We start from the raw sequence: 112,321 nt of genomic DNA, 5'->3' as shown, positions 1-112,321 counted from the left end.
GGCAGGCACGATCAGCCCGGTACCGGTGAGTAGTAACAACAGGCAAACCAGCTTGAGTACCGCCTGCCGTGACCAGCCGGGCGGATGGCGTTCCAGCCACCAGGTCAAAGAGAACACCAGGGGCGCCGCCAGCAGGCACAGCCTGAGCGCATTGCCACTGAACTGCCCGCTGACCAGCACCAGTGCGAGGCGCATCAGTGCGCTGACTGCCAGCGCCGCAACAAGGGTGTCGCGTATCGTCTTGAGCCCCATCGGCTGACGGTACAACTGATACACCAGCGGCGGGCCGCCGGTGGCGAACAGACCGGTCAGAAGCCCGGACAGCACACCCCAGAGCGCAAACGACCCGCGGGATGAGCGTTGCTGCAAAGCAGCCGTCTGGCGCAACACCACCGCCGCACACACCACCACCGTGATCCCGAGCAGCAGCCGCAGCACCAGCGTGACGTTGGTCCCCAGCCAGCCCAGCAGCACCACGCCTGCCAGAATGCCGGGCACGCTTCCCAGCGCGATGTCACGAAAGGCGGGTTTGTCCAGCGTGCGACCTGACCGGCGCAGCGCGACCACCGCATTGGCCAGTGCCAGCACGGTTGCAACATTCGCGAGGTCAGCCAGCGGCGCCAGTTCCAGCACGCCCGCCAGCCCGAGCAGGATCAGTGCGAAGGCAAAGCCACTGAGATTTTGCGCAGCAGTGGCCAGTGCCACGCACAGCAGAAAGAGCGCTGTCTGAAGGATCGTCATGCCACGGCGCGCCTGAATGCAGCCGTGATGCGGTGTGTGTGGAAGGGGGTCATGTGGAGGGAGATTCGCAGGAGGGGCAAGTCGCTGATCCGCCTGATTTTATTCGATGCCTAAGATTTTACAGATGATGCGCCAGTGCTTTACCTCGACCGGCGTGATCGACAGGCGATTGCCCTTGCGCAGCACGACCAGATCCTGCAGCGCTTCGTTGGCGCGCAGCTCTGGCAGCGTCAGGTTGCGGGTTTTGTGGAGCACCTGCACATCAACCAGCATCCAGCGCGGCGCGTCGGGTTTGGAGGCCGGGTCATGGTAGTGCGACTGGGGATCGAACTGGGTCGGGTCCGGGTAGGGCATGGATGCCACCCGGGCAATGCCCACAACGCCGGGCTCGGCGCAACTGGAGTGATAGAACAGCACGCCGTCGTCCACGCGCATGGCATCGCGCATGAAGTTGCGGGCCTGGTAGTTGCGCACGCCCACCCATGGCACGGTGCTGCGTGGGGCGGCCAGCGCGTCATCGACCGAACATTCACCGGGTTCGGATTTCATCAGCCAGTATTGCGCCACGGTCAGGTCCTCCAGAGGGAATGTTGAGACGGCAGCATGCGCAGATTGTAGAAACCCTTGCGCAATGGCTGCCCCTGCTGCTTGCGTAAACTCTGGGCAACCTGAAAGCCTGTCCATGAGCGTCCCGTCTTTTCAATATCCCCGTGTTCTTTCCATTGCCGGCTCTGACAGCGGCGGTGGTGCCGGTATCCAGGCGGACCTGAAGACGTTCGCGGCACTCGGCTGCTATGGCATGACGGCCATCACCGCACTGACTGCCCAGAACACCGTGGGTGTCCGCTCCATTCATGGCACGCCACCCGCCATGCTGCGCGACCAGATCGATGCGGTGGTGGAAGACATCGGTGTTAATGCCGTCAAGATCGGCATGCTGCATTCGCCTGAAATTGTGCAAACCGTGGCAGAGGCGATTGATCGCCATGGTCTGCCCCATGTGGTGCTGGACCCGGTGATGGTGGCCACCAGCGGTGCGGTACTGATCGATAACCCGGCGATTGCGGTGCTGGTGAAGGAGCTGTTTCCGCGTGCCGAGGTGATCACACCCAATCTGGATGAGGCAGCCCTGCTGGTGGGTCGCGCGCTGACGACTGAGGCTGACCTGCAGGCGGCAGCGCTGAAGCTTCTGGGCATGGGGGCCCGGGCGGTGCTGGTGAAGGGCGGGCATCTGGCTGGCGAGCAGGTCTGCGATGTACTGGTGCTGGGCGACGGCACTGTGCACTGGATGCGCGCCCCACGCATCGACACGCCCAATACCCACGGCACAGGTTGCACGCTGTCATCGGCGATTGCAGCGCATCTGGCCACAGGCTCAGCGCTGCTGGAAGCCGTCGAGGCGGCACGGACCTATGTTCGGGGTGCACTCACGGCTGGCGCTGCGGTGCGCACCGGTGCTGGCGGCGGTCCCTTGAACCATGGCTTTGCGCCGGTACCTTCCCGATTACTGCCCTTGTAGTCCGGCCAACCGCAACACACTCCAGACACAAAAAAGCCCGCATGCAGCGGGCTTTTTCTTGTGGTCCTGAGAGGTACGCGAATCAATCGAACACCGGAGACTCCACACCCAGCACCTTGTGCAGCTTCGGGCTGGTGGTGGTGTACTGCAGGTGGATCTTCTTGTCCGGGAAGATGAAGGGCGCAGCAGCGAAAGCAGCCAGCGCACATTCGTGGAAGCCGCTCAGAATCAGCTTCTTTTTGCCGGGGTAGGTGTTGATGTCGCCCACCGCAAAAATGCCGGGGATGTTGGTCGAGAATTTCTCGGTGTCCACCATCAGCTGCTTGCGCTCGATGTCCAGGCCCCAGTCGGCAATCGGTCCGAGCTTGGGCGACAGGCCGAAGAACACCATCAGCACATCCAGCGGCACCACGCGGGTCACGCCATCCGCGCCGGTGACTTTGGCGCCAGTGAGCTTGCCGTCTTTCTCGTCGTAGCCGGTGACCTGGCCCACGATGAACTGCATTTCATAGGCATCACACAGCTCGCGCATTTTGGCGACGCTGGCTGGCGCTGCCTTGAAGCCGTCGCGGCGGTGAACCAGGATCACGCTTTCGGCCTTGTTCGGGCCTTCAGCGACGAAGTTCAGCGTCCAGTCGAGGGCGGAGTCGCCACCACCGACGATGACCAGGTTCTTGCCTGCAAAGTCGGCCGGGTTCTTGACGCGGTAGAACAGCTGGGTGTTGTCGAACTTCTCCAGACCATCCACACGCAGCAGCTTGGGCTGGAAAGCGCCCACGCCAGCGGCGATGAAGATGGTGCGGGTCAGAAACTGGGTGCCTTTGGAGGTTTCAACAAAGAAGCGGCCATCGTCACGGCGCTCGACGGTACTGACTTCCTGACCGAAGTGGAAGGTGGCGCCGAAGGGCTCGATCTGCTTGAGCAGGCTGTCAGTCAGTTCCTTGCCGGTGCACACGGGCACGGCCGGGATGTCGTAGATCGGCTTGTCGGGGTACAGCTCGATGCACTGGCCGCCCGGGTAGGCGAGCGAGTCGATCACATGGGCCTTGATCTCCAGCAGGCCGAGTTCAAACACCTGGAACAGGCCGACCGGGCCAGCGCCCACAATGACCGCATCGGTTTCGATGGGGCCGTCGTGCTGCGCGGCGGTGTTGATCACTTCTTGGTTCAGTTGAGGTTCCATGTTGTTCGGTCTTGATGGGGATCGGATGGGCAGCAATGAGGGGTGAGGCTGCCCACCATGAGGCTCAGGGTGGGAATCGGTGGAGTAGCCGGATCAGCGAACGAGTTCGGACAGCTTGCCGGTCTTGTCTTTCCAGTCGTCGGCGTCGGGCAGGGCAGGCTTGCGTTTGGTGATGCTCTTCCATCCAGCGGCACGGCTCAGCTCTGCATTGAGCTTGATGAAGGCCATTTGTTCCGCTGGCACGTCTTCTTCGGCGTAGATGGCGTTGACCGGGCACTCGGGGATGCAGACGGCGCAGTCGATGCATTCGTCCGGGTCAATCACCAGCATGTTCGGGCCTTCGCGGAAGCAGTCCACGGGACAGACGTCCACACAGTCGGTGTACTTACAGCGGATGCAGGATTCAGAGACGATGTGTGTCATGTTGGAAAACGTGTCGATGTAAACCCTCGATTTTAAGAGGATTCCGGTAACAGGGTTAAGGCCGACGGCGACTGGCCGTCGGGTGGCTGGATATCAGCTTTTACAGCACGAGTGCTGCGGCAGAGGTGCGGTGCGACGCGGTATCCACCAGCACCAGCGAACCGAGGATGCGGGAGCGTGCATACGGCAGGGTGACCAGGGCCTCCTGCAGCGTCAGTTCCACATGGCCGATAGCGTTGGGGGGCAGTTCGGTCGCAGCTTCCTCGGCCAGGGTGTTGATGTCCAGCTTGTGCACAATGCGCTTGACTTTGGCCTTGACCCAGCGGTGGCCATGCAGGGCCCAGTAGACCCGGCCTGCCACCAGCGGCTCATCGTCCATCCAGGCGATGGTGACAGCCAGCTCTCGCGAGAGTTCAAAGGTATCCGCAGCCAGCAACCAGTCGCCGCGGGACACGTCCACCTCACGGTCTAGCACAATGCCGGCGCTGTGACCGGCGAGGATGGATTTGGCTTCGCGCACGTGGTTGAGTACCTGTGACACCACTGCCGTCTGGCCACTGGGCAGCACGGTGACCGTCTGGCCAGGCTGCACGCCGCCGGTGGCCACGCGGCCCCAGAAAATACGGCGTCCCTGCGAGGTATCAGACGATGACGAAAACTTTTCTACCCACTGCACCGGGAAGGAAAAGGCTTCCGTTCTTTCGGCGGGCGTGGCCGGCAGTTGCTCCAGCAATTCCAGAAGCGACAGACCTTCATAGCCGCACCAGCCCGGCTGGGCATCGACCACGTTGAAGCCTTTCAGCGCCGACACCGGCACCGTCGCCTTCACGGGAATCTGCGCGGCCTTGGCAAACACAGCCAGCGCGTCGCTGATGTGGCGGAAAGCAAGCGTGGGGTCTTCCACGGCGTCGAGCTTGTTCACCGCGAACACGATGGATGGCACGCGCAGCAGGTTGACCAGCAGCGAGTGGCGGCGGGTTTGCACCAGCAGTTCAAGCGCCGGGTTCTTCCAGTCGAGCTTGGTTGCATCGATCAGCACCACGGCGGCGTCGGCACTCGATGCGGCGGTGACCATGTTGCGGGTGTACTGCTCATGGCCAGGGGCGTCGCCAATGATGAACTTGCGACTCTCGGTGGCGAAGTAGCGGTAGGCCACATCGATGGTGATGCCTTGCTCACGCTCGGCCGAGAGGCCATCGGTCAGCAGGGCCAGATCGGTCTCGCCGCCACGTTGTACGCCGGCCAGATGGTCTTGCAGCACCGCGCGCGAATCCACCAGCAGGCGGCCAATCAGCGTGCTTTTGCCGTCGTCCACCGAGCCGCAGGTGATGAATTTCAGCGCGGATTTGACATCCGATTGCCCGGAGCAGGTCGAGGTGGCCGGCCGGGCGTCGACGGGCTCAGCCCGAACGGTTGTTGCAGTGGTCATCAGAAGTACCCGTCTTTCTTGCGCTTTTCCATTGAAGCGTCAGAGGTTTTGTCGTCCATGCGCGTGGCGCCGCGCTCGCTCACGTCGGCAGCCAGCGTCTCGATCACAATTTCGGCGGCTGTGGCGGCCGGACTGTCCACCGGGCAGGTGCAGGTAATGTCGCCGACCGTGCGGAAACGCACGGTTTTCTCGACCACCTGTTCACCGTCGCGGGCTGGGGTGAGCTCGGTCACCGGCACCAACAGGCCCTTGCGTTCCACCACCTTGCGCTGGTGGGCGTAGTACAGCGAGGGCAGGGCGATCTGCTCGCGCTCGATGTACTGCCATACATCCAGTTCGGTCCAGTTGGAGATCGGGAACACGCGGAAGTGCTCGCCGGGCTGCAGGCGGGTGTTGAACAGCGTCCACAGCTCGGGGCGCTGGGCCTTCGGTTGCCACTGGCCGAAGCTGTCGCGGTGGGAGAAGATGCGCTCCTTGGCTCTGGCCTTTTCCTCGTCGCGGCGGGCGCCGCCGATCAGCGCGTCAAAGCGGAACTCGTCAATCGCTTCCAGCAGGGTGACCGACTGGTGGACATTGCGCGACTCGCTGGGGTGAGCCAGCCGCACGGTGCCGCGTTTCATCGAGTCTTCGACGTTGCGCACAATCAGATCGGCGCCCAGTTCCTTTGCCCTGAAATCACGGAAATCGGTGACTTCGTGGAAGTTATGGCCGGTGTCGATCATCAGCAGCGGGTAGGGGATGCGGCCGATGCCAAAGGCTTTCTCGGCGCACTTGAGCATCACCAGCGAGTCCTTGCCGCCGGAGAACAGCAGAGCCGGGCGCTCGAAAGCGGCGGCGACTTCACGCAGGATGAAGATGGTTTCCTCTTCCAGCGCATCCAGGTGCGAATTGCTCAGCTTGCCAAGCAGTTGGGGTTCGGCGCGTGCGTTCATGCGGTGACTTCCTTGATCGGGATGATGCTGGCAGGTCGTGCGAGCGGACTGGACAGGGACGAGGACTCTGCCGCATCGCCAGATACATGCAAGCCGCATTCCTTCGCGTTTTCGCTTTCCCACCACCAGCGGCCAGAGCGGAAATCCTCACCCAGCGTCACGGCACGAGTGCAGGGCGCGCAGCCGATACTGGGGAAAAACTGGTCATGCAGCGGGTTGTAGGGAATGCTGTTGGCCGACACGTAATGCCACACATCGCCCAAAGTCCACGCAGCCAGTGGATTGATCTTGGCGCATGAGACTGTTTGCCCATTGCTTTGCACCTGCTGTTGTTCGATGTCGTGCACTTCGGCGCGCGCGTTCGACTGCTCGCGGCGCAGGCCGGTGATCCAGCCCTTCTTGCCGGCAAGGGCGCGCTCCAGCGGCTCCATTTTGCGGATGTGGCAGCACTGTTTGCGCAGGTCAATGCTTTTGTACATCGCGTCAGAGCCATTGGCCTGCACGAAAGCAGTCGCCGTAGCGTCGTCGGGGCGGTACACATCGACCTTGACGGCGTACCGTGCTTCCAGCCTGTCAATCAGCGCAACGGTCTCTGCGTGCAGCATGCCGGTGTCGAGCACGAAGATGCTGGCCTCGATGCCCGCTTCCTGCATCAGGTGCGTCACCACCATGTCTTCCACGCCAAGGCTGGAGGCCTGGGTCAGCGGTGTGGACGTGACTGCCGCTTCTTTCAGCACAGCCAAGCTGTGGGCCAGCTTTTCCGCGAAGTCGGCCGAGGGTTTGGCGTAAAGGGAAATGGCGTTCATGCTCCAACCCTCAAGCAGCTGTTGCCGCAAAGTGGGGCTCCACGTCCACCGCATCGCCCTGATATTTGCCAACACCGTAACCGGGATAGGCGGCCAGCACACGCTGGGCGATGTCCAGCTTCTGGTCGGCGCGCAGCACGGCCACGTCGAAGCCGCTGCGCTCCATCTGGGCCAGCTGGTCCACCAGCACGTCACCCGTGGCGCGGATTTCACCGCTGAACTCACGGCGGCGGCGCAGCAGGAAGGCCTGGCTGTAGGCGCGGCCATCGGTGAACTTCGGAAAGTGCAGATCGATGCGCGTGACGCCGTCCAGCGACACCGCAAACGGGTCGGCGTCGTTGGCAAGCACCAGCACAGCCGGGTTGTCGATGACAGGGGTGTGGTCGGCAGCAGTGAGCAGTTTCATGGGGATTCCTCTCAGGCGGTGGCCGTGGTGTGGTCAACGACGGCAAAGCGCGCACCGTTGGCGGCGGCCTTGAACGGGTCGATGCCGACGCGGCGCAGCGTCGCCACAAAGGTCTCGCCCGCCTCGCGGTGGTTGCGGTACGTGGTCAGCACGGCTTCAATCACCTCGGGCACTTCGGCGGCCGAGAACGACGGGCCGACCACCTTGCCGGCCACAGCCGGGCCGCTCAGGTTGGAGCCATCGGCCCCACCCAGCGTGACTTGGTACCACTCCTTGCCGTCCTTGTCGACACCCAGAATGCCGATGTGGCCGCTGTGGTGGTGGCCGCAGGAGTTGATGCAGCCGCTGATGTGCAGGTCGATTTCGCCGAGATCGTCGAGCTCGTCCATGTCCTGATAGCGCTCGGTGATGGCTTCGGCAATCGGCAGCGAACGTGCGTTGGCCAGCGAGCAGAAATCGCCGCCGGGGCAGGCGATCATGTCGGTCAGCAGGCGGATGTTGGGTTTGGCAAAACCGGACTTGCGTGCAGCGCGCCAGAGTTCGGGCAGCTCGTCGCAACGCACCCAGGGCAGCAGCAGGTTCTGGTCGTGCGTCACGCGCAGTTCACCGGCACTGAATTGGTCTGCCAGATTGGCGGCAATGTCCAACTGGTCGGCGGTGGCGTCGCCGGGGGCCTGGCCCAAGCGCTTGAACGACAGCGTGACGATGCGCAGGTCGGGGTTCTTGTGCGGCGCCACGTTCTGCTTGAGCCAGCGGCCGAACTCCACGTCGTCTTCTGCGGCGGCGCGCAAGATGTTGGCGATCTTGGCGTCGGCGCTCTTGCGGTCGCACTGCAGGGTGGGCGGCACAAAGCAGGCGGTGACGCGGTCCAGTTCGGTCTGGGTGATGGTGTGCGGGGCGCCGTCGTGCGTGATGATCTGCTGGTACTCGGCCTCGACGTCATCGATGTAGCGCTGACCTTCGGCTTTGACCAGGATCTTGATGCGGGCCTTGTAGATGTTGTCGCGGCGGCCATAGCGGTTGTACACGCGCACCACGGCTTCGAGGTAGTTCATGATCTGGTGCCAGGGCAGGAACTCGCGAATGGTGGTACCAATCACCGGCGTGCGGCCCATGCCGCCGCCGACCAGCACCTTGAAGCCCAGCTCGCCTTCGGCATTGCGCAACAGATACAGGCCCACGTCGTGCCATGCGGTGGCCGCGCGGTCTTCCTTGGAGCCGCTGATGGCGATCTTGAACTTGCGCGGCAGGAAGGCGAATTCAGGGTGCAGCGTGCTCCACTGACGCAGGATCTCGCCGAAGGGGCGCGGGTCGGCAATCTCGTCAACCGCAATGCCGGCACGCTCGTCGCTGGTGATGTTGCGGATGCAGTTGCCGCTGGTCTGGATGCCGTGCATACTGACACTCGCCAGCAGGTCCATCACGTCGGCCGACTTGTCGAGCGGAATCCAGTTGTACTGGATGTTCTGGCGCGTGGTGAAGTGGGCGTAGCCGGTGGTCAGGTGCGAGCTGACCGACAGGCCGCTCTTCAGGCTGACGGGGCCCAGCTTGTCCTGCGTGGCTTGGGCCTGCTCCAGCAATGCCGCGTTGGGCTGGTCGTACTCGCGGGCGATTTTGGCCAGCACCCGCACTTGTGCACTGGAGAGCTCGCCATACGGCACAGCCACACGCAGCATCGGCGCATAGCGCTGCACATACCAGCCGTTCTGCAGGCGCAGCGGCCGGAATTCATCTTCCGGCAACTGGCCGGCCTGCCAGCGGGTGAGCTGGTCGCGGTACTGGTTGGCGCGCGCTTTGACAAACTGGCGGTCAAACTCGGTGTATTGGTACATGGTGGTCGGGCAGGTCTAAATGGAAATCACTAAATGGAAATGAGTTTTGCGCCGGCATAGGCCAGCAGCACGGACAGCAGGGAGCGGATCACGCGGTCAGGCGTTTTCTTCATCAGATGGGCCCCCAGCCAGATGCCGGGGAGCGAGCCGGCCAGCAGCTTGGCGAGCAGTATCCAGTCCACCGAGCCGATCGAGGCGTGGCCGAGGCCGGCCACCAGCGTCAGCGGCACGGCATGGGCGATGTCGGCCGCCACGATGCGCGGCAGGGGCAGGGCGGGGTAGAGCAGCATCAGCACGATCACGCCAATGGCACCAGCACCGACAGACGTCAAGGTCACCAGCACGCCAATCACGGCGCCGAACAGGATCGGCAGCGACCAGTGGAGCGCGCGTGTGGCATCGGCGAGCGCAGCCGGGGCCACCATGGTGGGGGCTGCCTTGCCGCGAACTGCCTTGTAGAAGGTGGCCGCCGCTGTCAACAGCAGCGCCACGCCCAGCGTTGTGGTCATGAGGGTTTGTGTGGCCGCATTGGCGGGGCCCAGCTGGCTGAGGGCATACAGTGTGACCAGTGATGCCGGAATGCTGCCGGCAGCGGTCTGGCCGACGATCTTCCAGTCGATGATGCGGGCGCGTGCCAGGCTGATGGTGCCGCCCATTTTGGTGAAGGCGGCAAACAGCAGGTCGGTGCCAATGGCCAGATGTGGTTTGATGCCGAACACAAATATCAGAAGGGGCGTCATCAGCGAGCCGCCGCCCACGCCAGTCAGGCCCACGACCAGGCCCACGGCGAAACCGGCAAAGATGAACGCGAAGTCATGCATAGCGGGAAAATGTAACGACGGCCCATATGAAAACAAACTACAGATTAGTTCTGCCGTTATGCGGATAAGCTTATTCACCAGACTCCATGCGGCCCGAGCGGCTTTTTGCCGTCATGTCGGTTTAAGGCGAAGGTTTTTTTCTGAGGCCACAGCAAGGCTGCAAGGTCGCGGCACTGGTACAGTCCCTGCTTTTCATCGCTGCCTCTGCCCCCATGTACCGTTCCTGACGATGGACCGGCTGGCACCCCGATGAGCCAGATCACTAACTTTGCGGAGAAAACCTTGAAATCGATGAAATCTGTCCTTTTGGGCGGGGTGGTGCTGGCCGGTCTGGTCAGCGTTGCCTCTGCGCAATCCACCGCCAAATCGCCCATCCGCATCGGCGAGATCAACAGCTACTCCACTATTCCCCAGTTCACGTTGCCGTACCGCCAGGGCTGGCAGCTGGCGGTGGAAGAAATCAACGTCCAGGGTGGTTTGCTGGGCCGCAAGGTCGAGGTGATTGCCCGTGACGACGCCGGCAAGCCTGAAGAAGCGCTGCGCCACGCCATCGAGCTGACGTCGAAAGAGAAGGTCGATGTGCTCGCCGGTGGCTTTCTGTCCAACGTGGGCCTGGCGCTGGCCGACCATGCGCAGAAAAACAAGCGCCTGTTTGTGGCCAGTGAGCCGCTGACCGACGCCATCGTCTGGGAAAAAGGCAACCGCTACACCTTCCGCCTGCGACCCAGCACCTACATGCAGGCCGCGATGCTGGTGGAAGAGGCCGCCAAGATGCCGGCCAAGCGCTGGGCGACGATTGCCCCCAACTATGAATACGGCCAGAGCGCAGTTGCCAGCTTCAAGGAACTGCTCAAGGCCAAGCGCCCTGATGTCGAGTTTGTTGGCGAGCAGTGGCCAGCGCTGGGCAAGCTGGAAGCCGGCACCACGCTACAGGCCACCATGCAGAGCCGGCCTGACGCGATCTTCAACGTGACCTTCGGCGCAGACCTCGCCAAGCTGGTGCGCGAAGGCAATCAGCGCGGCATTTTCCCGAAGACGCCCGTGGTGTCGCTGCTCTCCGGTGAGCCTGAATACCTGGATGTTCTGAAAGATGAAACGCCCAAGGGCTGGATCGTCACCGGCTACCCATGGGACCAGATCGACTCGCGCGAGCACGCCAGTTTTGCCACCAATTACTACCGCCGCTTCAACGAATACCCCAAGGTGGGCTCGGTGGTCGGTTATGCCACCATGCAGGCGATTTTTGCAGCCATCAAAAAAGCCAACTCAACGGACAACGAGAAGCTGGTCACTGCGATGCGCGGCCTGAAGTTCTCAACCCCCTTCGGTCCGGCTGAGTTCCGTGCGATTGACCACCAGTCCACCATGGGTGCGTATGTCGGCAAGCTGGACCTGCGCGGCAACAAGGGCACGATGGTGCAGTGGCGCTATGCCGACGGCAAGGCCTACCTGCCCGGCGATGCGTATGTGAAGGCACGCCGCCCCGCCGAGGCGATGAAGTAAGGCTGCGCTCAGCGGGCCACGCGCTGCGGTAGCAGGGCATCGGCCAGACGCTGCTCCACCGGCAGCGGCTCGCCGTGCAGACGTGCCGCCAGCAGCTCGCCGCACAAGGCGGCAAAAGTCAGGCCGCGTGAACCCATGCCGGTGCAGACCCAAACGCCTGGCGCCTGCGCGGCGTTCAGTGGCCCCAGCGCCGGCAGCCGTGTCGGCGTCGCGCAGCGCACGCCTGACCATGCGTTCAGCGGGGTCTGCGGGGTTGGCGGGACGGCACCGGCTGCAGCCGGGAGCAGTGCACGCAGGCGGTCCATGTTGTACTGCTGGTCTTCTGCGCGGATATCGGCCTGCGCGTTGTCGCGTTCATAACTGGAACCGGTGATCCAGGCCATACCGGCAGTTCCCGGTGACTCAAGGTCGCCAAGCAGCGGCACGGCAGGAATCAGGCTGCCACCCCCATTCACTGGAAATCCTGGCCATGCGTCGTGAATTCCGGGCGTGTGCGGTGCCCACGTCACCTGTCCGCGGATGGCTTGCAGGGCCAGCGTCTCCGCACTTGCGGCGTCGCCTTCCATGTGCCCAGCCAGTTGCTGGCTGCCAACTCCGGCGGCCAGCACCACCAACTCAGCCGACGCCAGCAACCGGTCTTCATTGCCCCACGCCTTCCACACGCCTTCTGCAAAAGTCAGCCGCGCGACGTGGGCGTTGCCTTGCCACGCGATCCCCGGCGACTGGAGCCACGCCTTCACCAGCTGAGAGGGACGAATCCAGCCCGCGCGTACATGCCACAGCGCTGCCTCGTCGGTGGGCAAGCGGCAGCCTGCCAGTGTGTCTTCGGTTGCTGGGCGTACCCAATCGTGAGCGGTATCTGCAAGTGCGCCGCCCGGTTTCCAGTCGGCGGGCATCTGGCGTGGGCGCTCGAGCGCGCGCTCCAGCACACCGGTCAGGGCATAGTCTTCATCGGGCTGCAGCAGTGCCTCGGCCTGCTGCCAGGTGGCTCGCGCACCGCTGCGCGAGAGGCGAGAGAGCAGACTGTCATCCGGCGAGACATGCGGTGCCAGCACTCCGGCGGGCAAGCCCGACGCCCCCGTTGCCGGTGCATCGGCGGCATCGAGCACGGTGACCTGCCAGCCCCGTCGCGCCAGGCTCGCCGCAACGGCAGTGCCCGCCAGACCAGCGCCGATCACCATGCATCTGGCGGGCGCCGGGTGGGCTACTGGAAGCGAGCGCACTTTGCGGGGCTCCCAGGCCGGGTCGTATTCACCCTGCAGGTTGTCACGCTTGGGCGGAACGCCCGGCACCTTGCGCACGACGAAGCCGCATTGGGTGAGGGCGTCGCGCACGCTGCGTGCAATCGTCCAGGTCGCGATGCGCGTGCCCCGCTTGCAGCAGCGCGCCACGGCCTTGAAGGTATGGAGATCCCAGATGTCCGGGTTGCGCTCCGGACTGAAACCGTCGAGGTAGACCGAGTCGGCCTCGAAGTTCTGCTCGCGCAACATCGCCTTGGTGTCGCCAATGCACAGTGTGAGCAGCACACGGCCACCGTCAAACACCAGCCGGTGCACACCGGGCAGCAGGCCCCAGAGTTGCCGGCTCAGTTGCTCGGCCAGTGGCAGTAAATCAGTGTGAGTGCGGGCACTGCGCAGCACATCGGCGGCGCTGGCCGGAAAGGCTTCGGTGCTGACAAAGTGCAGCAGCTTGGGGCGTTGCGGGTCGGCTTTCCACGCCGCCCAGGTGACCAGAAAATTCAGACCCAGCCCGAAACCGGTTTCCAGCACCGTCCACCTTGGCGCACCTGCCCAGACGGCCGGCAATCCACAGCCACCGAGAAACACCGAACGCGCCTGCTCCAGCCCGCCCAATTCACTGCGGTAGCGGTCGCCAAAGCGCGGGCTGTAGGGGGCACCGCTGGCAGTGCCGTCTTCCAGCCAGTCAATGCGCTCGGGCATCGGGCCGAATCAGGGATTCGGAGGAACGTAACCCTGGACGACGTCGGCACCGTCGCCGAAAAAGTGCTTCTCCATCTGGCGAGCCAGGTACTGGCGCGAACGGGCGTCGGCCAGGTTCAAGCGGTTCTCATTGACCAGCATGGTCTGCTGCTTCATCCATTCGGCCCAGGCTTCCTTGCTGACTTCTTCCCACAGGCGTTTGCCCAGCGGGCCGGGGTAGGGCGGGAAGTCCAGTCCTTCGGCTTCGCGGCCGAGTTTGATGCATTTGACGAGGCGTGCCATGGCGTGATCTTTCGTGTTCGGGTGAATGTGGGCGGAGGGCTTGGCAGGGAAGGTCCAAGGATGATTGAGGAATAAAGAACTGAGTTTTTATTCGTTCCAGTTTTCAGCAAGCGCTTCCAGAATCCATTTTCTTCGTTTCCAACCGGATTTTTCACCGCATTTTCTGAAAAGAGGCCCCTGATGAGCACACGACGTCACTTTATCAATCTTTCCGCCCGCACCGGGTGGGCTGCACTGGCAACCCTTGCCCTCGGCACGGCTCTGGGCACCGCAACGCCCCGTGCCTATGCGCAGGCGGCGCCGCTGACGCTGCTGAATGTGTCCTATGACCCCACCCGCGAGCTGTACGTCGAGTACAACGCGGCATTTGCAAAACACTGGAAGGCCAAGACGGGGCAGGATGTGACCATCAAACAGTCGCACGGTGGCTCGGGCAAACAGGCCCGTTCTGTGATCGACGGGCTGGACGCTGACGTGGTGACCCTCGCCCTGGCGGGTGACATCGATGCCATCCATCAGAACGGCAACTGGTTGCCCAAGGACTGGCAAAAGCGCCTGCCGCTCAATGCCTCGCCTTACACCTCCACCATTGTGCTGGTGGTGCGCCAGGGCAATCCCAAAGGCATCAAGGACTGGGATGACCTGATCAAGCCAGGCATCAGCGTGATCACGCCGAACCCGAAAACCTCCGGCGGCGCGCGCTGGAACTACCTTGCCGCCTGGGAGTTCGCCAAGCGCAAATACGGTGGTGATGCAAAGGCCAAAGAGTTTGTCGGCAAGCTCTACGGCAACGTGGCGGTGCTGGACACCGGCGCACGCGGCTCATCCATCAGTTTTGCGCAGCGCAACCAGGGCGATGTGTTCATCTCGTGGGAAAACGAAGCGTATCTGCTGGAAAAGGAATTCGGCAGCAAGGTGGACTTTGTGTACCCGAGCCTCAGCATCCTGGCCGAACCGCCGGTAGCGGTGGTGGACAAAAACGTGGACCGCAAGGGCACGCGCGCCGCCGCTGAGGAATACCTGAAGTTCCTCTACAGCGAAGAAGCGCAGGACATCATCGGCAAAAACTTCTACCGGCCCACTTCGGCCAAGGCACAAGCCAAATACGCCAAACAATTGCCCAAGCTGAACCTGTTCACGATTGACCAGGCCTTCGGTGGCTGGGACAAGGCCGCAAAAGACCACTTTGCGGATGGTGCGGCCTTCGACCAGTTGTACACACGGAAGTAGCGCAGGTAGAAAGAAGGTGGCGCAGGGCTTGCTGCCTCACTGCAACTCGACACCGGCTTTCTTCACCAACTGTGCATATTTGGCGAGTTCGCTGTGGAAATACTGCGCAGCGGCCTCGGGCGTGGTCGGGTTGATGGTGTTGCCCTGTTTCGCCATCGCCTCACGAACCTCGGGGCTGGCGTAGGCGGCCACGACGGCGGCGTGGATGCGCCTGAGGTCGGCCGCAGGCAGGCGGGCCGGGCCGATGGCGGCAAACCAGCCTTCCATCTGGTAGTTGGGCAGGCCTTGCTCTGCCAGCGTGGGAATGTCGGGCGCAGCCGGTGAGCGGGTGGTGCCGCCAACACCGATGGCGCGCAGTGCCCCGCTTTTCAGGTGCGCCTGCACAGAGGGCAGCGCCAGCACACCCAGGTCGACTTGGCCACCAATCAGGTCCGTCACCATCGGGCCCACGCCCTTGTAGGGAATGTGTCTTGCCTTGACCTGCGCTTCTTCAAGAAACATCTGCGCTGCCAGATGCAGGATGGTGCCATTGCCTGGCGAGGCGTAGTTGTACTGGTCTGGCCTCGCCTTGAGCAGTGCCACCAGTTCACGGAGGTTGGTAGCCGGCAGCTTGTTGGGGTTGATGACCAGCACCAGAGGCGTCGCGCCAATCACGCTGATCGGCGTGATGTCAGCCACCGGGTCAAACGGCACCGACTTGTAGACGCTCGGGTAGATCACGTGGTTGTTGGACACCACACTCAGTGTGAAACCGTCAGGCGCCGACCTGACCAGTGTCGAGGTGCCGACGATGCCACCGGCGCCAGGCTGGTTCTCGATGACCACGGTGTGGCCCAGCTCCTTGCCAAGAGAGGCGCCCGCTGATCGCACGATGGTGTCCACGCCAGACCCCGCGCCCACGGGAAGAATGATGCGGATCAGACGGTCCGGTGCCGTAGCGGCTTGCGCAAGGGCTGTTCGCGGCAGCGCGAGCCAGGTGCCTGCAGCGAGCAGGACGCCGGACGAACCGAGTGCGCTCAGTATGCGTCGCCGCGCGGCGCTCACGCTGTTGGGTGAGGGGTGACAGACTCGTTCAGCGGCTTGTTGTGCTCGGCTCATGGGGGTCTCCTGCGTGTGTGTCCTTTGGTTCGCTCAGCGGGGTGAAGGTGGGTGAAGGTGGGTGCAGATGTGTGAGGCTGCAGCCGTCATGCCACGACAGAATCGCCGTGCAGCTTCTTGATGTGCGCTGCGTCGTAGCCCAGCTCGCCGAGAAGCTGCGTGGTGTGCTCGCCCAGCGTCGGCGGGCTGCTGCGAACCGTCAGGCGCTGACCATCCATCGTGAAGGGCAGCAAGGTGGTCTGCGCGGTCTGTCCGGCACGTACGCCATCGGGCAGGGTGATGTCGGCCAGTCCGCCGGTGGCCTGCAGGTGCTCGTCGTCGTACAGCTCTTCAGGTTTGCGAATGGGTGCAAAGGGCAGGCCAGCGCTTTCGAAAATCTGAGTCAGCTCGGCGGCGCTGCGCAGGGCCAGCCGCTCGCGCAGGATGGGCATGAGTTCCGGACGCAGCGTCACACGCTCGTTGTTGGTGGCATAGCGTGTGTCGGCCTTCAGGTCGGCAAAGCCCAGCACCTCGCAGAAGGTGAGCCACTGTGCGTCACTCACAGCGGCCAGAAAAATCTGCTCACCGTCCTTCACGGTGAAGATGTCGTACACCGCCCAGGCCGAAACGCGGTCGGGCATGGGCGCCGCCGGCTTGCCGGTGATGGCGTACTGCATCATGTGCTGACCAACCAGAAACACGTTGTTTTCAAACAGGGCCGACTGAACCTCCATGCCCTTGCCGCTGATGCCGCGCTGGATCAACGCTCCCAGCACGCCGATGGCGCCGAACATGCCGCCCATGATGTCGTTCACGCTGGTGCCGGCGCGCAGGGGATCGCCGGGCCGCCCGGTCATGTAGGCGAGACCACCCATCATCTGTACCACTTCGTCCAGTGCGGTGCGGTGGTCGTAGGGGCCGGGCAGAAAGCCCTTGTGACTGACATAGATCAGCCGGGGGTGCTGCGGGCCCAGACTGGCGTAGTCGAGGCCGTACCGGGTCATGGTGCCGGGCTTGAAGTTTTCGGCCACCACGTCGGCGCTGGCGCACAACTTGCGGGCAATCTCCACACCGTCCGGATGGTGCAGGTCGATGCCGATGCTTTTCTTGTTGCGGTTGAACATGGCAAAAAAGCCCGCCCCGGCGCCCAGCAGGCGGCGGGTGCGGTCACCACCGACGGGTTCGACCTTGATGACCTCGGCCCCCATGTCGGCCAGCACCATGCCGCAGGTGGGGCCCATGACCATGTGGGTGAACTCCACCACGCGAAGGCCGGCAAGCGGAAGCGGGCAGGGCGGGACGGATTTCTCGGACGTAGTAGGCATGAAGGTGTGGGGCTGAAAACTCGGGTGACCGGTGCGATTCGCTGGGCAGGGCATCAGTGTGTCAGAGCGGTGCGTGCGAGTCGATGCCTGCGCCACAGCGGGTGCGCGTGACGGCGTGGACTCGTCACCTTACCACTGGCGCCACCGGCTTTGGGCAGTGCAAAAAACCCGCTTTCAGCGCAGGGAAAGTCCGGGGTTGCGACACGCCCTTCGTTTAGAGGTAAAATAAGCCTCCGACCCAATGCGGACAAGCTCCTTTTGCTACTAAATGCGTAGCAAAAAAACCATGCCAAGCCGAACGAAACAGCGCTTGTGCATGGTGTGCAATGTGCTTGTTTTTGGGGGTGGAAGCCCCAAATTGACTGCATGAACGCCACACATAACCATTCCCCGAAAACCGATCTCACGGTGACTCATGTGCTCGCCGAATTGCTGGAGCGCCTCGAGCGCAGTGGCAAGCCGGTGGGCGCAGAGCAATACCGCTCGGTGGTGCTGCATCTGGTCAATGAATTCGGTGATGTCGATTCGGGGGCCGAACTGGGCGCCCTGCTCGACACCCACCCCGCTGCGGCTGAGCTTTACGAAAACATCCACTACCAGCACGCAGGGCTTTGCCGCTCCAAGCTGGATGCCTCGCTCGCGGCGGAGCAACTGGCCCGCGCGGCCCTCAGCCGTGCCATGGGCAAGGCTGTCAAACCCTCCTTATTCCCAACCGAACCCCAACTGAAGGAAGATCCAAACCATGGCAAGAGCTGACGCCAAAACCGCTGTCCTCGCTGACGGCCTGCGCTACAAGTCCAAGGTGTCGGGCTCACCGTTTGCGGCCACCACGTCGTTCGGTGCTGCCACCATGTCGTGCTTCATGTGCGGCAAGCACCGCGCCCGTTCGCTGATGGGTACCCGCAAGGTGCTGGGCAAGTCCCAGGCGGTGTGCTCACCATCCTGCAAGGAACTGGATGCCGCTCTGGAGAGCGCTGCCCGCTGAAAGGCTTGCGCGGCAGGCACCAAGGGCGCTGCACTCGCTACGCATTCACATCCTCTGTCAGTCAGTCGTTCTGCATCAGGCAACAGGGGGTCACTTTTTGCCGTCTGGCAGATCACTCGCCTGGCAGACGGCGAAATGGCGAAAAGGCTAAAGGGTGAAGGGCTGAAACGTCGCCATCAGCCTTGCATTTTGCACATCACCCGCTTCCGTTCAGGACCCCAGTGAAGAAAACCTACCAACTGCAGATCGCGGGCAAACATCCCGACCGCCTTCTGGACGCCGTGAAGCACGACATTCGCCGCTACCTCAAGCGGGAACGTGCCAAAGCACTGCCCGCAGGCGCCGACTTCTGGGATTTTGATTGCCGATGCGGTGCCAGCGAACCGGATGCCACTGTGGTGCCGGTGGCTGATCTGATCAGTTTGGTGGATGCATGCGCCCGCGAGGGCCGGCCTTCGGTGTACGTGGAAGTGCTGGCCAAGCCTGGCCTGCGTGTTCCCCGGAGCGACGCTTCATTCAGCCCTGCACCTGGTGCAGGCGGGGACTCTGACAGCGGGCTTTAAAGCGTCCTTCGTCTCACCGAAGTGCCAGATTCCGCGTGAAAGCGGTCATATTTCCGTTCTGGCGCGCGACTTTACCTGTTCAAGGCCTGCCAGACATTGGCACAGGCTCCTTCTGTCGATAACATTTCATTACGCATTGCGCTTTATCAGGCGCCGTCGCGTCCGAGTTGAGACGGTGTCGCTGGAGTGGATGTCATGGCCTTGTATCAGTTGAGCTACATGAGCAACCTTGTCAAACCCGACAAGGCGATGCTGAGGACCATCGTCGAGACCGCGCGGCGCCGAAACAAGCCCAACCAGATCACCGGCATGCTGCTGTGCTGCGATGGCCAGATCGTGCAGGTGCTGGAAGGCCCTGAGGCCGCCGTGCATGAGACCTTCGGGCGCATTGCCTCCGATTCCCGCCACCATTGCATCGTCGAACTGACCAGCTTTGAGGTGGAGCGGCGCGACTTCGAGGGCTGGAGCATGGGTTTTCACATGCCCGAGTTCGGCCGCTTTTCCACCCCGAATGACATGGAATGGCTGTTCAAGCTGAGCCCGGAAGAGGTGGTCAAGCGCGTGGAGCCAGGGCTGGCCCGCTCCATCCTGAAGAACTTCGGCGCAGAAGCCTCCGTCTGACGGGTCGCCTGTGGGCGCTCTGAGTCAGCGAGTCAGCCCTGTGCTGCTCGCAGCTTGTCTTTCTTGCTCGGTCGCCGTCCCTTGACGCCGCCGGTGGCGCCGGGGTCCATCGGGTTGGGCGGCAATGTCTCCACCGGTTCAAAGCCAGCCACCTGTTCCCGCGTCACCTTCATCTGGTGGCGTTTTTCAATCAGTCGCATGTGCGCCTCGGTGGTGGCGCTGACAAAGCTCACCGCCAGCCCACCCATGCCAGCACGTCCGGTCCGGCCGATGCGGTGGGTGTAGTCCACGGCCGAGCGCGGAAGGTCGTAATTGACGACCACTGGCAACTGCGCAATGTCGATGCCCCGGGCCGCCACGTCGGTGGCCACCACCACCTGAACCGCCTTGATCCGGAAGTCCTGCAGCACCTGGGTGCGTTTGCCCTGGCTCAACTCGCCATGGAAGGGCTCGGCTTCAATGCCGGCCTTGCGCAGCTTGTCCGCCACGATCTCGGCAGCATGCTTGGTGGCCACGAAGGCGAGCACGCGGTCCCACTTTTCAGTCTGCACCAGATGGCGCAGCAACTGCGTACGACGGCCAGGGTCAACTTCAATGGCACGCTGACGGATGTCGGGCGCCGCCTGCATGGCGGCGGTGACTTCGATGCGCAGCGGCTCGCGCAGCAAGGTCCCCGCCAGCGCTTCAATGGCAGGCGGGAAGGTGGCTGAAAAAAGCAGTGTTTGCCGTTGCGGCGGCAGCAGGGCCAGCACGCGCTGCAGCTCATCGCCAAAGCCCAGATCCAGCATACGATCGGCTTCATCCAGCACCAGCGTGCCGACGTCGGCAAGGCTCAGGGCGTTGTGATCAATCAGGTCCAGCAGGCGCCCGGGGGTGGCCACCACGATGTGCGCGCCGCCACGCAGGTTCATCATCTGCGGATTGATGGACACACCGCCAAACACCACCGCCACCTTGGGTCGCAGGGGAAGATATTGCGCCAGCCGCACGATGGCCTCACCGACCTGCGTGGCCAGCTCCCGGGTGGGCACCAGCACGAGGCCGTAAACACGCTTCCCGGCCTGTGACCGGGCTGCGCCTGGTGACTGCATCAATTGCTGCAGCAGCGGCAATGAAAACGCCGCCGTCTTGCCCGAACCCGTCTGTGCGGAAACCAGCACATCGCGGCCCTGCAAAATGGCGGGAATTGCCTCTGACTGAACGGGCGTGGGGACGGTGTAGCCGCGCTCGGCAATCGCACGCAGCAGGGGTGGCAACAGCGCCGCTGGGAATGAAAGGGGAGCGCTGGCGTCGTTGGGCATGGAGGGGGCGAGAGGCAGGTGCCGCCGGGTGCAGCCCTTGCGGTATCGATGTGTTGACAGAGCGGGAAGTGTACGCCCCGCATGTCGCGCGGGACGGCGGACCGATGGTTCTGCGAAGATGAGGCCGTCTGCGCACACAGCGCCTACGCCTGGAGACTTTTCCATGAAATCATTTCGTCGCCACACCGAAAGCCATCGCACCGACAGCATCGGCTGGCTGCGTGCGGCCGTACTGGGCGCCAACGACGGCATTGTGTCCACCGCAAGCCTGCTGGTGGGCGTGGCGGCGGCGGGCGCCAGCCCCGGAACCCTGTTGGTGACAGGCGTAGCCGGTCTGGTGGCCGGTGCGATGTCGATGGCCGCGGGCGAATATGTGTCGGTGTATTCCCAGGCCGATACCGAGGCAGCCGATTTGTCGCGGGAGCGTTCCGAGCTCGAAGCCGATCCGGTGGCTGAAACCCGCGAACTGACGGCAATTTACGTCGGCCGGGGGCTGGAGCCAGCGCTCGCGCAGCAGGTGGCCACCCAGCTGATGGCCCACGACGCACTGGGGGCCCATGCACGGGATGAACTGGGTATTTCCGAGGCTTTCACCGCCAAACCGGTTCAGGCCGCTTTGGCATCGGCTGCCAGCTTCGCGGTTGGTGCTGCTCTGCCACTGGGCATCGCGTGGCTGGCACCGGCGGCCAGCCTGATGGTCTGGGTGGGACTCACGTCCTTGTTGTTTCTGGCCTTGCTGGGAGCCGTGGCCGCGCGTGTGGGCGGGGCGTCAATGGCGGTCGGTGCGTGGCGCGTCACGTTCTGGGGTGCACTCGCCATGGTCATCACCGCAGGGGTCGGCCGGCTGTTTGGCGCAGTGGTCTAGTGGTTATCTGGCTGAGGCACGAATGGGCACAGAGCAACAGAAGGCAGCGGTCGAGCTTACGGTCTTCCGAGAGTTCATCTTCAAGGCAGGTATCTCCATCGACCCAGAGAGCGTCAGCAAGCCAGGCGCGCAGTCTGAACCCGACATCTTCTGCACGTTGATCAGTGGAGAGCAGGTTGCGTACGAGCTCGTTGAGATCTGCTCATCAGATATTGCAGCCACCCTTTCCAAGCTTCGGACTGGCGGCTCAACAGCCTTGGCCACATCCGATCCAACGGAAAAGACGCTTCGGCAGAAACTGCATAAAACCTACCGAACCACGCTCCCTATTGAACTGCTTTGCTACACGAATGGTCGTACCGTCAGCCCAGATGATCTGATTCTTGGTGAAGCACAGCGCTGGGCCAGCGCAATTGACGGCCCGTTCAGGAAAGTTTGGCTTCTGGGTGAGAAAGGTGTCTATGAAGTGTGGTCAGCCAGCTAACCCTTCCATCACGAGGACGTCACCCGGCAAGCCGGGTGACGCCTCTCATGTCAAACGTTAAAGCTTGCGGGCTGGCCGCTCAGGCTGCGCCATGGCCTTGCTGCCTCACTGCGCCCGAGACAGCCGCGCAGGCATGAAAAAGCCCGCGTGAAGCGGGCTCGAAGCGTCCGGGTATGACGCCTGGTGTGTGCCTGAGGAGTATCAGGCCGCGAGAGCGGCGTCGGGCTGGTTGGCCGCCGTCTGCGTCTGCACGGTGATTTCAGCCGCAGCAGCGGTGAGTGCGGCAGCCTTCGCGGCTTCGCCCATGGCTAGGCCTTCAGCGCGCACAAAGCGCACGTCGGTCACGCCGAAGAAGCCAAAAATCGTCTGCAGGTAGCTCTCCTGGTGCTCCAGGGCGCGCATGGCGTCGCTGGTCGAATACACACCGCCGCGAGCCGACGCAACGATGACGGTCTTGCCGCCAGCCAGACCCACCGGGCCTTTGTCGGTGTACTTGAAGGTGCGGCCCACCTGGGCGACGCGGTCGATCCAGGCCTTGAGCTGGGTCGGCACGGCGAAGTTGTAGAGCGGTGCACCGATCACGACCACATCGGCGGCGAGGAATTGGGACACCAGTGCCTCGGACACCGCGTTTTCGCGTCGTTGCACATCGGTCAGCACGGCATCGGCTGGTGCCCTAAAGCCCAGCGAGTCGGCCGACAGGTGGCTGGGTGTGTCGACGGCCAGGTCCAGGTAGTCCACCTCGGTGCCGGGGTGGCTGGCGCGCCATGACGCCACGATCTGGGCCGTGAGCTGGCGCGAGACCGAGTTGCCGCCCAGGATGCTGGAGTCGATGTGAAGAAGTTTGCTCATGATGGATTCCTTTCGGTGGGGTTCAGCGCGTGCGATGAGCCCGGGGTGTTTCGGGTTGTGGCCGTGTTCACCATGAATCGCAGCCATGGATAGATTGTCTTGGCGGGTTGATGATTTGATAAGTCATCAAAATTACGATTGATTGTCCTGCTGGTGAGACAATAGGTCTCCATACTGACTTTTCCAGGAAGCCCCATGCAGGACCTCAACGACATGCTGTATTTCGCCGAAGTGGTGGCGCAGGGCAGCTTTGCCGGTGCCGCGCGGGCCTTGGGCTTGCCCAAATCCCGCCTGTCACGCCGCGTGGCCGAGCTGGAGGGCCGTCTGGGTGTACGGCTTTTGCAACGCACCACCCGCAAGCTGTCGCTGACGCAGGTCGGCGAGGTGTACTTGCGCCACTGCAGCGCCATGCGTGAAGAAGCGCTGGCGGCCGCCGACGCCGTGGCACAGATGCAGGTGGAGCCACGCGGCACCCTGCGCATCACCTGCCCGGTGACGTTGGCGCAGAACACGCTGGGTTACCTGATCCCGCAGTTCATCGCGATGTACCCTCTGGTCAAAATCGACATGCGGGTGACCAACCGCGTGGTGGATCTGGTGGAGGAGGGCGTCGACATCGCGCTGCGGGTGCGCCCCACGCTGGAAGACAGCGGCAGCCTGGTGGTGAAGAACCTGGGTGCTGGAACCGGCTCGCTGATGGCCAGCCCGGCCTTGCTGGCCCGACATGGGCGGCCGGAGACACCGCAAGACCTGGCCCGGTTTGATACGGTGGCCATGTCATGGGCCGATGGGCGATCGTCGTGGGACCTGATCGGGCCCGAGGGGCAGGAGGCGATGGTCCACCATCAGCCGCGCTTTGTGGCCGACGACCTTCAGACCCTCAAGCTCGCTGTACTGGCAGGCACTGGCGTGGGGTTTTTGCCGGATTCCATGAGTCTGGCCGAGCAGCGCGCACAGCTGCTGGTGCCAGTGCTGCCCGGCTGGAGCACCCGCCCGGGCATGGCCCATGCGGTGTTCCCCACGCGCCGGGGGCAGGTGCCGGCGGTCAGGAAGTTTCTTGATTTTCTGGGGGCACACATGCAGGGCGAGCGCATTGTGTGATGGCGTTTCTCCGGGTGTGGCGGCGGTACGTGCCCTGTCCATTCGGGCAGTCTGGAGACGGCCCTATATTCAATTAAATGGATAAATTAAGAGCGATATATTCTTTGTTGTTTTAAGTGGTCGTCTCCACAATGCGTTCTCTCAGCCTCACGCAGGAGAAACGCATGACCCCCGTCAGATTCGGCGACACCGCCCATCGCTTCATTCAGGACCCGATCACCGGCACCGCTTTCGGGCCGCAGTCGGCTCGGCGCGCCTGCAAGACGCTGTTTTCGACTTCGGCCGGGCGAGGCGCGACGCCGCAGCCCCTGCGTTAACCACGGGGCCGACCGCAGTGCGTTTCATCATTGTTCCCGGCTGGCGTGACTCTGGCCCCGGCCACTGGCAAAGCCTGTGGGCCGAGCGCCTGCCTGGCGCAGTGCGCGTGAAGCAGGACGACTGGATCACGCCGACCCGGCAGGCCTGGGTGCACAGCATTGCCCGCACCATCGAGGAGCAGGGCGAGCCCGTCATCGTGATTGCCCACAGCCTGGGTTGCATTGCCACGACCCATTTGCCCGCCAGTGCGGTGCGCTGCATTCAGGGGGCACTGCTGGTCGCGCCGGCGGATCCGGAGCGCCGCGCGGTACTGAGCGACTTCGCACCGGTTCCTTTCCAGAAGCTGCCTTACCGCAGCGTGCTGGTGGCCAGCAGCAACGACCCGTATTGCCCGATTCGTCTGGCCGGTGCTTACGCCCGGGCCTGGGGCAGCGAATTTGTGCGCATGCAGGACGCCGGGCACATCAACGTCGAATCAGGCCATGGTGAATGGCCGCTGGGTGCCGCGCTGCTGCAGTCGCTGGCCGGTGAGCCAACGCTGGTACCCATGGCTTCAAGTGTTGCTTCAGGTGCTTCTTTTCAGTCTTCAACCTCTCTCCGTTCTTTTCAAACCGCATGAATTCCACTCTCAAAACTTCCATCGCAGCCCTCGCCTTTGCGGCTGCAGGCATGACTTCGGCCCAGACCCTGCTCAACGGCTCGTATGACGTCGCGCGTGAGTTCTACAAGGAATACAACGCCGCCTTCATCGCCCACTACAAAAAGACCACCGGCAAGGACATCAAGATCGACCAGTCGCACGGCGGCTCGAGCGCGATTGCACGCTCGGTGGCTGACGGCCTGGATGCCGATGTGGTGACGATGAACACCAGCACCGACGTGGATTTCCTCGCGGGCGCCGGCGTGGTGGCCAAGGACTGGGCCAAGCGCTTTCCGGGCAATGCCTCGCCCACCACGTCGACCATGCTGTTCCTGGTGCGCAATGGCAACCCCAAGCGGATCAAGGACTGGGACGACCTCATCAAGCCCGGCATCCAGGTGATCGTGGTCAACCCCAAAACCGGGGGCAATGGCCGCTACACCTATCTTGCCGCCTGGGGCTATGCGAAGAAGAAGGGCGCCACCGACGCACAGGCCGCCGAGTTTGTGGGCAAGCTCTACTCAAACGTCCCGGTGCTGGGCAAGGGCGGCCGCGACGCGACCACCGTGTTCCTGCAGCGCAACATTGGCGACGTGCTGATCACCTTCGAATCGGAAGTGCTGTCGGTGAACAAGGAGTTCGGCGAAGGCAAGGTAGATGCGGTATACCCGTCCATCAGCATCCTGGCCGAGAACCCGGTCGCGGTGGTGGAACGCACTGTCGCCAAAAAGGGCACGACCGATCTGGCCAAGGCCTATCTGGATCATCTTTACTCGGATGAAGGGCAGGAGATTGCAGCCCGCCACGCGCTTCGTCCCCGCTCGCAGGCGGTGCTGAAAAAATACGCCAACACCTTCAAGCCGGTGCAATTGTTCACGGTGCAGGAACTGTTCGGCTCACTCAGCGAAGCGCAGAAAGTGCACTTCAATGACGGCGGCCAGTTTGATCGGCTTTACACCGTCAAGTAAGCGGTCAGCTCCATGAGTTCCCTGACTTCCACCGCGCCGGGCGCGGCGGTGCCGCCCCACCAGCCGGCTGCAGGCAAGCGCCCGGTCCGCCGGGTATTACCCGGTTTTCACCTCACACTGGGCTACACCGTGCTGTACCTCAGCCTGATCGTGCTGATTCCGATTTCGGCGCTGTTCTTCAAGACCTTCTCGCTGACCTGGGAGCAATTCTGGTTGGCCGTGACCTCGCCGCGCGTGCTGGCCTCGTACCGTCTGACGTTCGGCGCCTCGCTGCTCGCGGCGCTGGTCAATCTGGTGTTTGGACTGTTGGTGGCCTGGGTTTTGGTGCGCTACAGCTTTCCCGGCAAGAAACTGGTGGATGCGCTGGTCGATCTGCCGTTTGCCTTGCCCACTGCCGTGGCGGGCATTTCGCTCACGGCCTTGCTGGCGGGTAATGGCTGGATTGGCCAGTACCTGGAGCCCATGGGCATTAAGCTGGCCTTCACGCCTGCCGGTGTGGTGATTGCCCTGATCTTCATCGGCTTGCCGTTTGTAGTGCGCACCGTGCAGCCGTTGCTGGAGGACGCAGAGAAAGAGCTTGAGGAGGCCGCCACCTCGCTGGGCGCCACGCGTCTGCAGATTTTCATTCGCGTCATCCTGCCGCACATTGCGCCGGCGCTGCTCACCGGTTTTGCCATGGCCTTTGCCCGGGCGATTGGGGAGTACGGCTCGGTCATTTTCATCGCTGGCAACATGCCGATGATTTCCGAGATCACGCCGCTGATCATCATCGGCAAGCTGGAGCAGTACGACTACGCCGGCGCGACCGCCGTCGCAGTGGTGATGCTGGTGATTTCGTTTGCTTTGCTGCTCGTCATCAATGCGCTGCAAGCCTGGCAACGGCGCCTTTCGGGGGCCCCGGCATGAGCACCACAACAACGATTCGGCAAAGCCGTTCCAGCACCACCGAAGCGCCCTGGGTTCGCTACACCCTGATCGCACTCGCCCTCGGTTTTGTATTGCTTTTTCTGGTGTTGCCGCTGGCAGCCGTGTTCACTGAGGCCTTGCGTAAGGGCTTTGGCGCGTATCTCGCGGCATTGCGGGAACCCGATGCGTGGTCCGCGATACGCCTCACGTTGATCGCAGCCGCCATTGCGGTGCCGCTGAACCTGGTGTTTGGTGTGGCCGCCGCCTGGGCGATTGCCAAGTACGAATTCCGTGGCAAGTCATTCCTGACCACGCTGGTGGATCTGCCGTTTTCCGTCTCGCCAGTGGTCGCGGGTCTGGTCTATGTGCTGGTGTTCGGTGCGCAGGGCTGGTTCGGGCCCTGGCTGCAGGCCAACGATGTGAAGATCATTTTTGCGGTGCCCGGCATTGTGCTGGCCACGGTGTTCGTGACCTTCCCCTTCATCGCCCGCGAGCTGATCCCGCTGATGCAGGCCCAGGGCAACGACGAGGAGCAGGCCGCCATCGTGCTCGGCGCTACCGGCTGGCAGACCTTCTGGCATGTCACGCTGCCCAACATCAAGTGGGGCCTGATTTACGGCGTGATTCTCTGCAACGCACGGGCCATGGGCGAGTTTGGCGCGGTGTCGGTGGTTTCGGGCCACATCCGTGGGCAAACCAACACCTTGCCCCTGCACGTTGAAATTCTTTACAACGAATACCAGTCGGTAGCCGCGTTTGCCGTGGCGTCACTGCTGGCCATTCTGGCGCTGGTGACGCTGGTCATCAAATCGGTCGCCGAGTGGCGCCACGAAGCCGAGATGAAAGCTGCAGCCGAACTGCCCCCCGAGCGACCAAGGCCGGTTCTGGCCACCGCCACAGCCAGCTGAGCGCTGGCCCGCACAGATCAAAGGACTCCCCATGAGCATCGAAATACGCAACGTCAGCAAACACTTTGGCAACTTCCAGGCACTCGGCGATGTCAGCCTGGACATCGAATCGGGCGAACTGGTTGCCTTGCTGGGCCCCTCGGGCTGCGGCAAGACCACGTTGCTGCGCATCATTGCCGGGCTGGAAACCGCTGACCGCGGCAGCATTCTCTTCAGCGGCGAAGACACCACCGACGTGCATGTGCGTGAGCGGCAGGTCGGCTTTGTGTTTCAGCACTACGCGCTGTTCCGCCACATGACGGTGTTCGAGAACGTCGCCTTCGGTCTGCGCATGAAGCCGCGCGGCCAACGGCCCTCTGAGGCGCAGATCAAGGAAAAAGTGCACGCGCTGCTCAATCTGGTTCAGCTCGACTGGCTGGCTGACCGGTTTCCGTCACAGCTTTCCGGCGGGCAACGCCAGCGCATTGCCCTGGCGCGCGCGCTGGCGGTGGAGCCCAAGGTGCTGCTGCTCGACGAACCCTTTGGCGCGCTCGACGCCAAGGTGCGCAAGGAACTGCGCCGCTGGCTGCGCCGCCTGCACGATGACCTGCATGTGACCAGCATTTTCGTGACCCACGATCAGGAAGAGGCGCTCGAAGTGGCCGACCGCGTGGTACTGATGAACCAGGGGCAGGTCGAGCAGATCGGCTCACCGCAGCAGGTGTGGGACCACCCGGCCAGCCCGTTTGTGTATGGCTTTCTGGGTGATGTGAATCTTTTTCACGGCCGTGCCCATGAAGGCGAGGTCTATCTGGGCGGACAGCTCAATAAGGGCACGCGCATCAATTCCCCTGAGCACGCCAGCGCGCAGGACGCGAAGGCGCTGGCCTATGTGCGACCGCATGACCTCGACGTGCAGCGCTATGCGCCGGGCGCCGAAGGCATCGCCGTGCATCTGGAGCGCGCCATTGTCATCGGCCCGATGGCCCGGCTGGAACTGGCGCCTAGCGAAGGCCATGTGCAGCAGGGCAGTGCATCCGATGACCACCTGATCGAGGCGCAAATCCCGTCGCAGCAATTCAGGGACATGGGCCTGCGCGAGGGCGACATGCTGGTGGTGACGCCGCGCAAGGCGAGGGTGTTTGTGCAGGCCTGAAACCGGCTTCGTCACGAACCGGTTTGATGGCTGACGTAAAGGTGATCGATCAGGTCGCAGGGGGCTACGCACCAAAGCTTCAGGAACTTATTGCCGATCCCGCCCACGAACCATCAGACAATTCACCCATTGCTGATTTCAAGGGACCCTGATGTTTTTGACGTATTTCGACGCCATGCCCCGCCGTGTTCTGGCGCTGATTGCTGCGGCCTGCGTGGCCATGCTGGCGTTTGGCCTGTACCTGCAGCATGGGCTGGGTCTGGAGCCATGCCCCATGTGCATCGTGCAGCGTTACGCGCTGATCGGCGTGGCTTTGCTGGCGGGCCTCACGGCCTTTACCAAAAGCCGCGGGCTGCTGGTCACAGGCTCGGCTCTGATGGTGCTGATGGCCGGCTTTGGTGCCTTCGTGGCGGCGCGGCAAAGCTTTCTGCAGTGGTATCCGCCGGAGGTTGCCTCCTGCGGCCGCGACTTCTACGGAATGATCGAAACCTTTCCGCTCAAGCGCGCGATTCCGATGATCTTCAAGGGCAGTGGCGACTGCACCAAGATCGACTGGACCTTTCTGGGTGGCTCGATCGCCAACTGGTCTTTCGTGTGCTTTGTGGTGATGGGTCTGGTGGGCCTGACACTGATGGTGCGGCAGCTGCGGGCGCGCTGAATCGTTCTGCGCTGATGCCAGGGCCCGGCAACTTGCCGGGCTTTTTTATTGGGAGTTTCATTTTTCAATTAAATCAATGGCTTACTGTTAAATCCTCATGTTGAGCTGGTCTCTCCGAAGTGAGTTTCCAGGTCTCTGAAAGGATATTTCCCAAGAGTACAAAGCTGACTTTATACTGTACATAAATACAGTATTTGATCATGTTTTTGGGCTCACCATGCTTTCCAGTTCTCCTCTCGATCTCGCCTCGCCGGCACTTGCCGACGTCTGGCGCGCGGGCGAGTTGGGCGGCGTCAGCCAGTCGGTGCAGGCCACGGGCTACGCCAGTCTGGACACCGCACTGCCCGGCGGCGGTTGGCCACAAGGCGCATTGATCGAGTTGCTACAGCCGCAGGCGGGTGTGCATGAGTGGGGCTTGCTGGCACCTGCACTGGCAGCTGTTCAGCAGGCAGAGCCGGCTCAATGGCTGGTGCTGGTGGGCGCGCCTCAGGTGCCGTTTGGTCCGGCGCTGGGGGCGCAGCAGTTGCAGATGCTGCAGTTGCTCAGCGTTCAGGGGCGGCCAGGCGATGCACCTTCGCTGCTGTGGGCCACGCGCGAGGCGCTGCAGTGCGCCGATGTGTCTGCCGTGCTGGCCTGGCTGCCTCATGCCCGCAGCGCGCACCTGCGCCGCTTGCAGATCGCAGCCCATGCACACCACAAGCTGCTGTTTGTCTTCCGGCCACTGCGGGCGCAACAGGAGTCGTCGCCCGCGCCGCTGCGCCTGCGGCTGGAAGGCACAGTCAGTGAAATGGGCAACCTGCAGGTGGATGTCTTCAAGCGCCGCGGTCCGCCGCTGGCGGCACCGGTTCTGCTCGACACCCGGCCTGCGCGGCTGGCCGCCTTGCTGGCTGCGAGTCGTGAAAGGGCCCGGCAAAAGCGCGAAGAACTGTCCACTGTTCAAGCGCCGTCCCGGTTGCCGCTGTCTTCGTGGCCCGCCATTCCATCGCAAAGCCCTGTTCATGCGCTGCTGGATCGCATTGCATATTTCCATCACCACTGAGCCGACAGTTCCCGCTCAGCCCGGTGCTGCGGTGATGGACGAGGCTGCTTTGCAGCAAGCGCTGGTCAGTCTGGCGCTGGGCTTTACCCCGCATGTCGCGCTGGTGGACGAGGCCGTGTTGCTGGACGTGACCGGCAGCCTGCGCCTTTTTGGCGGCTTGGCCAGCCTGATGCAAGCGCTGGCGAAGCGCACGGAGGCGTTTCTCGACATGCATCAACTCCAGGCCCAGCTCGCCCGGGCGCAAGGCGCCAACTCGCTGGTCGCGCTGGGCAGATTGCGTCATCAGGCCAGAACGTCAAATGGCATCCAGCGCGTCGCTGACTTGCCTCTGTACACCCTGACCGCCGCCAGACCGCACCTTGATGTGCTGGAGCGCATTGGCTGCCGCCACTGGGGCGACCTGCTAAACCTGCCGCGCGACGGCATGGCCCGGCGATTCGGGGCCGGGCTGCTGCAGGCGCTGGACCGCGCCCGCGGCAGCGCACCAGACGACTACCCCTGGCTGACGCTGCCTGAACACTTTGAGGAAAAACTGGAGCTCAATGCGCTGGTCACCCAGGCGCCAGCGCTGATGACAGGTGTGGCGGGCCTACTGGTGAAACTGCAGGCCTGGTTGATCGGTCGCCAGAGCGGGCTGTGCGCGCTCAAGCTCATCTGGCACCTGGACAAACGCCGCGACGTGGCGCCCACCGGCGAGCTGGAGGTGCGCACCGCCCAGCCCGCGCAGGACTTGCGGCATGTGAGCCGTCTGATCGCCGAGCATCTGGCGCAGCAGGTGTTGCCCGCGCCCGTGCATGCGCTGACGCTGCGCTCGCTGGTCACCGAGAGCCTCACAGACTCTGCTGCCGCCACGGCCAGCCTGCTGATGGAAGAACGCCGGCAGGGCGACAGCGTGGTGGAACTGGTCGAGCGGCTCAGTGCGCGTTTGGGTGATGCCAAGGTGCAGGCCTGGGAGGCCTGCAACGACCACAGGCCTGAACAGATGCAGCGCTGGATCCGTGCTGCGGAGGTGTTCAAGACACGGCGGACCCTGAAATCTGCCGTGCGTCGCACAGGTCCCATGACCTCATCCATGGCATCAGGCCAGACGGAAGCCTTGTACCCCACCTGGCTGCTGCCCGAGCCGCTGCAGCTGCAGACCGTGGGCAACAGTCCGGTGTACCAGGGCAAGCTGACGCGTTTGGCCGGGCCGCAGCGGCTGGAAGCTGCCGAATGGCTGCTGGCCGAGGGCAGCACCGCCCGGCAGGCAGGGCTGTGTGCCCGGCCTTGGGCCTTACGTGACTACTTTGTCTACCGCAGCCAGCAAGGCAGCTTGCTGTGGATTTACAGCGAACGGTTGGGTTCTGCGCAGCAGCAAGCCCGGCAACGCGCCTGGTATCTGCATGGGTTTTTCACCTGAGATGTCAGCCCCAACGTCTGCGCAAACGTCTGCCCACGCGCTGCCTGACTACGCGGAGCTGCACGCTTTAAGCAACTTCAGCTTCCAGCGCGGGGCCTCGCACGCCGAAGAGCTGGTTGAAAGGGCGTTCGAGCTGGGCTACACGGCACTGGCCATTACCGACGAATGCTCGGTCGCCGGAGTGGTGAGGGCGCATGAAGCCGCGAAGGCCTGCGGAATCCAGCTGCTGCCGGGGGCTGAGTTTCTGGTGCAGTCAGCAAGCCATCAAAACGGAGCTTTCAGGCTGGTGGTCTTGCCCCACAACGCCGCAGGCTGGGGCCATCTGTGCGAGTTCATCACCGAGGCCCGGCGCGTGGGTGACTTGCAGGACAAAGGCAGCTACCGCGTCGCGCTGGGAGAGACCGACTTTTCGCGTTTGACCGACTGTGAAATCCTGCTGGCGCCTTTGCACGGAAGTGGTGTCGGGCTTCAGACTGAAGCGCTTTGCAGCCATGTCGATTGGGCGCTCAAGCTGTTTGGTGCCCACGTCTGGCTGGCCGTGGAGCTGCTGCAGGGCCTGGACGACGCGCTGCGCCTGCAGCAGCTGCAGCAGGTGGCCCAGCGTACCGGCATCCGCTTGGTGGCGGCCGGTCAGGTGCTGATGCACAAGCGCTCACGCAAGCCGCTGCACGACGTGATGACAGCCATCCACTTGGGGCAGCCGGTGCACAGCTGCGGCCTGGCACTGCAGCCCAATGCCGAGGCACATTTGCGGCCCCGCATGCGGCTGGCCGACATTTACCCAGCCAGTCTGCTGCGCGCCACGCTGGAAGTGGCGGCGCGCTGCACCTTCAGCCTGGATGAAATCCGCCATCTTTACCGCTACCCGGTGGAAGGCGTTGTACCCAGTGAAGAAACGCCTTCGCAGTGCCTGCGGCGGCTGACGGCAGAGGGCGTGCACGAGCGGTTTCCGGACGGTGTTCCAGACCTGGTTCGAACCCAGATCGACAAGGAACTGGCGCTGATCGAAGCGCTGGAATACGAGATGTTTTTCATCACGGTGCACGATATCGTGCGCTTTGCGCGCAGCCAGGGCATTCTGTGCCAGGGGCGCGGCTCGGCGGCCAATTCGGCTGTGTGTTTTTGTCTGGGCATCACGGCCATCAACCCGACCGAAAGCGCGCTGCTGTTCGAGCGCTTCATCAGCCGCGAACGCAGCGAGCCGCCGGATATTGACGTGGACTTCGAGCACCAGCGGCGCGAGGAAGTCATCCAGTACATCTACGAAAAATACGGGCATGACCGCGCCGCCATTGCCGCCACGGTGATTCGCTACCGGCCGCGCAGCGCCATCCGCGATGTGGGCAAGGCGCTGGCCATCGAGCCGGCATTGATCGACCAGTTCGCCAAAGAGCATTTCTGGTTTGACGGCAGCGAGGTGCTGGAAGAAAAAATCCGCCAGCTCGGGTTAACGGGCCAGAGTGGGCCGGTGCTGCAGTGGCTGGAGCTGTCGGCGCAACTGATCGGCTTTCCGCGCCACCTCAGCCAGCATGTGGGCGGCTTTGTGCTGACGCAGGGCAAGCTGACGCGGTTGGTGCCGGTGCAGCCAGCGTCGATGGAAAACCGCCGCATCATCCAGTGGGACAAGGACGATCTGGACGCCATGGGCCTGCTCAAGGTCGATGTGCTGGCGCTGGGCATGCTGTCGGCCATCCAGCGCTGTCTGCATCTGGTGGAAGAGCTGCGGAAGAAGCCTTTGCAGATGCATGAGATCGAAGGCGAAGACGAGCAGACCTACGACATGATCTGCCAGGCCGACACCGTGGGTGTGTTCCAGATCGAGAGCCGTGCACAAATGTCGATGCTGCCGCGCCTGCAGCCGCGCACCTATTACGACCTGGTGGTGGAAGTCGCCATCGTGCGGCCGGGGCCAATTCAGGGCGGCATGGTGCACCCGTACCTGAAGGCGAGGGAGCTCAAACGCAGCGGCAAGGAGATTGTGTTTGAGTACCCCGCGCTCAAGCCTGCGCTGGAGCGCACCCTGGGCGTGCCGATTTTTCAGGAGCAGGTGATGCAGATTGCCATGATCGCGGCCGACTTCACGCCGGGCGAGGCCGACGACCTGCGCCGCTCCATGGCGGCCTGGAAGCGCAAGGGAGGGGTGGAGCGCTTTCATGACCGCCTGACCCAGGCCATGGTGCGCAAGGGCTACAGCCCGGCATTTGCCGAGCGCATCTTCAGCCAGATCCGTGGCTTTGGCGAATACGGTTTTCCGGAAAGCCATGCCGCCAGTTTTGCCAAGCTGGTGTACGTGAGCTGCTGGCTCAAGTGCCACGAGCCCGCCTGCTTTCTGGCGGCCATGGTCAATTCGCAGCCGATGGGGTTTTATTCGCCGTCCCAGCTGGTGCAGGATGCGCGCCGGCACGGCATCGAGGTGCGGGCGGTGGACGTGATGCACAGCCAGTGGGATTGCACGCTGGAGCCGGCCAGCGATACGGCCTTGCTGGCCACCTATCCGGACATTCGCGCCGGGCAGCCTGCCGTGCGGCTGGGCCTGCGTCTGGTTGCCAGCCTCTCGGAAGCCTCCGCGCAGCGCATCGTGACCGCGCGAGTCCAGGCGCCTTTCACGTCCACGGAAGACCTGGTGTCACGCGCCCGGCTGGACGCACGGGACATCAACGCCCTGGCGGCGGCTGATGCACTGCTGCCGCTGGCGGGCCACCGGCGCCAGCAGGTGTGGCAGGCCTCGGCCATCAAGCCGGCACCCGAGCTGTTCCGGGCGGTGCCCACGCATGAAACCGCTCTGGCCTTGCCCGACACGCCTGAGGGCGAGAACATCCTGTTCGACTACCGGTCCACCGGCCTCACGCTGCGCCGTCACCCGCTGGCACTGCTGCGGCCCCGGCTGGCCCGGCGCGGCATGCTCAGCGCCGAAGCGCTCAATGCTCTGCCCGATGGTGAGCCCGTGTCGGCCTGCGGCATTGTCACCATGCGCCAGCAGCCGCAAACCGCCAAGGGCACCATCTTTGTCTCACTGGAAGACGAGACCGGCTCGGTGAATGTGATCGTGTGGAAGTCGCTGCGTGAGACGCAGCGCGCCGAAGTGCTGCATGCGCGCCTGCTGGCCGTGCATGGCATCTGGCAGCGCAGCGAGGAAAGCGGCACCGCTGCAGGTTACGGCGCGGTGCGCAATCTGGTGGCGCACCGGCTGGAAGACCTCACGCCGCTGCTGGGGCGGCTGGGGACCTCGAGCAGGGACTTTCATTGAGCCCAGGGCAAAGAACGAAGGTCGGCGTTGCCTAGCTCAGGTCGTTGCCATGCAGCCTTCGGGCTTGAACACCCGCTCGGTCGATGCCGGGTATTTGGCCAGCTTGCTGGCGGGCCGGCGCGGGCGTGCCACCAGTTCACCTCCGCAATTGGGGCAGGTGCTGCTCAGCCGGGTGCTGGCGCAGTCAGCGCAGAAGGTGCATTCAAAAGTGCAGATGCGCGCATCGGGCGACTCGTTGGGCAAGTCCTTGTTGCAGCATTCGCAATTGGGTCTGAGTTCCAGCATGGCAGTTCTCCCTGATTGGTTTTGGAGCTGCTATTGAATCCCAAAACACCATGGGACTTCAAGTGAGTTTCTTGACGAGCACCTGACTCTTGCGGTCCCAGTTGTACTTGCGTTTGCGCGCTTCTGGCAGCCAGTCTGGATCGACCTGCACAAAGCCGCGCTTGATGAACCAGTGCATCGTGCGGGTGGTCAGCACAAAAATGCTCTGCAGGCCGGCGGCGCGGGCGCGCTGCTCGATGCGTTTCAAGATCTTCTCGCCGTCGCCCTGGCCCTGGCTCTGGGGCGACACCGTGAGCGCGGCCATCTCGGCGGTCTTGCCTTCGGGGTAGGGGTAGAGCGCCGCGCAGGCAAAGATCACGCCGTCGTGTTCGATGATGCTGTAGTTGGCCACGTCGCGCTCGATCTCGGTGCGGCTGCGCTTGACCAGTGTGCCGTCGTTTTCAAACGGCTCGATCAGCTGCAGGATGCCGCCCACGTCGTCCTCGGTGGCTTCGCGCAGCTCTTCAAGCTTCTCGTCGATCACCATGGTGCCGATGCCGTCGTGCACATAAATCTCCAGCAGCAGTGAGCCGTCCACCGCAAAAGGCAGGATGTGGCTGCGCTCCACACCGGCCTTGCAGGCCTTCACGCAGTGCTGCAGATAAAAAGCGGTGTCGGTCGGGCGCTCACCGATGGGCAGGCTGGCCAGCAGTTTTTCGGCAGCGGCCAGCGGCAGCTCAGTGTCAATCGGGTTGTCGTCGCTTTCGGGCTGGTCCGGGTGGATGCGGATGCCCGGGATCTCACTGAGAAAAATCAGCTTGTCGGCCTGCATGGCAATGGCCACCGAGGTGGCGACTTCTTCCATGGTGAGGTTGAATGCTTCGCCTGTCGGCGAAAAGCCAAACGGCGACAGCAGAACCATGGCGCCGAAATCGAGCACGCGGCCAATCGCGGCGGTGTCCACCTTGCGCACCAGGCCCGAATGCCGGAAATCCACGCCGTCCAGAATGCCAACCGGGCGCGCGGTGATGAAGTTGCCCGAGATCACCCGCACCGTGGAGCCGGCCATCGGCGTGTTGGGCAGGCCCTGGCTGAAGGCGGCTTCAATCTCATAGCGCAGCTGGCCAGCGGCTTCCTGCGCGCAGTCGAGCGCTACCTCGTCGGTGATGCGCATGCCGTGGGAGTATTTCGCTTCATGTCCCTTGGCGCGCAGTTGTTCGTTGACCTGCGGGCGAAAACCGTGCACCAGCACGATCTTCACGCCCATGCTCTGGATCAGCGCCAGGTCCTGGGCGATGTGGTGCAGCTTGCCGGCCGCGATGGCCTCGCCGGCGATGCCCACCACAAAGGTCTTGCCGCGGTGCGTGTGGATGTACGGCGCAACCGAGCGGAACCAGGGCACAAAGGTGAAATTGAAGACGGCGGACATGGGCGCGCTTTCGGGGTCAATGGAAGGTCGGGCCGCCAGCCGAGGGGACAGGACTGCATCCATGTCTGCCCCATCCGGCCGGGCAAAAACTGCGGGAATCAGGTTTTTCGAGTGTAAAGGACCTCACCTGCGCTGAAATGCCGTTGGCGGCACCCCTTGGAGGTCGATTGCGTTTGCCTGACAGGCGCGGTATGGTCGGACCCCATGGACCAATGGGTGAGTGGATTCTGGGGCGCGTATTTCGGCGCTGCAGCCTTGATGCTTGCAGGCGCGGTCTTTGCCTTCACCCGCGGCGTCCGGCGCGTGGCGGTAAATGCCGCGATGTCGGGTATCGCTTCGACGTTCTTCGTGGTCGCCTTTCTCGGCGGCCTGCCGATTGGCAACGACGATCTGCTGGCCCGCTTTCTGGCCCATGTGGCATGTGCGGTGTCGGCGGTGCTGGCCTATCTCCTGTTTGCCATTCTCGGCGTGCTACGCGAGCGTGCTGTTCGTCGCAAGACGGCCATCGGGCTGGCCCTGCTGGCCTGGGGGGTCATGGCGCTGGGCTGGCTGGTGCCACCGATTGCGGCTTTGCAGATGGGCATGACCATGGCGCTGGGGCTGGGTGTCCTGGCCCTGGCGCTGACGCTGCGCGGCGTGGTGCGCGGCGACCGCATGGCATGGGCCGCAGTGACCGGTGTGACGCTGATGCTGATCGCCATTGGTGGTCTCGGATGGATCGCCCTGGAGCGACCCAACGCGCCTTGGCAGGTTCACGCGATCAGTGCGCTTGCCGGAATGGCTTACCTGGCCACCATGGCGGGTGTGATGTGGACGCGCTACTCTTACCTGATCGAGCTCAACGAGGTCATGGCCCATGGGCCGAGCTACGACCCGGTGACGCGGATGCGGCTTTACACGCTGCCGGGCCAGACGCTGGAGCAGACGCTGCACCAGATCACGACCGACGGCGCACCGCTGGGGGCAGTGGCCATCACCATTGCCAACCTGTATGTGCTCAAGAAGCTCTACGGCCTGCCTGCGGTGAACCATGCGCTGTTTGTCTCGGCGGGCCGGCTGCGACGCTCGGTGCCTTCCGGAGTGCATGTCGGGCGGCTGGGCAACGACACCTTTTTGCTGCTGGTGCCCCAAGGTGCCGACAGCGGGCGGCTGCTGCGCATGGCGCGCAATGTGCTGGTCCGGCTGTCAAAGTCGGTAGTGCTCAACACCAGCCTGCAGGCTGGTGCGCTGGAGCAGCAGCAGACCCACTGGGCGGCTGAGCTGGGCGTAGGCGTCATGCGGCTGCCCAAGGCGGACCCCTTGTCAGCCGGTGAAGCGGTGGTCATGGCCTGCAAGATGGCCAGTACGGCGGTCAGCTACCCGAGTCGCCTGGCGTGGTTTGACCATGGCAGTGGCGAAATCGTGGACATGCCGCCCACGCTCTACTGAACATCGCTGTAGTCTGGGCCAGTCACTAAGGGGGCAGGCGGCTGCACAGGGCCGATAATTCACGCTCCGGGCGTTGACGACTGATCAGCCCCTGCCAATTCACTGCCTGCCGCGTTGCCCTTGTCACCCCTTTCCATCACTTTTCCAGAGTCACTGCCGGTTTCCGGCAAGCGCGACGAGATCACTGCCGCGATGACCGCGCACCAGGTCGTCATCGTCTGCGGCGAAACCGGCTCCGGCAAGACCACCCAGCTGCCCAAGATCGCGCTGGCCATGGGCCGCGGCAAGCTCAATTACCCACAAGGTCAGGGCCGGCTGATCGGCCACACGCAACCGCGACGGATTGCGGCGTCCAGCGTCGCCAAACGCATTGCCGAGGAACTGAAAACCCCACTTGGCGAGGTGGTGGGCTACAAAGTCCGCTTCCAGGACCGCCTGAGTCGCGACGCCTCGGTCAAGTTGATGACCGACGGCATTTTGCTGGCCGAAACCCAGACCGATCCGCTGCTCAAGGCCTATGACACCCTCATCATTGACGAGGCCCACGAGCGCAGCCTGAACATCGACTTTTTGCTGGGCTACCTGCGCCAGTTGCTGCCGCGTCGGCCTGATCTGAAGGTGGTCATCACCTCGGCGACGATTGATGCGCAGCGGTTTGCGGATTACTTTGCATCCAGCAAGGGGCCTGCACCCGTGATCATGGTTTCGGGAAGGATGTTCCCGGTCGAGCAGCGTTACCGGCCGTTCGAGGAGTCGCGCGACCACGACCTGAACGACGCGATTGCCGATGCCGTCGATGAGCTCTGGCAAAGCCCGCACAGTGCTGGCGACATTCTGGTGTTCCTGCCCGGTGAGCGTGAAATCCGCGAGGCGGCCGACCATTTGCGCAAGCACCTCGCGAACCAGCCGCTGACGCGCAATGCCGAGGTGCTGCCGCTGTTTGCGCGCCTCAGCCAGGCCGAGCAGGACCGCATTTTTGACGGTCATACCGGGTGTCGCATCGTGCTGGCCACCAACGTGGCCGAGACCTCGCTCACCGTGCCCGGCATCCGCTATGTGGTGGATGCCGGCACGGCACGGGTGAAGCGCTACAGCTTCCGCAGCAAGGTCGAGCAGTTGATGGTGGAACCGATTTCGCAGGCGGCGGCCAACCAGCGGGCAGGGCGCTGCGGCCGGGTGGCCGACGGCATTTGCATCCGGCTGTATGAAGAGCAGGACTTCCTAGGGCGGCCGCGCTTCACCGACCCGGAGATTCTGCGTAGCTCGCTGGCGTCGGTGATTCTGCGCATGAAGGCCCTACACCTCGGGGCGGTGGAAGACTTCGCTTTCATTGAGCCCCCGCAGCGCCGCGCCATCGCCGACGGCTACCAGCTGCTGGCCGAGCTGGGCGCGGTGGATGAGCAGAACGAGCTCACGCCGGTGGGGCGCACATTGGCCAAACTGCCGCTCGATCCGCGCGTGGGCCGCATGATCCTTGAAGCCCGGGACCGGCAGGCGCTCGACGAAGTGCTGGTGATTGCCAGCGCACTCAGCGTGCAGGACGTGCGCGATCGCCCCATGGACAAGCAGGCCCAGGCCGATCAGCAGCACGCCAAGTTTGACGACGAGAAGAGCGAGTTCAGCGGCTACCTCAAGCTCTGGAAGTGGCTGGGCGATTCACGCGGTGGCCATGACGCCATTCACAAACTGACGAATCGCCAGTACGAAAACCTGCTGCGCGAGAACTACATCAACATCCGCCGGGTGCGGGAGTGGCGCGACATTCACTCCCAGCTCCACACCGTTGTGGCTGAACAGAAATGGGTTCTCAACGATAAGCCGGCCAGCTATGAGCAACTGCATTTGTCCATGCTGTGCGGATTGCTCGGCAACATCGGCTGCAAGAGCGATGAAGAAGACTGGTACCTGGGCGCACGCGGCATCCGCTTTTACCGCCACCCCGGTGCGCGGCTGAGCAAGAAGCCGGGCCGCTGGATCGTGGCGGCCGAGCTGGTCGAGACCACCCGCCTGTTTGGTCGCGGGCTGGCCAACATCGACCCGGCCTGGATCGAACAGGTGGCCGGCCACCTGCTGGCCAGACAGATGCTGGACCCGCACTGGGAAAAGAAGGCGGCACAAGTCACGGCGCTGGAGCGCGCCACGCTCTATGGTCTGGTGGTTTACAACAACCGGCGCGTCAATTTCGGCCGGGTGGACCCGGTCGCGGCGCGCGAGATTTTCATTCGCGAAGCGCTGGTGGCTGGCAACTGGGACACCAAGCTGCCGTTTCTCGCGGCGAATCAAAAGTTGATCCAGCAGGTGCAGGATCTGGAGCACAAGGCCAGACGCCAGGACGTGCTGGTCGATGAAGAGCTGATCTACGCGTTTTACGACCAGCAGATTCCGGCCGATATCTGTAGCGGTGCCAGCTGCGAGCACTGGTACCGCGACGAGGTGAAAAAGCAGCCGCAACTGCTGCTGCTTACCCGCGAAGAGCTGATGCGCCACGAGGCGGCAGGCATCACCACGCAAGCCTTTCCCAAAATGCTGCGGCTTGGCGGTGTGGACTGCAAGGTCACCTACCTGCACGAGCCGGGCGATACCCGTGACGGCGTGACGGTGGACGTGCCGCTGTTTGCGCTGAACCAGGTCAATGAAGAACGCTGCGAATGGCTGGTGCCCGGCATGCTCAAGGACAAGGTACAGGCGCTCATCAAGACCCTGCACCAGCGGCCACGCTCGCGGCTGGTGCCTTTGCCCGACACCGCAGCGCGCATGACCGGCCTGTTGCTGGAGCCTGCGCTGTACGGCAGTGGCTCGCTGACTGACGCTGTGCTCAAGCTGGTGCGTGATGCGACCTCGCTGGACATCAAGCGCAATGACATGAAGCTGGACATGCTGCCGCCGCATCTCTTCATGAATTTCCGGGTGGTGGACGAGCATGGCCGCCAGCTCGGTACAGGCCGCAACCTGGGGGCGCTCAAGGGCGAGCTGGGTTCACAGGCGCGCGGTGCTTTCCAGGCCCTGGCCGGGTTGAAGAGCTTGGTGCCGGCGGGTCCGGCTGAGGCGGCTTCGGAAGCCCCGCAGGGCCAGGCAGCCAGGTCGCGCACAGCGGGGCAGTCTGCACCCGCCCCTGAAAAGTCAGTGCCCCGCACCGTGGAGCGCTACACCCAGTGGACCTTCGGCGAACTGCCGGAGCTGATGGAAATCCGCAAGGGCGGGCAGACGCTGATCGGCTTTCCGGCGCTGATTGACCTGGGCGATGCGGTCACCATCGAGGTGTTTGACGAGCCCGATGTGGCCGCAGCCAAACACCGCGCCGGTCTGCGCCGCCTGTTCGCGCTGCAGATCCGTGATGCACTGAAGTACCTCGAGAAGAACCTGCCCGATCTGCAGAAGATGGCCACCAGTTTCATGCTGGTCGGCCGCGCAGCAGACAACTCGGGCGGCGGTACGCTGGAGGAGCTGCGCGAGCAGATCATCGAGGTCGCTCTGGACCGCGCCTTTCTGCTCGACCCCTTGCCCACAGATGCGGCAGCCTTCAAGCAGCGCGTGGACGACGGCCGGGGCCGCCTCACACTGATCGCCAGCGAAGTCGCGCGTCTGGCAGCAGGTATCCTCGCCGAGTTCGCAGTGGCCCAGCGCAAGATCAAGGACAGCAAGAACGCCGCCGAGGCAGCGGCCGATGCGGCCCAGCAGCTCCAGCGTCTGGTGCCGAAACGATTTTTGAGCACGACGCCATACGCCCAGCTGCAGCACTTCGCGCGTTACCTCAGGGCCATCACGCTGCGACTGGAAAAGTGGCGCGCCGACCCGGCACGTGATGCAGCCCGCATGGCAGAGTTGCGGCCGCAGGAGCAGCGCTACTGGCGACTGGTGGCTGAACGCAAGGGCGCAGTCGATGCCCGCATGCAGGAGTTCCGCTGGCTGCTGGAAGAACTGCGCGTCAGCTTTTTCGCGCAGGAGTTGCGCACGCCTCAGCCCGTCAGTATCAAGCGCTTGGACAAGGTATGGGCTCAACTGAACAGTTGAGCCCATGCCTTTCAGTGAAGGCTAACAATTACCGAAGACTTGTTATGCCGGAACTAAAAAGTCCGTTAGCAGCTGAACAGCTGACGCCACACTTTATCGATCACCAATAAGAAAAGGGCCTTGCGTTTGCAAGGCCCTTTTTTGTGACTCGGTCGGCTGGTTTAAATGCGACCCATCAGCAGCAGCACGATCAGGATGATCACGACGAGGCCGATGCCGCCGCTGGGTCCGTAACCCCAATTGCGGCTGTGGCCCCAGCTGGGCAGGGCGCCAACGAGAATCAGGATGAGAACGATGAGCAGGATGAGGGAAAGGGACATGAAGGCACTCCAATTGTTGTGCCCCCATTCTTGGCGCTGCCCGCTCTGCGCCCAAGGGGCCAATGGCCTGCCTGGGCGTCAGGAGATACCTACAGTCGGCTTCTACAGCTTGGCCAGGCGATCCAGCGCGGTCTGCAGGGTTTCATCCTTCTTGGCAAAGCAGAAGCGCACCACGCGCTGGTCAAAGCCGTTGCCATAAAACGCCGACAGCGGGATGGCGGCCACACCGATGTCGGTGGTCAGCCATTTGCAGAAATCGGCTTCGTTCAGGTCGCTGACAGCTGAAATGTCGACGCACTGGAAGTAGCTGCCTTCGCTGGGCAGCAGCTTGAAGCGGGTCTTCGCCAAGCCAGCGCGGAACAGGTCGCGCTTGCGCTGGTAGAACGCTGGTAAGTCCAGGTATGGGGCGGGGTTGGCGATGTAGCTGGCCAGGCCGTATTGCACCGGTGTGTTGACGGTGAACACATTGAACTGGTGCACCTTGCGGAATTCGGCCGTCAAGGCTGCGGGCGCGGCAACGTAGCCCACTTTCCAGCCGGTGACGTGGTAAGTCTTGCCAAAGCTGCTGACGATGAAGGCCCGTGCGGCCAGACCCGGAAAGCGCGCGGCGCTCTGGTGCACGCGCCCGGCGGCGGCGTCGAACACCATGTGCTCGTACACCTCGTCGCTGATCAGCAGCACGTCGGTGGGCGCCAGGATGTCCTGCAGCTTCAGCATGTCGGCTTCGGTCCACACCGTGGCGCTCGGGTTGTGCGGCGAGTTCACGATGATGGCGCGGGTGCGGGGCGTGATGGCCGCAGCAATCTTGTCGAAATCAGGCCGGAAGGTGCCCGGCGTCAGGGGAACGCGCACCACCACGCCACCGGCCAGTTCAATGTTGGGCACGTAGCTGTCGTAGCAGGGCTCCAGCACGATGACTTCGTCGCCCGGGTGGACGATGGCCAGAATTGCCGTCAGGATGGCCTGCGTGGCGCCGGCGGTGATAGTGATCTCGCTGTTGGCGTCATAGACCCGACCGTACAGGCTCGCGATCTTGGCCGAGACGGCTTCGCGCAGCACCGGCACGCCCGTCATCGGCGGGTACTGGTTCAGACCGCGCGTCATGGCGTCGGTCACCGCGTTGACGAGCGCCGGATCACATTCAAAATCCGGAAAGCCCTGGCCGAGGTTGACGGCGCCTTTTTCGCTGGCCAGTGCAGACATCACCGTGAAGATGGTGGTGCCAACGGCTGGCAGGCGGGTTTGCAGGGAAGGGGTGCGTTCAAGAACAGTGGTCATGGCGATGCGGTGTAAGTCGGGGAATCTGTCGGTTCGTTTCAGTTCGCATGGCAGGCGGGTGCCTCAGGGAATCAAATCTCGTCGGCGTGTTTGCGGCCTTCCATGGCCTTTATGATGGTGGCACGGTCCAGCGTCGGGCTGAGCAGCTCGGCAAATTTGTAGACGAAATTGCGCAGGTAAGCGCTGCGCTTGAACGCGACGCGTGCCACGTTCAACCCAAACAGCGGGCCGGCGGCAATCGCCACCAGATCGCTGTTGGTACCGTCGTCCCTGAGTGCCATCTCGGCCACAATGCCCACGCCCAGACCCAGCCGCACGTAGGTCTTGATAACGTCGGAGTCGATGGCTTCCAGCGCAATGCGCGGGTGCAGGCGCTTGGCGGCAAATGCCAGATCAATCTTGGTCCGTCCGGTGAAGGACGGGTGGTAGGTGATGAGCGGCTCCTGGGCCAGGTCTTCCAGAGTGATATTCTCTTTTTTGGTCAGCGGATGCCCCGCGGGCAACACCAGCATGTGCTGCCATTCGTAGCAGGGCAGGGTGACCAGGTCTTCGTACTGGGTCAATGATTCGGTGGCGATGCCGATTTCGGCCACCTCGTCCAGCACCATGCGCGCCACCTGGTCGGGCGAGCCCTGATGCAGGCTGACATTGACCTTGGGAAAGGCTTCGCGCAGTTTCGCCACCGGCACCGGCAGCACATAGCGGGCCTGGGTGTGCGTGGTGGCGATTGAAAGGGTGCCGCTGTCCTGCGCCGAGAACTGCTCGCCGATGCGCCGCAGATTGCCCACTTCGCGCATGATGAGTTCGATGCTCTTGAGCACATGCTCGCCGGGTTCCGTGATGCGCTTGAGCCGCTTGCCGTGGCGGGCAAAGATTTCTACCCCCAGTTCCTCCTCCAGCTCGATGATGGCCTTGGACACGCCGGGCTGCGAGGTGTGGAGCGCCTTGGCGGTCTCGGTCAGGTTCAGGTTGCGCCGGACGGCCTCCTGAACAAATCGGAATTGGTGGAGGTTCATATCGAATTTTGGCTAAATATTGTTTTTATTATGCCAAATATCAACTTAAGGCGACTGGCTCCCGTTCGGAGTTGACCGGGTGGTCTCCGGGCATGGCGTGCGGCGCTTCAAGCCAGCGCGATACGCGCCATCAGCGCGGTGAGCTCGGGGTTCTCGCCAGCGGCGGGCAGCAGTTCGATGACCAGACCGGGATGCGCCGTGCGGAGCTCCTCGACCAGCACCGGCAAATCTTCCCGGGCATGTTTGCCTACCCCAAAAAACACCGGAAAGATGCGTATCGCCCGGACCCCCTTGGCGACCAGCTCTGAAGCGGCCTGCGGCAGGGCGGGCTCGCACAGCTCCAGGTAAGCGCAGCGCACGGGGGTGCCGGGCTGCATGCTGCGAATCTGCGTGGCCACCGCCTCAATGGGGGCACGCCACAGCGGGTCGCGGGAACCGTGGGCGAACAGCACCACGGCGGTGGTCGATGAAGATGGCTGGGTCATTAAGTTATCGGGCAAAAGCGTGCAGAACAATGGCGAAGCGATGAGCGCTTCTTAACGTCGGAGTACGAGCCAGCCAAACGCCCCCAGCGACACCGCCATGTACATCAGTCCGGGTGTGGCCGCGGCCAGCCATGGTTTCCAGTTGTTGAGGTTGCCGATGTAGCCGAACACGTTGTTGAGCAGGAAGAAGCTGATGCCGATCATCACGCCGGCAAATACATAGCCAGCAATGCCACCCGAGCGGAAATGCAGGTAGGCGAACGGCAGCGCCAGAATCACCATGACCAGGCAACTGAGTGGGTAAAACACCTTCTTCCAGAACTCGATTTCGTAGCGCTGGGCGGTCTGGCCGTTGGCGTCAAGGTGGCGCACATAGTTGAACAGGTCGATGGTGCCCATGCGCTCAGGCTTGAGCAGGGCCACGGACACCATCTCTGCCGTGATTTCTGTGGGCCAGCGGAAGTTCTGCACGGTGGCGCGCGTGACCTTGGCCGCCTGCGGTGGACTGCCAGGGCCCGCCGTGCTGGTGCCCGAGGTGACTTCAAACTCCGCGCGCTGGGCGGTCTTCATCACCCACGCATCGCTGGCTGAAAATTCCGCGACTGGCGCCTCGGTGGTGGAAACGACCTGCCCGCGGTTGTCGAACTCGAACACCTGCACGCCGCGCATCTCGTTCTCGGGCGACAACTCCTTCACATTCACCACATAGGTGTTGTAGGCCTGCTTTTCCTTCAGCCAGGCGCCGGTTTGTCCGACGGTGATCTTGCCCTGGTAGCGGGCCTTGAGCAGCTGCGCTGCGCGCTCGCTGGGCGGTGCGATGTAGTCGCCCACGGCGAAGCTGAAGACCACGCAGACGGCGCCCAGTGTGAGCAGCAGCTTGAGCGCCCGCCAGGGCCCGAGGCCGCTGGTGCGCAGGATGGTGTACTCCGAGCTTTGCGCCAGCCGTGCCATCACAAAAATGGTGCCGATCAGGACCGAAATCGGCATCAGCTCATACAGATGATTGGGCACCAGCAGCGTGACGTACAGCAGGGCATGCCGGATCTCATAGATGTCGCTGCCGCCCACGCCATTGTTCTTGCCGAGGTACTGCAGCTCATCGACCAGATCGAAGAAGAAAAACAGCGCGAGAAAGCCCAGCGCCACCAGCGCGATGGCCGAAGCGACTTCGCCGTAAATCAGGCGGCGTATGGTTTTCATGCGGTCTGCTCCTTGCCAGTTGCGACCGCCCGGGGCCGCAGACGCAGCACCCAGTTGTAGTGGCGCTTGGCCAGCCAGGCCATGCCCAGCAGGAACACGCCGCCGTGAAGCAACAGGAGGAAATTGCCAAAGCCGATCAGCCCGACAAAAATCCAGCTCTGGCCGAGGTTGACGAGGTTGTTGTACACAATGAAGGTCAGCAGCACAAAAAACAGGTTGCCGCTTCGTCCACCGCGCGGGTTCACGCTGGCCAGCGCTGCTGCGAGGATGACGAAGTTCACGGCGGCAATACCCAGGCCCAGTCGCCAGGCCAATTCGCTCAGATTGGCCCGGGTGGGCGACTTGATCAGATCGCGGGTGGAGAGCAGCTTGGACTCCGGGATGGGCGCACCCAGCGCAACGGAATCGCCGGTGCGCGTGCCGTATTGCTCGAAATCGCTGACCTTGAGCGCCGACTCGCCCACCACGTTCTCCAGACGCTGGCCGTTCTGCAGGATCAGGAACTGCCCGCCGTCGCGAATTTCAATGCTGCCCGATTTGGCGGTGGTGATGGAGCTCTTGCCCTTTTCCGTCGCAGCGATGAACACGTTGTTGCTGGCGCGGTCGCCTGCCAGGTCACGGTCAACAAAAAACACCCGGTTGCCGCTGGAGGATTCCTGGAACTGCCCCGGGGCAATGCGGTCGAGGTCGCCGCGCTGCTCGTAGCGGGTCTGCATGTCCTTGGTCTGCTGGTTGGTCCAGGGCCATACAAACAGTGCGGTCAGGCTGATGACCAACAGCATCGGCCATGAAAAGCGGAACAGCGGACGCAGAAACCCGCCCAGCCCCTGGCCGCTGGTGAACCAGACCACCATTTCACTGTCGCGGTACATGCGCGACAGCGTGCTCACCATGGCAATGAACAGGGACAGGGTGAGGATGGTGGGCAGGCGGCCCAGAGCCGAATAGGCCATGAACAGCATCACGTCCTGCGGGCTGATGTAGCCGCGGGAGGCCTGGCCGAGCGTGCGGATCAGCACAATGGTCATCACGATGGTGACCAGCACCACCAGCGTGGCGCCGAAAGTGCGAGCCAGCTCTTTGCGGATCGAGGATTGGAATAACATTGACCGGGTCGTCGCCTTGGAATTGCTTTATCGTTGTTGTTCGTGCTGCAGAAGGCGACTGTTATTTGTCATCGCCTGCTTGCCTGTTTGTTTGCTTCCACTAAAGAATAAAGCCAGAACCTGAATTATGGACTTTGAACTCAAAACAATGACCCCCGCACGCCTTTGCGCCGAAAAAACCGACGCCCTTGTGGCGCTGGTCGGCCAGACCCCCGCCTCTGACAGCGACGCGCTCTCCAGCCTCATCGCCCAGGCGCTGAAGGCGCGGGACTTCGAGGCCAAGCCGGGCAAACTGCTGGCTGCCTACCGGCCGGCCGGACTGGCCGCGACCCGTGTGGTGCTTGCCGGTGTGGGCGATGGCAGCCCGAAAAACATCCGTTCAGCAATCACCGCCGCAATGGGTGGCTTCAAGGGGGGCAATGTCCAGCACGTCACGGTGTGCCTGGCCAACGCGTCACTCCCAACGTCCGCATTGGCCCGCGCCGTGGTGCTGGCCGGCAGCGACGCCGCCTACAGCTACACCACCACCCGATCCAAACCCGGACCGGCCATGCCGGTGCGCATGACGCTGGTGGCCGACAGCGCTGCGGCGGCCAAGGCGCTGCAGCAGGGAATGGACACTGGTGTCGCCCTGGCCAAGGGCATCGAGCTGGCCAAGGAGTGGGCCAACCGCCCGGCCAACCACGCCACGCCGGTGTTGCTGGCTGGTGCTGCCAAGGCGCTGGGCAAGCTCAAAGGCATCAAGGTCGACGTGCTGGGCCCCAAGGAGGTCGAAAAGCTCGGCATGGGCTCCTTCATGGCCGTCGCGCAGGGCACGGCCCAGCCACTGCGGTTCATTGTGTTGCACTACCAGGGAGCTGCGAAGACGGCGGCTCCAGTGGTGCTGGTGGGCAAGGGCATTACTTTTGACACCGGCGGTATATCCATCAAGCCAGCCGCCGAGATGGACGAGATGAAGTTCGACATGTGCGGTGCCGCCAGTGTGCTGGGCACCTTCCGCGCGTTGGCCGAACTGCAGCCCACCCTGAACGTGGTGGGCCTGATTCCGGCCTGTGAGAACATGCCGGGCGGCCGCGCTGTCAAGCCGGGTGATGTGGTGACCAGTATGAGCGGCCAAACCATTGAAATTCTCAACACCGATGCCGAAGGGCGATTGGTGCTGTGTGACGCGCTGACGTATGCGGAGCGCTTCAAGCCCCGCGCCGTGGTGGACATCGCCACGCTCACAGGTGCTTGCGTGATCGCACTGGGTGGAGTGCGCAGCGGCATGTTCGCGACCGACGACGCTTTGGCTGATGCCCTGCATCAGGCCGGCGAGGCTTCGATGGACCTGTGCTGGCGCATGCCGTTGGATGAAGACTACGCCGACGGGCTGAAGACGCACTTTGCCGATGTGGCCAACGTCGCTGGCCGCGCTGCGGGTGCTGTGACGGCTGCCAAGTTTCTGCAGCGGTTTGCCACCAGCTTCCCCTGGGCGCATCTCGACATTGCCGGCACGGCGTGGAAAAGCGGTGCGGCCAAGGGCGCAACCGGCCGCCCCGTCGGACTGCTGGTGGAGTACCTGCTGGGCGAGGCGGGCCGTCCGGCCGTCAAGGAGCGGAGCAAAGCAAAGGCGGCATCGGCTCCACGTGGCTCCGGTCGCTCTGGCGTCGGCAACAAGGCATGACAGCCGTGATCCCGCGCTCTGGCCTTGGCCGAATCACCCGCTACCGTGCCGGGCGATGAACGTCGTACATGACTGAAATCGCTTTCCACTTCAATGTGCCTGACAAGCTGCAATACAGCTGCAGGCTGCTGCGCAAGGCATGGACTGGCGGCAGCAAGGTGGTGGTGACGGGCGAGCCCGAGGTACTGGCGGCGCTGGACCAGCTGCTGTGGCAGTTTTCCCCCACCGAATTCATCCCGCACTGCCTGGCCGATGCACCCGAATCGCAACGCGCGGTGACACCGGTGTGGCTGGCACCGTCGCCGTCCGGTTGCCCGCATGACAGCGTGCTGGTCAATCTGGGTTCTCAGGTGCCTACGGAGTTTGAGCGCTTCGAGCGTTTTATCGAAGTGGTGTCGCAACAGGACGAAGACCGGCTGGCGGGTCGCAGCCGCTGGAAGCACTACGCCGATCGGGGCTATGCCCTCAAGCGCCATGACCTGGCGGCGGGGCAGGGCGCATGAGCGCCGCACCGGTTCCACCGCGGTTTGTGCCCACCCTGACCGAGGTGGTTACACCCGGCTCGGCTGGGCTGTCGCCCGCGCGACCCGGTGCTGTCCCCCGGCCGGCAGAGCTTGTCAGCACGCCGGAAGGCGAAGAGCAGATGATCGCGCGCATCATGCAGCGGCTCGATCTGGTGCTGGAGCGGCGTCTGCGCGAGACCCTGGGGCAGCTCATGCTGACCCAGACGCAGGCCGTCCTGCCGAGGCTGCGGCAAGAGCTGGAACCGGTGGTGCAAGGCATGGTTCAGGAAGCGTTGCGGGAAGAATCGCAGCGCCGAAACCCCGATCAGCCCTGACCCATTCGCGGTTTCCCCGGGCGGCCAGCCACGGCCGATTGGAGGGCTTCAGCATTAGGGCGCCTGCTCCGCGGGTAATCCCCCTAATCGGAAAAATACCTAGGGGCGTTGCTATGGTACGGGCCCGGAAATTGCGTTATGTTCCCCCCGTTGAGTTAAAAAAATCTGTTCTCAACCTTCAACGTAAATCCTAATCGGAGTGTTTTTTATGCAAATGAAATTGAAACTGACCGCAGCCGCTGCGCTTGTCGCTGTGACTGGTTTGGCTTCTGCTCAAGACGTCGTCGTCAAAATCGGCCACGTCGCACCGCTGTCGGGCTCACAAGCCCATTACGGCAAAGACAACGAAAACGGCGTCCGTATGGCTATTGAAGACCTCAACGCCCAAGGCGTGGTCATCGGTGGCAAGAAGGTCAAGTTCGAAATCGTTGCTGAAGACGACGCTGCTGATCCAAAACAGGGCACGGCTGCTGCACAAAAACTGTGCGACTCCAAAGTGGCTGGCGTGGTCGGACACCTGAACTCGGGTACCACCATCCCTGCATCGAAGGTTTACAACGACTGCGGCATTCCTCACGTCACGGGCGCTGCCACCAACCCCAACCTGACCAAGCCAGGCTACAAGACCACCTACCGCATCATTGCCAACGACAACGCCCTGGGCGCTGGCCTGGCTTTCTATGCAGCTGACGCACTGAAGCTGAAAAAAGTCGCCATCATTGACGACCGCACCGCTTACGGCCAGGGCGTGGCTGAAGTGTTCAAGCGCACCGCGCTGTCCAAGGGCATGCAGGTTGTGGACGAGCAGTTCACCACCGACAAAGCCACCGACTTCATGGCCATTTTGACCGCCGTGAAAGCCAAGGCACCTGATGCCGTGTTCTACGGCGGCATGGACCCACAGGGCGGCCCCATGCTGCGCCAGATGGAACAACTGGGCATGAGCAACGTCAAGTTCTTCGGTGGTGACGGCATCTGCACGTCCGAGCTGGCCAAGCTGGCTGCTGGCGCCAAGACCCTGAACAATGTGGTGTGCGCTGAAGGCGGCGCCTCGCTGGCCAAGATGCCTGGCGGCGAAGCCTGGAAAAAGCGTTACGACGCCAAGTACCCCAACCAGTTCCAGGTCTACAGCCCGTACACCTACGACGCGACCTTCGTTCTGGTTGACGCCATGAAGCGTGCTGGTTCGACCGATCCAAAGGTCTACACCCCTGAGCTGATCAAGACCAACTTCAAGGGCGTGACCACCACCATCGGTTTCGAGCCGAACGGCGAGTTGAAGAACCCGGCCATCACCCTGTACGTCTACAAGGACGGCAAGAAGGCTGCGCTGAACTGATCCGGTTCACCCGCAACGAAAAAGCCACCGCGAGGTGGCTTTTTTCATGGGTGGGCAGATTCCAGATAGCCGTGACGGCGTATCCAGCAGACCAGCAGACACAAAAAAGCCCAGACTGGCTGGGCTTTCAGGAGTTGCTGCCACCGTGTGGAAACTCACGGCAACTTGACTGATGGCGGAAGAGGCGGGATTCGAACCCGCGGTAGGTTTAACCCTACGCACGCTTTCCAGGCGTGTGACTTAAACCACTCATCCACCCTTCCGCGAAGCTTTTGATTATAGCAGTGCGGCTGGCGAAGCGACGCGCCCGCCCGGACACTTTGACCGGGCAAAGGTGGCTGGCCCTCAGTGCACGGTGCCCTGGAAACGGTGCTTTTCCAGTTGCATCATGCTGACAAAGTCCAGCGCCCGCATATGGGTTGATTCAAGGACCACCGGCGGGGCCACACCCGCATCCATCGCTTCGCGCCAGCGCGTGGCGCACACGCACCAGCGGTCGCCTGCCTTGAGCCCGGCAAAGCGGTGTTCAGGCCGGGGCGTGATCAGGTCGTTGCCCTGGTCTCTGGAGAAAGCCAGAAATTCGTCCGTCACGCGCACGCAGATCACATGCGAGCCCCGGTCGTGCGCATCGGTGTTGCAGCACCCGTCGCGAAAGTACCCGGTGAGCGGGTCGTACGAACAAGGCACCAGCTCTGTGCCGAGGACATTTTTGGCGTTCATCGTCATGGTCTGTGGTGCTCGGGAAGTCTTCTGTGTGAATCGAAAGGGGTCGGGATTCAGCTGGCCTTGTTGGCCTGAACCATCTTCATGGCGGAGGTGATGAGGGCGGACACCTCGGTCATGTTGCTGGGCACGACCAGGGTGGTGGTGGCGTCGCCAGCCACCCGCGAGTAGGCATCGACGGCCTTTTCAGCGACCTTGAGTTGCACCGCCTGCTCGCCACCCGGCTGTCGGATAGCCGCCGCGACCACTTCGATGGCGCGGGCGTTGGCTTCGGCCACGGCAGTGATGGCAGCGGCTTCGCCCTGTGCGTTGTTGATGGCGGCCTGCTTCTCGCCTTCGGAGCGGGCAATGAAAGCTTCGCGCTCACCGGTTGCGATGTTGATCTGCTCTTGCTTCCGGCCTTCAGAGGCGGCAATCAGCGCGCGCTTTTCCCGCTCGGCGGTGATCTGCGACTGCATGGCGTGCAGGATTTCCTTGGGTGGCGTCAGGTCCTTGATCTCATAACGCAGCACTTTCACGCCCCAGTTCAGGGCCGCTTCGTCAATCGCGGCCACCACTTGGGCGTTGATGATGTCGCGCTCTTCAAAGGTTTTGTCCAGTTCGAGTTTGCCGATGACTGAACGCAGCGAGGTCTGGGCCAGTTGCGTGACTGCCACGATGTAGTTGGACGAGCCGTAGCTGGCCCGCATCGGATCGGTCACCTGGAAATACAGGATGCCGTCGACCTGCAACTGCGTGTTGTCGCGCGTGATGCAGACCTGGCTGGGCACATCCAGCGGGATTTCTTTCAGGCTGTGCTTGTAGGCCACACGGTCAATGAAGGGGACCAGAAAATTCAGGCCGGGCGTGAGGCTGCCGTGGTATTTACCCAGCCGCTCGATGACCCATGCGTTCTGTTGCGGCACCACCTTGATGCTCTGGACGATAAAGATGCCGGCAACGATCAGGATGACGATTGCAATTTCCATGGTTCCTCCTTGATTATTTGAATACGGGTCAGTGGTCTGAATTGGCTTCGTAGAGCACGTTCAATCTCAGACGCAAGGCAGCAGCCTACAGCTTTTCAATGACCAGACGGTTTCCCAGCATTTCCTTGATGCGGAAATGACCGGGCAAGGCGGGCTCGGCCGGGTTGGCTGGCACGGCGGTCCACTGCGCGCCCCGGAATTTGACGGTGGCGGTGCCGTCGGCATTCCACTGCGCCACTTGAACCGCTTCACCGATGTCAATGTTGACATCGCTGTTCGCGCTGGCCGGCAAGGGGGCGGGCCGCTGGCTGCGCTGCCAGTGCCAAACAGCCACCGCACCACCGCCCACCACAGCGGCAACCGCCATTTGCGCGACCATTGACAGCCCCAGATGGGCGGCCAGCGCACCCGCCGCCAGCCCAAGGGCGATCATCAGCAGATAAAAAGTGCCGGTGACCAGCTCGACGGCGATGGCGGCTCCGGCCAGCAGCCACCAGACGGTTGATTCAGCCATGTTGTGTCCTTTTGTCGGTGATGCGCCACATTTTGGGGCAATTACCACCGGGTGCAAGCGCGTCCACTGATTATTTCCTTACACTTCGCACTCTTTCCTTTGACCGTTCGGGCTCAACCTGTCTATGCCCATCCGAGCGATTGCCATGCCCTCCGACAGGTTCAGGGCGCCAATGAACTGCTGCCCATGAAATTCCGCTTTCCCATCGTCATCATTGATGAAGATTTCCGTTCCGAAAACACCTCTGGTCTGGGGATTCGGGCACTGGCGCAAGCCATCGAGAGCGAGGGCTTTGAGGTACTGGGCGTGACCAGCTACGGCGACCTGTCGCAGTTTGCCCAGCAGCAAAGCCGCGCCAGCGCGTTCATCCTGTCGATTGACGACGAAGAATTCACTCCCGGGCCCGATCTCGACCCTGCTGTGCTGAACCTGCGTACCTTCATCGAAGAAGTGCGCCGCAAGAATCTGGATGTTCCTATCTATGTGTACGGCGAGACCAAGACCTCGCGGCATATCCCGAACGACATCCTGCGCGAACTGCACGGCTTCATCCACATGTTCGAGGACACGCCCGAGTTTGTGGCGCGTCACATCCTGCGTGAAGCCAAGAGTTACCTCGAAGGCGTGCAGCCACCCTTCTTCAAGGCCTTGCTGGACTACGCCGAAGACGGCTCTTACTCATGGCACTGCCCGGGTCACTCCGGTGGGGTGGCGTTCCTGAAAAGCCCGGTGGGGCAGATGTTCCACCAGTTTTTCGGTGAAAACATGCTGCGCGCCGACGTTTGCAATGCTGTGGAGGAACTGGGTCAGCTGCTCGATCACGACGGCGCCATCGGTGCCAGCGAGCGCAACGCGGCGCGCATCTTCAACGCCGACCACTGCTTTTTTGTGACCAACGGTACATCCACCAGCAACAAGATGGTGTGGCACTACACGGTGGCGCCTGGCGATGTGGTGGTGGTGGACCGCAATTGCCACAAATCCATCCTGCACGCCATCATCATGACGGGGGCGATTCCGGTGTTCCTCAAGCCGACGCGCAACCACTTCGGCATCATCGGGCCGATTCCTCAGAGCGAATTCGACCCGGAGTCCATCAAGGCGAAGATCCGCGCCAACCCGTTGCTCAAGGGCGTGGACCCGGAGACCGTCAAACCCCGCGTGATGACGCTAACGCAGTCCACCTACGACGGCGTGCTCTACAACACCGAGACCATCAAGGGCATGCTGGACGGTTACGTCGACAACATCCATTTCGACGAAGCGTGGCTGCCGCACGCTGCCTTTCACCCCTTCTATGGCAGCTACCACGCCATGGGTAAGAACCGCATCCGCCCGAAGAACGCCGTGGTGTACGCGACCCAGTCCATCCACAAGCTGCTTGCCGGCATCAGCCAGGCCAGCCACGTGCTGGTGCAGGACTCGCAGAACATCAAGCTCGACAGGCACCTCTTCAACGAGGCCTACCTGATGCACACCTCCACCTCACCGCAGTACAGCATCATTGCCAGCTGCGACGTGGCGGCCGCCATGATGGAGCCTCCCGGCGGCACCGCACTGGTGGAGGAAAGCATCACCGAGGCGCTCGACTTCCGCCGCGCCATGCGCAAGATCGATGAAGAGTACGGCATGGACTGGTGGTTCAAGGTCTGGGGACCGGACAAGCTGGTGGAAGAGGGCATAGGCCTGGCGGAAGACTGGATCATCAAGGGCGAATCGCGCAGCGCCAAAACCGCGAAGAACGGTGCCAACAACTGGCACGGCTTCGGCCAAATGGCCACCGGCTTCAACATGCTGGACCCGATCAAGTCCACCATCGTCACACCGGGCATGGACCTCAACGGCAAGTTCGCCAAGACCGGCATTCCCGCCAGCATCGTGACCAAGTTTCTGGCCGAGCATGGCGTCATCGTCGAGAAAACCGGCCTCTACAGTTTCTTCATCATGTTCACCATCGGCATCACCAAGGGCCGCTGGAACACCTTGCTCACTGCGCTGCAGCAGTTCAAGGACGACTACGACAAGAACCAGCCGATGTGGCGCATCCTGCCCGAGTTCTGCCAGAAGTACCCCAAGTACGAGCGCATGGGCCTGGCCGATCTGTGTCATCACATCCACGCGTTGTACGCCAAGTACGACATCGCCCGCCTGACCACCGAGGTCTATCTGAGCGATCTGGCGCCTGCCATGAAGCCCAGCGACGCCTATGCACACATTGCCCACCGCACCACCGAGCGGGTGGAAATTGACCACCTTGAAGGCCGCATCACCGTGGGTTTGGTCACGCCTTACCCACCGGGCATCCCACTGCTGATCCCAGGCGAGGTGTTCAACCGCAAGATCGTCGATTACCTCAAGTTTGCGCGCGAATTCAATGCCCAGTGCCCGGGTTTCGAGACCGACATCCACGGTCTGGTCGAGCAGGTCGATGCCAAAGGCAAGACGCGCTATTACGCCGATTGCGTGAAGGTCTGACGGACCGGGACGGCCAGGGCTCTGACTAGAGGGAGCCGTCCTCGCGTTGCCGCATGAAGGTGGCAAACCGGGGAATGCCGTTGTCCGTAGTGCCACGGAAGCGATAGGTCACCACGCTGCCCACCGGCGGCGGCTTGCGCCGGAGCGCATCACTCAAGCCCGAGCCCAGCCTGAAGCGCTGCGCGGGTTTGCCATCCACGCCTGGTATCTCCACCAGCAGCGCGCCAACCTGGCCCGCGTACTTGCCGGCACCGGGAACATGGCCCACCACGCGCGCCTCGGCGTCCTCGTGGAGCTTCATCTTGATCAGGTCGTCGCTGCGCAGGCCCTGGTATAGCGAGGTGCCCCGGTGCAGCATCAGCCCTTCACCGCCTTGCCGCACGATGGCGGTGAGTTGCGTCTGCAGCGCTTGCGCGTTGCCCACGCGCGACTGCACCACCGCCTGCACCCAGGGCTGGTCGATCTGGGTGACCACACCGTTGACCGCAGGAATGCGCTCGTTGAAGGTGCCCGGGTGAGAGGGCAGGTCAAACACCATGAAACGCATCGCACGCCATGCGGCATCGTCCGGCCGCTGCTGGCGCACGATGGAGACTGCCTTGCTGAACTGGCCCCGCCCGGCCCACAGCTCGCCGTCCATCGGGGTTTTGGGCCATCCGGCAGTGAACCACTCGGGCGCGGCGATGCGCTCACCGCCCCGGGTGAGCAGGCGAGAACCGTCCCAATAGCCACGCACCCCGTCGTACTTTTCGCTCACCCAATAGTCGCCCACCGGCAAGCCGGCGCGGTACACATTGGCCAGCATCAAGGGCGGCGGCCCTTCGCCGGCCAGACTGGGCGTGACCGGCATCCAGAGCCCGGCCAGCATCAGGGTCAGGAGCAGGGTACTGGCACGCGGGGAAGGCGCGGCAGGGCTTGTGAGCGGGGCAGTCTTCATGGAAAGGTAGAAATCAAACAGCAGAAATCAAACTGCAAAAAATCGTCGGTGAAAATGGGGAGGCAGTCGGGGGCACACCAGTCAAACCAGCTTGCGCGCACCTGCGAAATGCCAGCGCACAATTATTGATGGTGCAGTGCAGCATAAACATTTCAACACGCGTTGACAAGGCAGAAAACACCGTCATGACCGACGCAGACATCGAAGCGATTGAAAGAGCCACTGTCAACGCTGTATCGCCCACGCAGGTGCAGCAGATCGACGGCTGGCTGCTGCCCATGGACCTCGGCACAGTGGGCCGCGCCAAAAGCGCAGTGCCTCTGACCCATCGCGCTGCGGATCAGGCGGTGGTTCAGCAAGTGATCGCACGGGTCGAAGCAGCCTATCGAGCGCAAGGTTTCGTACCCGTGTTCCGGCTGGCCGATGAACCCTGCTTTGATGCGTTCCGGCTGGCTTTGTCCGGGCGCGGCTACCGGGCTGGTGCGCCGGTGCTGGTGCAGTGGGCGCCCGTCGAGGCGGTCCGTGCCGTATCCACCGCCAATCCCGCAGAAGTGGCCAGCGCGCCGGATGCCGATTGGGCGTCCGTGTTTCTTTCCGAAGGGTTTGACCCTGTGGACGGCGCGCACCGCGTTCGGGCGCTCAGCCGTACCCCCGGCTCGGTGTTTGCAAGCGTGCGAGAGGCGGGGCAAACCGTGGCGGCAGGCGCCGGCGCGTTCAGCCATGGATGGGGCAGCGTGCACGGCATGCGCACCCATCAGGCTTTTCGGGGGCAAGGGCTGGCGGGTCGCGTTCTGGCAGGTCTGGCTCAGGCTGCGGCCGAACGGAACGTCCAGCGGCTGTTTCTGCAGGTGGATGAAGCCAATGCCCCAGCGCTGGCCTTGTACCGGCGCGCCGGCTTCGTCACCGCCTGGCGCTATGCCTACTGGTCGCCGGCTTGAAGCCGGTCAGGCTGCCTCGGCCGGTTCGGCGATGCCGCCGACCACACTGCTGAAGCCGCCGTCCACATAGGTGATCTCGGCGCTCACGCCACCGGCCAGGTCGCTCAGCAGGAAGGCCGCCACGTTGCCCACATCCTCAATCGTCACATTGCGGCGGATGGGCGAGGTTTCGGCAACCACGCTCAGGATCTTGCCGAAGCCCTTGATGCCGCTGGCGGCCAGCGTTTTGATCGGTCCGGCGCTGATGCCGTTGACGCGAATGCCCTTGGGGCCCATCGATTCGGCGAGGTAGCGCACCGAGGCTTCCAGGCTGGCTTTGGCCAGACCCATGGTGTTGTAGTTGGGCACGGTACGGATGGCGCCGAGGTAGGTCAGCGTGAGCAGCGCCGACTTGTCGTTCAGCATCGGCAGGGCCGCCTTGGCCATGCCCGGAAAGCTGTAGGCACTGATGTCGTGTGCAATGCGGAAGGCCTCGCGGCTCAGGCCGTCGAGAAAGTCGCCGGCAATCGCCTCGCGCGGTGCAAAGCCGATGGCGTGCACAAAGCCGTCGAACTTTGGCCAGTGTGCCGACAGGTCCTTGAACATCTGGTCGATCTGCTCGTCGCTGCCGACGTCGCAGTCGAAAATCAGCTTGGAGTCGAAGTGCGAGGCAAATTCGGTGATGCGGTCCTTGAAGCGCTCACCAACGTAGCTGAAAGCCAGCTCTGCACCCTGCGCGTGGCAGGCTTTGGCGATGCCGTAGGCAATCGAACGGTTGGACAGCACGCCCGTGATCAGCAGTTTTTTGCCAGAAAGAAAACCCATTGATTGCTCCGTTGAATTCGGTGAGGTGGAAGGCCTGGCCGGATGACCCTGAGGCATGACACCCGTCGTCTGGTGCGCACTGCCGTTCCACGTGAACTGGTGCAGAATTGTCGCATGCGGGATTTGTCCTTTTTTAGGGTCGTCGTGGCGGCCCTGGTGTCGGTTTGCCTGGTCGGCCTGGCTCCCGCCGCCCGCGCAGCGCATGCCTATGCCCAGTTTGGCGACATCAAGTACCCCGCAGGTTTCACCCACTTCGACTATGTGAATCCGGCGGCCCCCAAGGGCGGCGAGATTCGCATGGTGCCGCCAACCCGGCCCACCAATTTCGACAAGTTCAACCCCTTCACGCTGCGCGGCACTGCGCCCTATGGCATTGGCAGCCTGCTTGTTGAAAGCCTGCTGACCGGCAATTCGGAGGAGCCCACCACCGCCTACGGTCTGCTGGCCGACGACGTTACCGTCGCGCCAGACCGGCTGTCGGCCACTTTCCGCATCAATGAGAAAGCGCGCTTTCACAATGGCGCACCGGTGCTGGCCGCCGATGTGTTGCATTCCTTCACCCAGCTCACCAGCAAGCTGGCTGCGCCGCAGTACCGCACCATTTATGCCGAGGTGAAAGGCGTGACCGTGGTGTCGGAGCGGGTGGTGCGCTTTGACTTTCTCACGCCCAACCCGGAGCTGCCTTTGGTGGTGGGCGGCATGCCGGTGTTCAGCCGCGACTGGGGGCGCACGGGCGGTGTGGCCAAGCCCTTTGACAAGATCGTCTCCGAGGTGCCGATTGGCTCCGGACCGTACAGGATTGCGAACCCGGCCATGGGCCGGGACATCACCTATGTGCGTGATCCGGCGTACTGGGGCATTGACCTGCCCACACGCAAGGGGCACTTCAACTTTGACCGCATCACCTTCAAGATCTACCTCGACGAAACCTCCCGATTTGAGGGCTTGAAGGCGGGTGAGTACGACTTCATGCGGGAGTTCATCTCGCGCAACTGGGCACGGCAATACACCGGGCGCCAGTTCACCTCGGGCGAGCTGGCGAAACGGGCCTTTGAAAACCGCAATCCGGGTGACTTTCAGGGCTATGTGTTCAACCTGCGCAAACCGAAGTTCCAGGACGTGCGGGTTCGTCAGGCCATTGGGCTGGCGATGGACTTTGAGTGGATGAACCGGCAACTCTTCTACGGCATTTACAAGCGGGTCAACGGCTACTTCCCCAACAGCGAGTTCCACGCCGAGGGTCTGCCCAAGCCTGACGAACTGGCGCTGCTGGAGCCGCTCAAAACGCAGCTCAAGCCGGAAGTGTTTGGTCCGGTTCCGGTCGCACCCAGCACTGCGCCACCCGGCAGCCTGCGCGACAACCTGCGCCAGGCGAAGGCCCTGCTCAAGGAGGCCGGCTGGACTTACCGCGACGGCGCGCTGAGAAATGCCCAAGGCGAGGCGTTCACGATCGAGTTCTTGAACGATCAGCCTTCGCTGGTGCGCATCGTCGGTCCGTTCCAGAAGGCGCTGGAAAAGCTCGGCATCACCATGACTTACCGCGTGGTCGATTTCTCGCTGAGCAAGCAGAAAATGGACGCCTTCGATTTCGAGCTGACCACCTTGCGCCTGCCAGGCAGCACATCCCCTGGCGGCGAGCTGCTGGAGATCTTCGGCTCGAAAGCAGCCAGCACGCCCGGTTCGTCCAATGTCTGGGGCATTGCCGACCCAGCGGTTGATGCCTTGCTGCAGAAAGTGGTATCGGCCAAAACCCGGCCTGAGCTTGCCACCGCGATGCGGGCGCTGGACCGGGTGCTGACGCACGGCTTCTATTCCGTCCCGCAGTACTACGGTGACGCTTTCCTGATTGGTTACCGGCCGGGGCGTTTTGTGCTCCCGTCCACCATTCCCCCTTACTACGACGCCGGCACCTGGGCCATGAGCACCTGGTGGGCGTCCAGCACCAACAAGTAGGGAGTCCCATGGCCAGCTACATCCTCAAACGCCTGCTGCTGATGATTCCGACGCTGTTCGGCGTGCTGCTACTGACCTTTGCGATGGTGCAGTTCGTGCCAGGCGGCCCCGTCGAGCAGATGGTAGCGCAGCTGCAGGGGCGCGATTCCGGTGGCGAGCGGGCGGCGAGTTCTGGCGCCGGTTACCGGGGCCGGCAGGGCGTGGACGCGCAGCGCATCGAGGAAATCAAGACGCTCTACGGCTTTGACAAACCGGTGCACGAGCGCTTCTTCCAGATGCTGGGGCAGTTTGCGCGCTTTGATCTGGGCAAGAGCTTCTACCAGCACAAGGATGTGTGGCAACTGGTCAAGGAAAAGCTGCCGGTCTCGGTCAGCCTCGGGCTCTGGACGTTTTTCATCAGCTACCTGATTGCCGTGCCCTTGGGTGTGGCCAAGGCGGTGAGGGCGGGCACGCGCTTTGACGTGGTGACGACCTTGATCGTGCTGGTGGGCTACGCCATTCCGGGCTTTGTGCTGGGCGTGGCCTTGCTGGTGGTGTTTGGCGGGCAACTGCAGTGGTTTCCGCTGCGCGGCCTGACGTCCAGCAACTGGGAGACGCTGAGCTGGGGCGCCCGCATTGTGGATTACCTCTGGCACATCACCCTGCCCATCACGGCGATGGTGCTGGGCAGCTTCGCGGTCACGGCGGTGCTGACCAAGAACTCCTTTCTTGAAGAGATTCGCAAGCAGTATGTGCTGACCGCCCGGGCCAAGGGGCTTTCCGAGCGCCAGGTGCTGTGGAAGCATGTGTTCCGCAACGCGCTGATTCCCATCATCACCGGTTTCCCAGCCGCGTTCATTGGTGCGTTTTTTACGGGTTCTCTGCTGATCGAGACGCTGTTCTCTTTGGACGGCCTTGGCCTGCTCAGCTATGAAAGCGTGATCCGGCGCGACTACCCGGTGGTGCTCGGCACGCTGTATCTGTTCACGCTGATTGGGCTGGTGACCAAGCTGGTGAGCGACCTGTGTTACGTCTGGGTCGATCCCCGGGTGAAGTTCGACTGACCATGACCGATCACCCCGTGTCTCCGAACCCGATTTCACCTTCGGCACCGTCCGTGCCGCCGTCATTGCGGGCATGGCGCCGGTTCCGGCGCAACCGGCTGGGCTACTGGAGTCTGCTGCTGTTCAGCGTGCTGGTGGCGCTGAGCCTGCTGGCCGAAGTGCTTTCCAACGACAAGCCGCTGGTGGTGCGTTTTGAAGGACAGACCTACTTTCCCTTGGTGAAAGACTACCCCGAGAAGACCTTCGGCGGCGACTTTGAAACGCCGACTGACTACCTCGACCCCTTCATCCGCGAACGGATCACGCAGGGCGGTAACTGGGCGGTGTACCCGCCCAACCCGTACGGCTCGAAAACCATCAACTACTTTGCCAAGTCACCCAACCCCTCGGCGCCCTCGGCCGACAACCTGTTGGGCACCGACGACCGCGGCCGGGACCTGTTGGCCCAGCTGATTTACGGCTTCCGGCTGAGCGTGCTGTTCGGGCTGGCGCTGACGGCCATCGGTGTGGTGATCGGCATCATCACCGGCGCCATCCAGGGCTACGCGGGTGGCAAGACCGATCTGGCCTTCCAGCGCTTCATGGAAATCTGGGGTTCGATGCCAGAGCTGTACCTGCTCATCATCTTCAGCGCGGTGTTTGCGCCCAGCGTGGCCTTGCTGCTGTTCCTGCTCAGTCTGTTCGGCTGGATGGGTCTGTCCGACTACGTGCGCGCCGAGTTCTTGCGCAACCGCCAGATGGACTATGTGCGCGCCGCCCGGGCGCTGGGTGTGGGCAACCTCGCCATCATGTGGCGCCACATCCTGCCCAACAGCCTGACGCCTGTGGTGACCTTTTTGCCCTTCCGCATGAGCGCTGCGATTCTGGCGCTGACCTCGCTTGATTTTCTGGGTCTGGGGGTGCCGCCCGGTACCCCGTCTTTGGGTGAGTTACTGAACCAGGGCAAGGCCAATATCGATGCCTGGTGGATTTCACTGTCGACCTTTGCCGTGCTGGTCATCACCTTGCTGCTGCTGACCTTCATGGGTGACGCGCTGCGCGATGCGCTCGATCCTAGAAAGGCGGACCAGTGATGGCCACCGACCCCATGCCTGTTGCCGCAAATCCCCTTTTGGCGGTCAAAGACCTGCGCGTGGCCTTTGGCGGCAAGGAGGTGGTGCGCGGCATCGACTTTTCAATTGCCCGGGGTGAAAAGCTGGCGCTGGTGGGGGAGTCAGGCTCGGGCAAAACCGTCACGGCGCTCAGCTTGCTCCGGTTGGTGCAGAACGCGCAGCTGTCCGGGCAGGCCCTGTTCACAGCGGACGCCACACAGCCCGCGCAAGACCTGATGGCCCTGCCGGAACGCGATCTGATGGGCGTGCGCGGGCGCGACATCGCGATGATCTTCCAGGAGCCGATGACGGCCCTGAACCCGCTGTTCAGCGTGGGCGAGCAGATTGCCGAGGTGGTGCAGCTCAAGCAGGGCCTGAGCCCTGCGCAAGCGGCGCAGACGGCGGTGAAGCTGCTCGCCGACACCGGCATTCTTGATGCCGCGCGGCGGGCTGGCTCGTTTCCGCACCAGCTCTCGGGCGGGCAGCGCCAGCGCACCATGATCGCCATGGCATTGGCCTGCCAACCCAAGCTGCTGCTGGCCGATGAGCCGACCACCGCGCTGGACGTGACCTTGCGAGCCCAGATTCTGGATTTGCTCGCCACCTTGCAACAGCAGAACGGCATGGCGGTGTTGATGATCACGCACGACCTGAATCTGGTGCGCCGTTTTGCCGACCGCGTGGCGGTGATGGAAAACGGCCTCATCGTGGAGCAGGGCCCCGTGGCCGAGGTGTTTGCGAATCCGCAGCATGCCTACACCCGCAAGCTGATCGACAGCCGGCCCACCCGGGACATCGTGAGCCCATCATCAGACCTGGCCGCACAGCCACCGGTCATGAACGCCCGGAACCTGCGGGTGACCTATCCAGTGCCGATTCCCGGAATCAAGGGGTGGTTCCGGCAGGGTGCGTTTGTGGCGGTGCAGTCGGCCAGCTTTGCCCTCGCGCCCGGTCGCACGCTGGGTGTGATCGGTGAGTCTGGCTCCGGCAAATCCACGCTGGCGCTCGCTTGCCTCGGGTTATTGCCGTTTGAGGGCGAACTGGCGGCGACAGGGCAGGCGTGGAGCCGTGACCGGGCACGCAACAAAACCATTCGCCGCGCGGTGCAGGTGGTGTTCCAGGATCCGTTTTCGTCGCTCTCGCCGCGCATGACGGTGGAATCGATTGTGGAGGAGGGCCTGCGGGTCCATGAGCTCTCATTGACCGTGGCCGAGAAACGGCAAAAGGTGGAGCGGGCTCTGGCCGATGTGGGCATGACAGACGCCCAGTTTCCAGGCCTGCTGCAGCGCTATCCCCATGAGTTTTCAGGCGGCCAGCGGCAACGCCTGGCGATTGCGCGCGCCCTGATCATCCAGCCGCAACTGCTGGTACTCGATGAACCGACCAGCGCATTGGACGTGACGATCCAGAAGCAGGTGCTGGGTTTGCTGCAAGGTCTGCAGCGCGAGCGGGGCCTGAGTTATCTGCTCATCACCCACGACGTGGACGTGATCCGGGCCATGGCCCACGACGTGATGGTGATGAAAGATGGCGAGGTGCTGGAGTCCGGGACGGTCAGCGAAGTGCTTGAATCTCCGCGCCATCCTTACACCCAGGTGCTGGTTGCACAGGCCTGATTGACTTCATAAAATGCTTTAATAAATCAATTTAATTTATTGATTCATAAGTGTTTTATAGATTCAAATCCAGGAAAAATGAGAATTCTAGCGGCGTGAAATCTGGATCGCCGTCGTTTCGTGCATTCACTGAAATTTGTTGAAATCTGCAGTCGGCGTGCGTGTTCGGGTTGCGTGTGGAATCCAGCGAGCCGGATCAATGAAATCGTTGAAGGCCGGATACCCGGCAACCAGACTCTTGGGTGACTCGGCTGACGGGCCAGCACCATCAAAAAACAGGCACGGAAATTGTTTGCGCCTGCCTCTTGAGCGCGTTACAATACTGGCTTCACGACCAAATGGGCGGGTTTCTACCGCCCATTTTTTTTGGGCGTTTGTTTTTGGGTTGCGCAAGTCGCACCATCCAGCATGGCTGCTGGACAGGTAAAAACAGGCGTTGCAGCAGGTCGGTGTTGAAACAGATTTGAAGGGTTTGACAGGACCGAATGGCATTGCAAGAGACGATTGAGCAGACCGTCACAGGACTGGGCTACGAGCTGGTGGACATTGAGCGCACCGGGGGTGGGTTGTTGCGCGTCACCATCGACATGCCCTGGGTTGCAGGCCAGGAGCAGTTCATCAATGCCGAAGACTGCGAGAAGGTCACCCGTCAGTTGCAGTTTGTGCTGGAAGTCGAAGGCGCCAATTATTCCCGGCTCGAGGTGAGCTCGCCGGGCATCGACAGGCCCTTGCGCAGCGAACAGGATTTTGAGCGTTTTGCCGGTGAGCTGATTGACCTCACTCTCAAGGCGCCGATTGGTATAGCGGCCAGTGCGGGATCAACCGTGGCCGCCACCCGCAAGAAATTCCGCGGCACGCTGGAACGCGCCGAACCCCAGGATGGCAAGGCCGGCTGGCAGATCGTGTGGAGCGAGGAGCCCCCGGTCAAGCCCGGCCAGAAGGTCAGCAAAAAGAAACTTCCCGCACCGTTGCAGGCGCTGGGGTTCACGCTCGATGAGATTCATCAGGCCCGATTGGCGCCCGTGGTGGATTTCAAGGGACGTAAACCGAAAGCCAAAGTAACGCCCACGGCGGACACGACTAACCAGAACTAATTGGAATATTGAGAAAGGCAGGCCTGTGAAATGAATCGCGAACTGTTGATGTTGGTGGATGCCATCTCGCGTGAGAAAAACGTGGAACGTGACGTCGTGTTCGGCGCGGTCGAGCTCGCTCTCGCTTCGGCCACCAAGAAGGAATACGAAGGCGAAGTCGATATCCGCGTGGCCATTGACCGCGACAGCGGCAACTACGAAACCTTCCGCCGCTGGCTGGTGGTGCCTGACGAGGCGGGCCTGCAGAACCCCGAGGCTGAAGAGCTGGTGAGCGATGCCAGAGACGAAATTGCCGATATCGAAGAGGGCGACTTCATCGAAAAACCCGTGGAAAGCCTGCCCATCGGCCGCATTGGCGCGCAAGCGGCCAAGCAGGTCATCCTGCAGAAGATCCGCGACGCCGAGCGCGAGATGCTGCTCAACGACTTCATGTCCCGTGGCGACAAGATTTTTGTTGGCACTGTCAAGCGCATGGACAAAGGCGACATCATTGTCGAATCCGGTCGTGTTGAAGGGCGCCTGCGCCGCAGCGACATGATCCCGAAGGAAAACCTGCGCTCCGGCGACCGCGTCCGCGCCATGATCATGGAAGTCGACACCACCCTGCGTGGCGCGCCCATCATCCTGTCCCGCACCGCCCCTGAGTACATGATCGAACTCTTCCGCCAGGAAGTGCCCGAGATCGAGCAGGGCCTGCTGGAGATCAAATCCTGCGCCCGTGACCCCGGTTCCCGCGCCAAGATCGCCGTGCTCTCGCACGACAAGCGTGTGGACCCCATCGGTACTTGCGTCGGTGTGCGTGGCACCCGCGTCAACGGCGTAACCAACGAACTCGCCGGCGAGCGCGTGGACATCGTGCTGTGGAGCGAGGACCCGGCCCAGTTCGTGATTGGCGCTCTGGCGCCAGCCAACGTGTCGTCCATCGTGGTGGACGAAGAGCGTCACGCCATGGATGTGGTGGTGGACGAGGAAAACCTTGCCATTTCCATCGGCCGCGGCGGTCAGAACGTGCGCCTGGCGTCCGAACTTACCGGCTGGAAGATCAACATCATGACGGCCGATGAGTCGGCCCAGAAGCAGGCCAGCGAGACGGACTCGAGCCGCAAGCTGTTCATGGAAAAGCTCGATGTGGACGAGGAAATCGCCGACATCCTGATTTCCGAAGGCTTCACCAGCCTGGAAGAAGTGGCCTATGTGCCGCTGCAGGAAATGCTGGAGATCGAGTCCTTCGACGAAGACACCGTCAATGAGCTGCGCACCCGCGCCAAAGACGCACTGCTGACGATGGAAATCGCCAAGGAAGAAAATGCCGAAGGCGTGTCGCAGCACCTGCGCGACGTGGAAGGCCTGACCCCCGACCTGATTGCCAAACTGACCGAGGCGGGTGTGAGCACCCGTGACGACCTGGCCGATCTGGCTGTGGATGAATTGACCGAGATCACCGGCCAGTCTTCGGACGAGGCCAAAGCCCTGATCATGACCGCCCGCGCGCATTGGTTCGCCGATGAAGCCGCCACTGCGGATGCACCGGCCCCAGCGCCTGTGGCATCCGAAGAGCAATGATCATGGAGGCCAGCAGGAAAAAAACATATGTCCAGTACCACTACCGTCGCTGAATTCGCAGCTGAACTGAATAAACCCACCGCCACGCTGATCGAGCAATTGACCAGCGCGGGCGTCGCCAAAGCGCAGGCCAGTGATCCCTTGTCCGAATCGGACAAGCAGAAACTGCTGAGCTACCTGCAGGCCAGCCACGGCACTGTGGCCACCGAGCGCAAGAAGATCACGCTGGTGAAGAAATCCACCACCGAGATCAAGCAGGCCGATGCCACCGGCAAGGCACGCACCATCCAGGTCGAAGTGCGCAAGAAGCGCACCTTCGTCAAGCGTGAAGACGGCACCGATCAGCCCGCCGAAGAAACCCGTCCGGAAGTGTCTGCCGAGCCCGCCGCGCCCGTGGTGGACCAGGCCGAGCTGATCCGCCGCGAGGAAGAGGCCAGCCGCCACGCCGAATTGCTGCGCCGCCAGGAGCAGGAACTGGCCGAAAAACGCCGCCTGCGTGAAGAACAGGACGCCGCAGAAGCCGCCCGCGAACAGGCCCGTGAAGCCGCCGAGCTCAGCGCCAAGGCCGAGGCTGCAGAAGCCACCGCCAAAGCCAAGGCCACAGCCGGCAAATCGAAATCCGCAGAAACAGTGGCGGCTGAGTCCAGCCAGGCGGCTGAAGCTGCTGCTGTGGACCAGGCGGCCAAAGCCGCAGGCGCCGCTGCTGCTAAAGCCAAGGCGACAGCCGAATTCCAGGCAGACGCTGCGAAAGCGCAGGAGCTGCAGGAGCGCCGCCGCAAGGCCGAGGCGGAAGCTGCAGGCATTCGCGCCATGATGAATGCGCCCAAGCGCGTCCTGGTGCCCCACGTGGACCCCAAGGCCGCCATCAAGGGCACCTTGCATAAGCCCGCTGTGGTGCCAGGCGCGGCCAAAACCGGCGCTGCAGGCGCTGCCGCAGCACCGGGTGCAGCAGGCAAGAAGGAAATCAAATCCGAAAACCTGTCGTCGACCTGGAAAGAAGACGCTGCCAAGAAAAAGGGCATTCCGAGCCGGGGTGCCACGGCTGTGCCCGGGCGCGGCAATTTCCGCAGCGGCCCGCGTGGCCGCCGCAGCAACGACCGCGACGCCCGTCCTGAATCGAACTTCGTGGCGCCTACCGAATTCAAGGTGCTCGAGGTGCATGTGCCCGAGACCATCACGGTGGCCGAACTCGCCCACAAGATGAGCGTGAAGTCGTCCGAGGTCATCAAGCATCTGATGAAGCTCGGCCAGATGGTCACCATCAACCAGCCGCTGGACCAGGACACCGCCATGATCGTGGTGGAAGAAATGGGCCACAAGGCCGTGACGGCTGCGCTGGATGATCCGGAAGCCTTCACCGATGACGACGTTCAGGGCCAGCAGGCTGAAGCCTTGCCGCGTGCGCCGGTGGTCACCGTCATGGGTCACGTCGACCACGGCAAGACCTCGCTGCTCGACTACATCCGCCGTGCCAAGGTGGCGGCAGGTGAGGCCGGTGGCATCACCCAGCACATTGGCGCCTATCACGTGGAAACGCCACGCGGCATGATTTCTTTCCTCGACACTCCCGGTCACGAGGCGTTCACCGCCATGCGTGCCCGCGGCGCGCAGGCCACCGACATTGTCATTCTGGTGGTGGCCGCCGATGACGGCGTGATGCCGCAGACCAAGGAAGCCATCAAGCACGCGAAAGCGGCGGGCGTGCCCATCGTGGTCGCCATCAACAAGATCGACAAGCAGGGCATCAACCTGGAGCGCGTCAAGGGCGAACTGGTCACCGAAGAAGTGATTCCCGAAGAGTTCGGCGGCGATGTGCCTTTCGTGGGCGTTTCTGCCCACACCGGTGCCGGCATCGATGACCTGTTGGAGCAGGTGTTGCTGCAGGCCGAGGTTCTGGAACTGAAGGCGCCGGTGGAAGCACTGGCCAAAGGTCTGGTCATTGAAGCCCAGCTCGACAAGGGCCGCGGCCCTGTGGCGACGGTGCTGGTGCAGTCCGGCACCCTCAAGGCGGGCGATGTGGTGCTGGCCGGTTCCACCTACGGCCGCGTGCGCGCCATGTTGGACGAGAATGGCAAGCCGATCAAGAGCGCTGGACCGTCGATCCCGGTGGAAATCCAGGGTCTGACCGAAGTGCCCCAGGCGGGCGACGAATTCATGGTGATGACCGACGAGCGCCGTGCTCGCGAGATCTCCACCTACCGCGCCGGCAAGTTCCGCAACACCAAGCTGGCCAAGCAGCAAGCTTCGAAGCTGGAGAACATGTTCTCCGACATCTCGGCGGGCGAAGTCAAGATGCTGCCCATCATCATCAAGGCGGATGTGCAGGGTTCGCAGGAAGCGCTGGCCCAGTCGCTGCTCAAACTCTCGACCGACGAGGTCAAGGTCCAGCTGGTGTATTCCGGCGTGGGTGGCATTTCCGAGTCCGACGTCAATCTGGCGATTGCCTCCAAGGCCGTGGTGATCGGGTTCAACACCCGCGCCGATGCCCAGGCACGCAAGCAGGCCGAGAACAACGGCGTTGATCTTCGCTACTACAACATCATTTATGACGCTGTGGACGAGCTCAAGGCCGCCATGTCTGGCATGCTCACGCCCGACAAGAAGGAAGAAGTCATCGGTACCGCCGAGATCCGTCAGGTGTTCAAGGTCAGCAAGATCGGCTCTATCGCCGGCTGTATGGTCACCTCCGGTGTGGTTCGCCGCACGGCGCGCCTGCGTCTGTTGCGCGACAACGTCGTCGTCTTCACGGGCGAGCTCGATTCCCTCAAGCGCTTCAAGGACGATGTCCGTGAAGTCAAGGAGAGCTTCGAGTGCGGCTTGAACATCAAGAACTACAACGACATCCAGGAAAACGACATCCTGGAGTTCTTTGAAATCAAAGAGGTTGCACGTACCTTGTAAAGCGCACTGCGGCATCAGGTTCATGGCCAACGCGCGCTGAACCTGATCCCGTGATGCAGTTGATTTGCCCCCAGTGAAAAAACGAAGTTCCACCCCCAACCGCGGCTTTCGCATTGCCGATCAGATCCAGCGCGATCTGACGGAGCTGATCGCGCGCGAGCTGAAAGACCCGCGGGTCGGCATGGTGACCATCCAGGCGGTGGAAGTCACTGCCGATTACGCACACGCCAAGGTGTTCTTCAGCGTGCTGGTGGGCGACCCGAAAGAGTGCGAAGAAGCACTCAACCAGGCGGCTGGATTCCTGCGCAACGGCCTCTTCAAGCGGCTGATGACGCACACAGTGCCCACCCTGCATTTCCACTTCGACCGCACCACGGAACGTGCGGCAGACATGAACGCCCTGATCGCCAAGGCGGTGTCTTCCCGCGCCACGGACAGCGACGTCTAGCGATGACACGAGCCGGGCCGCCCCAAGGAGCGAATGCCCCCTTGGAGGGGCAGGCAGTGGTGCGTTCTGCTGAACCGAAATCGGTGAACGACCGGGGAGGCAAGGTCAAAGTCCAGCGTCGTCCCGTCCACGGTGTGCTGTTGCTTGACAAACCTTTGGGGCTGTCGAGTAACCAGGCCTTGCAGAAAGCCAAGTGGTTGCTGCGCGCAGATAAAGCCGGCCACACCGGTACTCTGGATCCTCTGGCCACCGGTGTGTTGCCGCTGTGCTTTGGCGCCGCGACCAAGTTCAGCCAGATCCAGCTTGATGCCGACAAGACGTATGAAGCGGTGTTGCTGCTGGGCGCCAAGACCACCACGGCCGATGCCGAGGGCGAAGTCATTGAAACCCGGCCAGTCCCCCCGATCACACCCGCCTTGCTGGAAAGCCTGACCCAGCGCTTCACCGGCCCACTGGCACAGGTGCCGCCCATGTACTCCGCGCTCAAAAAGGACGGCAAGGCACTTTACGAATACGCCCGCAAGGGTGAAGAAGTGGAGCGGGAAGCCCGGCACATCGCCATCTTCAAGCTGGAGATGGCTGTGACCACCGATGCGCGGGCGCCTGCTGCGATCCGCATCGTGGTGACCTGCAGCAAAGGCACCTACATTCGCACGCTCGGTGAGGACATAGGAGAGGCGATTGGCTGTGGCGCCCATCTGGGGTCATTACGCAGGCTGGAAACCGGTGGCTTCACCACCAGCCAGTGCGTCACGCTGCCTGCGCTAGAAGCCATGACCGAGCGCGAGCGCGAGGCGTGTCTCTTGCCTGCGCAGTCGCTGGTGGCTGACTACCCGGTTGTCACACTGGACGCCGACAATGCAGGGCGCTTTCTGAGCGGCCTGCGGCGCCGTGGCGAGCCGGGGCAGTGGGGCGCTGACGCGCCGCTGGTCCAGGTGTTCGCCCAGGACCCACCCGCTTTCCTCGGTTCGGCCCACATCACGGCCGATGAATTGATTCCGCAGCGGCTGCTGAGCCCGGTCGAGATTCAGGACATTCTGCGTGCAGCGTCGCACGTGGTGCCTGAACCGGCCTCCGCTACCGTCCTTCACCACTGATTTGCAATTTTCAAGTTTCCCAGTTTTCTGAAAGCCAACCATGAGCCAAAAACAAATCCGCAACATCGCCATCATTGCCCACGTTGACCACGGCAAAACCACCATGGTCGACCAGCTGCTGCGTCAATCCGGTACCTTTGCCGAGCACGAAAAAGTGGTCGACACGGTGATGGACAACAACGCCATCGAAAAAGAGCGGGGCATCACCATCCTGGCCAAGAACTGCGCGGTGACCTGGGAAGGCACGCACATCAACATCGTCGACACCCCGGGCCACGCCGACTTCGGCGGTGAGGTCGAGCGCGCGCTGTCCATGGTCGACGGCGTGGTGCTGCTCATCGACGCCCAGGAAGGCCCGATGCCGCAAACCCGCTTTGTGACCAAGAAGGCCCTGGCGCTGGGTCTCAAGCCAATTCTGGTGGTGAACAAGGTCGACAAACCCGGTGCACGCCCCGACTATGTGGTGAATGCCGCTTTCGACCTGTTCGACAAGCTGGGCGCGACCGACGAACAGCTCGACTTTCCCGTGGTGTATGCCTCTGGCATCAACGGCTGGTCGTCTCTGGAAGAAGGCCCGCCCAACGAGCAGTGGGGCCCCGACATGTCGGCTCTCTTTAACACCATCCTCAAGCACGTGCCACCGCAGAAAGGTGACCCGGCTGCACCGCTGCAACTGCAGATTTCGGCGCTCGATTTTTCGACCTTCGTGGGTCGCATCGGCGTGGGCCGCATCAGCCAGGGCACCATCAAGCCCATGATGGACGTGGTGGTGATGGAAGGCGCGGACGGCAAGGCCATCAAGGGCCGCGTCAACCAGGTGCTGACCTTCCAGGGTCTGGAGCGCGTGCAGGCCACGGAAGCCGGCCCCGGCGAGATCGTGCTGATCAACGGCATTGCAGACATCGGTATCGGCGTGACCATCACCGACCCGATCAATCCGGCACCGCTGCCCATGCTGAAAGTGGACGAGCCGACGCTGACGATGAACTTCTGCGTCAACACCAGCCCGCTGGCAGGCCGCGAAGGCAAGTTTGTGACCAGCCGCCAGATCTGGGACCGCCTGCAGAAAGAGCTGCAGCACAACGTGGCGCTGCGCGTCAAGGAAACCGACGAAGAGGGCATTTTTGAAGTGATGGGTCGCGGCGAACTGCACCTGACCATCCTGCTGGAGAACATGCGCCGCGAAGGCTACGAGCTGGCGGTGTCCAAACCGCGCGTGGTCTACAAGGACGTCGATGGCGTGCGCCATGAGCCGATCGAGCTGGTCACGGCCGACATTGAAGAGCAGCACCAGGGCGGCGTGATGCAGGCGCTGGGCGAGCGCAAGGGCGAGCTGGTGAACATGGAACCGGACGGCCGCGGCCGTGTGCGCCTCGAGTACCGCATTCCCGCGCGTGGCCTGATCGGTTTTACCAACGAGTTCCTGAACCTGACGCGTGGTTCCGGCCTGATCTCCAACATCTTCGACAGCTACGAGCCACACAAGGGTGAAATCGGCGGCCGCAAGAACGGCGTGCTGATCTCCATGGACGACGGTGAAATCTTCACCTACGCCCTCGGCAAGCTGGACGACCGGGGCCGCATGTTTGTGCGCGCCAACGATCCGGTCTACGAAGGCATGATTGTCGGTATTCACAGCCGCGACAACGACCTGGTGGTGAACGCCACCCGCACCAAGCAGCTGACCAACTTCCGCGTCAGCGGCAAGGAAGATGCCGTGAAGATCACGCCACCCATCGAATGCACGCTGGAGTACGGCGTCGAATTCATCGAGGAGGATGAACTGGTCGAGATCACGCCCAAATCGATTCGTCTGCGCAAGCGGCACCTTAAGGAAAGCGACCGCAAGCGCGCCGGCCGTTCATAAAAGCCCCCACGGTCGTTCACTGCGTGTAACTCCCTGCCCCCCGAGGGGGCCGCTCCGCCTGCGGTCTGGCAAAGCCAGTCCCGCGGCTCCTGCTCGGTTTGATACCTTAGGCACAGTGCCGGGGTCTGGCTTGAATCCAAGGCTGCTGGATACACGGACGCTTCAGTAGCTTTCTTCGTTTTTGTCGCAATGAAACTCACACACTCCAAAGCAGTTGTCCTGATGGTGGTGGTCACGCTGATGTGGTCCATCGCGGGTGTGGTAACGCGGCATCTGGAATCGGCCCGCAGTTTTGAAGTGACGTTCTGGCGCAGCTTTTTCACCGTGGTGTCGCTGCTGGTCATCCTGCCGGCGTTTCAGGGGCGCAAGGCGCTGGTGGACAGCATTCGGCAGGGTGGGGCGGCCTTCTGGGCATCCAGCGTGTGCTGGAGCATCATGTTCACCGCCTTCATGGTGGCGCTCACGCTGACCACGGTGGCTAACGTACTGGTTACCATGGCCATTGGTCCGTTTCTGACTGCGCTGCTCGCCCGCATCTTCATCGGCCACAAGATTCCGCTACGCACCTGGTGCGCGATTGCGATGGCCGGCGTGGGCATCACCTGGATGTATGCCGGGCAGATGGATCTGGGCAGCCAGCTGGCGGGGACGCTGGTGGCCCTGATGGTGCCGCTGGCCGCGGCCAGCAACTGGACGGTGGTGCAGCACAACCGTGCGCACGGCAAGCGGATTGACCTGGTCCCGTCGGTGCTGGTCGGCGCGGTGATCTCATCGTTGGTCACGCTGCCGCTGGCGTTTCCGTTTGCCGCCACGCCGCATGATGTCGGCTTGCTGGCGATCCTGGGCCTGTTCCAGCTGGCCATTCCCTGCGTGCTGTCCATGCTCTGCGCGGCCGTCCTCAAGGCGCCCGAGGTGTCGCTGCTTGGCCTGCTGGAGGTGATCTTTGGCATTCTGCTGGCCTGGCTGGGCGCGGGTGAGGTTCCCGGTACCAGCGTGCTCACCGGGGGTGCCCTGGTCATTGCGGCGCTGGTGGTGAATGAATTGATTGGATGGAGACAACGCGCATGAACACCCCTCAGACCGACAGCCGCCCACCGCAGGCCGAGGTGCTTTTTGAGCAGAGTGGATCGGCCGGCCTCATCACGCTGAACCGACCCAAGGCGCTCAATGCCTTGTCACTGCCCATGGTGCAGGCGCTGCTGAAGGCGCTGACCGCGTGGCGCGACGACCCGACCGTTCACGTCGTCGCCATTCGCGGCACCAACAAGGTGGGGCGACCTGGCACACCCGACAGCCTGTTTGGCGGCTTCTGCGCCGGTGGTGACATCCGTTTTTTCCACCAGGCCGCGCTGGCGGGTGATGCGTCGCTGGAAGATTTTTTCACTGATGAATACACCCTCAACCATCTGATCCAGACCTATCCAAAGCCGGTGGTGGCCTTTATGGATGGGGTAGTGATGGGCGGTGGCATGGGGCTGTGCCAAGGCGCCCGTGTACGCATCGCCACCGAGCACACCCGCATGGCGATGCCGGAGACCAACATCGGGCTGTTTCCGGACGTGGGTGGCGGCTACTTCCTGAGCCGTTGCCCGGGGCATGTGGGCGAATACCTGGCGCTGACGGGCGAGGTCATCGGCGCGGACGAGGCCATCGCCTGGGGCTTGGCCGACTTGCGGGCAGACGCCAGCCAGTTGCCCGCACTCTGGGACATACTGGCGGGCCAGCGTTTTGCATCACCTGCCGAGGCAGAAAGCTGGCTTGCTGCGACCTGGCCTTCATCGAACGCCAGTAAAGAGGGAGATGCGGGCGATGCGGGGGACCACACGATCATCGACAGCTTCTTCTCGCTGGAGCGCGTCAAGCACATCATCGATGCCCTTGAACGCTCCGACAATCCTTGGGCACTGAAGACCGCTGCCACGCTGCGCAAGCGGTCTCCGCTGATGCTGCATGTGGCGCTGGAGCAGATCCGCCGCGCACGGGGCATGAGCCTGGCCGATGACCTGCGCATGGAGCGGGACATGGTTTTCCGCTGTTTTCACCTCAGGCCAGGCACTGCCGGCGAGACCGTGGAAGGCATTCGTGCGCTGGCGGTGGACAAGGACTACAAGCCAGTCTGGAACCCGGCACGGATTGAGGATGTGAAAGCGGCCATGACGCAGGCCTTCTTTGAGAGCCCTTGGACGCCAGAAGCCCATCCCCTGCGGACGCTGGGCCAGCCTTGATGACTGGTGCGTTTGACGCGCCCGGTGACTCAGCGGGCTAGCGGCTGCGAGACTTCATCGCGCGCTCCACCTCGCGCTTGCCTTCGCGGTCCTTGATGGTGTCGCGCTTGTCGTGCTCGCCCTTGCCTTTGGCCAGGCCGACTTCACACTTCACCTTGCCTGACTTCCAGTGGATGTTCAGCGGCACCAGCGTGAAGCCTTTCTGCTCCACCTTACCAATCAGGCGGCGGATTTCGTCCTTGTGCATCAGCAGCTTCTTGGTCCGCACGGAGTCGGGCCGCACATGGGTGGAGGCGGTGCCGAGCGGATTGATCTGGCAGCCGATCAGGAACAGCTCGCCATTGCGTACGACCACATAACCGTCTGTCAGCTGTACTTTGCCTTCGCGCAGCGATTTGACTTCCCAGCCTTCCAGCACCATGCCAGCCTCGAAACGCTCTTCAATGTGGTAGTTGAACAGGGCCTTTTTGTTGTCGGCAATGCGCACTGCTGCCAGAGCGGCTTTGGCACTGGCCTTGCCAGATGTGCCAGAGGCAGGTTTTTTGGAGGAGCTTGCTTCTTTGGTGACCATGAATCAGGAGGTGGGGGCAAAAGCAGGCAAGAACAGAGTCGAGCCGGGGTTAAACAGGCCTCATACAATTGCGCCCAGCCTTCGATTGTATGAAAAGCGTCCACAAGTCCGTCCTGATCTGGTACAGCGCCGCCGAAATGTTCGCATTGGTCACCGATGTGGCCCGCTACCCCGAGTTTCTCCCCTGGTGCGACCAGGCTGCGGTACTCACCTCGGATCAGCAAGGCATGACGGCCAAAGTGGGCATTGCGCTGGCCGGCTTCTCACAGAGCTTCACCACCCGCAACACCCACGAGCAGGACCGCAAGGTCAGCCTGGCACTGGTCGACGGGCCTTTCTCGAAGCTCGACGGCCAGTGGGATTTCACCCCCCTGGGCGACGGCACGCAGCGCGCCTGCAAGGTTGATTTCACCCTGCGCTACGACTTTGACAATGCCGCACTGGCAGCCTTGGTTGGCCCGGTATTTGACAAGATCGCTGGAAGCCTCGTCGATGCTTTCGTCAAGCGCGCTTCTCAGGTACATGGCGAAGCTTGAAGAGCTCCGCTTCCACTGTGGCTGCCATCCATATCACGGTGATTTGTTCGCCAGCGCCCAGGCAGGTGCTGGAGTGGCATTTGACCTTGCCCGTCGGCATTTCCGTCGGTGAGGCGCTGGCACTCAGCCGAAGCGAGCCGGCATTTCCTGCCTCGCTGACCGGTCGGCTCAGCGCCGGCGTGTGGGGGCGCAAAACACCCGCTTCACATGTGCTGCAGGACGGCGATCGGCTGGAAATTTACCGGGGTTTGCGGGTGGATCCAAAAGTCGCGCGCCGCGAGCGATTCAGCCGACAGGGCGCCCGGAGCGCCGGTTTGTTTGCCAAGCGGCGAGAGGGCGGGAAGGCCGGCTACTGAAGTGGCCGAACCGGAGGGGGTCAGACGCAGTCGGAGGCGACGATTCCCTGCAGACGCTTGACTTCCGAAGCACGCCTGGCGTCGTCCATGATTTCGCGCTCTCCCTTGGCATTGGTCACCGAGACCCTCACACCGGAATCAAAGGTGGCCAAGCCCTGCTTGGCCCTTGCACAGTTTTCCGCCTTGACCTTGGCCACGCGCTCGTCTTCGGCCTTTTTCTTGGCAGCCTCTTCCTCTTCAACCTGCTTCTTCTTTTCGGCGAGCTGAGGATCTTTGCCCGTCAACTTGGGCACATTACCGGCAGGCGGCGTGGCAGTCTTGGCAGCCGGTGCCGCTGCCGGCGCAGCACCTGCATCAGAAACAGGCTCAACCACAGCACTTTTGGCACCGGCAGGCTGCTTGAGGATGTTTTTCGCAGGAATGTCGGCCGGCGGAGAGCGATCACTGAACACGCGGCGCCCGTCCTTGTCCACCCACTGCCATTGGGCTGTGGCGCTGAAGGTAACGGCCAGCCCCAGCAGGGTGAGCAGGGCAGCGCGGAGAGCAGTTGGGAGGTGCATGGCCGGAGTTTAGCGCTGCCGTCGCGCTTTGTGAGGCACATTCGCGATAGTGGCTTTTTTGCCACCTGCGCCTCTTAGACGGACCCCAAACCGGCCGGGATCACGAGGGTACAATCGTGTTTTTGGAGCTATCCCTATGCGCCTACTCGGCAAAGCGCTCACCTTCGACGACGTATTGTTGGTGCCAGCGTTCTCCCAAGTCCTGCCCAAGGACACCTCGCTTTCCACCCAGTTTTCCCGCAATATTCGTCTGAACCTGCCGCTGGTTTCGGCGGCCATGGACACTGTCACCGAGGCCCGGCTGGCGATTGCGATTGCCCAGGAAGGTGGCATCGGCATCGTCCACAAAAACCTTACCGCCAAGCAGCAGGCCGCCGAAGTGGCCAAGGTCAAGCGCTATGAAAGCGGCGTGCTGCGCGACCCGGTGGTCATCACGCCCACGCATACCGTGCGGCAGGTCATGGCCCTCAGCGAGCAACTGGGCATTTCTGGTTTTCCGGTCATTGACGGCGGCAAGGTGGTCGGCATCGTCACTGGCCGTGACATGCGTTTTGAATCGCGCATGGATGTACCGGTCAGCACCATCATGACGCCGCGCGAGCGCCTCATCACCATGCCCGAGTCGGCCACACTGGCCGACGCCAAGGCGCTGCTCAACAAGCACCGGCTCGAGCGCGTGCTGCTGGTCAACGACCAGTTTGAGCTCAAGGGCCTGATCACCGTCAAGGACATCACCAAACAAACCACCTTCCCGAACGCCGCGCGCGATGCCCACGGGCAGCTCCGCGTCGGTGCCGCCGTGGGCGTGGGCGAGGGCACCGAAGAGCGCGTCGAAGCGCTGGTGCGCGCTGGTGTCGACGCCATCGTCGTCGACACGGCCCATGGCCACAGCAAGGGCGTGATCGACCGCGTGCGCTGGGTCAAGCAGAACTACCCTCAGGTCGACGTCATTGGCGGCAACATCGCCACCGGCGCGGCCGCGCTGGCACTGGCCGAGGCAGGCGCAGATGGTGTGAAGGTTGGCATTGGCCCCGGCAGCATCTGCACCACCCGCATCGTGGCGGGCGTCGGCGTGCCGCAGATCATGGCGATTGATAACGTGGCCACCGCGCTCAAGGGCTCCGGCATTCCACTGATCGGCGACGGCGGCATCCGCTACAGCGGCGACATCGCCAAGGCCATCGCAGCCGGTGCCAACACGGTGATGATGGGCGGCATGTTTGCCGGCACCGAAGAGGCGCCGGGCGAGGTCATCCTGTTCCAGGGCCGCAGCTACAAGAGCTACCGCGGCATGGGCAGCATCGGTGCCATGCAGCAGGGCAGCGCCGACCGCTATTTCCAGGAATCAAGCACTGGCAACCCGAATGCCGACAAGCTGGTGCCCGAGGGCATTGAAGGCCGCGTGCCCTACAAAGGATCCATGGTCGCCATCGTGTTCCAGATGGCCGGCGGTCTGCGGGCCAGCATGGGTTACTGCGGTTGCGCCACGATTGACGAGATGCGAGACAAGGCGGAATTCGTGGAAATCACCTCCGCTGGTATACGCGAAAGCCACGTTCACGATGTGCAGATCACCAAAGAAGCTCCCAACTACCGAGCTGATTAATCAGCAGAGCCCGCAAGGCGCCATCACTGGCGCCTTTCTTTTTTTGCCCTGAAAACTCCGTTTCATGCAACACCAGAAAATCCTCATCCTCGATTTCGGCTCACAGGTCACCCAGCTCATCGCACGCCGCGTGCGCGATGCCCATGTGTTTTGCGAAGTCCACCCTTGCGATGTCAGCGATGACTGGGTGCGTGAGTACGCCAAGGACGGCTCCCTCAAAGGTGTAATCCTCTCCGGTAGCCACGCCAGCATTTACGAAGAAACCACCGACAAGGCACCGCAGTCGGTGTTTGAACTGGGCATTCCGGTGCTGGGCATCTGCTACGGCATGCAGGCCATGGCGCACCAGCTGGGCGGCAAGGTGGAAGGTGGCCACAAGCGTGAGTTCGGCTCGGCAGACGTTCGTGCCCGCGGCCACACGGCCCTGCTCAAGGACATCGCCGACTACACCACGCCTGAAGGGCAGGGCATGCTCGATGTCTGGATGAGCCACGGCGACAAGGTCACCGAAATGCCCCCCGGTTTCAAGCTGATGGCCTCGACCGATTCATGCCCGATTGCCGGCATGGCTGATGAAGCCCGCCGTTTTTATGCGGTGCAGTTCCACCCTGAAGTCACGCACACCAAGCAAGGCAATGCGATCCTCAAACGCTTCGTGCTGGAGATCTGCGGCACCCGGCCCGACTGGATCATGGGCGACTACATCACCGAGGCGGTCGAGAAGATTCGCCAGCAGGTGGGCGACGAAGAGGTCATCCTGGGGCTGTCTGGTGGTGTCGATTCATCGGTAGCCGCTGCGCTGATTCACCGCGCCATTGGCGACCAGCTCACCTGCGTGTTTGTCGATCACGGCCTGCTGCGCCTGAACGAGGGCGACATGGTGATGGACATGTTTGTTGGCAAGCTGCACGCCAACGTGATCCGTGTCGATGCCAGCGACCAGTTCCTCGGCCACTTGGCCGGCGTGAGCGAACCGGAGGCCAAGCGCAAGATCATCGGGCGCGAGTTCGTTGAAGTGTTCAAGGCAGAGGCGGCGAAGCTCAAGGCAGGTACCGGCGGTCACAAGGGTGCGACCTTTCTGGCACAGGGCACGATTTACCCGGACGTGATCGAGTCGGGCGGCGCCAAGAGCAAGAAGGCAGTCACCATCAAGAGCCACCACAACGTGGGCGGTTTGCCGGAACAACTGGGCCTGAAACTGCTGGAGCCGCTGCGCGAGCTGTTCAAGGACGAGGTGCGCGAGCTGGGCGTGGCCCTGGGTCTGCCGCACGACATGGTGTACCGCCACCCCTTCCCCGGACCAGGCCTTGGCGTGCGCATTCTGGGTGAAGTGAAAAAGGAATACGCCGACCTGCTGCGGCGGGCCGATGCGATCTTCATCGAGGAGCTGCGCAACTTCAAGGACGCCGCCACCGGCAAGAGCTGGTACGACCTCACCAGCCAGGCCTTTACCGTGTTCCTGCCGGTCAAGAGCGTGGGCGTGATGGGCGATGGTCGCACTTATGACTATGTGGTCGCACTGCGTGCCGTGCAGACCAGCGATTTCATGACCGCCGACTGGGCAGAGCTGCCCTATGCGCTGCTCAAAAAGGTCTCGGGCCGCATCATCAACGAGGTGCGAGGCATCAACCGCGTCACCTACGACGTCAGCAGCAAGCCGCCAGCAACCATTGAGTGGGAATGATGTCTGGTCCGGCTCAGCGGCTCGCTCCCTGCGCCTGAATCTCGACCATCAGTTTTTCCACCGATAGCGGTGCTGAGCCTTCAGCTTTGTTGCTGATGGTGACGTAGGCCAGATAACCGGCTTCAGCGGTCGCCCGCACCACGCGGGCCAGTGCACGGCGGGTTTCCACATCTTCGTCGACCAGCTTGTCGTAAGGCAAATAGCGGTCGGCAGCGTCTTCATAGCCGTAGGCGCCATGCAGCCGGTTCAGGTTCCAGCGGCAGACCAGCGGACCGGGCCAGAGGGCTCGCAGCATCGGCAACTGACCTTCAATCGGCGGCATCTTGGCGTGCAAGCCCAAGCAGTAAGTGGCCTTTGAGGCTTTCAGCACCGCCGCCAGCTCAGGCCCCAGCCAGACCGGGTCTCGCACCTCAACCGCCACGACAGCGTCTGGCGCCTGCGTCGCAAGCTCCGGCAGCGCCTGCAGCATGCGCGACAGGCGCTCCAGCAATTCCGGCATGCGGGCGTGCAACATGCCCGGCAAGGGGCTGATCTGGAACACCAGCGCACCCAGCTTGTGACCCAGTCCCTGAAGCGCTGGCAGTGCAAATTCGGCAATCGCCAGTTCAGGGCTCAGAAACGCCGGATTGGGCTGCAGCGCCTGACCCTTCTCGCCACGCACGGTGGCGTCGGTCACCAACGCCGGGGCCTTCACCACAAAGCGGAAATCATCGTCCACCTGTGAGGCGTAGGCGGCGTACTGCTCGGTGGTCAGTGGGCGATAGAAGGCACGGTCCAGGCTGACGGTGCGAAACAGCGGGTGCCGGGCATAGGCGGCCAACCCGTGTCTGGACAGGGCGGTTTCGGCATACACATCGTCCCAGACCAAATCCGTCCAGCCGGGGTAGTTCCACGACGACGTCCCCACGCGTGCTTGTGCGGGAAGGTCTGCGCTCAAAAGCCGGTGCGCCTCCTTTGGCTCGGCGGCGCCCACCTGATGGGCTGGCTTTGAGCGGACCGGCCGTGGCGTCTTCGCAGTCGCAGGGCGCGCCGAAACCGTGCGCGACGGTTTGGCCTTTGGCGCGGGTTCATCGTCTGGCGGGAACAGTGCGTCTTGCATCGCCAGCCAGTCTACCGTTGCTGTTGGTCGCAAGCGGGGGCTGGCACAATGGGCGGCCCAAGCAAGAGGATTCCAGAGGATTCCTGATGTACCTTCCTCCCCAGTTCAAGGCCAAGGACGAGCAGCATGCCCGCGACCTGATCCGGGCCCATCCATTTGCCTCGCTGATTTCCACCGACGATGCGGGCCAGCCTTTTGTGACGCCGCTGCCGCTGCATCTGCTGGAAGAGGCGGGCCAGACGCTGCTGCTCGGTCACTGCGCCAAGGCGAATCCACAGTGGCGTTATTTGCAGGCACGCCCCCAGGCCGTGGTGACCTTCATGGGCCCGCACGCCTACATGACCCCGCAGGTCTATGCCGACCTTGCCCGGGTGCCCACATGGAACTACCTGCTGGTGCACTGCACCGTCGAAGCCCGACTCATTGAGCATTTCGATGACAAGGACCGGTTGCTCAAGCACCTGATCCATGACCACGAGCCGGCGTACGCCGACCAGTGGCGCGGTTTGCCATCGGACTACCAGCAGAAGATGATGAACTGCATCGTCGCTTTCGAGTTGAAGGTGACCGATTTGCAATGCGCAGTCAAGCTCAATCAGCACCGGCCGGAATGCCATGTGGCCCTGAAATCCCGCTACGCCGCAGGCAACGACCATGAACGGGAACTGGCGGCCTGGATGGACCGGCTGGGGCTTACGGCCGATACACCTGGCAGCAAGGAAGGAGCCTGACATGCGCGCGATTTTCAGTATTCTGGGTCTGGTGCTTGTTCTGGCCATCATCGGTCTATTGGCCAAAAAGCAGCTGGCGCCGACCGCGGTCAGCCCTGCAGCGGGCAGCGCGGTGGTGACCACACCGGCCGCGACACCCCAGCAAACACAGCAGCAAGTCAAGCAGACCGTCGAGGGCACCATGCAGGGCGCGATGCAGGCCCGGCCGATGCCTGATGACAAGTAGCACGCGCGATGTCACTCACCGAAGATGAAACCTTCATGCGACAGGCTCTCGAGCAGGCGCATGAGGCGGCTGCAGCCGGTGAAGTACCGGTCGGCGCGGTGGTGGTCCACCAGGGCAGGGTGATCGCCACCGGCCGCAACGCTCCCATCGACGGCCACGACCCGACCGCGCATGCCGAGGTGGTCGCACTGAGAGCTGCGGCCCAAGTGCTGGGCAATTACCGCCTGGATGACTGCGAGCTGTTTGTCACGCTGGAGCCTTGCGCCATGTGCAGCGGTGCGATGCTGCATGCGCGGCTCAAGCGCGTCGTGTTTGGCGCTGCTGATCCCAAAACAGGCGCTGCAGGCTCCGTGCTCAACCTGTTTGCCGAGCCGCGCCTGAATCACCAGACCCGGTGGCAGGGCGGGGTGCTGGCCGGTGAATGCAGTGCCTTGCTGCAGGCGTTTTTTCAGCAGCGTCGCGCCAGCCAGCGGGCCGAAGCCCAGCGCCTTCATCCCCTGCGCGATGACGCGGTTCGCACCCCCGACGCAGCCTTTGACGACTTGCCCGGCTACCCATGGCAGCCGCACTACCTGAGCGATCTTCCCGCGTTGGGCGGCTTGCGCCTGCATTACCTCGACGAGCGCCCGCAGGGGGTGCCCGCCAGCGGCTTCACGTATCTGTGCCTGCATGGCAATCCGGCGTGGAGCTACCTGTACCGCAAGATGATTCCGGCCATGCTGGCCGCCGGGCACCGGGTGGTTGCACCAGACCTGATCGGTTTTGGCAAGAGCGACAAGCCCAAGAAAGACAGCTTTCACCGCTTCAGCACCCACCGGCAGATCCTGCTGGAGCTCATTGAACGACTGGACTTGCAGCGCGTGGTGCTGGTGGTGCAGGACTGGGGCGGCATTCTGGGCCTGACACTGCCGATGGCCGCGCCACACCGCTATAGCGGTCTGCTGGTGATGAACACCTTGCTCGCCACTGGCGATGCGCCTTTGTCGGCGGGCTTTCTGGCCTGGCGCGAGATGTGCGCCAGGAACCCCGAATTTGACGTTGCACGCCTCTTTGCACGTGGCAACCCCCACATGAGTGCAGAGGAATGCGCGGCCTACAACGCGCCGTTTCCGGACCGGGGGCACCGTGCGGCACTGAGGGCTTTTCCCGCCATGGTGCCGGATGCGCCAGAAGCTGAGGGCGCGGCCATTTCACGCGAGGCGCAGGCCTTCTGGCAGCAGCACTGGCGCCAGCCATCGGTGATGGTCGTTGGTGCGCAAGACCCGGTGCTTGGCCTGCCGGTGATGCGTGAGCTTAAGGGCCTGATTTACGGTTGCCCTGAACCTTTAGTGATTGCTGACGCGGGCCATTTTGTACAGGAGCACGGTGACCAGTTTGTCGGCGATGCGCTGAGACTTCTGGGTGCCAAGGTGTCCTGACACAGGCTCAGGCAGTGCCCGCCAGTCGAAACACCGGCAACTGCCAGCCCAGAAAAATCGCACTCAGGCGCAGGCCAGCAACCACCACCAGCCCGATCCAGAAAGCCCAGGATTCCGGCACACGCGCCTTTTTCAGCAGCAGATAAAGAACGATGCCTGCAATCGCTGCGGTGGCATAGATGTCCTGCTTCAGGAGCAGCGGCACCTGGCTGCTGCACACGTCGCGCATCACGCCACCCGCCACGCCCGTCATGGTGCCCATCAGCACCACGATCAGTGGTGAGAGCCTGGCTTTTTCTGCCAGTTGGGCACCCGACAGTGCGAATAGTGCCAACCCGATCGCATCAGCCACCAGCAGGGCTTGCAGCGGAATCGGCAGCACCTGAAGCTGGACATACAGCACCGTACCCAGCGCGGCCAGGCATATGACCAGCAGGTAGGCGGGCTTTTCCATCCAGAAGATCGGGTGCCGGTTCATCAGCACATCGCGCAGGGTGCCACCGCCAATGGCCGTCAGCGACGCCAGCACCAGCACGCCGAGCAGGTCCAGTTCCAGTCGGCCCGCTGCCAGCGCACCGCTGACCGCAAAAACGGCCACACCCAACAAGTCCATCCAGTAAAGCAGCATGGTCGGGTTATACAACGTCGACTGACAAGGCCAGCTGACAATGCTGTGTGACAAGCTGGCGCACTGCAGTCAGCGCTGTGTAGTACGCTGGTTTTCAGGGGCCCACGAACAGGCAATATGTTGCAGCGAACCTCGCAGAAAACGGATGAAGTGTGTTAAAAATGAGCCCAGAACGACGTACTTTCCAGCTAGGACAAGCGGGCATATCTCCCGTCAGCGCTACCAAAAAGTGCGTCAAAAACGCGTGAAGAATGCGTCATAAAAAATGCGTCAGCAGGGCCTCCATCCAACCCCTCATCGAAGCCGACCTGTGGCGTGCATCGTTGATTTCCAAGGGCTCATTCCATGACCGACCTCCTGCCAGATTTCAAACCCGAGCCCGAACTCAGGCTGACGGCGGCCCATCTGGCCATGCAGCAGCAGCTGATGGAACTCACCGGTGTGGCGCAGGTCGTGATTGGCCCGTCCGGCCAGCTCAAGCTCAACAGCCGCGCCTGCGACATGTTCGGCCTGGACCGGGATGCACGCCCCATCACACTGGCCGAGCTGGAGTCGCTGATCGATGCGGCCGACCGGTCACGTTTTCGGGATGCTGGCCAGGAGGCGGGCCAGTCGAACGAGCCGCGCGAGCTTGACTGCCGTCTGATCCGTCCGGACGGACGGGCTGTTGAATTGCATGTCCGCCGCTACGGCGAGCGCGATGCCCACGGCCGCGTGACCGCCCATGTGCTGCTGGCGCTGGACATCACTGAGCGCAAACGCGTCGAGCGTGCGCTGCTGGAGACGGCAGAGCGCTTTCGCGCCATGACGGCCTTGTCGTCCGACCAGCACTGGGCACCAGAGGCACCGTCGCCAAGCCCGGTCGCCACGACGCCACCCGAGCAGAGCGCCAGCGAAGCCGAAAAAGTTTCGTCCAGGCCAAAGCAGAAAATGCGTGTGCTTTATGTCGAAGACAACATGTTCAACCTGATGCTGTTCGACGAGGTCATGCAGACGCGGGAAGATGTGGAGCTGCGCATCGCGCAGGACGGAGCCAAGGGTTTTGACATTGCACAGAGCTGGCTCCCCCATGTGTTGGTGCTGGACGCACACTTGCCAGACACCCACGGCATTGATCTGATCAAAAGAATGCGCCAGGTCGAGGGCCTGAAGAACACGCCGGTCTTCATGTGCTCCGGGGACAACCAGCCCGAGCACAAGCAGGCGGCCAAGGAAGCCGGCTTTGACGGTTACTGGACCAAACCTGTGGATATCGACAAGGTCTTTGCCGATCTCGACGATGTGGCCAACCGGACCGTGTTTGGCTGATGCAACGGCGGCTGCAGCGCCAGCCTGTTTATTCCCTTTCTTGCCTGTCTTCGCTTTCCTGCTTACTCCTTTTCCTATTTCGGGCGACTGTCTTCCGTGACGCAACACATCTACATCTATTCCCCGTCCAGCGCGGTCCGTGACAAGGCGAAGTTCCGGCGGGCAGTGAAGCGGCTTGAGGCCATGGGCCACGAGGTCGAGGTGGATGAGGCGGCACTGGCCAGTCATCAGCGTTTCGCCGGCGACGATGCCACCCGGCTCGCAGCCATTCACCGCGCAGCAGCCAGTGGTGCTGACGTAGCGCTGATCTCGCGCGGGGGTTACGGCCTTTCGCGTTTGTTACCCCAGATCCGTTACAAAGCGCTTGCCAAGGCCATCGACAAGGGCACCCGCTTCGTCGGACTGAGCGACTTTACGGCGCTGCAGATGGCCTTGCTTGCTACCACGGGCAGCGTGACATGGGCGGGCCCGGCATTGGCCGAAGACTTTGGCGGCGAAGAAGCACCTGACGAAATCATGCAGGCCTGCTTTGACGACCTGCTGTGCGGGCAAGGGGAGGGCAGTGGCTGGCGCTTGCCTAAAGCGACGCCCCTTGCAGCGCCAGTAACCACAGCCCTCTCAACTGCGCGCACTGATTTTCAGATCAACCAGGCCACGCTGTGGGGCGGCAACCTGGCCATGTTGGCGTCGCTGGTGGGAACGCCCTATCTGCCGCAGATCAAGGGCGGCATTCTGTTCATTGAAGACATCAGCGAGCACCCCTACCGTGTAGAACGCATGCTCACGCAGTTACTGCACGCCGGCATCCTGGGGCAGCAGAAGGCGGTGGTGTTCGGTCAGTTCACGAATTACAAGCTGTCGTCACATGACCGGGGGTTCAAGCTGGATTCCGTGGTGACCTGGCTGCAAAGCCAGATCAAGGCGCGCGTGTTGACCGGCTTGCCCTTCGGCCATGTGGCGACCAAGGTACTGCTGCCGGTGGGCGAGAAAGTGACGCTGGCGGTCGAGGGACGTGACGCTTTCCTGCTTTGGGGGCACGAGCACTGAGGCAGTGCCCTGGAGGCTCAACGAAGAGTGAGCGGGCTGGAGCGTGAGGCGAGCCCGCGCGGCAGGATGCCACTGAACTTGTCGCTGATCTGCTGAACCTTCTTGCGCGCCAGCGTCTCGCCGTGAACGGTTGCCAGCACAGCCATCACGTCGCCACGTGCGTACCAGAGGCCTTGCGCGTCAGACGCATAGCGGATGCGGCGGACGATTTTCGGGAAGTGCCGTTCGCCGAAGTCGCCCATCTCGTCCACCATCAACTCCCGGATTTCCTCCAGACGATCATCGAGTGCAGCCGGCGGGCCATCCCCTGTTCCCAGGATGGCCATGAAACTGCTTTTGAGATTACTTTTCAACCAGTGCATACGGCTCACAACTTTCTGGTGGACTTGCCTCGGTACTACAAAGTGTCACTTCATGTCACGTTCGATCTGTTAGATTAAGACGAGCCGTTGTTGCTGGCAACCGGATTGAGGTGACTTGGTTAACGCAAAACAACAAATGAATCAATGAGTTAGTAACCAGATGTGAAGTTGTTTCTTGGTGGATCGTTTCTTTAGTTCTTTTGAACTACGTGCATATTCACACAGACAATCCAAATACTTCATCACTTTTAGCGGTTTTATCGTTTTGGCCTGACGGGCCGGATTGGCAAGATGACCCCCTCGAACCACACCCCAAACAGCCCCGCAGGCAGTGCCGCCAGCATCACCTATCCGGCCCATTACATCGGCGGACAGTGGGTCAAGGCACAGTCCACAGACCGGTTGCCTGTGCATGACTCCAGCACTGAAGCATTGATGGCCACCGTGCCAGCGGGCACCGTGGCCGAAGCGCAATCAGCCGTGATGGCGGCCCGAGCGGCCTTCGACAGCTGGTCAGGTTTGCCGCTGGAAACACGCGCGGCCTTTCTCGACAAGATTGCCGCCGGCATCAAGGCCAGAACCGATGAGCTGGCCCTCGCCATTGCGAGGGAGGTCGGGATGCCGCTCAAGATGGCGCGCGCCGTTCAGGTCGGCGGACCGGCCTGGCACTGGGGCAACTTTGCGAAGGTGGCCCGCCATTTCGAGTGGGAAAAGAAAGTCGGAAACTCGCTGGTGGTGCGTGAGCCCATCGGCGTCGTGGGCTGCATCACGCCATGGAACTTCCCACTCAGCCAGATCACGCTGAAGATTGCACCGGCCCTGGTCGCAGGCTGCACTGTGGTGCTCAAGCCCAGCGAGATCGCACCGGTCAACGCAATGATTCTTGCGGAGATCATTCACGAGGCGGGTCTGCCACCCGGCGTGTTCAATCTGGTCAATGGCCTCGGGCCAGTGGTGGGTGAGGTTCTGGCGACCCACCCCGAGGTGGACATGGTGAGCTTCACCGGCTCGACCCGCGCCGGCAAGCGCGTGGCCGAACTGGCCAGCCAGACCGTCAAGCGTGTGGCGCTGGAACTGGGTGGCAAATCGGCCAGTGTGATTCTGGACGACGCCAACATGGAAGCTGCCGTCAAGGGCACGGTATCGGCCTGCATGCTCAACAGCGGCCAGACCTGCTCGGCCCATACCCGCATGCTGGTGCCCGCCAGCCGCTACCAGGAGGTGCGTGCACTCGCACAGGCTGCCATCGCACGCTTCCCGATTGGTCCGAGCCTGGACGAAGCCAGCAAACTCGGCCCGCTGGTCAGCGCCGCCCAGCGTGACCGCGTGATGGCCTTCATCCGCACCGGCATCGCTGAGGGGGCAGACGTGATTGCCGGGGGCGACATGCCGCCGGCGTTCAGCACCGGCTATTTTGTGGAGCCCACCATCCTTGGCATCAAGCCCACCGACATGCTGGCGCAGGAAGAGATCTTCGGCCCGGTGCTCTTGGTGATTCCGTACCGCGATGAAGAGGAAGCGGTGGCGATTGCCAACAACACGATCTACGGTCTGGGCGGTGCGGTCTGGGCTGGCACCGATGAACGCGCCATGGCTGTGGCAAGGCGCATGCGGACGGGCCAGGTGGACATCAACGGTGGGCCGTTCAACGGGCAGGCGCCCTTTGGCGGCTACAAGCAGTCGGGCAATGGCCGGGAGAACGGTGTTTACGGCTTTGAGGAGTTTCTGGAGTACAAGGCCATGCAGCTCAAGCCCAGCGCGGCTTGAACCCGTACGGCTTGATTTCAGGCCTGCGCTGTTCCCTGCGTTGTGATTAAATCGACTGAGTGATTCATCCGGCTTGACCTCGCGCCAATTCGCTTGACGACCCTCCGATCCCCTCCTTCATCAGCACGTCTAGCGCCCGTCAGGCAGTTTCAATGGCCGAAGTCACAGTTGTTTTTGCAGACCTCACCGGCAGCACCGGGGTCTTTGAGTCTCTCGGCAATGCCAAGGCCACCCAGGCCATCACCCGGCTGACCCAGTGGGTCGGCCAGGTGTGCGAAGCATCTGGTGGCCAGGTCATCAAATACCTTGGCGACGGCGTGCTCATCGTGTTTGCGTACAACCAGAGTGCCATTGAAGCGGCCTGTGAGCTGCAACGCGTGCATCAGGGCCGCATCGCCAGCTGGCCAGAGCCGCTGAAGATGCGGCTGCAGGTGGGTATGGCGCGCGGTGATGTGGTGGAGCAGGGCGGCGACTGTTTCGGTGACGCAGTGAATGTCGCCTCGCGCCTGAGTGACCTGTGCGGCCCCGAGCAGATTCTGGCCAGCGACAGCGTGATTGAAAGCCTTGCGCCCGACAGCCTGGTGCGATTCCGGCGCCTTGGGCCGATGAAGATCCGCGGACGCCAGGAGCCGTGCGTGGTGCACCAGATCGAGTGGCAGCAGGAGCTGCAGTCAGAGACATTCACGGTGCCCGCCAGCCTGTCTCTGCTGGCATCGGTCAGGGCGAAGCCGGATGCCGGGCTGGACACGATTTCACTGTCATGGCTGGGTACGCAGATCGAGTTTCCTGCTGCCGAAATGCCCATCTTCATCGGGCGCGACGAGTTGGGCCAGTTCGTGATCCAGGACCCGCGGGTGTCGCGCCGCCACGCCAAGCTGGAATGGCGCGATGGCAAGTTCTATCTCGAAGACGTCAGCAGCTACGGCACCTGGGTGAAGTTCGCCGGCAGCGCCGATGTGATTGCCTTGCGCCGTCAGGAGTGCGTGCTGCTGCTGGACGGAGAGATTGCGCTTGGCGCGCCGTTTGAGGACTTCAGCGTGCCGACGGTGAGTTTTCGGCGATCAGGAAGCCCGATCAAGCGGTTCTGAAGGCGGCCGCGCTTTAACCCGTTTGCTTTTCGGGTTCAGAGCGCTTGCCGCTGGTATTCCTTGCGCTTCATCGTGAGGTAGGTCTCGCGGTCCATCTCGCGCAGCTGGCGCGCATACGACTCCGTGGCGTCAAACCAGTATTGCAGGCGCGAATCGAATTGCTGCGCCGCCGGTTTTTCGAGTGTGGCGAAATAGGCCTCAATGGCCAGGTAGTAGCGCATGGTGTTGCGCTCGGCCGTGCCGCGCAGGCCACCGACCAGTCCGGAGGTCTGACCTTGTTGCACGCTTGAAAATCCCACTTTGGAGCGCCCCACAGTCGCCAGATAGGCCTGCATGGCCAGCTGGCTTGCCGTTCCATAGCGCGATGCGTAACGCAGGTGCAGAAAGGTTTTCCCGCCTGGCAGGGCGGCTGCTGCCAGCTCGATCACGTAGTTGCTGGTGCCCAAGGGGCCTTTGGCGCCATCCAGACGTGTACGGAGATGGCTGGCACTGCTCGACACCGGCTGAAAGGCGAGGTCCAGCGCAAAGGTGTCTTCGATGTGCTGTTCATCCTTCTTGCCGATGTTCAGGCGAATCATGGCTGGGCTTGCGGCGCCGGTGACGCGGCACATCTTGGTGTTGATGTGCAGGATCATGATCTCGCACCAGACCCGTGGATTCTGCAGCGCACGGCTGACCGTCGCAAACGGGGCGTCAAGCACGGCATGCACATCGCCACTGACGGTACTGGCGGACTGCAGCGAGTCCAGCACCAGTGGACGGCCGTAGGGGCTGCTGGTTAGCCGGCTCTGAAGGGTTTGGTGTTTGTCGACCAGCGCAGTGGCTTGGACGTCAGCCGCAGCGGAGGAGGGAGCCGGCACTTGTGCCTGCACCGTGTTGAATGTCGCCAGTGCAACCAGCAGCAGGCTTGGCAGAACGCTACTTAACCGAGCAGCAGAGAAACGTAAAGAGGTCCAGCATGAAGTCATGCGGTCAGTCTGCCATGTTGGCAGCGCTGTTTCGGGAGGACGCCGCAGTCACCTACGGCGCTTGTCTGTGCGGACCTACATGCCAGTTGCAGGTCGTACAAGGGCGCGCCATTCGCTGGACGCGGTGACATCAGCCACCACAGACCAGCATGGGCCATACAAACAGAAGAAGGATTACTTCACCAGCAGCACAGGCAAGTCGCTGTCGGCCACCACACGTTGCGCGACGCTGCCCATCAGTGCACGGCCCAGCAGGCCGTGGCCATGCGTTCCCATCACGATCATGTGGGCCTTTTTCTTCTTGGCGGCACCGATGATCTCTGCGACAGGTGAACCCACCACCCACTGCGTCTCAAACGGAATGGCATGGTTCTTCAGGAATTTCTCGATGGGCTTGAGGACTTTTGCAGATTCCTCGGCCTGGTATTCGCGAACCGCGTCGGCACCGACCATGCTCTTGACGCGGGGGCTCAAGGGCGGCTGGACATGCAGCACCACCAGATGGTCCTCGGGTCCTGCCAGACCCTCGTGGGTGCTCAGGAAGGCGAGCGCCTTTTTGGTGAACTTGCTACCGTCAACAGCCAACAGGATTCTCATGGGGTTTCTCCAAAAAATGTGTGCAGTGGAGTATAGGGAATTTGACAGGCAGCCCAGCGCTCAGGGTGATGCCGGCATCTTCCTTGCGCTCACTGGGCGTGTGGCTCACGGGTGGCCAGCGTGCTCTCGCTGGCGGCCTGACAAGTCACACACAGGGGGGTGGCCGGCAAGGCTTCCAGCCGGCGAAGATCAATGTCCTGACCACATTGCTCACAGCACCCGAAGCTGCCGTCCTGCAGCCGGCGGCGTGCAGCGAGCGCCTGCGCCAGTTCGGCGGCCGTGCGGTCGGCGTCCAGGGCCGCCATGTCCGCCTGCACCTCACGGTAGGCCATGTCCTTGAAGTCCTGAACCTCGCCGCTGGTGGCCTGCTCGTCTGCCAGTTCGCGGTGCTGGACTGTCTCCAGGGCTGCCCTCAGCTCGGCTTCACGCCGGACGAGGAGGGGACCGAAGTGCTTGGCCAGTGAGCTTGCGTCGTGGGTCATGGGGAAATCCGTTGGTGAATCAGCGGCAAATCAACTGCAAATGCGCCGTGCTGCGGTGTCAGGTGGTACCGATCAGCGCAATACCAGCACAGGAATCGTGCTGTGCGTCAGCACCTGTTGGGTCTCGCTGCCCAGCAGGATGCGCGAGATGCCCTTGCGGCCGTGCGAGGCCATCACGATGAGGTCGCACTTGTGTTTTTTGGCGGCAGTCAGGATGGAAGCCGAAACGATGTCTGACTTCGCCAGCACGCCCTTGGCTTTGACGCCGGCGGCTTCCGCCGTCTTTCGTACGGCTTCCACAATCGCCAGCGATTTGTCGGCCCATTCCTTTTCCATGCGCCCGATGTCCTGGGGCGAGATGCTCGCACCGCCCTCGAAGTAGCTCACAGGGTAGCGTGGCACCACATTGAGCGCGACAAGGTCGGCGCCCACCGCAGCGCAAAGGGCGATGGCGTCCTTGACCGCCTTTCTGGAAAGTGTCGAACCGTCAGTTGCAACAAGAATACGGGTGTACATGGTGGGTTCTCCTGTGTTGATGAGCGAAGTCTAGTGCGCTGCAAGGGCCCCGTTTTGATGTATGTCAACTTCCTCTCGGGTCGTGCTGGCTACCCTTGGGGCCATGCAGACTGCGACCGCCTTGTCTCCCGTCACCCCACTCGTGCCTCTCATGGGCGAGGTCTCGCCGTGGGCAGCGATGGACGAGCCCGCCGAATGGGAAGCGTTCAGCCGACCCGTGGCAGGGCGTGAGGGGCACTGGGAGTCCTGCCTGATGCTTGAGGGCCTGCGTTGCGCGGCCTGTGCGCTCACGGTTGAAGAGGTGCTGGCTCGCCTGCCCGGAGTGGACACGGTGCGGGTCAATGGCGTCACGGCATCGGCCAGCATCCAGTGGCAGCCGCAGGCCACACGGCCGTCCCTCTGGCTCGCGGCCCTGAACAAGGCGGGTTACGGGGCACTTCCTGCCGGTGACCTGATGCTAGCCACCCACCGCACACAGGCGCAGCGGCTGATGCTGTGGCGTTGGCTGGTGGCCGGGTTCTGCATGATGCAGGTCATGATGTACGCGGTGCCGGCCTACCTGGCCCCGGCGGGTGAGATCACGCCGGATATCAAGGCCCTGCTGGGCTGGGCCTCGTGGGTGCTGACCCTGCCGGTGCTGCTGTTTTCATGCTGGCCTTTTTTCTCGGGTGCACTGCGTGACCTGCAGCACCGACGCATCGGCATGGATGTGCCGGTGGCCCTGGGTGTGCTGATTGCCTTTGCTGCCAGCACCATTGCCACTTTTGACCCGTCTGGGCCGTGGGGCGCTAACGCCGCCTATGACTCGGTGTCGATGTTTGTGTTTTTCCTGCTGTCGGGCCGCCTGCTGGAGCAGCGCCTGCGCGACCGTACCGCTGGCGCCCTGGAAGCACTGGTGCGCCGCCTGCCTGACCGCGTGGAGCGGCGGGAAAACGATGGCAGTTTTCGGGCAGTGGCGGTGCGCCGACTGGTCGTGGGCGACCTGATCCGCGTGCTGCCCGGTCAGGCTTTCCCGGCTGACGGCGAGGTGGAGTCTGGCGAAAGCCGGGTCGACCAGTCACTGCTGACGGGAGAGTCCAAACCCGTGCTCAGGAAGACCTGCAACGCAGTGATTGCCGGCAGCCACAACCTCACTGGCGTGCTGCTGGTGCGGGTGCAACGCGTCGGGGCACACACCCGGTTTGCCGAAATTGTGGCCCTGATGGAGCAGGCGTCGGTCGAAAAGCCCGGCCTGGTGCAACTGGTGGACCGCATTGCCAGTCCGTTTCTGGTGGCGGTGCTGCTGGCCACTGCCGCAGCGGCTTTCTGGTGGTGGCCGATGGGGCCGTCGCATGCCTTGGCGGTGGCGGTGGCGGTGCTGATCGTGACCTGCCCGTGTGCCTTGTCGCTTGCCACGCCCGCAGCCATGCTCGCCGGTGCCGGCGCGCTGGCCAGGCGCGGCGTGCTGGTGCGCAAGCTGCAGGCACTGGAAAGCGGTGCGGTCATTGACACGGTGATCTTCGACAAGACCGGCACGCTGACCGAGGACCGCATGGAGGTCGTCACCGTCCACAGCCCGCCGGGCGTGAACCGTGAAGAGGCCTGCGAAAGAGCCGGTGCGCTGGCCCGGCATTCGCTGCACCCTGTCTCGCGCGCGATGGCCAACCGCTTTCCTGCACCCCACTGGGTTGCCAGCGAAGTGGAGGAGGTCGCTGGCAGCGGCCTGCGCGGCAGGGTGTCTCGGCCCGATGGCAGCGAAGCGCAAGTCCTGCAGCTCGGCTCCACCGCGTTCTGCGAGGCGCCTGCCGCACATGCAGATTTTTCGGTTCACCTGTCAGTCAGCCGGCCTGACGGCAGGCAGTACCTTGCTGGCTTTGCACTGGACGAAGCCCTGCGGCCTGATGCGCAGGAGGCTGTCACAGCCCTGCAAGGACTGGGCGTTCGCGTGCAACTGCTGTCAGGTGACACCGGGGCGGCCGTGACCGCACTGGCAAGCCGGGCAGGCATTGAGGATTGCTTCAGCCGGTGCACGCCCGAGGACAAACTGGACCATGTGCGAAGGCTGCAGCGCCAGGGGCATCGCGTGCTGATGGTGGGCGATGGCATGAACGATGGCCCCGTACTGGCCGCCGCCGATGTGTCGGTAGCCATGGGGCAGGCGGTTCCCCTCGCGCAAGCCAAGGCCGACTTCATCATCACAGGTAACCAACTCATGACGGTGGTGGCGCTGCTGGCCAAGGCGCGGCACACCCGTGCGGTGGTGCGCCAGAACCTCTGGTGGGCGGCCCTCTACAACGCCACCTGCGTGCCGCTGGCCATTCTGGGTTACATGCCGACGTGGCTGGCGGGCTTTGGCATGGCGGCGAGCTCCCTGCTGGTCGTGGCCAATGCGGCGCGTCTTGCACGTTCGGCACGAGTTGTGCCCATCGCCGTTGACGAACTGGAGCACTGAATGGACATTCTTTTTCTGCTGATTCCCCTGTCTGTGGTGCTGGCCTTGCTGATTCTGGGGGCGCTCGGCTGGGCCGTCTGGCGTGGGCAATTTGAGGCGCTGGAGCAGGAAGGCGAGCGCATTCTTCACGGCGATTGACCTGTGTCAAGTGTGTGGGCGCAGGGCACGCCGACACTCTGGAGCATCAAGACAAAAGGTGCTTCATGAACGAAGAAACGATGCGGGGTGTGGTCTATCACGACACGGTGGTGCGCCAGTTTTCACTGGCAGCCGTGCTGTGGGGCGTGGTGGGCATGGCCGTCGGCCTGTTGATTGCAGCGCAGCTGACCTGGCCGGAACTGAACTTCGGAATCCCCTGGCTGAGTTACGGCCGCCTCAGGCCACTGCACACCAACGCGGTGATCTTTGCCTTTGGCGGCTGCGCGCTGATTGGCAGCAGCTACTACGTGGTGCAGCGCACCTGCAGCGTGCCGCTGTTCATGCCCAAGCTGGCCGCCTTCACCTTCTGGGGCTGGCAGGCGGTGATCGTGGCGGCGGCGGTCAGCCTGCCCATGGGCTACACCACCGGCAAGGAATACGCCGAGCTGGAGTGGCCCATCGACATCCTGATCACGCTGGTGTGGGTGTCTTACGCCGTGGTGTTTTTCGGCACCCTGGGGATTCGCAAGATCCGGCACATCTACGTCGCCAACTGGTTTTACGGCGCCTTCATTCTGGCGGTAGCGGTGCTGCATGTGGTCAACAGCGCCGAGGTGCCGGCCGGCTGGATGAAGTCTTACTCGGCCTACGCCGGTGTGCAGGATGCCATGGTGCAGTGGTGGTACGGCCACAACGCGGTCGGCTTTTTCCTCACAGCAGGCTTTCTGGGGATGATGTATTACTTCATTCCCAAGCAGGCCGAGCGGCCGGTGTACAGCTACCGCCTGTCCATCGTCCACTTCTGGGCGCTGATCTTCACCTACATGTGGGCGGGCCCACACCACCTGCACTACACCGCCTTGCCGGACTGGACGCAGTCGGTCGGCATGGTGTTCTCGCTGATCCTGCTGGCGCCCAGCTGGGGCGGCATGATCAACGGCGTGATGACGCTGTCGGGCGCCTGGCACAAGCTGCGCGAAGACCCGATCCTGCGCTTCCTCATCGTGTCGCTGTCGTTCTACGGCATGAGCACCCTTGAAGGCCCGCTGATGTCGATCAAGACGGTGAACGCGCTTTCGCACTACACCGACTGGACGGTGGGCCATGTGCACTCGGGTGCGCTGGGTTGGGTCGGGCTGATCTCGATGGGCACGCTCTACTACCTGATTCCCCGCCTGTTCGGGCAGAAGCAGATGTATTCGGTGCGCGCTATCGAGGTGCACTTCTGGGTTGCCACCGTCGGCATCGTGCTGTACATCGCCGCCATGTGGATCGCCGGCGTGATGCAGGGCCTGATGTGGCGTGCCATCAACGCCGACGGAACGCTGACCTACACCTTTGTCGAGTCGGTGAAGGCCACGTACCCCTTCTATGTCGTGCGCTTCGCTGGCGGCTTGCTGTATCTGGGCGGCATGGTGCTGATGGCCTGGAATGTCGGCATGACCGTCGCCCGGGGCAGCGCCGTCCGCGTGCCGGTCCCCACACTGGCTCACGCCTGAATCAAGAAAGCAGATCCATGAAAGACGACAACGCACCTGTGGCCGGCTTCACGCACGAGAAGATCGAGACCAACAACTTCCTGATGATCATCCTGATCCTGCTGGTGATCGCCGTGGGCGGTCTGGTCGAGATCGTGCCGCTGTTCTTCCAGAAGTCCACCACCGCACCGCTGGCAGGCGTGAAGCCCTACAACGCGCTGCAACTGGCTGGCCGCGATGTTTATTTGCGCGAAGGTTGCTACAACTGCCACTCGCAGATGATCCGGCCCCTTCGCGCCGAGACGCTGCGCTATGGGCACTACTCGGTCGCTGGCGAATTCGTCTATGACCACCCGTTTCAGTGGGGCAGCAAGCGCACCGGGCCCGACCTGCACCGTGTGGGCGGCAAGTACACCGACGAATGGCACCGCATCCACCTGGTCAATCCGCGCGATGTGGTGCCTGAATCGAACATGCCAGCCTATCCTTGGCTGGAGAAGGCCACCATCGACCCGGCCGACATGGCGCCACGCATGAAGGCACTGCGCACCGTCGGCGTGCCGTACACCGACGCAGAGATCGCCCAGGCGGCTGCCGACGTCAAGGACAAGACCGAAATGGATGCGCTGGTGGCGTATCTGCAAGTGATGGGCAAGGCCCTGAAGTAACCCTGTAACAGACCCAAAAAAGAGAGTGCCATGGACGTCAACACATTGCGCATCATCGCCACCCTGCTGAGCTTTGCCACCTTCATCGGCATCCTGCTGTGGGCCTGCTCGCGGCGCAACAGCGCCCGGTTCGAACAGGATGGCCAGATTCCCTTTCTGCAGGACTGAGGCCATGCAAACCTCATTCACCCGCTTCAACCCTTTTTCACAACGCATCGGATACGGCGTATGAGCGATTTCACGGACAACTTCTGGTCCTGGTATGTGGGCGTGCTGACGCTGGTGAGCGTCATCGGCTCGCTGGTCCTGTTGTGGCTCACGGCCCGGCAAAAGCTGCCCGAGCGCAGCGACAACACCACCGGCCATGTGTGGGACGAAGACCTGCGCGAAGCCAACAACCCCATGCCGCGTTGGTGGATGTGGCTTTTTGTGGTGTCGGTGGTGTACTCATTGTTGTACCTCGTGGCCTACCCGGGCCTGGGCGCTTACCCCGGCGAGATGGGCTGGAGCACCCGCAGCGAATACCAGGCCGAGATGAGCAGCGCTGAAAAGGACCTGGCCCCGCTGTACGCCGGCTTCACCGCCAAAAGCCCTGAGCAGCTGGCGGGCGATGCCAATGCCATGGCGGTCGGTGAGCGCCTCTTCATGAACAACTGCGCCCAGTGCCACGGCTCCGACGCACGCGGCAGCAAGGGCTTTCCGAACCTCGCCGATGTCGACTGGCTCTACGGCGGCTCTGCGGACAAGATCAAGGAATCCCTGACGCTGGGCCGCAAGGGGCTGATGCCCCCTATGGCCGCGGCCGTCGGAAGCCCTGACGATGTGAGGAACGTCGCGCAGTATGTGCTGAGCCTTTCCGGCAGCCCGCACGACTCGGTGCGCGCGCAGCTCGGCAAATCGAAGTTCACCGCGTGCGCCGCCTGCCACGGAAACGACGGCAAGGGCAACGCGGCGATGGGCGCGCCCAATCTGGCCGACGACGTCTGGCTGCACGGCTGGGGGGCGCCAGCAATTGTCGAGATGGTCAACAAAGGCAAGGTCAACGAGATGCCCGCCCAGGCCGACAAGCTGACCGAGGCGCAGATTCATGTGCTGACGGCCTATGTCTGGGGCTTGTCGAACAAGGCCCCCGCAGCCAAACCCTGAGGCCGCAGTGACATCTCCCGCTCCGAGAAAAGTCATTCCCATCGTGCCTGTGGCGCCCGTGCCTGCAGGGGGAGGGGAGTCGCTGTATGAGGCGCAGAAAAAGATCTACCCCCGATCCGTCAACGGGGTGTTTGCCCGCTGGCGCTGGGTGTTTGTGGCGCTGACCCAGCTGGTTTTCTATGGCCTGCCCTGGCTCGAATGGGGCCAGCGCCAGGCGGTGCTGTTTGACCTCGGTGCGCGGCGCTTCTACCTGTTTGGCTACGTGCTGTACCCGCAGGACTTCATCTACCTGACGGGCCTGCTGGTGGCCAGTGCCTTGTCGCTGTTCCTGTTCACCGCCATTGCCGGTCGCCTGTGGTGCGGGTTCACCTGCCCGCAGACGGTTTACACCGAAATGTTTCTCTGGATAGAGCGCAAGGTAGAGGGTGATCGCAGCGCCCGATTGCGGCTGGACGGCGCGCCGCTTTCTGCCGGAAAGCTCGGCAAGAAGTGGCTGAAGCACTCCCTCTGGATCAGTGTGGCGATGTGGACCGGCTTTACCTTTGTGGCTTATTTCGTGCCGGTGCGCGAGCTGCTGCAGCAGTTTCTGCAGATGCGAATGGACGGCTGGGAAGTCTTCTGGGTGCTGTTCTATGGCTTTGCCACCTACGGAAACGCCGGCTTTCTGCGCGAGCAGGTCTGCAAGTACATGTGTCCGTATGCACGCTTTCAGAGCGCCATGTTCGACAAGGACACCCTGATCGTCAGCTACGACGCCGAGCGGGGCGAGCCCCGCGGCGGACGCTCGCGCCAGGCCAACCTGGCCGAGCTGTCGCTGGGGGCCTGTGTCGATTGCACCCTGTGCGTACAGGTCTGCCCGACCGGCATCGACATCCGCGAAGGCCTGCAGTACGAATGCATTGGCTGCGCCGCCTGTGTGGACGTGTGCGACGGCGTGATGGACCGGATGGGCTACCCGCGAGGCCTGATCCGCTTCACCACAGAGAACGCCTTGGCCGGCAAGTGGAGCGCCGCGCGCATCTGGCGGCGGGTGCTGCGCCCGCGCATCCTGATCTACAGCGCACTGCTGGGCGTGGTGTGTCTGGCGCTGCTGTGGAGCCTGATGGCACGCGTGCCGCTGAAGGTCGATGTGGTGCGCGACCGCACGGCGCTGTCGCGCATCGTGGCAGGTGGACGGCTGGAAAACGTCTATCGCTTGCAGATCATGAATGCCACCGAGCAGCCGCAGCGCTACCGCATCACAGCGGCCGGGCTGGAGGGCCTCGCGGTCGCCTCAGAGGCCGAGGTGCTGGTCGGCCCGACCGAATCGCGCTGGGTCGCTGTGCGTTTGCAGATTCCCTATGGCTCGGCCGAAGCCGGCTCGCACCCGATCGAGTTCCGCATTGCCGATGAGCCGGGCCATGCGCAGGTCGAAGAGAAATCGGTGTTTCTGGTTCCACGATGAAAGGATGTTCATGACCACCTTGCCAACCCCTTCGATTCCCTGGTGGAAACACGGCCATGTCTGGCTGGTGATTTCCGGCCCGGCGCTGGTGATAGTCGCCAGCGCGGTCACCATCTTCCTGACGCTCAAATACCCGGATACCGTGATTCGCACGCAGCCGGCGCCGCAGGTCGTCAAGTACAGCGCGCCAAGCCGGCCGGTGAGCCATCGGGCACTGGCGCCGGCGCTGGAAGGGCGCAACCACGCGGCGACACCTGATCGGTCATCGCAGCCTCAGCGTCCGTAAGCGGTTCGCAGCTACACCAGCAGACCCATCACGAGAAATACAAGGAGACCCATGATTCCCGCCAAGAAGATTCTGGGTATTGCCTGGCCGGCCTTCCTCTCGGCCTGCCTGCTGCAGGTGCTGCTGTTCGGGCTGTTTGACCCGGAAGAGCTGCAGCGCTTCGGGCAGCCGGTGGGCCTGTCCCGCCTTGGCTTGCAGACAGCTGCCTTCTTTGTGTTCTGGCTGGCGTGTGGGGCATCGAGCGCCATGACCCTGCTGCTGACGGAGACCGAACCGGGCGCCAGGCACAGGCCACCGCCGCCCACGGCAGAGCGCTGATACCACCCGAGGGGCGCCACGCCAGGTGGAAATGTTCGGACGGAAATGAAGAGGCGGACGGTAAGATGAGACTCCACTTCCGCTCGCCCCCCATGTCCCTTTTTCCTCACGTCGGCGATGCCGTGCCGAAACGCAAGCAATCGATGGCGATTGTTCTGGCCGTGATCGCCACCCTGACGTTTCTGGCGGTCACGATACTCGCGTCCCGCCAGGAGGTCGCTTCGCGCCCGCTGCTGTTCATCGTGGTGGCACTCGCTGCCACCAGCTGCGGCATGTCGTGGCTGCTGTTTGTGCGCAACGCGGCCCGCGACCGCGAGGGCAAACAGGCTCTCGAAGGCGCTGATGCCCGGCTGGCTGGTCTGCTCGACTCGGCCATGGACGCCATCATCACCGTCGACAGCGACCAGAACGTCATTCTGTACAACAAGGCCGCCGAGCGGATCTTCGGTTGGCCCACACGCGACATGCTGGGCCAGCCGCTTACGCGCCTGATTCCACAGCGGCACCAAGGGGCGCATGGCGGGCAGGTCAAGCGTTTCGGCCAGACGGGCACGACATCGCGCCGCATGGGCGACGGCACGGTGCTCAATGGCCGCCGATCGAATGGCGAAGAGTTTCCCCTGGAGGCCTCGATCTCGCAGCTCGATACGGCGCACGGCAAGCTGTACACCGTGATCCTGCGCGACGTGACCGAGCGCGTCCGCGCCAGCGAGGAGCTGAGCGCTTTTGCGTCGGCCGCCCACGCCATCCGCGAGAGCGAAAAAACGCGGATTGCGCGCGAGCTGCATGACGAACTGGCCCAGTCGCTGACGGCCATCAAGATGGACGCCACCTGGATTCGCGAGGCCATGCCCCCGGATTCAGACGCGGTGCGCGCCAAGCTGGACGACATGCTGGGCCTGCTCGACACCACGGTTGCCGCCACCCGGCGCATTGCATCTGACCTGCGGCCCTTGCTGCTCGATGACCTCGGCCTGGGGCCAGCGATCCAGTGGCTGACCCACAATTTCAGCCAGCGCCACGGCGTGCCGTGCAAGCTCTCGCTCGATGAGGAAGTCGAGCTGGGCGAGCCTTACGCCACTGCGGTCTTCCGCATTGTTCAGGAATCGCTGGTGAATGTGGCCAAGCATTCGGGCGCCTCACAAGTCGAGGTGCGCATTGCCCGCACTGCCACCGCAGTGGTCCTGGAAGTCAACGACAACGGCGCCGGGTTCTCGCCCGACGCACCCCGCAAGGCGGGATCGCTCGGCCTGATGGGCCTGCGCGAGCGGGCCCGGTTGCTGCAGGGCACGGTGGACATCGACACCGCACCGGGCCGTGGCACGCAGATACGGGTCAGCATCCCGGTTCCGGAAACCGGCGACAGAGGAGAGAGCACATGATCAGGATTGTGATTGCCGACGACCACGCCATCGTGCGGGAAGGGCTCAAGCGCATCGTGTCATCGATTGCCGACATGGAAGTGGCCGGCGAGGCAGGCAACGGCACCGAAGTCATGCAACGTGTGCGTGAACTGGCGTTTGACGTGCTGGTGCTGGACCTGTCCATGCCCGGGCGCAGCGGCATGGAGCTGATCAAGCTGATCCGCAGCGAAAAGCCGCAGCTGCGCATTCTGGTGCTCAGCATGCACCAGGAGCTGCAGTACGCGGTGCGTGCCATCAAGAACGGCGCCAGCGGTTACCTGACCAAGGAAAGCGCGCCAGCCCAACTGGAGCAGGCCCTGCGCAAGGTGGCCTCGGGTGGCGCTTTCATCAGCGCCGAGGTGGCCGAGCAACTGGCACTGGGCGCCATGCCTGGCAATCAGGCGGTTCCCCACGAAAGCCTGTCCAACCGCGAGTTCGAGGTGCTGCAGCTGCTGGTGGCCGGTGTGTCGATGACCGACATCGCCACCCAGCTGAACCTGTCGGTCAAGACCGTCAGCACCCACAAGACCAACCTGATGCAGAAAATGGGCCTGCAGAACCAGAGCGAGCTGATCCGCTACGCGCTCAAGCACGGGTTGACCGAGCCACTTGACCCCTGACCCTGGCCTGCGATTCCCCGGCGTTTGCTGGCCTGGAACCGCAAAAGTGCAGGGCGTTGACAAGGGTCAATACCACCCGCCGGGTGTCTGCCTACAGTCGAGCCATGCACACTCTGAAACGGGGCTGTCGTGGGCAATGAACTCAGACGCTTGCTGGTCCATGCTGACGCTTCGGCGCAATTTGCCCAGCGCCTGGACTTCGCCTGCCGGCTGGCCGCCCAGCACGGCGCGGGCATCACTGCGCTCTATGCGTCACCCTCGACCTTCGAGGCGCCTCCGGTGTCACCGGGTCTCGAGGCCGCTCTGGCGGTGAAGCGCAAGAACGCAGAAGACGCTGCGCTGGCCAAGGCCCGTGCCCTGTTCGAGCAATGCAAGCCGCCAGGGCTGCCTGCTGCGTGGGCAGAGGTTCGCGACTCCGCACTGGCCCCGGCCGTTGCCGAGCAGGCGCTCTATGCCGACCTGCTGGTGCTGGGCCAGCACGATGCGGGGGAGGGCAGGGCCAGCCGTCTGCCGATAGACTTTCCGGAAACCGTGATTGCCCTGAGCGGCAGGCCGGCGGTGGTGCTGCCCTACACCTCGGCCCGACCGGACCTGCCCGCCCATGTCGTGATCGCCTGGAAGCCCACCCGGGCCACCGCGCAGGCGGTGGCGACAGCGCTGCCCATCCTGCGCGATGCGCGCTCGGTCACCGTGCTGAGCTGGGGCGCTGCCGGCGTCACGGCAGACACTGACATGAGCATCACCTCTTACCTCCAGGACCATGGCATTCAGGCGGAATGGCAGCGTGAAAACCTGGAGCCGGACAACCTGGGTGAGGTGCTTCTTTCCCGCGCCTTTGACCTGCATGCCGACCTGCTGGTGATGGGCTGCTATGGCCGGCCCCGGGCACACGAGTGGTTGTTGGGTGGCACCTCGCGCACGGTGCTCGAGCGCATGACCCTGCCGGTCTTCATGGCGCACTGACCGCACATTCATCGGCCAACCGCCACCCGGCAGGCACCCAGACTCGGAATATTCCGAGCCGGTGTCGGAGTGTCCGCGGCCGTAAACCAGCGTAATCCGAGCCAGGATTTCGGCAAAAGCCGATGTTCCGGAATCGCCGCTGGCGCGACAGTAGAGGCATGCAGCACAACGCTTCAGCCCGCCCGACCCCACCGGTCAACCCGCCTACCCAGGTCTTTCTTGCCGATGACTCGGCCCTGAGCCATCGCCGTGTGGCCGAAATGCTCACAGCCCAGGGCATGGTGATCGTGGGCCAGGCCGATACGCCGGAATCAGCTGCCTCCGGCATTCTGGCCACCCGGCCCGATGTGGTGGTTCTGGACGTGCAGCTTGGCCGGGGCACCGGCATGCAGGTCATGAAGTCCGTCCTCAAAGCCCGGCCGGACACCCCTTTCATCGTTCTGAGCCATCACGCCGAGACGGCTTTCCGCACACGCTATCTGGCCGAAGGCGCCACCCGCTTTCTCGACAAATGCAGCGAGTTCCATGAACTGGCCAACGCCGTGATCGGGCTTGTTCAGTCACGTCGCACCAGAACCCCCATTTCATCCCCTCAGACCCAGGAGTCATGATGTCCACTGTCCATTCAATCGCCCATTCAGCTGCCCCATCAGTTGTTCATTCAATTGCCCATGTCACCACTGCAGGTGCAGCAATGGCACCGCTGAAAACCCGTTGCTCTGACTGCAACCTGCGCGACATTTGCCTTCCGTGCGGCATGACACCCGCGGACGTGGACGGACTGGACGGCCTTCACTTCAACCGTGTGAAAGTCAAGGCCGGGCAGACCCTGTACCACGAGGGCCAGACATTCAAGAACATCTACGCGGTTCGCATGGGCACCTTCAAGTCCAGCCTGACGCTGGCCGACGGCCGGGAACAGGTGAGCGGCTTCCAGATGGCCGGCGAGCTGATGGGCCTGGACGGCATTGCCAACGGCGCGCATGCGAGCAACTCCACCGCCCTGGAAGATACCGAGGTCTGCGCGATTCCCTACGACCAGATCAGCCATCTCGCCGCCAGCAGTGCCGACCTGCAAATGGCCGTGGGCCGCCTGATGAGCCGCGAGATCGTCCGCGAGCACAGCCTGATGCTGCTGCTGGGCAGCATGAACGCCGAAGAGCGGCTGGCCGCCTTCCTGATCAACCTGTCACAGCGACTCAAACTGCGCGGTTACTCCAGCACCGAATTCCACCTGCGCATGTCGCGCGCCGAGATCGGCAGCTACCTCGGCATGAAGCTGGAAACCGTGAGCCGCGCGTTCTCTGCATTCCAGCAGCAGGGCGTGCTGGAGGTCGACAAGCGCCATATCCGCATCACCGACATGGCCGCCCTCAAGCGCGTCATCGAGACACGCGTTCACTGAGTATCTGGCGCAGCGCCAGGGCATGCACGGCGCGTGTTGCGGCGCTCGCGACTCGACTATTTGATTTCTGATTTCTGAGAATTTGATCCACGTCAACTCTTGCGGCGCGCCGCAGCGGCAGAGTAGAGGCATCCCATTTCAGAGGCAAGCCATGGCTGCAGTTCTACCCCGCGCACTCCAGCGTTTCGACGTTCCCGGTCCGCGCTACACCTCTTACCCGACAGCCGACCGGTTTGTCGAAGCCTTCACGGCCAGCGATCACATTCAGGCGCTGGACGAGCGGCGTTCGCGGGCTGAATCGTCTGCTGCGCCGCTGTCGCTGTATGTGCACATTCCGTTCTGTGAGTCCCTCTGCTACTACTGCGGGTGCAACAAGATCATTACCAAACAGCATGACCGGGCAACCAGCTATCTGGCGTATCTGGAACGCGAGGTCGAGCTGTACACAGCGCATCTGGGCAAGGGCAGGGCGGTGAGCCAGTTGCACCTGGGGGGTGGCACGCCCACGTTTTTGTCCGATGCTGAGCTGAGCTGGCTGATGGAGATGCTCAGGCGCAACTTCGACATCGTTCCCGGTGCGGAAATGTCCATCGAGGTGGACCCGCGCACCGTCGACCCGAGCCGCCTCTCGGCCATGGACGCGCTGGGTTTCAACCGCCTCAGCTTTGGCGTGCAGGACTTTGACGCCGCCGTCCAGAAGGCGGTGCACCGCATCCAGCCCGCCGAACAGGTGTTTGAGCTGGTGTCGTGGGCGCGGGCGTTGGGCTTTGAATCCATCAATGTGGACCTGATCTACGGCCTGCCCAAACAGACACCCGAGTCCTTTGCCCGCACCATCCGCCAGGTGCAGGAGCTCCGGCCCGACCGCATTGCGCTGTATGCCTATGCGCACCTGCCGGAACGCTTCAAGCCGCAACGCCACATTGCGCTGGCTGACCTGCCCGGCGCCGCCGAAAAGGCCACCATGCTGGCCGACGCGATGACTGGTTTTCAGGACACCGGTTACCGCTACATCGGCATGGACCATTTCGCGCTGGCCAACGATTCGCTGGCCGTGGCCAGCCGGGAAGGCCGTTTACACCGCAACTTTCAGGGCTACAGCACGCAGCCCGACCGCGATCTGGTGGGCTTGGGGGTGTCATCCATCGGGGCCGTTGGCGCCACCTACAGCCAGAACGCCAAAACCCTGGAGGAATACCGCGACCTGCTCGATCAGGGGCGCTTTCCGGTCACGCGCGGCCTGGCGCTCAACCGCGACGACCTGGCCCGCCGGGCGGTGATCATGGCCATCATGTGCCAGGGGCAGGTGTGGTTCGAATCGGTGGAGCTGGCCTGGGTGCTGGACTTCAAGACCTATTTCGCACCTGAAATGGAGCGCCTGCGCGAGCTGGAAAACGACGGACTGGTCGTGCTGTCTGACAGCGGCATCGAGGTCACGCCAGAAGGCCGCTTTGTGCTGCGGGCCGTGGCCATGGTGTTTGACCGTTACCTGCAGACCGACCTCAACCGCAGCCGGTTCTCGCGAATCATCTGAATTCACTCGCCGCCTCACGTGTCTTACGCCCTCACCACCACCGCTTTGCTCATGGGCTTGGCTGGCGGCCCCCACTGCGCGGTGATGTGCGGCGCGGCCTGCGGCGGTTTTCGCCGTGCAAGCCCCGGAAGCACCGGGCACGCGGCGCCGTCACCGCTGCTGTTTCAGGCCGGGCGGCTGGTGGGTTATTCCGCTGCCGGTGCGGCAGCAGCTACCGCCGTGCAAAGCCTGGCGTGGATGACCGAGCAGGCCATCGTCTTCAAACCGGCGTGGGTACTGTTTCACCTGGCCGTGCTTGGCTGGGGCCTGATGCTGGTGGTCACCGCCACCCAGCCCGCCTGGGCCGACCGGGCAGGGCGCTCAGCGTGGTCGCGCGTGGGAGCTGTGGCCGCGTCACGCGGCGGCATGTTTTCGGTGGGCGCCCTTTGGGCCTTCATGCCCTGCAGCCTGCTCTATTCGGCGCTGCTGGTCGCCTCGCTCAGCGGTGGCGCGCTTGAAGGCGCGCTGGCGATGGCGGCTTTTGCGGTGGGCAGCGGCGTTTCGTTGCTGCTGGCGCCGCGCCTGCTGGCCGGTCTGCGGCAGGCCGGCAACAGGCTGAAAGACCAGTTGGGCGTGCGCCTGGCGGGCGGGGTGCTGATGCTGGCCGCCCTGTACGGCCTGTGGGGCGACACCATGCACCGCATTGCGCAGTGGTGCGGCCTGGCGTGATGTGTTTCGGGTTGTCTGCCCGCGCTGTCTGCGCTTTCTGCTTACACCCCGCACTGATTTGCTACCCTCGGAGCAGAACACCGCAACCAAGGAACCACCGCCATGCGCACATCCCGACGATCGACCCTTTGTCTTGCCCTGCTGCTCAGTCTGTCTGGCGGCGTGCTTCAGGCGCAGCAAGCCACTTTTCAGGCTGCATCGCTCACGCCCGACGCAGCGCTGAAGGCCGCTCGTGCCGCGCTGGAGACTTGTCGCAAGAATGGTCATCAGGCCGCTGTGTCGGTCAATGACCGGGCTGGCAACTCGCTGGTCATGCTGCGCGACCGCTTTGCCGGGCCTCATACCGTCGAGACGGCCATCAACAAGGCGTACACGGCCGTCAGTTTCAAGCTCGACACCACCAGTTTTGCGCGGTCCACACAAGCCGGCGAGCCGGCGTCCGGTATTCGGCACCTGCCTCGCGTCGTGGCGATTGGCGGGGGAATACCCATCGAATCAGCGGGCTCCATTGTTGGCGCTATAGGGGTGTCGGGAGCACCAGGAGGCGATGCTGATGACGTGTGTGCCAAAGCGGGCATCGCTGCCATCCGCGATGACCTCGAGTTCTGAAGCGGCTTGATCAAAGGCGCCACGACCTAGTCGCAGCGCCCCGTTGCTCACAGCACTCTTTTGATGTCGGTGTAGTCCCCGCGGGCACGCAAAACGACCTTCACAGGTGATTTGCCCCGGTTGCGCCAGTACCAGCCGTGGTTGCCTGTGAACGCGGCCTCCAGCGTGCCTTCGTCCGAGGCCACACCACGACCTTTTTCGTAGCTGATCGATTTGCCCGGTCCGTCACCGTGGGTGTCGAAATTGACCATGCCGCCCTCGACCACCCACTGGTATTGCGCCTTGGCGCCTTCGGCCATTTTCAGCTTGATCTCTGTGCCTTGCCCTGGCGCCAGGGTGAAGGGCATCTCATCGCGCCACGCGACCTGAGCAGCCGCCGGCTGGGCTGGCGCCGCTGGGGCCGGGGCTACAGCCGTGGGCGAGGGTGCAGTGCTGACGGTGGCGCCAGCCGCTTTTTCGGTGGGCGAACCGGTCTTTAAAGCCGCATCCGCTACGGCTTCTGCCGCAAGCCCTTGCTTGATCGTTCCCATCTCCGTCAGGCGCAGAACCTTGCCGATGCCGGTGGGGTCAACGCCATATTCAGCCGGGAGCACGACGGCCACCAGAAGCACGACGGCCGAAACGGCAGCCAGAAGCGTGGAGCGCACCAGCTGCTTTGAGGAGGGCAGTTCGGCGCGCGAGGGGGTATCACTGTTGTACATGGTCAATATTCCTGGGGTGTTCAAGACACAAAATAGCCAGTGAGCTGCATGCCCACCAGAATGAAGCCCGCGCTCATCATGGCGACGTTGGCTGTGTAGGCGTTACGGACAAAGCTTGGCGTGCGACGCCAGTAACTCATGCCGATCAGGATGACGGCCAGGGCCAGCAGCTGTCCGATCTCAACACCCACGTTGAAGGCGAGCAGGTTGGGCACCAGTCCATCGGGCGAAATCTCGTACTCCTGAATCTTGGTGGCCAGACCGAAGCCGTGGAACAGGCCGAACACCAGGGTCGCGACCTTGGTGTTCGGCTGAAACCCGAGCCAGCGCTGGAAAGCACCGATGTTGTCCAGCGCCTTGTAGACGACGGACAGACCGATGATGGCGTCGATCAGGTAACTGTTGATCCCCACGTTGAAGTAAACGCCGAGGATCATCGTGGTCGAATGACCCAGCGCAAACAGGCTCACGTAGATGGCGATGTGCTGGATCCGGTACAGGAAGAAGATCACGCCGAACAGGAACAGGATGTGGTCGTAGCCCGTCATCATGTGTTTGGCGCCCAGGTACATGAACGGAATCAGGTTGACGCCCGAGATTTCCTGGATGTAACCCTTGTCGCCCTCGGTCACGGCGTGGGCAAAGGCATCTGCGCTGCCCAGGAGCAGGCAGATCAAGGCGACTGAAAGTAAAAGCAGACGGGATGGCCAGCTCGCCCATGGCGAACGTGGCAACCTGTCGTGGACAAGGCTGTGCATGAAGACTCCAGTGGTCTGAATCAATGGGACGCGCTGCTTGACGCAGCGCAAGGATGAGGGGAGGGCAGCAAGCCCCTAGCCCATCGGAGGGCGTTCCAGCCTCGATGCCTGAACCATGTCAATCCATGGCCTCACCACCCCGAACCACACGGGCAGCTGTGGGGTGGCTGAGGGCCACGCGAGAGGCGACGCATGCGCTTTGTCATGCGAATGGTCTGCGCCGTGGTGGGGATGATCAAGCGGCGCCGCCGGACCCGCGATCGTCCACCCGGCGTCGCTTGCTTCATCGGCAGATCCGTGGGCGTCTTCGTGCGAGTGTGAATGTTCGTGTGCCGCGCTCAGCGCAGCGATGCCGTGGGAATTTGTGTTGCCAACCGAAGAGACGAGCGCACCAAACAGGATCACCATCAGAACCAGCCAACGCACGCCCAGCGCGGCGCGGGTGGGGTCTGTGTGGTTCATGGGGCGTGGGGGCATGAAAAGCGCTTGTGCTGGCGTTCGATCACGCGATTATAGTAACCTCCCCGAGGGGATATGAGGAATATGGAAAGACAAGGTCCGCCATGAAACAACCGCATACACATCAAACCCATCCGGCCATCATCAAGCGCCTTCGCCGGGCAGGCGGGCACCTGAGCAGCACCATCGACATGCTGGAGCACGGACGCACCTGCCTGGATGTGGCGCAGCAACTGCAGGCCGTGGAAAAAGCCGTTCAGCAGGCCAAGAAAGCCCTGATTCAGAGCCATCTGGACCACTGCCTGGAAGACCTGGTCGGGCCTCTTGACCCCGCCCGGCGCGATTCACTGGACGAGTTCAGGGAAATCACCCGCTACCTCTGAGCCGCAGGCGCCAGATTGCGTCCGAACAGGCACTACCGGAAACCGACATGCTGGAGATACTCTCCCACCGCACTTACCGCAAGCTGTTTGCCGCTCAGGTGATTGCCCTGATCGGCACCGGGCTGGCTACGGTGGCCTTGGGCTTGCTGGCGTTTGACCTCGCCGGTGACAACGCGGGCATGGTGCTGGGGACAGCGCTGGCGATCAAGATGATGGCCTACGTTGGCATCGCGCCGGTTGCTTCGGCGTTTGCCGAACGCCTTCCGAGACGCACCCTGCTGGTCACCCTTGATCTGGTGAGGGCAGCTGTGGCATTGGCGCTGCCGTTCGTCACGCACATCTGGCAGGTGTACCTGCTGATTTTTGCGCTGCAGGCGGCGTCTGCCGCCTTCACGCCGACTTTTCAGGCCACCATTCCCGATGTGTTGCCGGATGAGAAGGACTACACCAAGGCCCTGTCGCTCTCCCGCCTGGCCTACGACATGGAGAGCCTTGTCAGCCCCATGCTCGCCGCCGCGCTGCTGACAGTCATTGGTTTTCATGATCTGTTTGCCGGGACGGTGGTCGGGTTTCTCGCGTCGGCGGCGCTGGTCATGTCGGTCACCTTGCCAGCGCATCCTTCGCCGCAGCGCCGCGGCATCTACGACCGCACCACACGCGGGCTGCGCATCTACCTCGCCACACCGCGCTTGCGCGGACTGCTGGCCGTCAGTGCAGGCGTCGCAGCAGCAGGCGCCATGGTATTTGTCAACACAGTCGTGATCATTCAGGGTGGCCTGGGCTTGAGCCAGAGCGCGGTCGCCCTGGCTTTGACCAGTTTCGGGGCCGGCTCCATGGTGGCCGCGCTGATCCTGCCTCGCTTGCTGGAGAAACTGGCGGACAGGGCGGTGATGCTTGGCGGAATTGTGGTGATGGTGGTGTGTCTGTTCAGCGGCGCTTTCGTGATCCGGTACGCATCGCTGATGGCTTTGGGGGCCTTGTGGTTTGTGATCGGGCTGGGGTACTCCACAGCCCAGACACCGTCGGGGCGCCTGCTGCGTCGGTCGTCTCATCCCGAGGACCGCCCGGCGCTGTTTGCGGCACAGTTTGCGTTGTCTCACGCCTGCTGGCTGGTGTTTTATCCGCTGGCTGGCTGGTTGGGCACCCACTTTGGCATGACGGTAACGTTCGTCGCGCTGGGCTGCGCGGCGGCTGTATCTGTATGGGTGGCTTTCCTGGTGTGGCCGGCCCATGACCCGGAGGT

The 112,321-nt window shown here is 62.9% G+C and carries 112 protein-coding genes and 1 tRNA gene (2 of these 113 only partly in view); 70 read left to right on the top strand and 43 right to left on the bottom strand.

Annotated features, from left to right (window positions below):
- Together AAG793_RS04045 and AAG793_RS04040 are read right to left on the bottom strand one after the other, a co-directional pair.
- A protein-coding gene (locus AAG793_RS04045) for a sulfite exporter TauE/SafE family protein (protein ID WP_341904362.1) crosses the window boundary here: on the bottom strand, window positions 1-741 show its 5' portion. 30 nt of this gene lie to the left of the window's left edge; only the first 741 of its 771 coding nucleotides appear in the window; the start codon lies at window positions 739-741; its stop codon lies beyond the left edge, outside the window.
- A gap of 99 nt (window positions 742-840) precedes the next feature.
- Window positions 841-1,308 carry an EVE domain-containing protein gene (locus tag AAG793_RS04040; RefSeq protein WP_341904359.1) on the bottom strand — a complete coding sequence of 156 codons (468 nt, stop codon included), beginning with the start codon at window positions 1,306-1,308 and terminating at the stop codon, window positions 841-843.
- Window positions 1,309-1,423: 115 nt separating this feature from the next.
- Here AAG793_RS04040 and thiD point away from each other — a divergent pair, with 115 nt between their 5' ends.
- On the top strand, window positions 1,424-2,260 hold the full coding sequence (gene thiD / locus AAG793_RS04035; protein ID WP_341904358.1) for a bifunctional hydroxymethylpyrimidine kinase/phosphomethylpyrimidine kinase: 837 nt from the start codon (window positions 1,424-1,426) through the stop codon (window positions 2,258-2,260).
- An 82-nt stretch (window positions 2,261-2,342) separates the two neighbouring features.
- Here thiD and AAG793_RS04030 read toward each other — a convergent pair whose 3' ends face one another.
- The 8 genes from AAG793_RS04030 to AAG793_RS03995 form a co-directional block, all read right to left on the bottom strand.
- Window positions 2,343-3,443 (bottom strand): NAD(P)/FAD-dependent oxidoreductase, encoded by a 1,101-nt coding sequence (locus AAG793_RS04030; RefSeq protein WP_341904355.1) that lies wholly within the window; start codon window positions 3,441-3,443, stop codon window positions 2,343-2,345.
- A 93-nt stretch (window positions 3,444-3,536) separates the two neighbouring features.
- Entirely contained in the window at window positions 3,537-3,866 is a 330-nt protein-coding gene (gene fdxA / locus AAG793_RS04025) for a ferredoxin FdxA (protein WP_341904352.1), read from the bottom strand.
- A gap of 100 nt (window positions 3,867-3,966) precedes the next feature.
- Entirely contained in the window at window positions 3,967-5,295 is a 1,329-nt protein-coding gene (locus AAG793_RS04020; RefSeq protein WP_341904349.1) for a GTP-binding protein, read from the bottom strand.
- Complete coding sequence (gene cysD, locus AAG793_RS04015) at window positions 5,295-6,227, bottom strand: sulfate adenylyltransferase subunit CysD (RefSeq protein ID WP_341904347.1); 933 nt, start codon at window positions 6,225-6,227, stop codon at window positions 5,295-5,297. Before cysD ends, AAG793_RS04020 begins: the two co-directional genes overlap by 1 nt.
- The gene (locus AAG793_RS04010; RefSeq protein ID WP_341904345.1) at window positions 6,224-7,033 is read right to left on the bottom strand and encodes a phosphoadenylyl-sulfate reductase; all 810 of its coding nucleotides are present in this window, start codon (window positions 7,031-7,033) and stop codon (window positions 6,224-6,226) included. The genes cysD and AAG793_RS04010 overlap by 4 nt, the downstream gene beginning before the upstream one ends.
- A gap of 10 nt (window positions 7,034-7,043) precedes the next feature.
- Complete coding sequence (locus tag AAG793_RS04005) at window positions 7,044-7,439, bottom strand: DUF934 domain-containing protein (protein ID WP_341904340.1); 396 nt, start codon at window positions 7,437-7,439, stop codon at window positions 7,044-7,046.
- Between the two features lie 11 nt (window positions 7,440-7,450).
- Window positions 7,451-9,271: a nitrite/sulfite reductase gene (locus tag AAG793_RS04000; RefSeq protein ID WP_341904338.1), complete on the bottom strand. Its 1,821-nt coding sequence runs from the start codon at window positions 9,269-9,271 to the stop codon at window positions 7,451-7,453.
- Between the two features lie 29 nt (window positions 9,272-9,300).
- Window positions 9,301-10,092, bottom strand: coding sequence for a sulfite exporter TauE/SafE family protein (locus AAG793_RS03995; RefSeq protein WP_341904336.1), 792 nt, complete (start codon window positions 10,090-10,092; stop codon window positions 9,301-9,303).
- A gap of 291 nt (window positions 10,093-10,383) precedes the next feature.
- On the opposite strand from AAG793_RS03995, the gene AAG793_RS03990 reads away from it, so the two are divergent.
- Window positions 10,384-11,595 carry an ABC transporter substrate-binding protein gene (locus AAG793_RS03990; protein WP_341904333.1) on the top strand — a complete coding sequence of 404 codons (1,212 nt, stop codon included), beginning with the start codon at window positions 10,384-10,386 and terminating at the stop codon, window positions 11,593-11,595.
- An 8-nt stretch (window positions 11,596-11,603) separates the two neighbouring features.
- On the opposite strand, the gene mnmC is transcribed toward AAG793_RS03990, so the two are convergent.
- Together mnmC and AAG793_RS03980 are read right to left on the bottom strand one after the other, a co-directional pair.
- Window positions 11,604-13,535, bottom strand: coding sequence for an FAD-dependent 5-carboxymethylaminomethyl-2-thiouridine(34) oxidoreductase MnmC (gene mnmC / locus AAG793_RS03985; RefSeq protein WP_341904331.1), 1,932 nt, complete (start codon window positions 13,533-13,535; stop codon window positions 11,604-11,606).
- 9 nt (window positions 13,536-13,544) lie between these two features.
- Window positions 13,545-13,817, bottom strand: a complete 273-nt coding sequence (locus AAG793_RS03980) for an oxidative damage protection protein (protein ID WP_341904328.1) — start codon at window positions 13,815-13,817, stop codon at window positions 13,545-13,547.
- A gap of 180 nt (window positions 13,818-13,997) precedes the next feature.
- On the opposite strand from AAG793_RS03980, the gene AAG793_RS03975 reads away from it, so the two are divergent.
- Entirely contained in the window at window positions 13,998-15,047 is a 1,050-nt protein-coding gene (locus AAG793_RS03975) for a sulfate ABC transporter substrate-binding protein (RefSeq protein WP_341904325.1), read from the top strand.
- A gap of 36 nt (window positions 15,048-15,083) precedes the next feature.
- Here AAG793_RS03975 and AAG793_RS03970 read toward each other — a convergent pair whose 3' ends face one another.
- Window positions 15,084-16,145, bottom strand: a complete 1,062-nt coding sequence (locus AAG793_RS03970; RefSeq protein ID WP_341904322.1) for a tripartite tricarboxylate transporter substrate binding protein — start codon at window positions 16,143-16,145, stop codon at window positions 15,084-15,086.
- Between the two features lie 86 nt (window positions 16,146-16,231).
- Window positions 16,232-17,449, bottom strand: coding sequence for a CaiB/BaiF CoA-transferase family protein (locus tag AAG793_RS03965; RefSeq protein ID WP_341904319.1), 1,218 nt, complete (start codon window positions 17,447-17,449; stop codon window positions 16,232-16,234).
- 366 nt (window positions 17,450-17,815) lie between these two features.
- On the opposite strand from AAG793_RS03965, the gene AAG793_RS03960 reads away from it, so the two are divergent.
- The 4 genes from AAG793_RS03960 (at window position 17,816) to AAG793_RS03945 (ending at window position 19,618) form a co-directional block, all read left to right on the top strand.
- Complete coding sequence (locus tag AAG793_RS03960) at window positions 17,816-18,205, top strand: hypothetical protein (protein WP_341904316.1); 390 nt, start codon at window positions 17,816-17,818, stop codon at window positions 18,203-18,205.
- Complete coding sequence (locus AAG793_RS03955) at window positions 18,192-18,434, top strand: hypothetical protein (protein ID WP_341904314.1); 243 nt, start codon at window positions 18,192-18,194, stop codon at window positions 18,432-18,434. Before AAG793_RS03960 ends, AAG793_RS03955 begins: the two co-directional genes overlap by 14 nt.
- Before the next feature lie 221 nt (window positions 18,435-18,655).
- Window positions 18,656-18,997 (top strand): DUF6172 family protein, encoded by a 342-nt coding sequence (locus tag AAG793_RS03950; RefSeq protein ID WP_341904311.1) that lies wholly within the window; start codon window positions 18,656-18,658, stop codon window positions 18,995-18,997.
- 195 nt (window positions 18,998-19,192) lie between these two features.
- Window positions 19,193-19,618 (top strand): BLUF domain-containing protein, encoded by a 426-nt coding sequence (locus AAG793_RS03945; protein ID WP_341904307.1) that lies wholly within the window; start codon window positions 19,193-19,195, stop codon window positions 19,616-19,618.
- A gap of 32 nt (window positions 19,619-19,650) precedes the next feature.
- Here the strand turns inward: AAG793_RS03945 and AAG793_RS03940 are convergent, their stop codons facing one another.
- Window positions 19,651-20,919 (bottom strand): DEAD/DEAH box helicase, encoded by a 1,269-nt coding sequence (locus AAG793_RS03940; RefSeq protein ID WP_341904304.1) that lies wholly within the window; start codon window positions 20,917-20,919, stop codon window positions 19,651-19,653.
- 163 nt (window positions 20,920-21,082) lie between these two features.
- Here AAG793_RS03940 and AAG793_RS03935 point away from each other — a divergent pair, with 163 nt between their 5' ends.
- Both AAG793_RS03935 and AAG793_RS03930 read left to right on the top strand, forming a co-directional pair.
- Window positions 21,083-21,784, top strand: a complete 702-nt coding sequence (locus AAG793_RS03935) for a VIT family protein (RefSeq protein WP_341904300.1) — start codon at window positions 21,083-21,085, stop codon at window positions 21,782-21,784.
- A 22-nt stretch (window positions 21,785-21,806) separates the two neighbouring features.
- Entirely contained in the window at window positions 21,807-22,268 is a 462-nt protein-coding gene (locus AAG793_RS03930; protein WP_341904298.1) for a hypothetical protein, read from the top strand.
- Window positions 22,269-22,469: 201 nt separating this feature from the next.
- On the opposite strand, the gene AAG793_RS03925 is transcribed toward AAG793_RS03930, so the two are convergent.
- Window positions 22,470-23,120 carry an NAD(P)H-dependent oxidoreductase gene (locus tag AAG793_RS03925; protein WP_341904296.1) on the bottom strand — a complete coding sequence of 217 codons (651 nt, stop codon included), beginning with the start codon at window positions 23,118-23,120 and terminating at the stop codon, window positions 22,470-22,472.
- A gap of 195 nt (window positions 23,121-23,315) precedes the next feature.
- On the opposite strand from AAG793_RS03925, the gene AAG793_RS03920 reads away from it, so the two are divergent.
- The 11 genes from AAG793_RS03920 (at window position 23,316) to AAG793_RS03870 (ending at window position 35,439) form a co-directional block, all read left to right on the top strand.
- Complete coding sequence (locus tag AAG793_RS03920; RefSeq protein ID WP_341904294.1) at window positions 23,316-24,221, top strand: LysR family transcriptional regulator; 906 nt, start codon at window positions 23,316-23,318, stop codon at window positions 24,219-24,221.
- A gap of 164 nt (window positions 24,222-24,385) precedes the next feature.
- Window positions 24,386-24,538 carry a hypothetical protein gene (locus tag AAG793_RS03915; RefSeq protein WP_341904292.1) on the top strand — a complete coding sequence of 51 codons (153 nt, stop codon included), beginning with the start codon at window positions 24,386-24,388 and terminating at the stop codon, window positions 24,536-24,538.
- 17 nt (window positions 24,539-24,555) lie between these two features.
- Window positions 24,556-25,158 carry an alpha/beta hydrolase gene (locus AAG793_RS03910; RefSeq protein ID WP_341904290.1) on the top strand — a complete coding sequence of 201 codons (603 nt, stop codon included), beginning with the start codon at window positions 24,556-24,558 and terminating at the stop codon, window positions 25,156-25,158.
- Window positions 25,155-26,147, top strand: a complete 993-nt coding sequence (locus AAG793_RS03905; protein ID WP_341904288.1) for a sulfate ABC transporter substrate-binding protein — start codon at window positions 25,155-25,157, stop codon at window positions 26,145-26,147. Before AAG793_RS03910 ends, AAG793_RS03905 begins: the two co-directional genes overlap by 4 nt.
- 12 nt (window positions 26,148-26,159) lie before the next feature.
- Complete coding sequence (cysT, locus tag AAG793_RS03900; RefSeq protein WP_341904286.1) at window positions 26,160-27,053, top strand: sulfate ABC transporter permease subunit CysT; 894 nt, start codon at window positions 26,160-26,162, stop codon at window positions 27,051-27,053.
- Window positions 27,050-27,961 (top strand): sulfate ABC transporter permease subunit CysW, encoded by a 912-nt coding sequence (gene cysW / locus AAG793_RS03895; protein ID WP_341904284.1) that lies wholly within the window; start codon window positions 27,050-27,052, stop codon window positions 27,959-27,961. The genes cysT and cysW overlap by 4 nt, the downstream gene beginning before the upstream one ends.
- A gap of 31 nt (window positions 27,962-27,992) precedes the next feature.
- Complete coding sequence (locus AAG793_RS03890; protein ID WP_341904280.1) at window positions 27,993-29,096, top strand: sulfate ABC transporter ATP-binding protein; 1,104 nt, start codon at window positions 27,993-27,995, stop codon at window positions 29,094-29,096.
- A gap of 151 nt (window positions 29,097-29,247) precedes the next feature.
- Entirely contained in the window at window positions 29,248-29,754 is a 507-nt protein-coding gene (locus tag AAG793_RS03885; RefSeq protein WP_341904278.1) for a disulfide bond formation protein B, read from the top strand.
- Between the two features lie 217 nt (window positions 29,755-29,971).
- Window positions 29,972-30,793, top strand: coding sequence for a translesion DNA synthesis-associated protein ImuA (gene imuA / locus AAG793_RS03880; protein WP_341904276.1), 822 nt, complete (start codon window positions 29,972-29,974; stop codon window positions 30,791-30,793).
- Window positions 30,753-32,192 carry a DNA polymerase Y family protein gene (locus tag AAG793_RS03875; RefSeq protein ID WP_341904273.1) on the top strand — a complete coding sequence of 480 codons (1,440 nt, stop codon included), beginning with the start codon at window positions 30,753-30,755 and terminating at the stop codon, window positions 32,190-32,192. The genes imuA and AAG793_RS03875 overlap by 41 nt, the downstream gene beginning before the upstream one ends.
- Window positions 32,176-35,439, top strand: coding sequence for an error-prone DNA polymerase (locus AAG793_RS03870; protein WP_341904271.1), 3,264 nt, complete (start codon window positions 32,176-32,178; stop codon window positions 35,437-35,439). The genes AAG793_RS03875 and AAG793_RS03870 overlap by 17 nt, the downstream gene beginning before the upstream one ends.
- 36 nt (window positions 35,440-35,475) lie before the next feature.
- Here the strand turns inward: AAG793_RS03870 and AAG793_RS03865 are convergent, their stop codons facing one another.
- Both AAG793_RS03865 and argA read right to left on the bottom strand, forming a co-directional pair.
- A complete protein-coding gene (locus AAG793_RS03865) occupies window positions 35,476-35,724 on the bottom strand; it encodes a DUF1272 domain-containing protein (protein ID WP_341904267.1) in 249 nt (82 codons plus the stop codon).
- A gap of 58 nt (window positions 35,725-35,782) precedes the next feature.
- Entirely contained in the window at window positions 35,783-37,132 is a 1,350-nt protein-coding gene (gene argA, locus AAG793_RS03860; RefSeq protein ID WP_341904264.1) for an amino-acid N-acetyltransferase, read from the bottom strand.
- Window positions 37,133-37,336: 204 nt separating this feature from the next.
- Between argA and AAG793_RS03855 the strand changes: the two genes are divergently transcribed.
- Together AAG793_RS03855 and hrpA are read left to right on the top strand one after the other, a co-directional pair.
- The gene (locus tag AAG793_RS03855; RefSeq protein ID WP_341904262.1) at window positions 37,337-38,560 is read left to right on the top strand and encodes a GGDEF domain-containing protein; all 1,224 of its coding nucleotides are present in this window, start codon (window positions 37,337-37,339) and stop codon (window positions 38,558-38,560) included.
- A 120-nt stretch (window positions 38,561-38,680) separates the two neighbouring features.
- The gene (gene hrpA, locus AAG793_RS03850) at window positions 38,681-42,571 is read left to right on the top strand and encodes an ATP-dependent RNA helicase HrpA (protein WP_341904259.1); all 3,891 of its coding nucleotides are present in this window, start codon (window positions 38,681-38,683) and stop codon (window positions 42,569-42,571) included.
- A 161-nt stretch (window positions 42,572-42,732) separates the two neighbouring features.
- Here hrpA and AAG793_RS03845 read toward each other — a convergent pair whose 3' ends face one another.
- From AAG793_RS03845 to lptF, 6 genes are all read right to left on the bottom strand, one after another.
- A complete protein-coding gene (locus tag AAG793_RS03845) occupies window positions 42,733-42,891 on the bottom strand; it encodes a DUF3309 family protein (protein ID WP_084181217.1) in 159 nt (52 codons plus the stop codon).
- Between the two features lie 102 nt (window positions 42,892-42,993).
- Complete coding sequence (locus AAG793_RS03840) at window positions 42,994-44,169, bottom strand: pyridoxal phosphate-dependent aminotransferase (protein ID WP_341904257.1); 1,176 nt, start codon at window positions 44,167-44,169, stop codon at window positions 42,994-42,996.
- A 71-nt stretch (window positions 44,170-44,240) separates the two neighbouring features.
- Window positions 44,241-45,185 carry a CysB family HTH-type transcriptional regulator gene (locus AAG793_RS03835; RefSeq protein ID WP_341904255.1) on the bottom strand — a complete coding sequence of 315 codons (945 nt, stop codon included), beginning with the start codon at window positions 45,183-45,185 and terminating at the stop codon, window positions 44,241-44,243.
- Window positions 45,186-45,292: 107 nt separating this feature from the next.
- A complete protein-coding gene (locus AAG793_RS03830) occupies window positions 45,293-45,670 on the bottom strand; it encodes a CbiX/SirB N-terminal domain-containing protein (protein WP_341904251.1) in 378 nt (125 codons plus the stop codon).
- Between the two features lie 51 nt (window positions 45,671-45,721).
- Entirely contained in the window at window positions 45,722-46,870 is a 1,149-nt protein-coding gene (gene lptG / locus AAG793_RS03825) for an LPS export ABC transporter permease LptG (protein WP_341904248.1), read from the bottom strand.
- Window positions 46,867-47,976, bottom strand: coding sequence for an LPS export ABC transporter permease LptF (gene lptF, locus AAG793_RS03820; RefSeq protein ID WP_341904245.1), 1,110 nt, complete (start codon window positions 47,974-47,976; stop codon window positions 46,867-46,869). Before lptF ends, lptG begins: the two co-directional genes overlap by 4 nt.
- Window positions 47,977-48,103: 127 nt before the next feature.
- Here lptF and AAG793_RS03815 point away from each other — a divergent pair, with 127 nt between their 5' ends.
- The 4 genes from AAG793_RS03815 (at window position 48,104) to AAG793_RS03800 (ending at window position 51,819) form a co-directional block, all read left to right on the top strand.
- Window positions 48,104-49,642: a leucyl aminopeptidase gene (locus tag AAG793_RS03815; protein ID WP_341904242.1), complete on the top strand. Its 1,539-nt coding sequence runs from the start codon at window positions 48,104-48,106 to the stop codon at window positions 49,640-49,642.
- Window positions 49,643-49,710: 68 nt separating this feature from the next.
- On the top strand, window positions 49,711-50,145 hold the full coding sequence (locus AAG793_RS03810) for a DNA polymerase III subunit chi (protein WP_341904240.1): 435 nt from the start codon (window positions 49,711-49,713) through the stop codon (window positions 50,143-50,145).
- Window positions 50,142-50,480 carry a hypothetical protein gene (locus AAG793_RS03805; protein ID WP_341904237.1) on the top strand — a complete coding sequence of 113 codons (339 nt, stop codon included), beginning with the start codon at window positions 50,142-50,144 and terminating at the stop codon, window positions 50,478-50,480. Before AAG793_RS03810 ends, AAG793_RS03805 begins: the two co-directional genes overlap by 4 nt.
- A 208-nt stretch (window positions 50,481-50,688) precedes the next feature.
- On the top strand, window positions 50,689-51,819 hold the full coding sequence (locus AAG793_RS03800) for a branched-chain amino acid ABC transporter substrate-binding protein (RefSeq protein WP_341904234.1): 1,131 nt from the start codon (window positions 50,689-50,691) through the stop codon (window positions 51,817-51,819).
- A gap of 173 nt (window positions 51,820-51,992) precedes the next feature.
- Here the strand turns inward: AAG793_RS03800 and AAG793_RS03795 are convergent.
- The 4 genes from AAG793_RS03795 to AAG793_RS03780 form a co-directional block, all read right to left on the bottom strand.
- Window positions 51,993-52,082 (bottom strand) — tRNA-Ser (locus tag AAG793_RS03795).
- 82 nt (window positions 52,083-52,164) lie between these two features.
- Entirely contained in the window at window positions 52,165-52,539 is a 375-nt protein-coding gene (locus AAG793_RS03790) for a DUF2237 domain-containing protein (protein WP_341904231.1), read from the bottom strand.
- 56 nt (window positions 52,540-52,595) lie between these two features.
- Complete coding sequence (locus AAG793_RS03785; RefSeq protein ID WP_341904228.1) at window positions 52,596-53,510, bottom strand: stomatin-like protein; 915 nt, start codon at window positions 53,508-53,510, stop codon at window positions 52,596-52,598.
- 85 nt (window positions 53,511-53,595) lie between these two features.
- Window positions 53,596-54,024: an NfeD family protein gene (locus AAG793_RS03780; protein ID WP_341904225.1), complete on the bottom strand. Its 429-nt coding sequence runs from the start codon at window positions 54,022-54,024 to the stop codon at window positions 53,596-53,598.
- Window positions 54,025-54,210: 186 nt separating this feature from the next.
- Between AAG793_RS03780 and AAG793_RS03775 the strand changes: the two genes are divergently transcribed.
- On the top strand, window positions 54,211-56,499 hold the full coding sequence (locus AAG793_RS03775) for an arginine/lysine/ornithine decarboxylase (protein WP_341904223.1): 2,289 nt from the start codon (window positions 54,211-54,213) through the stop codon (window positions 56,497-56,499).
- A gap of 25 nt (window positions 56,500-56,524) precedes the next feature.
- Here AAG793_RS03775 and AAG793_RS03770 read toward each other — a convergent pair whose 3' ends face one another.
- Window positions 56,525-57,367 (bottom strand): DNA ligase, encoded by an 843-nt coding sequence (locus AAG793_RS03770; RefSeq protein ID WP_341905404.1) that lies wholly within the window; start codon window positions 57,365-57,367, stop codon window positions 56,525-56,527.
- A gap of 254 nt (window positions 57,368-57,621) precedes the next feature.
- On the opposite strand from AAG793_RS03770, the gene AAG793_RS03765 reads away from it, so the two are divergent.
- Window positions 57,622-58,374, top strand: coding sequence for a GNAT family N-acetyltransferase (locus AAG793_RS03765; RefSeq protein ID WP_341904220.1), 753 nt, complete (start codon window positions 57,622-57,624; stop codon window positions 58,372-58,374).
- Window positions 58,375-58,380: 6 nt separating this feature from the next.
- Here AAG793_RS03765 and fabI read toward each other — a convergent pair whose 3' ends face one another.
- Window positions 58,381-59,178, bottom strand: a complete 798-nt coding sequence (gene fabI, locus AAG793_RS03760; protein WP_341904217.1) for an enoyl-ACP reductase FabI — start codon at window positions 59,176-59,178, stop codon at window positions 58,381-58,383.
- A gap of 114 nt (window positions 59,179-59,292) precedes the next feature.
- Here fabI and AAG793_RS03755 point away from each other — a divergent pair, with 114 nt between their 5' ends.
- From AAG793_RS03755 to AAG793_RS03740, 4 genes are read left to right on the top strand one after another with little or no spacing between them, the layout of a single operon-like run.
- Window positions 59,293-61,131 (top strand): extracellular solute-binding protein, encoded by a 1,839-nt coding sequence (locus AAG793_RS03755; protein WP_341904214.1) that lies wholly within the window; start codon window positions 59,293-59,295, stop codon window positions 61,129-61,131.
- Window positions 61,132-61,139: 8 nt separating this feature from the next.
- Entirely contained in the window at window positions 61,140-62,174 is a 1,035-nt protein-coding gene (gene yejB, locus AAG793_RS03750) for a microcin C ABC transporter permease YejB (RefSeq protein WP_341904212.1), read from the top strand.
- A gap of 2 nt (window positions 62,175-62,176) precedes the next feature.
- A complete protein-coding gene (locus AAG793_RS03745; protein WP_341904208.1) occupies window positions 62,177-63,247 on the top strand; it encodes an ABC transporter permease in 1,071 nt (356 codons plus the stop codon).
- Window positions 63,247-64,881 carry a dipeptide ABC transporter ATP-binding protein gene (locus tag AAG793_RS03740; RefSeq protein ID WP_341904203.1) on the top strand — a complete coding sequence of 545 codons (1,635 nt, stop codon included), beginning with the start codon at window positions 63,247-63,249 and terminating at the stop codon, window positions 64,879-64,881. The genes AAG793_RS03745 and AAG793_RS03740 overlap by 1 nt, the downstream gene beginning before the upstream one ends.
- A 126-nt stretch (window positions 64,882-65,007) precedes the next feature.
- Here AAG793_RS03740 and AAG793_RS03735 read toward each other — a convergent pair whose 3' ends face one another.
- A complete protein-coding gene (locus tag AAG793_RS03735) occupies window positions 65,008-65,373 on the bottom strand; it encodes a hypothetical protein (protein WP_341904200.1) in 366 nt (121 codons plus the stop codon).
- Between AAG793_RS03735 and rimP the strand changes: the two genes are divergently transcribed.
- From rimP to AAG793_RS03695, 8 genes are all read left to right on the top strand, one after another.
- Window positions 65,367-65,975, top strand: a complete 609-nt coding sequence (gene rimP, locus AAG793_RS03730) for a ribosome maturation factor RimP (RefSeq protein ID WP_341904196.1) — start codon at window positions 65,367-65,369, stop codon at window positions 65,973-65,975. The genes AAG793_RS03735 and rimP overlap by 7 nt on opposite strands.
- Before the next feature lie 30 nt (window positions 65,976-66,005).
- Window positions 66,006-67,538 (top strand): transcription termination factor NusA, encoded by a 1,533-nt coding sequence (nusA, locus tag AAG793_RS03725; RefSeq protein ID WP_341904192.1) that lies wholly within the window; start codon window positions 66,006-66,008, stop codon window positions 67,536-67,538.
- Between the two features lie 27 nt (window positions 67,539-67,565).
- Window positions 67,566-70,439, top strand: a complete 2,874-nt coding sequence (infB, locus tag AAG793_RS03720; RefSeq protein WP_341904190.1) for a translation initiation factor IF-2 — start codon at window positions 67,566-67,568, stop codon at window positions 70,437-70,439.
- 73 nt (window positions 70,440-70,512) lie between these two features.
- Entirely contained in the window at window positions 70,513-70,887 is a 375-nt protein-coding gene (gene rbfA, locus AAG793_RS03715) for a 30S ribosome-binding factor RbfA (RefSeq protein WP_341904186.1), read from the top strand.
- A gap of 83 nt (window positions 70,888-70,970) precedes the next feature.
- Window positions 70,971-71,984: a tRNA pseudouridine(55) synthase TruB gene (gene truB / locus AAG793_RS03710; RefSeq protein ID WP_341904184.1), complete on the top strand. Its 1,014-nt coding sequence runs from the start codon at window positions 70,971-70,973 to the stop codon at window positions 71,982-71,984.
- A 40-nt stretch (window positions 71,985-72,024) separates the two neighbouring features.
- Window positions 72,025-73,851, top strand: a complete 1,827-nt coding sequence (gene typA / locus AAG793_RS03705; RefSeq protein WP_341904182.1) for a translational GTPase TypA — start codon at window positions 72,025-72,027, stop codon at window positions 73,849-73,851.
- Between the two features lie 189 nt (window positions 73,852-74,040).
- Window positions 74,041-74,919, top strand: coding sequence for a DMT family transporter (locus tag AAG793_RS03700; RefSeq protein WP_341904178.1), 879 nt, complete (start codon window positions 74,041-74,043; stop codon window positions 74,917-74,919).
- Window positions 74,916-76,076, top strand: coding sequence for an enoyl-CoA hydratase/isomerase family protein (locus tag AAG793_RS03695; RefSeq protein ID WP_341904175.1), 1,161 nt, complete (start codon window positions 74,916-74,918; stop codon window positions 76,074-76,076). The genes AAG793_RS03700 and AAG793_RS03695 overlap by 4 nt, the downstream gene beginning before the upstream one ends.
- 37 nt (window positions 76,077-76,113) lie before the next feature.
- Here the strand turns inward: AAG793_RS03695 and smpB are convergent, their stop codons facing one another.
- Window positions 76,114-76,647, bottom strand: coding sequence for an SsrA-binding protein SmpB (gene smpB, locus AAG793_RS03690; RefSeq protein ID WP_341904172.1), 534 nt, complete (start codon window positions 76,645-76,647; stop codon window positions 76,114-76,116).
- An 89-nt stretch (window positions 76,648-76,736) separates the two neighbouring features.
- Between smpB and AAG793_RS03685 the strand changes: the two genes are divergently transcribed.
- Window positions 76,737-77,183, top strand: coding sequence for a type II toxin-antitoxin system RatA family toxin (locus AAG793_RS03685; RefSeq protein ID WP_341904169.1), 447 nt, complete (start codon window positions 76,737-76,739; stop codon window positions 77,181-77,183).
- Between the two features lie 17 nt (window positions 77,184-77,200).
- Window positions 77,201-77,539, top strand: a complete 339-nt coding sequence (locus AAG793_RS03680) for an RnfH family protein (protein WP_341904167.1) — start codon at window positions 77,201-77,203, stop codon at window positions 77,537-77,539.
- A 20-nt stretch (window positions 77,540-77,559) separates the two neighbouring features.
- Here AAG793_RS03680 and AAG793_RS03675 read toward each other — a convergent pair whose 3' ends face one another.
- Window positions 77,560-78,099: a DUF4124 domain-containing protein gene (locus tag AAG793_RS03675; RefSeq protein WP_341904164.1), complete on the bottom strand. Its 540-nt coding sequence runs from the start codon at window positions 78,097-78,099 to the stop codon at window positions 77,560-77,562.
- A gap of 136 nt (window positions 78,100-78,235) precedes the next feature.
- Between AAG793_RS03675 and guaB the strand changes: the two genes are divergently transcribed.
- Window positions 78,236-79,705 (top strand): IMP dehydrogenase, encoded by a 1,470-nt coding sequence (gene guaB, locus AAG793_RS03670; protein ID WP_341904160.1) that lies wholly within the window; start codon window positions 78,236-78,238, stop codon window positions 79,703-79,705.
- A 64-nt stretch (window positions 79,706-79,769) separates the two neighbouring features.
- Window positions 79,770-81,389 carry a glutamine-hydrolyzing GMP synthase gene (gene guaA, locus AAG793_RS03665; RefSeq protein WP_341904157.1) on the top strand — a complete coding sequence of 540 codons (1,620 nt, stop codon included), beginning with the start codon at window positions 79,770-79,772 and terminating at the stop codon, window positions 81,387-81,389.
- 13 nt (window positions 81,390-81,402) lie between these two features.
- On the opposite strand, the gene AAG793_RS03660 is transcribed toward guaA, so the two are convergent.
- Window positions 81,403-82,326, bottom strand: coding sequence for a DUF72 domain-containing protein (locus AAG793_RS03660; protein ID WP_341904155.1), 924 nt, complete (start codon window positions 82,324-82,326; stop codon window positions 81,403-81,405).
- A 248-nt stretch (window positions 82,327-82,574) separates the two neighbouring features.
- On the opposite strand from AAG793_RS03660, the gene AAG793_RS03655 reads away from it, so the two are divergent.
- From AAG793_RS03655 to tadA, 3 genes are read left to right on the top strand one after another with little or no spacing between them, the layout of a single operon-like run.
- Window positions 82,575-83,219, top strand: coding sequence for an FMN-binding negative transcriptional regulator (locus AAG793_RS03655; RefSeq protein WP_341904153.1), 645 nt, complete (start codon window positions 82,575-82,577; stop codon window positions 83,217-83,219).
- A gap of 1 nt (window position 83,220) precedes the next feature.
- Window positions 83,221-83,445: a hypothetical protein gene (locus tag AAG793_RS03650; protein ID WP_341904150.1), complete on the top strand. Its 225-nt coding sequence runs from the start codon at window positions 83,221-83,223 to the stop codon at window positions 83,443-83,445.
- Between the two features lie 8 nt (window positions 83,446-83,453).
- Window positions 83,454-84,863: a tRNA adenosine(34) deaminase TadA gene (gene tadA / locus AAG793_RS03645; protein WP_341904149.1), complete on the top strand. Its 1,410-nt coding sequence runs from the start codon at window positions 83,454-83,456 to the stop codon at window positions 84,861-84,863.
- Between the two features lie 7 nt (window positions 84,864-84,870).
- On the opposite strand, the gene AAG793_RS03640 is transcribed toward tadA, so the two are convergent.
- The gene (locus AAG793_RS03640; protein ID WP_341904146.1) at window positions 84,871-85,491 is read right to left on the bottom strand and encodes a trimeric intracellular cation channel family protein; all 621 of its coding nucleotides are present in this window, start codon (window positions 85,489-85,491) and stop codon (window positions 84,871-84,873) included.
- A 345-nt stretch (window positions 85,492-85,836) separates the two neighbouring features.
- On the opposite strand from AAG793_RS03640, the gene AAG793_RS03635 reads away from it, so the two are divergent.
- Window positions 85,837-86,799, top strand: a complete 963-nt coding sequence (locus AAG793_RS03635) for a response regulator (protein WP_341904144.1) — start codon at window positions 85,837-85,839, stop codon at window positions 86,797-86,799.
- 96 nt (window positions 86,800-86,895) lie between these two features.
- A complete protein-coding gene (locus tag AAG793_RS03630) occupies window positions 86,896-87,846 on the top strand; it encodes an LD-carboxypeptidase (RefSeq protein ID WP_341904142.1) in 951 nt (316 codons plus the stop codon).
- A 17-nt stretch (window positions 87,847-87,863) separates the two neighbouring features.
- Here AAG793_RS03630 and AAG793_RS03625 read toward each other — a convergent pair whose 3' ends face one another.
- Window positions 87,864-88,172 carry a hypothetical protein gene (locus tag AAG793_RS03625; RefSeq protein WP_341904140.1) on the bottom strand — a complete coding sequence of 103 codons (309 nt, stop codon included), beginning with the start codon at window positions 88,170-88,172 and terminating at the stop codon, window positions 87,864-87,866.
- 327 nt (window positions 88,173-88,499) lie between these two features.
- Here AAG793_RS03625 and AAG793_RS03620 point away from each other — a divergent pair, with 327 nt between their 5' ends.
- Together AAG793_RS03620 and AAG793_RS03615 are read left to right on the top strand one after the other, a co-directional pair.
- Window positions 88,500-89,975 (top strand): aldehyde dehydrogenase family protein, encoded by a 1,476-nt coding sequence (locus tag AAG793_RS03620; RefSeq protein WP_341904137.1) that lies wholly within the window; start codon window positions 88,500-88,502, stop codon window positions 89,973-89,975.
- Between the two features lie 152 nt (window positions 89,976-90,127).
- Window positions 90,128-91,063, top strand: a complete 936-nt coding sequence (locus AAG793_RS03615; RefSeq protein ID WP_341904135.1) for an adenylate/guanylate cyclase domain-containing protein — start codon at window positions 90,128-90,130, stop codon at window positions 91,061-91,063.
- A 35-nt stretch (window positions 91,064-91,098) separates the two neighbouring features.
- Here AAG793_RS03615 and AAG793_RS03610 read toward each other — a convergent pair whose 3' ends face one another.
- The 4 genes from AAG793_RS03610 to AAG793_RS03595 form a co-directional block, all read right to left on the bottom strand.
- Entirely contained in the window at window positions 91,099-92,031 is a 933-nt protein-coding gene (locus AAG793_RS03610) for a hypothetical protein (RefSeq protein WP_341904131.1), read from the bottom strand.
- 174 nt (window positions 92,032-92,205) lie between these two features.
- A complete protein-coding gene (locus AAG793_RS03605; protein ID WP_341904130.1) occupies window positions 92,206-92,628 on the bottom strand; it encodes a universal stress protein in 423 nt (140 codons plus the stop codon).
- 89 nt (window positions 92,629-92,717) lie between these two features.
- Window positions 92,718-93,110, bottom strand: coding sequence for a TraR/DksA C4-type zinc finger protein (locus tag AAG793_RS03600; protein ID WP_341904125.1), 393 nt, complete (start codon window positions 93,108-93,110; stop codon window positions 92,718-92,720).
- A 72-nt stretch (window positions 93,111-93,182) separates the two neighbouring features.
- Window positions 93,183-93,626, bottom strand: coding sequence for a universal stress protein (locus AAG793_RS03595; protein ID WP_341904122.1), 444 nt, complete (start codon window positions 93,624-93,626; stop codon window positions 93,183-93,185).
- Window positions 93,627-93,729: 103 nt separating this feature from the next.
- Between AAG793_RS03595 and AAG793_RS03590 the strand changes: the two genes are divergently transcribed.
- The 17 genes from AAG793_RS03590 (at window position 93,730) to AAG793_RS03510 (ending at window position 108,777) form a co-directional block, all read left to right on the top strand.
- Complete coding sequence (locus tag AAG793_RS03590) at window positions 93,730-96,057, top strand: cation-translocating P-type ATPase (RefSeq protein WP_341904119.1); 2,328 nt, start codon at window positions 93,730-93,732, stop codon at window positions 96,055-96,057.
- Window positions 96,058-96,195, top strand: coding sequence for a cbb3-type cytochrome oxidase assembly protein CcoS (gene ccoS / locus AAG793_RS03585; protein ID WP_341904115.1), 138 nt, complete (start codon window positions 96,058-96,060; stop codon window positions 96,193-96,195).
- 65 nt (window positions 96,196-96,260) lie between these two features.
- A complete protein-coding gene (gene ccoN / locus AAG793_RS03580; protein WP_341904113.1) occupies window positions 96,261-97,694 on the top strand; it encodes a cytochrome-c oxidase, cbb3-type subunit I in 1,434 nt (477 codons plus the stop codon).
- Window positions 97,695-97,711: 17 nt separating this feature from the next.
- Complete coding sequence (gene ccoO / locus AAG793_RS03575) at window positions 97,712-98,341, top strand: cytochrome-c oxidase, cbb3-type subunit II (RefSeq protein WP_341904111.1); 630 nt, start codon at window positions 97,712-97,714, stop codon at window positions 98,339-98,341.
- 30 nt (window positions 98,342-98,371) lie between these two features.
- Window positions 98,372-98,509: a CcoQ/FixQ family Cbb3-type cytochrome c oxidase assembly chaperone gene (locus AAG793_RS03570; RefSeq protein WP_341904107.1), complete on the top strand. Its 138-nt coding sequence runs from the start codon at window positions 98,372-98,374 to the stop codon at window positions 98,507-98,509.
- A 60-nt stretch (window positions 98,510-98,569) separates the two neighbouring features.
- Window positions 98,570-99,487, top strand: coding sequence for a cytochrome-c oxidase, cbb3-type subunit III (ccoP, locus tag AAG793_RS03565; protein WP_341904104.1), 918 nt, complete (start codon window positions 98,570-98,572; stop codon window positions 99,485-99,487).
- A 7-nt stretch (window positions 99,488-99,494) separates the two neighbouring features.
- Entirely contained in the window at window positions 99,495-100,931 is a 1,437-nt protein-coding gene (ccoG, locus tag AAG793_RS03560) for a cytochrome c oxidase accessory protein CcoG (protein WP_341904102.1), read from the top strand.
- A 10-nt stretch (window positions 100,932-100,941) separates the two neighbouring features.
- On the top strand, window positions 100,942-101,217 hold the full coding sequence (locus tag AAG793_RS03555) for a nitrogen fixation protein FixH (RefSeq protein ID WP_341904099.1): 276 nt from the start codon (window positions 100,942-100,944) through the stop codon (window positions 101,215-101,217).
- 51 nt (window positions 101,218-101,268) lie between these two features.
- Window positions 101,269-101,535 (top strand): hypothetical protein, encoded by a 267-nt coding sequence (locus tag AAG793_RS03550; RefSeq protein WP_341904098.1) that lies wholly within the window; start codon window positions 101,269-101,271, stop codon window positions 101,533-101,535.
- A gap of 92 nt (window positions 101,536-101,627) precedes the next feature.
- Window positions 101,628-102,917, top strand: coding sequence for a PAS domain-containing sensor histidine kinase (locus tag AAG793_RS03545; protein WP_341904096.1), 1,290 nt, complete (start codon window positions 101,628-101,630; stop codon window positions 102,915-102,917).
- Complete coding sequence (locus tag AAG793_RS03540) at window positions 102,914-103,558, top strand: response regulator transcription factor (RefSeq protein WP_341904092.1); 645 nt, start codon at window positions 102,914-102,916, stop codon at window positions 103,556-103,558. The genes AAG793_RS03545 and AAG793_RS03540 overlap by 4 nt, the downstream gene beginning before the upstream one ends.
- Before the next feature lie 150 nt (window positions 103,559-103,708).
- Entirely contained in the window at window positions 103,709-104,521 is an 813-nt protein-coding gene (locus tag AAG793_RS03535) for a universal stress protein (protein WP_341904087.1), read from the top strand.
- A gap of 158 nt (window positions 104,522-104,679) precedes the next feature.
- The gene (locus tag AAG793_RS03530) at window positions 104,680-105,132 is read left to right on the top strand and encodes a response regulator transcription factor (protein WP_341904084.1); all 453 of its coding nucleotides are present in this window, start codon (window positions 104,680-104,682) and stop codon (window positions 105,130-105,132) included.
- 146 nt (window positions 105,133-105,278) lie between these two features.
- Window positions 105,279-105,926, top strand: coding sequence for a helix-turn-helix domain-containing protein (locus AAG793_RS03525; protein ID WP_341904081.1), 648 nt, complete (start codon window positions 105,279-105,281; stop codon window positions 105,924-105,926).
- 151 nt (window positions 105,927-106,077) lie between these two features.
- Entirely contained in the window at window positions 106,078-107,460 is a 1,383-nt protein-coding gene (hemN, locus tag AAG793_RS03520; RefSeq protein ID WP_341904078.1) for an oxygen-independent coproporphyrinogen III oxidase, read from the top strand.
- Between the two features lie 18 nt (window positions 107,461-107,478).
- Entirely contained in the window at window positions 107,479-108,168 is a 690-nt protein-coding gene (locus AAG793_RS03515; RefSeq protein ID WP_341904075.1) for a sulfite exporter TauE/SafE family protein, read from the top strand.
- 102 nt (window positions 108,169-108,270) lie between these two features.
- Window positions 108,271-108,777 (top strand): heme-binding protein, encoded by a 507-nt coding sequence (locus tag AAG793_RS03510; RefSeq protein WP_341904072.1) that lies wholly within the window; start codon window positions 108,271-108,273, stop codon window positions 108,775-108,777.
- Between the two features lie 47 nt (window positions 108,778-108,824).
- Here the strand turns inward: AAG793_RS03510 and AAG793_RS03505 are convergent, their stop codons facing one another.
- The 3 genes from AAG793_RS03505 to AAG793_RS03495 form a co-directional block, all read right to left on the bottom strand.
- Window positions 108,825-109,478, bottom strand: a complete 654-nt coding sequence (locus AAG793_RS03505) for a transmembrane anchor protein (protein WP_341904069.1) — start codon at window positions 109,476-109,478, stop codon at window positions 108,825-108,827.
- A 20-nt stretch (window positions 109,479-109,498) separates the two neighbouring features.
- Entirely contained in the window at window positions 109,499-110,236 is a 738-nt protein-coding gene (locus AAG793_RS03500) for a HupE/UreJ family protein (RefSeq protein ID WP_341904066.1), read from the bottom strand.
- A gap of 75 nt (window positions 110,237-110,311) precedes the next feature.
- Window positions 110,312-110,698, bottom strand: coding sequence for a hypothetical protein (locus AAG793_RS03495; protein WP_341904063.1), 387 nt, complete (start codon window positions 110,696-110,698; stop codon window positions 110,312-110,314).
- Between the two features lie 101 nt (window positions 110,699-110,799).
- On the opposite strand from AAG793_RS03495, the gene AAG793_RS03490 reads away from it, so the two are divergent.
- Both AAG793_RS03490 and AAG793_RS03485 read left to right on the top strand, forming a co-directional pair.
- Window positions 110,800-111,078, top strand: a complete 279-nt coding sequence (locus AAG793_RS03490) for a metal-sensing transcriptional repressor (protein ID WP_341904061.1) — start codon at window positions 110,800-110,802, stop codon at window positions 111,076-111,078.
- Between the two features lie 47 nt (window positions 111,079-111,125).
- On the top strand, window positions 111,126-112,321 hold the 5' portion of the coding sequence (locus AAG793_RS03485; protein WP_341904058.1) for an MFS transporter. Its footprint extends 151 nt past the window's final position; the window shows 1,196 of its 1,347 coding nt (coding positions 1-1,196); its start codon is at window positions 111,126-111,128; the stop codon falls past the right edge of the window.

Source organism: Polaromonas sp. YR568 (assembly GCF_943372955.1).
Taxonomy (GTDB): Bacteria; Pseudomonadota; Gammaproteobacteria; order Burkholderiales; family Burkholderiaceae_C; genus Polaromonas.
Note: the sequence above shows the minus strand (reverse complement) of the source record. Positions and strands in the feature narration are given on the sequence as shown.

Coding starts and splice junctions, on each gene's coding strand:
- thiD (WP_341904358.1), top strand. CDS start 1,424: ATGAGCGTCCCGTCTTTTCAATATCCCCGTGTTCTTTCCATTGCCGGC.
- AAG793_RS04030 (WP_341904355.1), bottom strand. CDS start 3,443: ATGGAACCTCAACTGAACCAAGAAGTGATCAACACCGCCGCGCAGCAC.
- fdxA (WP_341904352.1), bottom strand. CDS start 3,866: ATGACACACATCGTCTCTGAATCCTGCATCCGCTGTAAGTACACCGAC.
- AAG793_RS04020 (WP_341904349.1), bottom strand. CDS start 5,295: ATGACCACTGCAACAACCGTTCGGGCTGAGCCCGTCGACGCCCGGCCG.
- cysD (WP_341904347.1), bottom strand. CDS start 6,227: ATGAACGCACGCGCCGAACCCCAACTGCTTGGCAAGCTGAGCAATTCG.
- AAG793_RS04010 (WP_341904345.1), bottom strand. CDS start 7,033: ATGAACGCCATTTCCCTTTACGCCAAACCCTCGGCCGACTTCGCGGAA.
- AAG793_RS04005 (WP_341904340.1), bottom strand. CDS start 7,439: ATGAAACTGCTCACTGCTGCCGACCACACCCCTGTCATCGACAACCCG.
- AAG793_RS04000 (WP_341904338.1), bottom strand. CDS start 9,271: ATGTACCAATACACCGAGTTTGACCGCCAGTTTGTCAAAGCGCGCGCC.
- AAG793_RS03995 (WP_341904336.1), bottom strand. CDS start 10,092: ATGCATGACTTCGCGTTCATCTTTGCCGGTTTCGCCGTGGGCCTGGTC.
- AAG793_RS03990 (WP_341904333.1), top strand. CDS start 10,384: ATGAAATCTGTCCTTTTGGGCGGGGTGGTGCTGGCCGGTCTGGTCAGC.
- mnmC (WP_341904331.1), bottom strand. CDS start 13,535: ATGCCCGAGCGCATTGACTGGCTGGAAGACGGCACTGCCAGCGGTGCC.
- AAG793_RS03980 (WP_341904328.1), bottom strand. CDS start 13,817: ATGGCACGCCTCGTCAAATGCATCAAACTCGGCCGCGAAGCCGAAGGA.
- AAG793_RS03975 (WP_341904325.1), top strand. CDS start 13,998: ATGAGCACACGACGTCACTTTATCAATCTTTCCGCCCGCACCGGGTGG.
- AAG793_RS03970 (WP_341904322.1), bottom strand. CDS start 16,145: ATGAGCCGAGCACAACAAGCCGCTGAACGAGTCTGTCACCCCTCACCC.
- AAG793_RS03965 (WP_341904319.1), bottom strand. CDS start 17,449: ATGCCTACTACGTCCGAGAAATCCGTCCCGCCCTGCCCGCTTCCGCTT.
- AAG793_RS03960 (WP_341904316.1), top strand. CDS start 17,816: ATGAACGCCACACATAACCATTCCCCGAAAACCGATCTCACGGTGACT.
- AAG793_RS03955 (WP_341904314.1), top strand. CDS start 18,192: ATGGCAAGAGCTGACGCCAAAACCGCTGTCCTCGCTGACGGCCTGCGC.
- AAG793_RS03945 (WP_341904307.1), top strand. CDS start 19,193: ATGGCCTTGTATCAGTTGAGCTACATGAGCAACCTTGTCAAACCCGAC.
- AAG793_RS03940 (WP_341904304.1), bottom strand. CDS start 20,919: ATGCCCAACGACGCCAGCGCTCCCCTTTCATTCCCAGCGGCGCTGTTG.
- AAG793_RS03935 (WP_341904300.1), top strand. CDS start 21,083: ATGAAATCATTTCGTCGCCACACCGAAAGCCATCGCACCGACAGCATC.
- AAG793_RS03930 (WP_341904298.1), top strand. CDS start 21,807: ATGGGCACAGAGCAACAGAAGGCAGCGGTCGAGCTTACGGTCTTCCGA.
- AAG793_RS03925 (WP_341904296.1), bottom strand. CDS start 23,120: ATGAGCAAACTTCTTCACATCGACTCCAGCATCCTGGGCGGCAACTCG.
- AAG793_RS03920 (WP_341904294.1), top strand. CDS start 23,316: ATGCAGGACCTCAACGACATGCTGTATTTCGCCGAAGTGGTGGCGCAG.
- AAG793_RS03915 (WP_341904292.1), top strand. CDS start 24,386: ATGACCCCCGTCAGATTCGGCGACACCGCCCATCGCTTCATTCAGGAC.
- AAG793_RS03905 (WP_341904288.1), top strand. CDS start 25,155: ATGAATTCCACTCTCAAAACTTCCATCGCAGCCCTCGCCTTTGCGGCT.
- cysT (WP_341904286.1), top strand. CDS start 26,160: ATGAGTTCCCTGACTTCCACCGCGCCGGGCGCGGCGGTGCCGCCCCAC.
- cysW (WP_341904284.1), top strand. CDS start 27,050: ATGAGCACCACAACAACGATTCGGCAAAGCCGTTCCAGCACCACCGAA.
- AAG793_RS03890 (WP_341904280.1), top strand. CDS start 27,993: ATGAGCATCGAAATACGCAACGTCAGCAAACACTTTGGCAACTTCCAG.
- AAG793_RS03885 (WP_341904278.1), top strand. CDS start 29,248: ATGTTTTTGACGTATTTCGACGCCATGCCCCGCCGTGTTCTGGCGCTG.
- imuA (WP_341904276.1), top strand. CDS start 29,972: ATGCTTTCCAGTTCTCCTCTCGATCTCGCCTCGCCGGCACTTGCCGAC.
- AAG793_RS03875 (WP_341904273.1), top strand. CDS start 30,753: ATGCGCTGCTGGATCGCATTGCATATTTCCATCACCACTGAGCCGACA.
- AAG793_RS03870 (WP_341904271.1), top strand. CDS start 32,176: ATGGGTTTTTCACCTGAGATGTCAGCCCCAACGTCTGCGCAAACGTCT.
- AAG793_RS03865 (WP_341904267.1), bottom strand. CDS start 35,724: ATGCTGGAACTCAGACCCAATTGCGAATGCTGCAACAAGGACTTGCCC.
- argA (WP_341904264.1), bottom strand. CDS start 37,132: ATGTCCGCCGTCTTCAATTTCACCTTTGTGCCCTGGTTCCGCTCGGTT.
- AAG793_RS03855 (WP_341904262.1), top strand. CDS start 37,337: ATGGACCAATGGGTGAGTGGATTCTGGGGCGCGTATTTCGGCGCTGCA.
- AAG793_RS03845 (WP_084181217.1), bottom strand. CDS start 42,891: ATGTCCCTTTCCCTCATCCTGCTCATCGTTCTCATCCTGATTCTCGTT.
- AAG793_RS03840 (WP_341904257.1), bottom strand. CDS start 44,169: ATGACCACTGTTCTTGAACGCACCCCTTCCCTGCAAACCCGCCTGCCA.
- AAG793_RS03835 (WP_341904255.1), bottom strand. CDS start 45,185: ATGAACCTCCACCAATTCCGATTTGTTCAGGAGGCCGTCCGGCGCAAC.
- AAG793_RS03830 (WP_341904251.1), bottom strand. CDS start 45,670: ATGACCCAGCCATCTTCATCGACCACCGCCGTGGTGCTGTTCGCCCAC.
- lptG (WP_341904248.1), bottom strand. CDS start 46,870: ATGAAAACCATACGCCGCCTGATTTACGGCGAAGTCGCTTCGGCCATC.
- lptF (WP_341904245.1), bottom strand. CDS start 47,976: ATGTTATTCCAATCCTCGATCCGCAAAGAGCTGGCTCGCACTTTCGGC.
- AAG793_RS03815 (WP_341904242.1), top strand. CDS start 48,104: ATGGACTTTGAACTCAAAACAATGACCCCCGCACGCCTTTGCGCCGAA.
- AAG793_RS03810 (WP_341904240.1), top strand. CDS start 49,711: ATGACTGAAATCGCTTTCCACTTCAATGTGCCTGACAAGCTGCAATAC.
- AAG793_RS03805 (WP_341904237.1), top strand. CDS start 50,142: ATGAGCGCCGCACCGGTTCCACCGCGGTTTGTGCCCACCCTGACCGAG.
- AAG793_RS03800 (WP_341904234.1), top strand. CDS start 50,689: ATGCAAATGAAATTGAAACTGACCGCAGCCGCTGCGCTTGTCGCTGTG.
- AAG793_RS03790 (WP_341904231.1), bottom strand. CDS start 52,539: ATGAACGCCAAAAATGTCCTCGGCACAGAGCTGGTGCCTTGTTCGTAC.
- AAG793_RS03785 (WP_341904228.1), bottom strand. CDS start 53,510: ATGGAAATTGCAATCGTCATCCTGATCGTTGCCGGCATCTTTATCGTC.
- AAG793_RS03780 (WP_341904225.1), bottom strand. CDS start 54,024: ATGGCTGAATCAACCGTCTGGTGGCTGCTGGCCGGAGCCGCCATCGCC.
- AAG793_RS03775 (WP_341904223.1), top strand. CDS start 54,211: ATGAAATTCCGCTTTCCCATCGTCATCATTGATGAAGATTTCCGTTCC.
- AAG793_RS03770 (WP_341905404.1), bottom strand. CDS start 57,367: ATGCTGGCCGGGCTCTGGATGCCGGTCACGCCCAGTCTGGCCGGCGAA.
- AAG793_RS03765 (WP_341904220.1), top strand. CDS start 57,622: ATGACCGACGCAGACATCGAAGCGATTGAAAGAGCCACTGTCAACGCT.
- fabI (WP_341904217.1), bottom strand. CDS start 59,178: ATGGGTTTTCTTTCTGGCAAAAAACTGCTGATCACGGGCGTGCTGTCC.
- AAG793_RS03755 (WP_341904214.1), top strand. CDS start 59,293: ATGCGGGATTTGTCCTTTTTTAGGGTCGTCGTGGCGGCCCTGGTGTCG.
- yejB (WP_341904212.1), top strand. CDS start 61,140: ATGGCCAGCTACATCCTCAAACGCCTGCTGCTGATGATTCCGACGCTG.
- AAG793_RS03745 (WP_341904208.1), top strand. CDS start 62,177: ATGACCGATCACCCCGTGTCTCCGAACCCGATTTCACCTTCGGCACCG.
- AAG793_RS03740 (WP_341904203.1), top strand. CDS start 63,247: ATGGCCACCGACCCCATGCCTGTTGCCGCAAATCCCCTTTTGGCGGTC.
- rimP (WP_341904196.1), top strand. CDS start 65,367: ATGGCATTGCAAGAGACGATTGAGCAGACCGTCACAGGACTGGGCTAC.
- AAG793_RS03735 (WP_341904200.1), bottom strand. CDS start 65,373: ATGCCATTCGGTCCTGTCAAACCCTTCAAATCTGTTTCAACACCGACC.
- nusA (WP_341904192.1), top strand. CDS start 66,006: ATGAATCGCGAACTGTTGATGTTGGTGGATGCCATCTCGCGTGAGAAA.
- infB (WP_341904190.1), top strand. CDS start 67,566: ATGTCCAGTACCACTACCGTCGCTGAATTCGCAGCTGAACTGAATAAA.
- typA (WP_341904182.1), top strand. CDS start 72,025: ATGAGCCAAAAACAAATCCGCAACATCGCCATCATTGCCCACGTTGAC.
- AAG793_RS03700 (WP_341904178.1), top strand. CDS start 74,041: ATGAAACTCACACACTCCAAAGCAGTTGTCCTGATGGTGGTGGTCACG.
- AAG793_RS03695 (WP_341904175.1), top strand. CDS start 74,916: ATGAACACCCCTCAGACCGACAGCCGCCCACCGCAGGCCGAGGTGCTT.
- smpB (WP_341904172.1), bottom strand. CDS start 76,647: ATGGTCACCAAAGAAGCAAGCTCCTCCAAAAAACCTGCCTCTGGCACA.
- AAG793_RS03685 (WP_341904169.1), top strand. CDS start 76,737: ATGAAAAGCGTCCACAAGTCCGTCCTGATCTGGTACAGCGCCGCCGAA.
- AAG793_RS03675 (WP_341904164.1), bottom strand. CDS start 78,099: ATGCACCTCCCAACTGCTCTCCGCGCTGCCCTGCTCACCCTGCTGGGG.
- guaB (WP_341904160.1), top strand. CDS start 78,236: ATGCGCCTACTCGGCAAAGCGCTCACCTTCGACGACGTATTGTTGGTG.
- guaA (WP_341904157.1), top strand. CDS start 79,770: ATGCAACACCAGAAAATCCTCATCCTCGATTTCGGCTCACAGGTCACC.
- AAG793_RS03655 (WP_341904153.1), top strand. CDS start 82,575: ATGTACCTTCCTCCCCAGTTCAAGGCCAAGGACGAGCAGCATGCCCGC.
- AAG793_RS03650 (WP_341904150.1), top strand. CDS start 83,221: ATGCGCGCGATTTTCAGTATTCTGGGTCTGGTGCTTGTTCTGGCCATC.
- tadA (WP_341904149.1), top strand. CDS start 83,454: ATGTCACTCACCGAAGATGAAACCTTCATGCGACAGGCTCTCGAGCAG.
- AAG793_RS03640 (WP_341904146.1), bottom strand. CDS start 85,491: ATGCTGCTTTACTGGATGGACTTGTTGGGTGTGGCCGTTTTTGCGGTC.
- AAG793_RS03635 (WP_341904144.1), top strand. CDS start 85,837: ATGACCGACCTCCTGCCAGATTTCAAACCCGAGCCCGAACTCAGGCTG.
- AAG793_RS03625 (WP_341904140.1), bottom strand. CDS start 88,172: ATGGCCATCCTGGGAACAGGGGATGGCCCGCCGGCTGCACTCGATGAT.
- AAG793_RS03620 (WP_341904137.1), top strand. CDS start 88,500: ATGACCCCCTCGAACCACACCCCAAACAGCCCCGCAGGCAGTGCCGCC.
- AAG793_RS03615 (WP_341904135.1), top strand. CDS start 90,128: ATGGCCGAAGTCACAGTTGTTTTTGCAGACCTCACCGGCAGCACCGGG.
- AAG793_RS03610 (WP_341904131.1), bottom strand. CDS start 92,031: ATGACTTCATGCTGGACCTCTTTACGTTTCTCTGCTGCTCGGTTAAGT.
- AAG793_RS03605 (WP_341904130.1), bottom strand. CDS start 92,628: ATGAGAATCCTGTTGGCTGTTGACGGTAGCAAGTTCACCAAAAAGGCG.
- AAG793_RS03600 (WP_341904125.1), bottom strand. CDS start 93,110: ATGACCCACGACGCAAGCTCACTGGCCAAGCACTTCGGTCCCCTCCTC.
- AAG793_RS03595 (WP_341904122.1), bottom strand. CDS start 93,626: ATGTACACCCGTATTCTTGTTGCAACTGACGGTTCGACACTTTCCAGA.
- AAG793_RS03590 (WP_341904119.1), top strand. CDS start 93,730: ATGCAGACTGCGACCGCCTTGTCTCCCGTCACCCCACTCGTGCCTCTC.
- ccoS (WP_341904115.1), top strand. CDS start 96,058: ATGGACATTCTTTTTCTGCTGATTCCCCTGTCTGTGGTGCTGGCCTTG.
- ccoN (WP_341904113.1), top strand. CDS start 96,261: ATGAACGAAGAAACGATGCGGGGTGTGGTCTATCACGACACGGTGGTG.
- ccoO (WP_341904111.1), top strand. CDS start 97,712: ATGAAAGACGACAACGCACCTGTGGCCGGCTTCACGCACGAGAAGATC.
- AAG793_RS03570 (WP_341904107.1), top strand. CDS start 98,372: ATGGACGTCAACACATTGCGCATCATCGCCACCCTGCTGAGCTTTGCC.
- ccoP (WP_341904104.1), top strand. CDS start 98,570: ATGAGCGATTTCACGGACAACTTCTGGTCCTGGTATGTGGGCGTGCTG.
- AAG793_RS03555 (WP_341904099.1), top strand. CDS start 100,942: ATGACCACCTTGCCAACCCCTTCGATTCCCTGGTGGAAACACGGCCAT.
- AAG793_RS03550 (WP_341904098.1), top strand. CDS start 101,269: ATGATTCCCGCCAAGAAGATTCTGGGTATTGCCTGGCCGGCCTTCCTC.
- AAG793_RS03545 (WP_341904096.1), top strand. CDS start 101,628: ATGTCCCTTTTTCCTCACGTCGGCGATGCCGTGCCGAAACGCAAGCAA.
- AAG793_RS03540 (WP_341904092.1), top strand. CDS start 102,914: ATGATCAGGATTGTGATTGCCGACGACCACGCCATCGTGCGGGAAGGG.
- AAG793_RS03530 (WP_341904084.1), top strand. CDS start 104,680: ATGCAGCACAACGCTTCAGCCCGCCCGACCCCACCGGTCAACCCGCCT.
- AAG793_RS03525 (WP_341904081.1), top strand. CDS start 105,279: ATGACACCCGCGGACGTGGACGGACTGGACGGCCTTCACTTCAACCGT.
- hemN (WP_341904078.1), top strand. CDS start 106,078: ATGGCTGCAGTTCTACCCCGCGCACTCCAGCGTTTCGACGTTCCCGGT.
- AAG793_RS03510 (WP_341904072.1), top strand. CDS start 108,271: ATGCGCACATCCCGACGATCGACCCTTTGTCTTGCCCTGCTGCTCAGT.
- AAG793_RS03505 (WP_341904069.1), bottom strand. CDS start 109,478: ATGTACAACAGTGATACCCCCTCGCGCGCCGAACTGCCCTCCTCAAAG.
- AAG793_RS03500 (WP_341904066.1), bottom strand. CDS start 110,236: ATGCACAGCCTTGTCCACGACAGGTTGCCACGTTCGCCATGGGCGAGC.
- AAG793_RS03495 (WP_341904063.1), bottom strand. CDS start 110,698: ATGAACCACACAGACCCCACCCGCGCCGCGCTGGGCGTGCGTTGGCTG.
- AAG793_RS03490 (WP_341904061.1), top strand. CDS start 110,800: ATGAAACAACCGCATACACATCAAACCCATCCGGCCATCATCAAGCGC.